The sequence below is a fragment of the Microbulbifer elongatus genome, from assembly GCF_020524885.1.
GTDB classification, from domain to species: Bacteria; Pseudomonadota; Gammaproteobacteria; order Pseudomonadales; family Cellvibrionaceae; genus Microbulbifer; species Microbulbifer elongatus_A.
In genome coordinates this window covers 517,031-632,373 of the sequence record NZ_JAIVKJ010000002.1, presented here as the reverse complement: position 1 = coordinate 632,373, position 115,343 = coordinate 517,031, and the positions used below count along the sequence as shown (strand labels likewise).

Annotated in this window: 102 protein-coding genes (2 of these 102 running past the window's edge); 47 read left to right on the top strand and 55 right to left on the bottom strand. The window is 58.7% G+C overall.

From position 1 onward, the window contains the following. On the top strand, window positions 1-1,683 hold the 3' portion of the coding sequence (locus tag LC059_RS10110; RefSeq protein WP_226703728.1) for a Tex family protein. The gene continues 669 nt to the left of window position 1, outside the view; the window shows 1,683 of its 2,352 coding nt (coding positions 670-2,352); the start codon falls outside the window, past its left edge; it ends in the stop codon at window positions 1,681-1,683. A 99-nt stretch (window positions 1,684-1,782) separates the two neighbouring features. Here the strand turns inward: LC059_RS10110 and LC059_RS10105 are convergent, their stop codons facing one another. From LC059_RS10105 to ampC, 8 genes are all read right to left on the bottom strand, one after another. Beyond that, window positions 1,783-2,445, bottom strand: a complete 663-nt coding sequence (locus LC059_RS10105; protein WP_264189474.1) for an RluA family pseudouridine synthase — start codon at window positions 2,443-2,445, stop codon at window positions 1,783-1,785. Window positions 2,446-2,454: 9 nt separating this feature from the next. Further along, window positions 2,455-3,273, bottom strand: a complete 819-nt coding sequence (locus LC059_RS10100; RefSeq protein WP_226703727.1) for a DODA-type extradiol aromatic ring-opening family dioxygenase — start codon at window positions 3,271-3,273, stop codon at window positions 2,455-2,457. A 38-nt stretch (window positions 3,274-3,311) separates the two neighbouring features. After that, window positions 3,312-3,752, bottom strand: coding sequence for an acyl-CoA thioesterase (locus LC059_RS10095; RefSeq protein ID WP_226703726.1), 441 nt, complete (start codon window positions 3,750-3,752; stop codon window positions 3,312-3,314). A 45-nt stretch (window positions 3,753-3,797) separates the two neighbouring features. Then, window positions 3,798-4,961 carry an iron-containing alcohol dehydrogenase gene (locus LC059_RS10090; RefSeq protein ID WP_226703725.1) on the bottom strand — a complete coding sequence of 388 codons (1,164 nt, stop codon included), beginning with the start codon at window positions 4,959-4,961 and terminating at the stop codon, window positions 3,798-3,800. 110 nt (window positions 4,962-5,071) lie between these two features. Next, a complete protein-coding gene (locus tag LC059_RS10085; protein ID WP_226703724.1) occupies window positions 5,072-5,761 on the bottom strand; it encodes a TetR/AcrR family transcriptional regulator in 690 nt (229 codons plus the stop codon). Between the two features lie 221 nt (window positions 5,762-5,982). Further along, window positions 5,983-7,716 carry a phytoene desaturase family protein gene (locus tag LC059_RS10080; RefSeq protein WP_226703723.1) on the bottom strand — a complete coding sequence of 578 codons (1,734 nt, stop codon included), beginning with the start codon at window positions 7,714-7,716 and terminating at the stop codon, window positions 5,983-5,985. A gap of 168 nt (window positions 7,717-7,884) precedes the next feature. Then, a complete protein-coding gene (locus LC059_RS10075; RefSeq protein WP_226703722.1) occupies window positions 7,885-8,658 on the bottom strand; it encodes a 4'-phosphopantetheinyl transferase family protein in 774 nt (257 codons plus the stop codon). A 175-nt stretch (window positions 8,659-8,833) separates the two neighbouring features. After that, a complete protein-coding gene (ampC, locus tag LC059_RS10070) occupies window positions 8,834-10,075 on the bottom strand; it encodes a class C beta-lactamase (protein WP_226703721.1) in 1,242 nt (413 codons plus the stop codon). A 186-nt stretch (window positions 10,076-10,261) separates the two neighbouring features. Here ampC and LC059_RS10065 point away from each other — a divergent pair, with 186 nt between their 5' ends. After that, the gene (locus LC059_RS10065) at window positions 10,262-10,852 is read left to right on the top strand and encodes an NUDIX hydrolase (RefSeq protein WP_226703720.1); all 591 of its coding nucleotides are present in this window, start codon (window positions 10,262-10,264) and stop codon (window positions 10,850-10,852) included. Window positions 10,853-10,862: 10 nt separating this feature from the next. On the opposite strand, the gene LC059_RS10060 is transcribed toward LC059_RS10065, so the two are convergent. The 3 genes from LC059_RS10060 to hutI all read right to left on the bottom strand — a co-directional run bounded on the left by LC059_RS10060 (window position 10,863) and on the right by hutI (window position 15,765). Next, window positions 10,863-13,352, bottom strand: coding sequence for a TonB-dependent receptor (locus LC059_RS10060; protein ID WP_226703719.1), 2,490 nt, complete (start codon window positions 13,350-13,352; stop codon window positions 10,863-10,865). A 246-nt stretch (window positions 13,353-13,598) separates the two neighbouring features. Then, a complete protein-coding gene (gene hutG / locus LC059_RS10055) occupies window positions 13,599-14,552 on the bottom strand; it encodes a formimidoylglutamase (RefSeq protein WP_226703718.1) in 954 nt (317 codons plus the stop codon). Beyond that, a complete protein-coding gene (gene hutI / locus LC059_RS10050) occupies window positions 14,536-15,765 on the bottom strand; it encodes an imidazolonepropionase (protein ID WP_226703717.1) in 1,230 nt (409 codons plus the stop codon). The genes hutG and hutI overlap by 17 nt, the downstream gene beginning before the upstream one ends. A 422-nt stretch (window positions 15,766-16,187) precedes the next feature. Between hutI and hutC the strand changes: the two genes are divergently transcribed. From hutC to hutH, 3 genes are all read left to right on the top strand, one after another. After that, window positions 16,188-16,925 carry a histidine utilization repressor gene (gene hutC, locus LC059_RS10045; protein ID WP_226703716.1) on the top strand — a complete coding sequence of 246 codons (738 nt, stop codon included), beginning with the start codon at window positions 16,188-16,190 and terminating at the stop codon, window positions 16,923-16,925. A gap of 250 nt (window positions 16,926-17,175) precedes the next feature. Continuing rightward, entirely contained in the window at window positions 17,176-18,849 is a 1,674-nt protein-coding gene (gene hutU, locus LC059_RS10040; RefSeq protein WP_226703715.1) for a urocanate hydratase, read from the top strand. 71 nt (window positions 18,850-18,920) lie between these two features. After that, window positions 18,921-20,471 (top strand): histidine ammonia-lyase, encoded by a 1,551-nt coding sequence (gene hutH, locus LC059_RS10035; protein WP_226703714.1) that lies wholly within the window; start codon window positions 18,921-18,923, stop codon window positions 20,469-20,471. Between the two features lie 46 nt (window positions 20,472-20,517). Here the strand turns inward: hutH and LC059_RS10030 are convergent, their stop codons facing one another. From LC059_RS10030 to LC059_RS10015, 4 genes are all read right to left on the bottom strand, one after another. Beyond that, a complete protein-coding gene (locus LC059_RS10030; protein ID WP_226703713.1) occupies window positions 20,518-20,862 on the bottom strand; it encodes a hypothetical protein in 345 nt (114 codons plus the stop codon). 94 nt (window positions 20,863-20,956) lie between these two features. Then, a complete protein-coding gene (locus tag LC059_RS10025; protein ID WP_226703712.1) occupies window positions 20,957-21,259 on the bottom strand; it encodes a superinfection immunity protein in 303 nt (100 codons plus the stop codon). 90 nt (window positions 21,260-21,349) lie between these two features. Continuing rightward, entirely contained in the window at window positions 21,350-21,982 is a 633-nt protein-coding gene (locus tag LC059_RS10020; protein WP_226703711.1) for a hypothetical protein, read from the bottom strand. Window positions 21,983-21,990: 8 nt separating this feature from the next. After that, the gene (locus LC059_RS10015) at window positions 21,991-22,488 is read right to left on the bottom strand and encodes an RNA polymerase sigma factor (RefSeq protein ID WP_226703710.1); all 498 of its coding nucleotides are present in this window, start codon (window positions 22,486-22,488) and stop codon (window positions 21,991-21,993) included. A 320-nt stretch (window positions 22,489-22,808) separates the two neighbouring features. On the opposite strand from LC059_RS10015, the gene LC059_RS10010 reads away from it, so the two are divergent. The 9 genes from LC059_RS10010 (at window position 22,809) to LC059_RS09970 (ending at window position 35,384) form a co-directional block, all read left to right on the top strand. Next, window positions 22,809-24,890: a S9 family peptidase gene (locus LC059_RS10010; protein WP_226703709.1), complete on the top strand. Its 2,082-nt coding sequence runs from the start codon at window positions 22,809-22,811 to the stop codon at window positions 24,888-24,890. A gap of 100 nt (window positions 24,891-24,990) precedes the next feature. Continuing rightward, complete coding sequence (locus LC059_RS10005; protein ID WP_226703708.1) at window positions 24,991-26,574, top strand: aminopeptidase P family protein; 1,584 nt, start codon at window positions 24,991-24,993, stop codon at window positions 26,572-26,574. A gap of 187 nt (window positions 26,575-26,761) precedes the next feature. Continuing rightward, window positions 26,762-27,154, top strand: a complete 393-nt coding sequence (locus tag LC059_RS10000) for a MerR family transcriptional regulator (RefSeq protein WP_226703707.1) — start codon at window positions 26,762-26,764, stop codon at window positions 27,152-27,154. Between the two features lie 45 nt (window positions 27,155-27,199). Then, window positions 27,200-28,369 (top strand): isovaleryl-CoA dehydrogenase, encoded by a 1,170-nt coding sequence (locus LC059_RS09995; protein ID WP_226703706.1) that lies wholly within the window; start codon window positions 27,200-27,202, stop codon window positions 28,367-28,369. 174 nt (window positions 28,370-28,543) lie between these two features. Then, entirely contained in the window at window positions 28,544-30,151 is a 1,608-nt protein-coding gene (locus LC059_RS09990; protein WP_226703705.1) for a carboxyl transferase domain-containing protein, read from the top strand. 99 nt (window positions 30,152-30,250) lie between these two features. Continuing rightward, entirely contained in the window at window positions 30,251-31,048 is a 798-nt protein-coding gene (locus LC059_RS09985) for an enoyl-CoA hydratase/isomerase family protein (RefSeq protein ID WP_226703704.1), read from the top strand. Window positions 31,049-31,120: 72 nt separating this feature from the next. Beyond that, window positions 31,121-33,127: an acetyl/propionyl/methylcrotonyl-CoA carboxylase subunit alpha gene (locus tag LC059_RS09980; RefSeq protein ID WP_226703703.1), complete on the top strand. Its 2,007-nt coding sequence runs from the start codon at window positions 31,121-31,123 to the stop codon at window positions 33,125-33,127. Beyond that, window positions 33,127-34,047 (top strand): hydroxymethylglutaryl-CoA lyase, encoded by a 921-nt coding sequence (locus tag LC059_RS09975; protein ID WP_226704115.1) that lies wholly within the window; start codon window positions 33,127-33,129, stop codon window positions 34,045-34,047. Before LC059_RS09980 ends, LC059_RS09975 begins: the two co-directional genes overlap by 1 nt. A 77-nt stretch (window positions 34,048-34,124) precedes the next feature. Beyond that, window positions 34,125-35,384, top strand: a complete 1,260-nt coding sequence (locus LC059_RS09970; protein ID WP_226703702.1) for a DUF945 family protein — start codon at window positions 34,125-34,127, stop codon at window positions 35,382-35,384. 125 nt (window positions 35,385-35,509) lie between these two features. Here the strand turns inward: LC059_RS09970 and LC059_RS09965 are convergent, their stop codons facing one another. The 4 genes from LC059_RS09965 to alaE all read right to left on the bottom strand — a co-directional run bounded on the left by LC059_RS09965 (window position 35,510) and on the right by alaE (window position 38,938). Further along, the gene (locus LC059_RS09965) at window positions 35,510-35,863 is read right to left on the bottom strand and encodes a DUF4870 family protein (RefSeq protein ID WP_226703701.1); all 354 of its coding nucleotides are present in this window, start codon (window positions 35,861-35,863) and stop codon (window positions 35,510-35,512) included. Between the two features lie 101 nt (window positions 35,864-35,964). Further along, a complete protein-coding gene (locus LC059_RS09960) occupies window positions 35,965-37,371 on the bottom strand; it encodes a response regulator (protein ID WP_226703700.1) in 1,407 nt (468 codons plus the stop codon). A 245-nt stretch (window positions 37,372-37,616) separates the two neighbouring features. Then, window positions 37,617-38,324: an aspartate/glutamate racemase family protein gene (locus tag LC059_RS09955; RefSeq protein WP_226703699.1), complete on the bottom strand. Its 708-nt coding sequence runs from the start codon at window positions 38,322-38,324 to the stop codon at window positions 37,617-37,619. 41 nt (window positions 38,325-38,365) lie between these two features. Further along, window positions 38,366-38,938, bottom strand: coding sequence for an L-alanine exporter AlaE (gene alaE, locus LC059_RS09950; protein ID WP_226703698.1), 573 nt, complete (start codon window positions 38,936-38,938; stop codon window positions 38,366-38,368). 348 nt (window positions 38,939-39,286) lie between these two features. On the opposite strand from alaE, the gene LC059_RS09945 reads away from it, so the two are divergent. Beyond that, window positions 39,287-39,856, top strand: a complete 570-nt coding sequence (locus LC059_RS09945) for a PadR family transcriptional regulator (RefSeq protein ID WP_226703697.1) — start codon at window positions 39,287-39,289, stop codon at window positions 39,854-39,856. On the opposite strand, the gene LC059_RS09940 is transcribed toward LC059_RS09945, so the two are convergent. The 6 genes from LC059_RS09940 to acs form a co-directional block, all read right to left on the bottom strand. Beyond that, the gene (locus LC059_RS09940) at window positions 39,836-41,881 is read right to left on the bottom strand and encodes a TonB-dependent receptor (RefSeq protein WP_226703696.1); all 2,046 of its coding nucleotides are present in this window, start codon (window positions 41,879-41,881) and stop codon (window positions 39,836-39,838) included. The genes LC059_RS09945 and LC059_RS09940 overlap by 21 nt on opposite strands. A 167-nt stretch (window positions 41,882-42,048) precedes the next feature. After that, a complete protein-coding gene (locus tag LC059_RS09935) occupies window positions 42,049-42,438 on the bottom strand; it encodes a VOC family protein (protein WP_226703695.1) in 390 nt (129 codons plus the stop codon). Window positions 42,439-42,560: 122 nt separating this feature from the next. Further along, a complete protein-coding gene (locus tag LC059_RS09930; protein ID WP_226703694.1) occupies window positions 42,561-42,968 on the bottom strand; it encodes a hypothetical protein in 408 nt (135 codons plus the stop codon). A gap of 34 nt (window positions 42,969-43,002) precedes the next feature. Then, on the bottom strand, window positions 43,003-43,497 hold the full coding sequence (locus LC059_RS09925; protein WP_226703693.1) for a YciI family protein: 495 nt from the start codon (window positions 43,495-43,497) through the stop codon (window positions 43,003-43,005). Window positions 43,498-43,530: 33 nt separating this feature from the next. Then, window positions 43,531-44,382: a universal stress protein gene (locus LC059_RS09920; RefSeq protein ID WP_226703692.1), complete on the bottom strand. Its 852-nt coding sequence runs from the start codon at window positions 44,380-44,382 to the stop codon at window positions 43,531-43,533. A 421-nt stretch (window positions 44,383-44,803) separates the two neighbouring features. Then, window positions 44,804-46,741 carry an acetate--CoA ligase gene (acs, locus tag LC059_RS09915; protein WP_226703691.1) on the bottom strand — a complete coding sequence of 646 codons (1,938 nt, stop codon included), beginning with the start codon at window positions 46,739-46,741 and terminating at the stop codon, window positions 44,804-44,806. Between the two features lie 315 nt (window positions 46,742-47,056). Between acs and LC059_RS09910 the strand changes: the two genes are divergently transcribed. Further along, a complete protein-coding gene (locus LC059_RS09910; protein WP_226703690.1) occupies window positions 47,057-47,410 on the top strand; it encodes a cupin domain-containing protein in 354 nt (117 codons plus the stop codon). A 164-nt stretch (window positions 47,411-47,574) separates the two neighbouring features. On the opposite strand, the gene LC059_RS09905 is transcribed toward LC059_RS09910, so the two are convergent. From LC059_RS09905 to panC, 4 genes are all read right to left on the bottom strand, one after another. Continuing rightward, the gene (locus LC059_RS09905; protein ID WP_226703689.1) at window positions 47,575-48,501 is read right to left on the bottom strand and encodes a histone deacetylase family protein; all 927 of its coding nucleotides are present in this window, start codon (window positions 48,499-48,501) and stop codon (window positions 47,575-47,577) included. Window positions 48,502-48,503: 2 nt separating this feature from the next. Then, window positions 48,504-50,375, bottom strand: a complete 1,872-nt coding sequence (locus tag LC059_RS09900) for a bifunctional acetyl-CoA hydrolase/transferase family protein/GNAT family N-acetyltransferase (protein ID WP_226703688.1) — start codon at window positions 50,373-50,375, stop codon at window positions 48,504-48,506. A gap of 147 nt (window positions 50,376-50,522) precedes the next feature. After that, on the bottom strand, window positions 50,523-50,912 hold the full coding sequence (gene panD / locus LC059_RS09895; protein WP_226703687.1) for an aspartate 1-decarboxylase: 390 nt from the start codon (window positions 50,910-50,912) through the stop codon (window positions 50,523-50,525). 12 nt (window positions 50,913-50,924) lie between these two features. Next, a complete protein-coding gene (gene panC / locus LC059_RS09890) occupies window positions 50,925-51,773 on the bottom strand; it encodes a pantoate--beta-alanine ligase (protein WP_226703686.1) in 849 nt (282 codons plus the stop codon). Between the two features lie 242 nt (window positions 51,774-52,015). Here panC and LC059_RS09885 point away from each other — a divergent pair, with 242 nt between their 5' ends. From LC059_RS09885 to LC059_RS09860, 6 genes are all read left to right on the top strand, one after another. Further along, a complete protein-coding gene (locus LC059_RS09885) occupies window positions 52,016-52,747 on the top strand; it encodes a DUF6515 family protein (protein ID WP_226703685.1) in 732 nt (243 codons plus the stop codon). 335 nt (window positions 52,748-53,082) lie between these two features. After that, window positions 53,083-55,005 (top strand): biosynthetic arginine decarboxylase, encoded by a 1,923-nt coding sequence (gene speA / locus LC059_RS09880; protein ID WP_226703684.1) that lies wholly within the window; start codon window positions 53,083-53,085, stop codon window positions 55,003-55,005. A gap of 111 nt (window positions 55,006-55,116) precedes the next feature. Further along, on the top strand, window positions 55,117-56,310 hold the full coding sequence (locus LC059_RS09875; RefSeq protein ID WP_226703683.1) for a saccharopine dehydrogenase family protein: 1,194 nt from the start codon (window positions 55,117-55,119) through the stop codon (window positions 56,308-56,310). 64 nt (window positions 56,311-56,374) lie between these two features. Then, entirely contained in the window at window positions 56,375-57,568 is a 1,194-nt protein-coding gene (gene nspC / locus LC059_RS09870) for a carboxynorspermidine decarboxylase (protein ID WP_226703682.1), read from the top strand. A 401-nt stretch (window positions 57,569-57,969) separates the two neighbouring features. Continuing rightward, on the top strand, window positions 57,970-58,842 hold the full coding sequence (gene speB, locus LC059_RS09865) for an agmatinase (RefSeq protein WP_226703681.1): 873 nt from the start codon (window positions 57,970-57,972) through the stop codon (window positions 58,840-58,842). Between the two features lie 199 nt (window positions 58,843-59,041). Beyond that, window positions 59,042-59,713, top strand: coding sequence for a DUF6515 family protein (locus tag LC059_RS09860; protein WP_226703680.1), 672 nt, complete (start codon window positions 59,042-59,044; stop codon window positions 59,711-59,713). Window positions 59,714-59,764: 51 nt separating this feature from the next. On the opposite strand, the gene LC059_RS09855 is transcribed toward LC059_RS09860, so the two are convergent. Then, window positions 59,765-60,883 carry a winged helix-turn-helix domain-containing protein gene (locus tag LC059_RS09855; RefSeq protein ID WP_226703679.1) on the bottom strand — a complete coding sequence of 373 codons (1,119 nt, stop codon included), beginning with the start codon at window positions 60,881-60,883 and terminating at the stop codon, window positions 59,765-59,767. A 68-nt stretch (window positions 60,884-60,951) separates the two neighbouring features. Here LC059_RS09855 and LC059_RS09850 point away from each other — a divergent pair, with 68 nt between their 5' ends. Beyond that, window positions 60,952-61,794: a cyclase family protein gene (locus tag LC059_RS09850; protein ID WP_226703678.1), complete on the top strand. Its 843-nt coding sequence runs from the start codon at window positions 60,952-60,954 to the stop codon at window positions 61,792-61,794. A 16-nt stretch (window positions 61,795-61,810) separates the two neighbouring features. On the opposite strand, the gene bioC is transcribed toward LC059_RS09850, so the two are convergent. Genes bioC through bioB form a run of 3 tightly spaced genes read right to left on the bottom strand, consistent with a single transcriptional unit; the run spans window position 61,811 to window position 65,630 of the window. Further along, window positions 61,811-63,358: a malonyl-ACP O-methyltransferase BioC gene (bioC, locus tag LC059_RS09845; RefSeq protein ID WP_226703677.1), complete on the bottom strand. Its 1,548-nt coding sequence runs from the start codon at window positions 63,356-63,358 to the stop codon at window positions 61,811-61,813. Beyond that, a complete protein-coding gene (bioF, locus tag LC059_RS09840; protein WP_226703676.1) occupies window positions 63,355-64,548 on the bottom strand; it encodes an 8-amino-7-oxononanoate synthase in 1,194 nt (397 codons plus the stop codon). The genes bioC and bioF overlap by 4 nt, the downstream gene beginning before the upstream one ends. 14 nt (window positions 64,549-64,562) lie before the next feature. Continuing rightward, a complete protein-coding gene (gene bioB / locus LC059_RS09835; RefSeq protein ID WP_226704114.1) occupies window positions 64,563-65,630 on the bottom strand; it encodes a biotin synthase BioB in 1,068 nt (355 codons plus the stop codon). A 243-nt stretch (window positions 65,631-65,873) separates the two neighbouring features. Here bioB and LC059_RS09830 point away from each other — a divergent pair, with 243 nt between their 5' ends. Continuing rightward, window positions 65,874-66,575: a ComF family protein gene (locus LC059_RS09830; RefSeq protein WP_226703675.1), complete on the top strand. Its 702-nt coding sequence runs from the start codon at window positions 65,874-65,876 to the stop codon at window positions 66,573-66,575. Between the two features lie 198 nt (window positions 66,576-66,773). Beyond that, window positions 66,774-67,919 (top strand): beta-ketoacyl-ACP synthase III, encoded by a 1,146-nt coding sequence (locus LC059_RS09825; RefSeq protein ID WP_226703674.1) that lies wholly within the window; start codon window positions 66,774-66,776, stop codon window positions 67,917-67,919. A 42-nt stretch (window positions 67,920-67,961) separates the two neighbouring features. On the opposite strand, the gene LC059_RS09820 is transcribed toward LC059_RS09825, so the two are convergent. Further along, window positions 67,962-69,812 (bottom strand): tetratricopeptide repeat protein, encoded by a 1,851-nt coding sequence (locus LC059_RS09820; protein WP_226703673.1) that lies wholly within the window; start codon window positions 69,810-69,812, stop codon window positions 67,962-67,964. Window positions 69,813-70,042: 230 nt separating this feature from the next. Between LC059_RS09820 and LC059_RS09815 the strand changes: the two genes are divergently transcribed. After that, complete coding sequence (locus tag LC059_RS09815; protein WP_226703672.1) at window positions 70,043-70,381, top strand: DUF4242 domain-containing protein; 339 nt, start codon at window positions 70,043-70,045, stop codon at window positions 70,379-70,381. Window positions 70,382-70,407: 26 nt separating this feature from the next. On the opposite strand, the gene LC059_RS09810 is transcribed toward LC059_RS09815, so the two are convergent. Continuing rightward, window positions 70,408-70,725, bottom strand: a complete 318-nt coding sequence (locus tag LC059_RS09810; RefSeq protein ID WP_226703671.1) for an antibiotic biosynthesis monooxygenase family protein — start codon at window positions 70,723-70,725, stop codon at window positions 70,408-70,410. A 95-nt stretch (window positions 70,726-70,820) separates the two neighbouring features. On the opposite strand from LC059_RS09810, the gene LC059_RS09805 reads away from it, so the two are divergent. The 3 genes from LC059_RS09805 to LC059_RS09795 all read left to right on the top strand — a co-directional run bounded on the left by LC059_RS09805 (window position 70,821) and on the right by LC059_RS09795 (window position 73,626). Next, window positions 70,821-71,816 carry a serine/threonine protein kinase gene (locus LC059_RS09805; RefSeq protein WP_226703670.1) on the top strand — a complete coding sequence of 332 codons (996 nt, stop codon included), beginning with the start codon at window positions 70,821-70,823 and terminating at the stop codon, window positions 71,814-71,816. Window positions 71,817-71,856: 40 nt separating this feature from the next. Further along, window positions 71,857-72,687, top strand: coding sequence for a serine O-acetyltransferase (cysE, locus tag LC059_RS09800; RefSeq protein ID WP_226703669.1), 831 nt, complete (start codon window positions 71,857-71,859; stop codon window positions 72,685-72,687). A gap of 63 nt (window positions 72,688-72,750) precedes the next feature. Next, window positions 72,751-73,626: a GNAT family N-acetyltransferase gene (locus LC059_RS09795; RefSeq protein ID WP_226703668.1), complete on the top strand. Its 876-nt coding sequence runs from the start codon at window positions 72,751-72,753 to the stop codon at window positions 73,624-73,626. Between the two features lie 38 nt (window positions 73,627-73,664). Here the strand turns inward: LC059_RS09795 and epmA are convergent, their stop codons facing one another. Further along, window positions 73,665-74,630 carry an EF-P lysine aminoacylase EpmA gene (epmA, locus tag LC059_RS09790; RefSeq protein ID WP_226703667.1) on the bottom strand — a complete coding sequence of 322 codons (966 nt, stop codon included), beginning with the start codon at window positions 74,628-74,630 and terminating at the stop codon, window positions 73,665-73,667. A 266-nt stretch (window positions 74,631-74,896) separates the two neighbouring features. Next, on the bottom strand, window positions 74,897-75,469 hold the full coding sequence (gene efp, locus LC059_RS09785) for an elongation factor P (protein ID WP_226703666.1): 573 nt from the start codon (window positions 75,467-75,469) through the stop codon (window positions 74,897-74,899). A gap of 118 nt (window positions 75,470-75,587) precedes the next feature. Between efp and epmB the strand changes: the two genes are divergently transcribed. From epmB to LC059_RS09745, 8 genes are all read left to right on the top strand, one after another. After that, a complete protein-coding gene (epmB, locus tag LC059_RS09780) occupies window positions 75,588-76,649 on the top strand; it encodes an EF-P beta-lysylation protein EpmB (RefSeq protein ID WP_226703665.1) in 1,062 nt (353 codons plus the stop codon). A gap of 227 nt (window positions 76,650-76,876) precedes the next feature. Next, entirely contained in the window at window positions 76,877-78,760 is a 1,884-nt protein-coding gene (locus tag LC059_RS09775) for a hypothetical protein (protein WP_226703664.1), read from the top strand. Window positions 78,761-79,055: 295 nt separating this feature from the next. Continuing rightward, entirely contained in the window at window positions 79,056-81,140 is a 2,085-nt protein-coding gene (locus LC059_RS09770) for an EAL domain-containing protein (protein WP_226703663.1), read from the top strand. Between the two features lie 205 nt (window positions 81,141-81,345). Further along, a complete protein-coding gene (locus LC059_RS09765) occupies window positions 81,346-81,663 on the top strand; it encodes a DMT family transporter (RefSeq protein ID WP_226703662.1) in 318 nt (105 codons plus the stop codon). A 198-nt stretch (window positions 81,664-81,861) separates the two neighbouring features. Further along, window positions 81,862-83,856: a M1 family metallopeptidase gene (locus LC059_RS09760; RefSeq protein WP_226703661.1), complete on the top strand. Its 1,995-nt coding sequence runs from the start codon at window positions 81,862-81,864 to the stop codon at window positions 83,854-83,856. A gap of 224 nt (window positions 83,857-84,080) precedes the next feature. Continuing rightward, the gene (locus tag LC059_RS09755) at window positions 84,081-85,160 is read left to right on the top strand and encodes an efflux RND transporter periplasmic adaptor subunit (RefSeq protein WP_226703660.1); all 1,080 of its coding nucleotides are present in this window, start codon (window positions 84,081-84,083) and stop codon (window positions 85,158-85,160) included. Beyond that, window positions 85,157-88,276: an efflux RND transporter permease subunit gene (locus tag LC059_RS09750; protein WP_226703659.1), complete on the top strand. Its 3,120-nt coding sequence runs from the start codon at window positions 85,157-85,159 to the stop codon at window positions 88,274-88,276. The genes LC059_RS09755 and LC059_RS09750 overlap by 4 nt, the downstream gene beginning before the upstream one ends. Window positions 88,277-88,485: 209 nt before the next feature. Continuing rightward, on the top strand, window positions 88,486-88,665 hold the full coding sequence (locus tag LC059_RS09745; RefSeq protein ID WP_226703658.1) for a hypothetical protein: 180 nt from the start codon (window positions 88,486-88,488) through the stop codon (window positions 88,663-88,665). A gap of 50 nt (window positions 88,666-88,715) precedes the next feature. On the opposite strand, the gene serB is transcribed toward LC059_RS09745, so the two are convergent. Then, window positions 88,716-89,741: a phosphoserine phosphatase SerB gene (serB, locus tag LC059_RS09740; protein WP_226703657.1), complete on the bottom strand. Its 1,026-nt coding sequence runs from the start codon at window positions 89,739-89,741 to the stop codon at window positions 88,716-88,718. A gap of 188 nt (window positions 89,742-89,929) precedes the next feature. Here serB and LC059_RS09735 point away from each other — a divergent pair, with 188 nt between their 5' ends. The 5 genes from LC059_RS09735 (at window position 89,930) to LC059_RS09715 (ending at window position 93,554) form a co-directional block, all read left to right on the top strand. After that, the gene (locus LC059_RS09735) at window positions 89,930-91,018 is read left to right on the top strand and encodes a hypothetical protein (protein WP_226703656.1); all 1,089 of its coding nucleotides are present in this window, start codon (window positions 89,930-89,932) and stop codon (window positions 91,016-91,018) included. 193 nt (window positions 91,019-91,211) lie between these two features. Beyond that, entirely contained in the window at window positions 91,212-91,481 is a 270-nt protein-coding gene (locus tag LC059_RS09730; RefSeq protein ID WP_226703655.1) for a hypothetical protein, read from the top strand. 111 nt (window positions 91,482-91,592) lie between these two features. Continuing rightward, entirely contained in the window at window positions 91,593-91,976 is a 384-nt protein-coding gene (locus LC059_RS09725; RefSeq protein WP_226703654.1) for a hypothetical protein, read from the top strand. Window positions 91,977-92,106: 130 nt separating this feature from the next. Continuing rightward, window positions 92,107-92,892, top strand: coding sequence for a 3-hydroxybutyrate dehydrogenase (locus LC059_RS09720; protein WP_226703653.1), 786 nt, complete (start codon window positions 92,107-92,109; stop codon window positions 92,890-92,892). Continuing rightward, entirely contained in the window at window positions 92,877-93,554 is a 678-nt protein-coding gene (locus LC059_RS09715; RefSeq protein ID WP_226703652.1) for a response regulator, read from the top strand. The genes LC059_RS09720 and LC059_RS09715 overlap by 16 nt, the downstream gene beginning before the upstream one ends. Window positions 93,555-93,576: 22 nt before the next feature. Here LC059_RS09715 and LC059_RS09710 read toward each other — a convergent pair whose 3' ends face one another. Together LC059_RS09710 and LC059_RS09705 are read right to left on the bottom strand one after the other, a co-directional pair. After that, window positions 93,577-94,389 (bottom strand): LytR/AlgR family response regulator transcription factor, encoded by an 813-nt coding sequence (locus LC059_RS09710; RefSeq protein ID WP_226703651.1) that lies wholly within the window; start codon window positions 94,387-94,389, stop codon window positions 93,577-93,579. A gap of 114 nt (window positions 94,390-94,503) precedes the next feature. Beyond that, entirely contained in the window at window positions 94,504-95,592 is a 1,089-nt protein-coding gene (locus LC059_RS09705) for a sensor histidine kinase (RefSeq protein WP_226703650.1), read from the bottom strand. A gap of 147 nt (window positions 95,593-95,739) precedes the next feature. On the opposite strand from LC059_RS09705, the gene LC059_RS09700 reads away from it, so the two are divergent. Beyond that, complete coding sequence (locus LC059_RS09700; RefSeq protein ID WP_226703649.1) at window positions 95,740-96,198, top strand: EVE domain-containing protein; 459 nt, start codon at window positions 95,740-95,742, stop codon at window positions 96,196-96,198. A 12-nt stretch (window positions 96,199-96,210) separates the two neighbouring features. On the opposite strand, the gene LC059_RS09695 is transcribed toward LC059_RS09700, so the two are convergent. The 3 genes from LC059_RS09695 to LC059_RS09685 form a co-directional block, all read right to left on the bottom strand. Next, entirely contained in the window at window positions 96,211-96,879 is a 669-nt protein-coding gene (locus tag LC059_RS09695) for a nitroreductase family protein (RefSeq protein ID WP_226703648.1), read from the bottom strand. Beyond that, window positions 96,879-97,112 carry a DUF3094 family protein gene (locus tag LC059_RS09690; protein ID WP_226703647.1) on the bottom strand — a complete coding sequence of 78 codons (234 nt, stop codon included), beginning with the start codon at window positions 97,110-97,112 and terminating at the stop codon, window positions 96,879-96,881. The genes LC059_RS09695 and LC059_RS09690 overlap by 1 nt, the downstream gene beginning before the upstream one ends. A gap of 111 nt (window positions 97,113-97,223) precedes the next feature. Next, window positions 97,224-98,999, bottom strand: coding sequence for an acyl-CoA dehydrogenase C-terminal domain-containing protein (locus tag LC059_RS09685; RefSeq protein WP_226703646.1), 1,776 nt, complete (start codon window positions 98,997-98,999; stop codon window positions 97,224-97,226). Window positions 99,000-99,366: 367 nt separating this feature from the next. Between LC059_RS09685 and LC059_RS09680 the strand changes: the two genes are divergently transcribed. Continuing rightward, window positions 99,367-99,948 (top strand): hypothetical protein, encoded by a 582-nt coding sequence (locus tag LC059_RS09680; RefSeq protein ID WP_226703645.1) that lies wholly within the window; start codon window positions 99,367-99,369, stop codon window positions 99,946-99,948. Window positions 99,949-99,978: 30 nt separating this feature from the next. Beyond that, window positions 99,979-101,526 carry a S8 family serine peptidase gene (locus LC059_RS09675; RefSeq protein WP_226703644.1) on the top strand — a complete coding sequence of 516 codons (1,548 nt, stop codon included), beginning with the start codon at window positions 99,979-99,981 and terminating at the stop codon, window positions 101,524-101,526. Between the two features lie 112 nt (window positions 101,527-101,638). Here the strand turns inward: LC059_RS09675 and bioD are convergent, their stop codons facing one another. Next, window positions 101,639-102,346, bottom strand: coding sequence for a dethiobiotin synthase (gene bioD / locus LC059_RS09670; protein WP_226703643.1), 708 nt, complete (start codon window positions 102,344-102,346; stop codon window positions 101,639-101,641). A gap of 368 nt (window positions 102,347-102,714) precedes the next feature. Between bioD and LC059_RS09665 the strand changes: the two genes are divergently transcribed. Next, window positions 102,715-103,206: a L,D-transpeptidase family protein gene (locus LC059_RS09665; protein WP_226703642.1), complete on the top strand. Its 492-nt coding sequence runs from the start codon at window positions 102,715-102,717 to the stop codon at window positions 103,204-103,206. 41 nt (window positions 103,207-103,247) lie between these two features. On the opposite strand, the gene dnaB is transcribed toward LC059_RS09665, so the two are convergent. The 5 genes from dnaB to rpsF all read right to left on the bottom strand — a co-directional run bounded on the left by dnaB (window position 103,248) and on the right by rpsF (window position 106,963). Then, window positions 103,248-104,693, bottom strand: a complete 1,446-nt coding sequence (gene dnaB, locus LC059_RS09660; protein WP_226703641.1) for a replicative DNA helicase — start codon at window positions 104,691-104,693, stop codon at window positions 103,248-103,250. Between the two features lie 201 nt (window positions 104,694-104,894). After that, entirely contained in the window at window positions 104,895-105,341 is a 447-nt protein-coding gene (rplI, locus tag LC059_RS09655) for a 50S ribosomal protein L9 (RefSeq protein WP_226703640.1), read from the bottom strand. Window positions 105,342-105,375: 34 nt separating this feature from the next. Next, on the bottom strand, window positions 105,376-106,200 hold the full coding sequence (locus tag LC059_RS09650) for a hypothetical protein (protein ID WP_226703639.1): 825 nt from the start codon (window positions 106,198-106,200) through the stop codon (window positions 105,376-105,378). Between the two features lie 70 nt (window positions 106,201-106,270). Then, window positions 106,271-106,501, bottom strand: a complete 231-nt coding sequence (gene rpsR / locus LC059_RS09645) for a 30S ribosomal protein S18 (RefSeq protein ID WP_010133305.1) — start codon at window positions 106,499-106,501, stop codon at window positions 106,271-106,273. 12 nt (window positions 106,502-106,513) lie between these two features. Further along, the gene (gene rpsF, locus LC059_RS09640) at window positions 106,514-106,963 is read right to left on the bottom strand and encodes a 30S ribosomal protein S6 (RefSeq protein ID WP_226703638.1); all 450 of its coding nucleotides are present in this window, start codon (window positions 106,961-106,963) and stop codon (window positions 106,514-106,516) included. Window positions 106,964-107,255: 292 nt separating this feature from the next. On the opposite strand from rpsF, the gene LC059_RS09635 reads away from it, so the two are divergent. Continuing rightward, complete coding sequence (locus tag LC059_RS09635) at window positions 107,256-108,158, top strand: alpha/beta fold hydrolase (protein WP_226703637.1); 903 nt, start codon at window positions 107,256-107,258, stop codon at window positions 108,156-108,158. A 360-nt stretch (window positions 108,159-108,518) separates the two neighbouring features. Here the strand turns inward: LC059_RS09635 and LC059_RS09630 are convergent, their stop codons facing one another. The 6 genes from LC059_RS09630 to rnr all read right to left on the bottom strand — a co-directional run. Next, window positions 108,519-109,841, bottom strand: a complete 1,323-nt coding sequence (locus tag LC059_RS09630; RefSeq protein ID WP_226703636.1) for a tetratricopeptide repeat protein — start codon at window positions 109,839-109,841, stop codon at window positions 108,519-108,521. 98 nt (window positions 109,842-109,939) lie between these two features. Then, window positions 109,940-110,542 carry a hypothetical protein gene (locus LC059_RS09625; RefSeq protein ID WP_226703635.1) on the bottom strand — a complete coding sequence of 201 codons (603 nt, stop codon included), beginning with the start codon at window positions 110,540-110,542 and terminating at the stop codon, window positions 109,940-109,942. A gap of 40 nt (window positions 110,543-110,582) precedes the next feature. Beyond that, window positions 110,583-111,245 (bottom strand): hypothetical protein, encoded by a 663-nt coding sequence (locus tag LC059_RS09620; protein ID WP_226703634.1) that lies wholly within the window; start codon window positions 111,243-111,245, stop codon window positions 110,583-110,585. 73 nt (window positions 111,246-111,318) lie between these two features. Further along, window positions 111,319-111,885: an RNA polymerase sigma factor gene (locus tag LC059_RS09615; RefSeq protein WP_226703633.1), complete on the bottom strand. Its 567-nt coding sequence runs from the start codon at window positions 111,883-111,885 to the stop codon at window positions 111,319-111,321. Window positions 111,886-112,178: 293 nt separating this feature from the next. Next, window positions 112,179-112,937, bottom strand: coding sequence for a 23S rRNA (guanosine(2251)-2'-O)-methyltransferase RlmB (gene rlmB / locus LC059_RS09610; RefSeq protein WP_226703632.1), 759 nt, complete (start codon window positions 112,935-112,937; stop codon window positions 112,179-112,181). Between the two features lie 3 nt (window positions 112,938-112,940). Next, window positions 112,941-115,343: the 3' portion of a ribonuclease R gene (gene rnr, locus LC059_RS09605; protein ID WP_226703631.1), read on the bottom strand. Its footprint extends 459 nt past the window's final position; only the last 2,403 of its 2,862 coding nucleotides appear in the window; its start codon lies beyond the right edge, outside the window — the gene reads right to left on this strand; the stop codon is at window positions 112,941-112,943.

Below are 115,343 nucleotides of genomic sequence, written 5' to 3'. Positions count from 1 at the left end.
CACCGCGCGCTGGCCATTTTCCGCGGCCGCAACGAAGGCATCCTCGCCATCAACCTCGGGCTCGATGGCGACGAAGAGCGCGCGCCGACACAGGCCCACCCCTGTGAGGCAATGATCGCCCGCCACGTGGAGATCGAAGACCAGGGTCGCCCCGCCGACAAATGGCTGGGTGAAGTGGTGCGCTGGACCTGGCGTATCAAGCTGCTCACCAGCCTGGAAACCGACCTGCTGGGCCAGCTGCGCGAAAAGGCGGAAGAGGAAGCCATCAAGGTATTCTCCCGCAACCTGAAAGACCTGCTGCTGGCCGCCCCTGCCGGCCAGAAGGCCACCATCGGCCTGGACCCGGGTCTGCGCACCGGGGTTAAAGTGGCCGTAGTGGACGCCACTGGCAAGGTGCTGGACCACACCGCCATCTACCCGAATCCGCCGCAGAACAAACTGGCGGAGTCCGCTGCGGTCATCGCCACCCTGTGCAAGAAGTACGACGTGGGCTTGATCGCCATCGGCAATGGTACCGCCAGCCGCGAGACCGACAAGTTTGTCGGCGAGACCATCAAGCAGTTCAAACTCACCGCACAGAAAGTGATAGTGAACGAGGCCGGTGCCTCCGTGTACTCGGCTTCTGAATTCGCTGCCAAGGAATTCCCGAACCTGGATGTGACTATCCGTGGCGCCATCTCCATTGCACGCCGCCTGCAGGACCCGCTGGCGGAACTGGTGAAGATCGAGCCCAAGTCCATCGGTGTGGGCCAGTATCAGCACGACGTCTCCCAGTCACAGCTGGCGCGCTCCCTCGACGCGGTAGTGGAAGACTGTGTAAACGGCGTTGGCGCCGAACTGAACTCCGCCTCCGCACCACTGCTGTCTCGGGTGTCTGGCCTGAGTGCCTCCATCGCCAACAATATCGTGACCTACCGCGACATGAACGGCGCCTTCAAAAACCGCGACCAACTGAAAGAAGTGCCACGCCTCGGGCCCAAGGCGTTCGAACAGGCCGCGGGCTTCCTGCGCATTAATAACGGCGAAAACCCGCTGGATAAATCCGGTGTACACCCGGAGTCCTACATCGTGGTGAAGCGTATTGCGGAGAAGAGCGGCCGCGAGATTAACAGCCTGATCGGCGACTCTGGCTTCCTGCGCAAGCTGAACCCGATGGACTACACCGATGAAAAATTCGGTCTGCCCACAGTCAAGGACATCATCAGTGAGCTGGAAAAACCCGGCCGCGACCCGCGCCCGGAATTCCGCACCGCCAAGTTCGAAGACGGCGTGGAACAAATCAAGGATCTGCGCCCGGGCATGGTGCTGGAAGGCACCGTCACCAACGTCACCAACTTCGGTGCGTTTGTGGATATCGGCGTGCACCAGGACGGCCTGGTCCACATCTCTGCGCTGTCCGAGAAGTTCGTGAAAGACCCGCATGAAGTGGTGAAAGCGAACGACATCGTGAAAGTAAAAGTGATGGAAGTAGACGTGGCGCGCAAGCGTATCGGCCTGTCCATGCGCATGTCGGACGAGCCCGGTGAACAGGGCAGTGGCGGCGTCAAGAAAGGCGACCACCGCGAAAGCCGTCAGGCCCAACGCCACAACAATCGCAGCCGCCAGCAACAGCAGGGCGGCGGCAACGGCGGCCGTGGCAGCATGGGCGACCTGCTGGCAGCGGCAATGAAGGGCAAGAAATAAACCGCCTCTTTACGCAATAAAAAATGGGCGGCCAATGGCCGCCCATTTTTTTGTCAGCAAACGCAGAGGATAGAACCCACCTGCCTGCTAACCACTCCGCTAAACCAGGAAATCCGCTCCAGGATTACACAAAAACTTCATCGCTTTTCCCGTTACAGGGTGCACAAATCCCAGCTCCTGCGCATGCAGCAGCAACCGAAGCGCAGCAGCGAGGGCTTCTTCGTGTGCGTAAAACGGATCACCCAAAATCGGGTGATCCAACGCCTGCATATGAACCCGCAACTGGTGCGAGCGGCCGGTCACCGGGATCAGTTTCAGCAGGCTAGTTTTACCGTCGCTGTCGAGCTTCTGCCAACGGGTCAGTGACGGCTTGCCGGATTCAAAGCACACCTTCTGCTTGGGACGATTCGGCCAGTCGCAGATCAATGGCAGATCCACCTCACCCTCGTCGCCCTCTGGTTCTCCCCAAACCCGCGCCAGATAACTTTTTTCCACCTGACGATTCTGAAACATGGTGCTCAAGGCGCGATGCACTTCTTTTCCCCGCGCCATCACCACCAGGCCAGAGGTATCCATATCCAGCCGATGCACGATCAGCGCATCCGGGTATTCCTTCTGTGCCCGGCTCGCCAGGCTGTCTCTGTGTGCCGGGTCGCGGCCCGGCACGGTCAGCAGGCCACTGGGCTTGTCTAGCACCAGCAGGTGGGCGTCGCTGTAGACAACGTCCAGGTAGGGATCGGTGGGAGGATTATAGGGGCGCAAAACTATTGATCACCAAAGGTACATACTGGCGCGTTTGTTGAGGATACTCAGCATATAGGACTCTGTGCAGGGCGCCTGCGCCAGGCCATAACATACATGTAAAGGTAAAAGGTGCTCCTCCCGGGGGTGAGAGTACCGCGCGCCAGGTGCTTGCTCCCAATTAACGAGGCGCAATGCCCGCGAATTTTCATCGAGTTCGACACTGGTGCAAGTTTCGTGCAACCACTGCTCAAACCCGAGGTTTAGCTCCCGCCCCTCATCGGTTTCGGCTGCAAAAAATGCTCGCATGTTGTGAAACGAAAACCCGGAGCCAATCACCAGCAGGTTTTCCCATTCCAGTCCCCTGAGCGCCTTGCCCATTGCAAGGTGCTGCTTCGCACTCAGGCTACTGTCGAGGGAAAGTTGTACACAGGGTATATCTGCAGAGGGAAACAGCAGCTTCAATGGCACAAACAGGCCATGATCATAACCGCGCGCCTCATCCATCGCGGATTCAATCCCCGACTGCTGCAAAACTGCATTTACTTGCCGCGCCAGATCGGGCTGGCCGGGACAGGGATACTGAATACTGTAGGAGGCTTCGGGAAATCCGTAGTAGTCGTAGATGAGCGAAGGCGCCTTGCCTGCGGTGAGCTTCGGTCGACTTTCTTCCCAGTGGGCACTGATGACGAGAATAGCGGAGGGCCGACGCAGGCGTTTGGCCAATTTCTCCAGGCACGCAATCATTTCGGAATGCGCCGGATCCCCCAGCAAAGGCAGCGGTCCGCCGCCGTGGGAGACAAACAGAATTTCAGGCTGGGAACTGGGCTTGCTACTCGGGCGGTGCATGGCGACATCCAGGTGATCAGCAGTGGAAGTGCCGCATTCTAGCCAATTTTTGACAGTGCCTGTCTGACAGTTTCTGGAATCGACACAGAGCGACTCTCTGCCCGCCCAACAAACACATGTGTAAATCGACCACTCGCCGAAGCCAGCTGCTCTCCGCCGGCGAAAATACCTACACGGTAAACGACGGAGCTATTGCCGAGTTTTTCCACCCGAATACCCGCTTCCAGCTGTTGCGGATAGGCAAGAGGTGCGCGGTAGTCGCAACTGGAGTTCACAACATAGGCGACGACTTCTCCGCTGTGGATATCCAAGCCGCCCTCTTCGATAAGGTACCGGTTTACTGCGCTATCGAAGTAGCTGTAGTAGGTGACGTTGTTGACGTGCCCATAGATGTCGTTGTCGTGCCAGCGGGTAGTAATGGGGTAGAACACGCGGTAATCCGCACGTTCAAAATGTGGGTCCAGCTTCGGCTCTGACATCGGTTTCCCCTCAATTTTTACTACTTTCAAACCGCCTAAAACGGATCAGAATGCGGCGCGGTAGATCGCCAGCACATCCTGCTCGGTGACCTCGCGGGGGTTATTCACCAGAAGGCGTTGCTGTTGCATGGCGTCGGCCGCCAGGTGCGGAAGGATACCTTCGGTGACGCCACAGTCCCGCAGGCGATTTGGGAGTCCAAGCTCGGCAATCAGGTTTTCCAGCCAGCAGATCAGTGTGTCCGTTTTGGATACTTCGCTGCCACTGAGACAATCTCCACCCATCATACATTCTGCCAGTTCTGCATACAGCGGCGCGGCCACGATGGCATTGAACCGCAGCACATGAGGCAATACCAGCGAGTTGCTGAGGCCATGAGGGATATGGAAGTGCCCCCCGAGCGGGTAAGCGAGCGCGTGCACAGCGGCAACCGGCGCGTTGGCAAATGCCTGGCCGGCGTAAAGGGCGCCCAGCAGCATGCTGCTGCGCGCCTGCAGGTCCGATCCGCGGTGTGTGGCACTGACAATATTCGCAGAGAGCAGCCGCAAGGCTTCGCGGGCGAGCATGTCCGATACCGGGTTCTTTTTATGCGCGGAGGTGTAGGCCTCAATAGCGTGCACCATAGCGTCGATACCGGTAGCAGCCGTCACTTTGCTGGGCAGGCCAAGGGTGAGCTTTGCATCCAGCAGGGCCGTGTCCGGTTGCAGGTGCGGGGAGACGATCCCCGCCTTGGTGGTTTCGCCGGTGGTGACAATGGCTATGGGGGTCGCTTCGGAGCCAGTGCCAGCGGTGGTGGGCACCTGCAACAGGGACAGGCGCGGTCCGCGCACATTGTCGATACCGTACAGCTCTTCCAGGGATTGGCGGCAATCTGGATGTGCCAGTACCGCCACCAGCTTGGCAACATCCATGGAGCTGCCACCACCGAAGCCGATCACCATCTCCGCACCCAGGGCGCGAGCGGCGTGCACTGCAGCCTCCACGGTGGCACTTTTAGGGTCTGCTTCTACCCGGTCAAAGATGCCCAGACGCAAACCCGTGCAATCAAACCCCGGCAGCACACTGTCGAGAAGGCCCGCATTGAGGATGCCGCTATCGGTTACCAGCAATACCCGGCTGGCACCCGCCGCGCGGCTGTAGCCCGCCAGCTGTCCGGCGGCACCGGCTTCACAGACGATGGTTCTGGTGGTGGAAAAGGTAAAGTCTTTCATATGGCCCCCGCTTGTCACGGAGACCATTGAATGCCCGGGAGAGGCCGGTGGCCATTACCTCCAACTTCTGGTGTAAAGGCTAGTCGTCATCACAATCACGGGGCATGGCTTCAGACACAGAAGCCGCGCAGCAGGCGCAGCAGCGCGTCCCGGCTGGAGGCCCCCTTCATGGAAAAGCTACTCACACTGGAGAATTCGAGGCACTGCACCGTCCACAGGAATAGCTGTGCATCCAGCGACGGATTGTTCCCACCGATTGGCTGGATAAAACGCAATGCGATATCGGCCAGCCAGTCGTTGTAGGACTGGATTTCCTCGGCGAGCGCTTCCGATGCATGTTGCTCGAACAAAAACTGACTCTCGATCCTGATTTGACGCAAGCGGGAGCCCGGCCCGGCGTCAATCATACTGCCGAAGATCTCCGCCACTCCCTGAATATATTGATCGCGATCCGTCAGTGCGCCATCAGGCCCCTGAGACCGGGCCAAAAGCGCATCCCCCTCGGAAACCAGCTCCGCATTGATCGGCTCCATGGATTTGTAGAATTCACGGAAAGCGGCGACCAGAATGTTGTCGATGGTCCCGAAATAATAGGTGGTCATTGCCAGCTGGACGCCGGCCGCACTGGCGATGGATCGGTGAGACAGGGACGCGAGCCCCTTGTCGGCAATGAGATTCAGGGTGGCATTGAGGATCTTGGCCTTGGCAATTTCGCGCTTCTCGGCCTTTTTGTTGACCGCAGCGGCCTTCGGGGGCGCATCCCCGAGAGTGTTATTGCCAGCGCCGATGCTGGAAACCATGTTGATTGCCTCGAACAAGAATGAGATACGGGACCACAGGGAAACGAATGCCGCACCCTATACAATGGTTAATTATTGGTCAATCGTACAACTAGCGCGTTGCCGCTGCGCCGTTGAGTCGCATCATTCCTTGTTTGTGGCTTCCGGTTCATATCACTGTTCAACCGCTTGATCACGAAACCTGCCGGACGCCCGGTCACGCTGCACACAACACCCCGACTTCAAGGGGCGCGAAGACGATCACCGCTATTCTCAGACAGCGGCTTCCCGGCCTTTCTCCCAGCACGTTCTACCGAATTTCCAGCAAAAATCCGTCTTATCAGCGCCCCACCCTTGCGCCATCCCAGCAGGCTCTGTGCCGTCACCAGCCCGGCAAACATGGCACCGGCCACGCCGCAGCTCATGATGTCCTGCCCGGTGAGATAGAGGCCAGATATACGGGTCTTGGGGCGCAGCCAAGACTGGGCGAAGCGGTCGGGATCGTGGTCGAGACCGTAGATCTCCCCTCGCGGGTATTCACAAAAGTGCCGGGTGGAGAGAGGCGTGGAAAGTTCGCAGTAGTCGACCTGGCCCCGCAACTGGGGGAAGTGTTTGTACAAATGCTCCAGTAGGCGCTCGCTAAATCGCTGCTTGAGCACCTCGTATTCCTCGCCGCGCTTGCCCCAGGTCTCCCGCTGCCACTGCTCGAACCACTCGTATTTTGCCGGCGCGACTATCTCGATGGTGGCACGGCCGGGGTAACGGCGTGCAAAATCCGGGTCCTTGGCAGAGGGGAAAGAGATATATACCAGCGGGATCTCTGCATTCTGGTCCTGCAGGAAAGCGTCGGTATCCGCCTGATAATCCGCACTGGGATACAGCCAGTAATTGGTTTTCGGCAAACCCAGCTCGCCGGCCGTCTTGTTCAGGCCGATATACAGGCAGAGGTGACTCATGGACGGGTTCACCGCCTCCAGGTCACGCTGATAACCGGCCGCACTCGCCGCACTTTGCGGCAGGAGCTTCTCAAAGGTATTGAAAACGCCGGCGTTGGAAATGACTGCCGGCGCGGTAATTTCAGTACCGTCGACCATGCGCACGCCCGTCACCCGCGAACCTTCCAGTAACAGGGTTTCCACCCGCGCATAGGTGAACACCTCGCCACCGGATTTCTGGATCTGGGGGATGATGGTCTCCGCCATCCTGCTGGAGCCGCCCACCGGGTAATAGCCACCGTACAGATAGTGTTTGGCGATCAGGGCGTGAATGATGAAACTGCCGGTTTTGGGCGTCATGCCGTTGTCGCCCCACTGGCCGGTGAGTACCGCAATCAGCTCCTCGTTGTCCGTGAGCTCGCGCAGTACCTGATAGGTGGTCTTGTGGAGATAGTCCGGCCAGCGCAGTTTTTTGTACAGCCGGAACAGCGGTCCGCACCAGCGGGGAAACAGTTTCTCCAGAGTGATGACCGGCATCGCCTTGGCGACGCCCATTACCCGCTCAAGATACATTTCGATCACGGCTTTCTGACCAGGAAAGCGCCGAGCGAGTTCATCCACAAACGCGTCGCGCCCCGCCACCAGGTCGTACTGCTCGTCACCAAGACAGATGCGGTCGTAAGCGCGATCCATGGGCGCCCATTGCAACTGACCGCCGGAAATGAAATCGAACAGTTTGCGGGTCATAGTCGGATGGCCGCCCACATCACCGATGTAGTGCACTCCCACATCCCACTCGTAGCCGTTGCGATCGTAGGCATGGGTGTAGCCACCAGCGGTATAGTGCTGCTCGAGCACCAGTACTTTCCTGCCGGCGGCACTCAATACCGCAGCCGTAGTGAGGCCACCGATACCGGAGCCAATGACGATGGCGTCGTAGGGGCCATCGAGCCGCCCCGCACGGTAGCGGCGGCCAATACGTAAACGGCTCGGTTGCGGTGCAGAACGCTTGGGAGAGACGGAAGATTCTGACGTAGACATAGGCGGCCTCGAGCTTTTGCTCTTTTTATTATGTGGCTATTGAACCACCTTAGCCGCCCGATATCGGATATGCAACAAGTTGCACAGCGCCACGACCAACCTTAGCGGATGGCCGTGATGTAATGAGAAAATTGGGGAAAATTAAGAAACTAAGGGCCGGGAAATACCTCAGCCGATTGCTTTCAGCTTCGCGCGCCGCGGAAACTTTCCGCAGGTTACCGACTGAATCCAGTGTTCACCCATGGTGAACTGGCATTCGTATTCCCGCGGTAACTTATGCTTTTCTGCAAAGCGCTCGGTGAGTCGCAATACGAGCGACTGCTCCCCCAGTCGCAGCGCGCAGACCTCGGCAACTTCGAAGCCAAAATAATCCTGCACCGACGGGTACAGCGCCTTGAACAGGCTTTCCTTGGCAGAAAAAATCAGGGTAAGCGCCATCTTCTCCGACAGGCCCTCTGCGCAAAGCAGTTCCCGCTCCTGCCGGGTGGAGACGATTCTTGCCACTTCACGACAAACCCGGGCGGACATCACCACTTCCACATCAATTCCCAGGTAGTCTTTGTCGGCAGCGCGGCTCACCGCACACACCGCCACACTGCCCACATGGGAGATGGAGCCAACCACGCCTTTCGGCCACAGCGGGTTGCGCTTGTCGCCGATTCCCACCTGCAGATCCTGGTTCCGCACCGGCGCAAGGTGCTGAAGTGCCAGCGCCGCGGCGTAGCGCCCGGCGAGAAACTCCGCCTGCCGCTTGGGCACCGAACGCGCGATGGATTCGGGCATGACAATGCCCAGCTCCGCGAACAACGCCGGCTGGTAACTGGCCGTATCGAATTCACAACTGACCAAGCGCACACCTGTACTCGCGTGCACCTCGGATTGCACTTTGCCAACAAACTGGCGATCAACGCGCGGCATAATCTGTGCGGCTACTTCTTGCATACAACTTTTCCCTGGTATCACTTACATCATCCGCGCCATTCGCGGTGCCAATGTATCTACCAGATGCACGCAGCGTGCCAATAGTCGGCAGCATGCTCCCCCCCTAAACGAAACTCACCATCCCCATATTGCAGCAGGCCCAGGCCGAAAACCAGGCAGCGTAAGCACCTGTGCCCTAACTGGCGGAATCTGACTGCACAGCACCTGTTGCGACGGTGACTTCCGGCAATACGGCCTCCAGAATTTTGTACAGCATGGCAACGCGCTCATCGCCTGGAAAATACTTGTTCGCCAGCAGTACAAAGCCAAATTGCTTTTCCGGAATAAACGCCACATAAGTAGAGAAGCCGCCGGTGGAGCCGGTTTTGTTGATCAGTACGTTGCGTTGTGGCCTAAGCGCAGGGGCAATTGCGGTAACCGGGTGATCCTCACGAATCATTTTGCGCGAGTTGCCCGCGAGCAGAGTGTCCTTTTTCAAAGGCAGCGAGTACTGCTCCCACACCATGTCCTGCACATAATAGTCCGTGCGGAAAAAGCCCCTCCGTGTTGCCTGCAGTGCCTGGTTGATATCCGGGGCCACCTTGACCAGCTCCATCTGTGCGGCCAGGTAGCGGGTAAGATCGGCGGCCGTGGAACGAACACCATAGGCCTCCTCTCCCAACAGACCAATGTTCACGCGTACCGGCTGATGCCTGCTGTTGTGTCCCTCTGCGTAACTGCGCATCTGGTCATCGGGCACCTTGAGAAAGGTGTGCGACAGACCAAGCCCACGAAATACCGACTCCTGCATCGCCTTGTCGAAAGGCTGATTCAGGCTGCGCGCGGCCACCACACCGAGCAGGCCGCTGCCAGGGTTGGCGTAGGTACGCTTGCTGCCGGGGGTGTATCCAGGATCCCAGTTGCGGAAGTACTCCAGTAGCGCGTCCTCGTTATCCACCTCCGCCGGCACCTGCAGCGGAAAGTGCCCGGCGGTATGGGTGGCGAGGTTCAAAACCGAGACTGAGTCCATAGCACTGCCGCGCAGCGCCGGCAGGTATGCGCTCACCGGCCGGCTAAAATCCAGTGCACCCTTGGCCTCGGCGTAGGCGGCCAGGGTTGCGGTAAAGGTCTTGCTCACCGAGCCGATTTCAAACAGCGTGTGCTCGGTGACGGGCTCACCACCTTCCAGGGCAGTCTCACCCAGATTGAAAAAGAAGGGCTCACCATTAATGGTTAGCGCCAGCGCCATCCCCGGTACCTGGTGCCTCTCCACCACAGGCTGGATCGCATCGATAACGACTGCCTCCAGCTGCTCAGAGGTGAGCGCGCTTGCCTGTACCCCATGTGACGCCAGCATCCATATAGCGAACGCGGAAGACAGCGCACGCAATAGCGGCAATAGACAGCGGGGGCGAAGAGAGGCAAATACTGGCGGCATGAAGCGTCCTTGTGAAACTGTTGATTATTGTCCGTGTCTGACCCTGAGTATGACTGTTGGCGGGGCAATTAGTGCAAAATCAGTGACGGATAACCCTGTCAAAGCGAAAGAGTACTCGAAAGCCGCGCCGTGCCTCGGATACACTTTACGTAATCCCAAGTGTGCAGTGAAAGCAGTTCCGGGCCCATGCGATCATTTTTGAAAAAAGCCATTCTCCTGTTGCTGGCACTCGGCATGCTGGCAGCCTTGGCGTTTGTGGCCTTCCCGGGCCTCAAGTATGAGCTGTACCGCAAACTGCCGCCGAAAATCCGCTGGAACATTTCCTATGCCCTCACTGACAAGTTTGTGGTGGGTATGGTGTACTTCGTGGAGCGCAACAATCAGCTGCTGCTGGTGCGTCACTCCTACCAGGACAAGTGGGCGTTGCCAGGGGGCTGGGTGGAGCGCAACGAATCCTTTGAGGAGTCGGCGCGCCGCGAGCTAAGCGAGGAGCTGGACATCAAAATTGATGACTTCGAGGTGCTGGAAGTCAACAAGGTACCGCGCTCGGGGATCATCAATATCGCCATTCGCGGGCGCCTCATGGAGAAGCAGGTGTCAATCCGCGACGGGGAAATCTACGGCTACCGCTTTTTCGATCTGCACCGGCTGCCGGACGACGTGATCTACACCCACAAACCCTATATCAAGCGGTACCTGGAGGCGCGCCGGCCTCCCCGGGAACTCCCCCCGGAAGAGCCGGCACCGTCCAAACCACCGGAACGGCAATCGCCCTGACCCCAGTGGGTCAGAAGTTGTAACGCACTTCCGCGCCGTAAGAGCGAGGCTCAGCAACCGAGGTATAAGGGGTGCCAAACACCGCCAGAGTACGTCCACTGGGGATATTGGCCCGCTCGTTATCCAGCAGATTCCGCCCCCACAGCGCCAGTTCGTACTGACCACCGCCACTCATCCACACAATACGCCCATTCAAACGCTTGTCGTCTTCGCCCACACCATCGATCGCGCTGAAACTCTCCAGGTAACCTGGCTCCAGCGCGTCACTGTTTTCGGCGTAGATATAGTCCAGGTGAACGTTCAGCTCACCCACGGGGATTACCGGCGCCCAATCCATGGTCGCTGTGTAGGCGGTATTCACGGAGGACTTCTGGCGCTCGGACTGGAGCTCCCCCCGAGCGTCGTAGTAATCCTCCCACTGGGAATCCGCATCTCGCACCGTAGTCACAAAACCGAAGCCGAGGGTTTCTGTCGCCAGCCAGTCCAGCGTTACTTCCACACCATTAAACTGCTGGTCGCCATTGATGACCCGCGGCAGGGCGTTGGCCGACTCCGGCGGCTTGCTCTCGACACTGCGCTGGCGATTGTCGACGCTCATATCGAAGTAGCTAAGCTGCACCTGAAGCGTATCCATCAGGGTACCCTTGAGGCCAAGCTCGATGTTTTCGACCTCCTCTGGCTCGATTGGGTTTTCCGCCGTCAACAGGTTGAGCGAGTCGAAGCCGCCGGACTTATAGCCTGTAGAGTAAGAGAGGAACGCCATGGCGCTATCGCTAAACATATACTGACCGACCAGGCGGCCCGTGGTTGCACTCCAGTCGTCCGAGGCCCGCAGAACCCCTTCGCCCACGTTGTAGGCGTCCGCTGCGGAGAAAATAACTTCCTCTACCCCATCGCGCTGGTCGCGGAAGTTTGTACCGGGGGTTTCCCAGGTGAAGGTTTTCTCATCGGTGCTGTAGCGCAGGCCGGCGAGCACATTGATCTTATCGGTCAACGCGTAGTCCACATCGACGTAGAGGCCGTAGTTGGTAAAGTCGCCGGTATTTTCCACCGCCTCAGTCCAGTATTGGCCAGAAAACTGTTCAGGGCCGAACAGCATGCCGGTGCCCAGTTGCGCACCGATCGCGTCATAGTAGGCGTCGGCCTGGGGTAGCGGTCCAACGCCGATAACGGAGGTGAACGTGTTCCAGTCGCCCTCATCCCACAAGTGCTCGACGGAATCCAGCGCTGCCAGAGCGTAGGCTGCCGCGGCATCCCCAGCACCTCCGTCTCCCGGCATTCCACCCACAGAAAGCGCCGCCCCATAGGCCACCTGGTCGCGCAGGTCCTGGTTGTTGACGATATCGCCAGTGACCAGGCGCGTGACCGAGGCTGCAGAAGCCGTGACATTAGTGCGCTGGTAGATATTCTCTTTGGAATAGTTCGCTCCCATCACCGCGTTAAGCTGGTCGCTGCTGAAATTCACCTGCAACTCGTGATAGGCGATATCGGAATCAAAGATGTTGTTGGTATCCAGATATCGGGTGATATCCGCAGTTCCATCCTCTTCTTCCCGGTTGGTGGTTTCCCACTGGCGGAAGCTGGAGACCCACTTCAGGCTCCAGTTGTCATTGAAGGTGTGTTTTAGCTTGGCATTGACGGTGGACATGGAGCGGGTTTCACCGCCGTTGACCACATCGTTCTCCACCCGGTAATCGAAAGGATCTGTACTGTAGGCGTATTCACTCACGCCGATTGCCTGGCGCGCGGCGTTATCCACCTCGTCCCAATCATATGAGAGCTGTGCGGATGTGTTTGCGCTGATTTGCCAGAGCGCCGACAGGCGACCAGTCAGGATGTCTTCAGCACCGGCGTCGGCACTACCCGGCGTGACATTCTCAACGAAGCCATCGCGCTGATAGCTCATCAGGTTTCCGCGCAGAAAGACATTATCCGTCACCGGCGCGTTGATCATGCCCTCCACCTGAGCGAGACCAAAGTTTCCAGCGCGTGCGGAGACAAAAGCATCGAAGTCGGCCTGCGGCTGATTCGGTACCAGATTGACGGTACCAGCAGCGGCGTTACGCCCAAACAGTGTTCCCTGCGGACCTTTGAGAACTTCTACCCGCTGCATGTCGGCAAACGACATGGAGGTGGCCGGCGCCGGCACATAGGCATCGTCGTAAAACACCGCCACCGACGGATCGCCGCCGGCACTGATATTGGAACTGCTCACCCCGCGGATACTGAGCGCGGACTGGGTGATTCCCGAACCCACTTCAAACCCCGGAACATAAGCGGCCATATCGCTGAGTTTCAGCGCGTTGGTGTTATCCATATCGGCAGTAGAAAAGGTGTCCACCGTCACCGGCACTTCGAGCGCATTCTGTTCGCGCTTCTGGGCGGTAACAATGATTTCCTCGACAACAGCAGCGTTGGCCAAAGAAGGTACAACCGAACCGGCGGCAACGGCTATGGCGAATGCAATAGGCCTCCGCCCGCTAAACTGGCGCTTAGTCATAGTGATCCCCGACTTGTTATTGATTTTAGATAAAGACCACCCCGGTGGGCCCAACCGCACCTGGCACCATCGTACCAATTAAGAGCCGCACGCTATTTGGGATGCGCTTCAGTCACGAAGCTAACACAACGACTAAGACGTCACTATTCAAGTAGGGTCATTCACTCCTGTTTGTGCCCAAAACAAGATTTATTCCTCAAAAAAACCGGCCAAACTGCAAGCAATGTTGCAGTTCAGCCAAACGAGCTAGCCTTTGACACCGTTGGCGATCTGGAAGATAACCCGGGCCGCGGTGCGCGCAGCGTGGTCTTCGATATCGAAATACGGATTGAATTCGGCGATATCCGCCAGGCACACCTTCTTCGATTCCAGCACCGTATCCAGCAGCGGTTCGAACAATTCAAATGCTACGCCGCGTCCAGCCGGAGCGCTCACCGCGGGCATGGTGGCCGCCGGGAACACATCGAGATCAACGGTGAGATATACGAAATCCACCCGCTCGATAAAATCCGCAATCTGCTTCTGCACCAGCTCGATCCGCCAGGGCACGATTTCACGATCGGAAATGACCTGGGCCCCAAGTTCCTCCGCACGGTTGTAAAGCGCCGGGGTATTGGCGGTGGCCGCGGCTCCCACACACAGGTAGTGGAATGGGCGGCCGTTAACATCACACTGCTCGGCGATCTGAAAAAAAGGCGTGCCGGAGGAACCTTTCGGCGCGGGCAGGCGCAGATCGAGATGGGCATCAAAGTTGATAATACCCAGTGTCTTTTCACGCTGCTGCTCGCGCATCCAGCGCGCTATTCCCTGATAACTACCGTAAGCAATCTCGTGCCCCCCGCCGAGCACCAGCGGGAAGTGGCCGGCGCTCATCAGATCAGTAATGCGCGCACCCAGCATGGCCTGCCCGGATTCCAGGTCGTCTTTCTCAACCTTTACGTTGCCGGCGTCATACAGCGGCGCGCCAAAGGTTTTGGGCAGGTTGGCCAGAGCCAGCCGCAGGATACGCGGTCCCTTGGCAGCACCGATCCGGCCCTTGTTGCGGCGCACCCCTTCGTCCGAGGCAAACCCGAGAATGGCGAGCCCCGGTGGACTGTCGAGATGCAGCGGTACTATGTCCTGGTGCCAGCGCTTGCCGGCCTTGCCGTCTTCACTGTCGACCCGCCCGCTCCACAGGCGCATATCAGCCAGCTGTAACATGTTGTCCCCCTACAAAAATTTCCGCGGGTTTCAGGGCACCCACCTCATAAGCCAGCTGGTCTGGAGTTTCCATCGGCCACAGGGCCATGTCCGCGCGCAGGCCTGCGTGCAACACACCGCGGGAGCAGCACACACCAAGGGCGCGCGCAGCAGAACGGGTGACACCGGCGAGCGCCTCAGCCGGGGTAAGACCAAACAGATTGCAGCCCATGTTCATCATCAAACGCAGTGAAGCAATCGGGCAGCTGCCCGGGTTCAGATCGGTAGAAATGGCCATGGGTACACCCGCTGCGCGCAGCTTTTCGATCGGCGGCACACGGGTTTCCTTCAGGGTGTAGAAGGCGCCGGGCAGCAAGACCGCGGCGGTGCCACTTTCGGCCATGGCGGCGACGTCTTCATCGGTGATGTACTCGATATGCTCCACCGACAGGGCGCCGGCGCGGGCGGCCATTCTGGTGGCGCCAGTGGCGGCAAGCTGTTCGGCGTGGACTTTAACCGGCAGGTCGAGGGCCTGTGCGGCCTTGATCACCCTCTCGCACTGATCGACGGAGAAGGCGATGTTTTCGCAAAACATGTCGACGGCATCGGCCAGCTGCTCTTTGGCAACGGCCGGCAGAATCTCGTTGCACACCAGGTCGATATAATCGTCGGCGCGGCCGTCGTATTCCGGCGGCAGGGCGTGGGCGGCGAGGCAGGTGGTGAGAATATTCACCGGGTAGTGTTGCGCCAGGCGGCGGGCAACACGCAGCTGCTTGAGCTCGGTATCGAGATCGAGGCCATAGCCGGACTTGATTTCGATGGTGGTGACGCCTTCGCGCAATAGCGCTTTGAGTCTTGGCTCGGCCTTGTGGTAGAGGTCTTCGGCGCTGGCCGCGCGAGTGGCGCGGACGGTAGAGAGAATACCGCCACCGGCACGGGCGACTTCCTCATAGCTTTCGCCACCGAGACGACGGGCAAATTCGCCGGCACGGTGGCCGCCGTAGACAAGGTGGGTGTGGCAGTCGATCAGTCCGGGGGTCAGCCACTGACCCTCGCCGTCGATCACGGTATCGGCTACCGCATCCGGCAATTCCCGGCGCGGCCCTATCCACACAATCTTGTTGCCCGTAACCGCCACCGCGGCATCCTCCACTGCGCCATAGGCCCCGGGTAGGGACGGATCCATGGTGGCCGCGTGGACATTGGTAATCAGAAGATCACAGCGTTCAGTCATAGTCGCTCACTGAATTGGCGTTATTTGTAACGATAGCTCTGTTGGAGGGATCTGGCGCAGATTCTCACGGAGCATTGGTCTGGCTCTGTGGCGGTTGGGCACTGGGGGCAAGGTTTCAGGACCGAGCTAGGCGCCCCCCTGTGAATACGTCCATGTACACTGCGTCGGCGACATCCCTGTCGCCGACGCTCCTGAAACCTTGCCCCCAGCACCCAACCTTCAATTTACGCTTTTACGACTCCACTCGGTTTCGCGGACGCTCGCAAGCCCCACGCATATAGGAACCTGCCTATAGACGGACAACTACCCACCTATTGACAGCGTTCCTCTTCAAATTCATAGTTGCCCTATTGATTAGTTGTATATACAAGAATGTACAACCAGGCAGCCACTTTACCCGAGCAGGCAAAGACCACACAAGTATGCGCAGTCAGTTATCCACAGGCACCCCCGATACCGGCAGCCAGCCCCGCTACGCCGCGATCAAGGCACATATCCGCGCCCAGATCGAGTCCGGTGAATGGCCCGCCCACTTCCGCGTGCCCTCGGAAAACCAGCTCGCCCAGGATTTCAACGTCAGCCGCATGACCGCCCGCCGCGCACTCAGCGAGCTCACCGATGAAGGCGTGCTGATTAGGTCACAGGGCCTCGGCACCTTCGTCGCCGAACCCGTTCCTGCGGGATCCCTGCTGGAAGTGCGCAATATTGCCGACGAAGTTGCCGCCCGTGGTCACAGTTATAGCAACCGCATCCTCAAACTGGAGCAGACAACTGCCAGCACAGAGGTCGCTGTCGCCCTAGGCCTCGCCGAAGGCGCGGCGGTGTTCCACTCGATCATCGTGCACCTGGACAACGACCTGCCGATCCAGTTTGAAGAACGCTATACCAACCCCACGCTGGTGCCGGAATACCTGCAGCAGGACTTCAGTGCGGCTACACCAAATGAATACCTGACCCGCGTGGCTCCGTTGACGGAGGTTGATACCACGGTAGAAGCGATTGGCGCGGATGAGTCGGTTGGTAGTGCACTGGATATAAAACCGGGAGCGGCGTGCCTGCAGATCTGGCGACGCACGAAAAGTAGCGCGGGCACGGTGAGTTTTGCGCGGCTGGTGCATCCGGGTAATCGGTACCGATTGGGTGCGCAGCTCAGGTTTTAAATTCAAAGCCAAACGCTACGAAGCACAGCAACGTGAATAGAAGGCGGGGTGCCGGGCAAGGGTTTTCAGGAGCGTCGGCGACAGGGACGTCGCCGACGCAGCGTACAGGGATGTATACACAGCGGTCCTGAAAACCCTTGCCTGGCATCTCGCCGCCACAGAACCAAAATCCGAAGTACTCAATACCACAGGGCCAAAAGCCCACAGATCTCAATTTCAAACCAAGAATTTGGAAATAGACGAGGCAACCATGACCGACAAACGTCACGACCCCAGCCGTAAAATTGCCGCACCGACCGGCACCAAGCTGAACGCAAAAAGCTGGCTTACCGAAGCCCCACTGCGCATGCTGATGAACAACCTGCACCCGGACGTCGCCGAGCGCCCGGAAGACCTGGTGGTTTACGGCGGTATCGGCCGTGCCGCACGCGACTGGGAGTGCTACGACAAAATCGTTGAAGTACTGCAGCGCCTGGAAGACGACGAAACCCTGCTGGTGCAATCCGGCAAGCCCGTCGGCGTATTCAAGACCCACGCCGACGCTCCTCGCGTACTTATCGCCAACTCCAATCTGGTACCCCACTGGGCCAACTGGGAACACTTCAACGAGCTGGATAAAAAAGGCCTGGCCATGTACGGCCAGATGACCGCTGGCTCCTGGATCTACATCGGCTCCCAGGGCATCGTCCAGGGCACTTACGAAACCTTTGCCGCGGTTGCGCGCAAACACTTCGACGGTGAAGCCAAGGGCAAATGGGTACTCACCGGCGGCCTCGGCGGCATGGGCGGCGCACAGCCGCTGGCCGCCACCATGGCCGGTTTCTGCATGATCGCCGTCGAGTGCGATGAAACCCGCATCGACTTCCGCCTGCGCACCGGCTACGTGGACAAGAAAGCCACCAGCCTCGACGAAGCCCTGGCGATGATCAACGACGCGATGGAGAAAGGCGAAGCCATCTCCGTCGGCCTGCTCGGCAACGCCGCCGACGTCTTCCCGGAAATTGTCGAGCGCGGCATTTTGCCCGACTGCGTTACCGACCAGACCTCCGCGCACGATCCGCTGAACGGATACCTGCCTAAAGGTTGGACCATGGAGCACGCCGCCGAGATGCGCAAAAAAGACGAAGCGGCGGTAGTTAAAGCAGCCAAGGAATCCATGGGTATCCAGGTCGAGGCCATGCTGGCGCTGCAAGAGCGCGGCGCTGCCACTCTCGACTACGGCAACAACATTCGCCAGATGGCCTTCGAAGTGGGCGTGAAGAACGCATTCGACTTCCCCGGTTTTGTACCGGCCTACATCCGCCCGCTGTTCTGCGAAGGCATCGGCCCGTTCCGCTGGGCGGCACTGTCCGGCAACCCGGAAGACATTTACAAGACCGACGCCAAGGTAAAAGAGCTGATCCCGGACAATCCGCAGCTGCACAACTGGCTGGACATGGCTCGTGAGCGCATCCAGTTCCAGGGCCTGCCCGCGCGTATCTGCTGGGTCGGCCTGAAAGACCGTGCGCGCCTGGCACTGGCCTTCAACGAGATGGTCGCCAACGGCGAACTGGAAGCGCCGGTGGTGATCGGTCGCGACCACCTCGACTCCGGCTCTGTTGCCAGCCCCAACCGCGAAACCGAATCCATGATGGACGGCTCCGATGCGGTATCCGACTGGCCGCTGCTAAACGCACTGCTGAACACCGCCTCCGGCGCTACCTGGGTGAGCCTGCACCACGGCGGCGGCGTCGGTATGGGCTTCTCCCAGCACTCCGGTGTTGTGATCGTGTGTGACGGTACCGAAGCGGCGAAGAAACGCATTGAGCGCGTACTGTGGAACGACCCGGCTACCGGCGTTATGCGCCATGCAGATGCCGGCTACGACATTGCGAAAAACTGTGCGCGCGAGCAGGGCCTCGACCTGCCCATGCTGAAAGACTGATTCAACCTATTTAATTCGCCATGCCCGGTCGGCATGGCGAACGTAAAAAAATATTCTCGGTGAAAACTTTTATGTACCAACTGGAAATCACCCCGGGCCAACTGAGCCTGGAACAGCTGCGCCGCGTCGCCCGCGAGCCGGTTAAATTGAGCCTGTCGAAAGACGCCCACGCCGCGATTAATGCGTCCGCCAAAACGGTTGCCGACGTACTGGAGCAGGGCCGCACCGTGTACGGTATCAACACCGGTTTCGGTCTGCTCGCAAATACCAGCATCAAGAAAGAAGACCTGGAAACCCTGCAGCGCGCCATCGTTCTGTCTCACGCCGCCGGCACCGGCAACTTTATGAGTGAAGACACCGTGCGCCTGCTGATGGTGTTGAAAATCAACTCCCTCGCCCGCGGCTTCTCCGGCATCCGCCTGGAAGTGATCGAGGCATTGATCAAACTGGTCAACGCCGGCGTCTACCCCGCAATTCCGGAAAAAGGCTCCGTGGGCGCCTCCGGCGATCTGGCACCGCTGGCACATATGAGCGTGGTACTGCTCGGCGAAGGGGAATGCTTTATCAACGGCGAGCGCAAGTCCGCATCCGAAGGTCTGCGCTTCGCAGAAATGCGCCCGGTCGTGCTGGCACCGAAGGAAGGTCTGGCACTGCTGAATGGCACCCAGGCATCCACCGCGTTTGCCCTGCAGGGACTGTTCTCTGCGGAAGATATGTTTGCGGGCGCCGTGGTCACCGGCGCTCTGACACTAGAAGCGGCCAAGGGCTCACGCCGTCCATTTGACGACCGCATCCACATGGTGCGCGGCCAGCAGGCACAACGCGACGTGGCGGCAAGCTATCGCGAGCTGCTGGGCGACCATAGTGAAATCGGCGAGTCCCATGAAGACTGTGAAAAGGTACAGGACCCCTACTCCCTGCGCTGTCAGCCTCAGGTGATGGGCGCCTGCCTGCAGCAGATCCGTTTTGCTTCAGAGGTGTTGCTGGCGGAAGCCAACGGTGTGTCCGACAACCCGCTGGTGTTTACCGACACGGAAAACCCGGAAAATTCCGACATCATCTCCGGCGGCAACTTTCACGCGGAACCGGTGGCCATGGTGGCCGACAATCTGGCGCTGGCCATTGCGGAAATCGGCTCCCTGTCCGAACGCCGCATGGCACTGTTGATTGACTCCAACCTGTCCGGCCTGCCGCCCTTCCTGGTGGACAACGGCGGGGTGAACTCGGGCTTTATGATCGCGCAGGTAACTTCTGCCGCACTGGCGAGTGAGAACAAGACTTTTGCCCACCCGGCGAGCGTCGACTCACTGCCGACTTCCGCCAACCAGGAAGACCACGTCTCCATGGCTACTTTTGCCGGTCGCCGCCTGCGGGACATGGCCGACAACACCTGCGGCATCCTCGCGGTAGAACTGCTGGCGGCCTGCCAGGGCCTCGACTTCCGCGCCCCGCTGAAAACGACAGAGAAACTGGAAAACGCGAAGGCCGCACTGCGCGAGCGCGTGCCCTTCTACGACAAGGACCGCTACTTCGCACCGGACATCGAGGAGGCCAAGCAGCTGCTGGCAAGCGCGTATTACCGCGAGTACCTGGCAACAGAAATGTTGCCCAGCAACCGCTAACCGCCCCGCTCTTCTCTGAATGCCGGTGGAAGTCCTCTGCCGGTGTTCAGTGCCCTTTGACGATGTCCACTGGCCCGTGATCGTCGCAATGATCCCCGTGCACATGATGCAGGCGGCCATCCACCAGATAATCAAAATGATCCCCATGCGGCACCCGCTCGTGCCCGCAACCTGGACCGTGGGTGTGACCCGGCGCGCAACCGGGGTTCAATGGCCTGCACGCATTTGGATTGGTGGCATTCACTTCCAGCACGTGCTCGCTATTGGAGCCCCCGTCCGGATGATGCAGGTGACCATCCTGCAGATAGTCGACATGGTCACCGTGCTTGATGGCTGTGTGCCCGCACTTGGCGTTATGCTTGTGGGATTGGCTGTCTGACTTGTCCACCATCGAATCTCCTTCGAGCTAGGGTAAACAAAAGATATGGCACAAGAATGCAAATTGCGCCACCCGCCAAGCCAACTGGGACGCGAATTCCTCCAGGTTACCCGCCCGCTTTTGCTGGCTGCCCTGCAGCACCAGAGCCGTACTTTGCCGCCAGCTTGCCACTCATTTTGCCCGTAGCCGCCCACACCAGCAGCGCCACCCAGGCGATCCATGAAAGCCCAGCCGGGATATTGGCGAGAAAGATTTTCCCCAGATGTCCACGGTTAAAGAAGACGGCGAGCACGCTCGGCAAAAACCAGATCGCGAAAAAGAAAATAATGAATACTGCGGTTTGAACTGGATCCATCTGTGCAAGCAGATCGAGAAAGCCGGAAAATTTTTGTTCAAGGTTCGACAACATAATTGAAATCTCTTTAATGATTGGGATTATTCATTCGCTGATCGATCAACACCTTTTCTGTAGTACCGGCATCATCCCTTTTCTTACAATTTATTTTTCATTTATTTCGATATTCTCCCGCTGCCATTTCTCAATCTGCTGTTCGCCGCTTTTTATTCGGCGCCAGTACCAGGCACTCCACACACTCATGGCCAGCGCAAATGCAGATATCCAGGTAATGGCGAACCAGCCATCACCCTCGAAAATGGGCTCCAGCCACTCAAACCGTGACAACCACTGCCACACCGCAAAAATCCCCAGCTCCGCAATAAAAAATAGCCAGGTAAACCGCAGCATACGACGCTTGCGCACCAGGCGCAGTCGAGCCAGATCCAAGTAGCCGCGCACGGACTCCTCCAGTGGCTCCCACACCCCGCGGCGATTGGACACAGAGAAGGCCATGGCCCACGCCAAAAGCACAACTACCAGCAGTGCACGCCAGGGTGCATCACTGACGTCGCTACGCAGCATCAGGTAAACGCCACCAATGCCGACCACGATCGACGCAATCCATTCAAGCCACGCATACAACCGCATACGCCGCTCCTGCTTGCCAACTTGTGCGCGGATGGCTTCAGGCACAGGCAGCGTAATTGGGGCCTTATGCCAAAGATTGGCCAGCTCCTGCAAGCCGTCACCTGCATCTTGAGCAACCGCTGGCTTACCATTTTCATGTTCACTCATATGTTGACTCACACCGTTCCACTCAATTTTTTATTTAGGCGCTCGCGGGCGCGATTCAGGCGTACCGCCACGTTTGATTCGCTGATGCCCAGCACCTCCGAAATCTCGCTGTAACTCAACCCCTCAAAACGAAGAGTCAGAACCTGGCGCATCCCCAGCGGCAGCAGGGACACTGCATGTATCAATCGCTCGGCATCCCGGCTCTGCACCAGCTGCGTCTCGGGCCCCGGACGCTCGTCGGCGACCGTTTCCAGTTCCTCGCCGCCTTCACTGTCGCGGCGACGTGCCAGCTGAGTGACACTGCGGTTGTGGGCGATGCGGTAAATGAAGGTGCGCAGGCTGGAATCACCACGGAAACCGGGCAGGGCCCGCCAGATGGCCAGCCATATCTCCTGCACCAGGTCCTCCCGCTCGGCCTGATTGTGCACATAGCTGCCTGCTAGGCGCGCAATGCCACCACCGCAGTCCTCAATCAATTGCTGAAATTGTTGTTCGCGCGCGTCCAAGTTGTGGTTCTTCTATCCATGTATTTAGGGCCGCCAGTTTGCGGGTATTGCCACCTACTGTACCCAGCGGCGCCAAAACCTTACATAATTTTTTCAACCCTGAATTCCAGAGTCGGCGACGCCGAACGTGCTCTCAACCCTCGGAAAAACGCTACTCAATACTTAAGGACATGCCTTTATTGACAAACGTCCAAAATTTCAACGTATTTGCCTCGCGACACGCCACTCCATCATTTCATCCAGTCTCATCCTGTGTAATTCTGAACGCGATGTTGCATTGATGTACCCCTTTAACACCCTCACACCCAAGGAATCTGGCAATGAACAGAAACTGGAGAGTTATAGGTGTATTCGCCATCGCAGGTTTGATCGCGGCATGCGCCCCAAAACAAGAAACCACCTCCGCGAAAACCAATACGGTATCTAAAACGGTCGAAACCACTCCATTGATTGACCGGGAGTTGTTGTTCGGCAACCCCGCCCGCTGGCAGGGGCGCCTGAGCCCGGACGGCGAAATGATGAGTTTTCTCGCCCCCTTGAACGGCGTGATGAATATCTGGGTGGCACCTGCAGGTGATTTCGATGCCGCCAAGGCTGTTACCGCAGACACTGGTCGCGGCATACGGCAACATTTCTGGTCGCTGGACAGCGAAAACCTGCTGTTCATCCGCGACAACAACGGGGATGAAAACTGGCACTTGTTCAGTGTTGATTTGCAGACAGACGAAATTACCGACCTCACCCCATACGAAGGCATCTCGGCCACGATGATCGCGCAAAGCGAGGACCATCCCGGGCAGGTTGTCGTCGGCATCAACGACCGGGATCCGCGCTGGCACGATCCCTATCTGGTCGACCTGCAGACAGCGGAGCGCACGCTGCTAGTGGAAAATACCGGCTTTTCCGAACTGATTGTCGACCACGACCTGCAGGCAAGACTCGGGATGACCCCATCCGCCGATGGTGGATTTACAGTGTCACAAAAAATCGAGGAAGAATGGGTAGAGCTGTTCGACATCCCCCGGGAGGATGCGCTCACCACCTATGTTCTCGGCTTCGACAAAGACAACAGCGGCATCTATCTGCAAGACAGCCGTGGTCGCGACAAAGCCGCACTGACACATATGGTACTCGCCTCTGGCAAACTTACCGTGCTCGCCGAGTCCGAGAAGGCAGACATTTCCAGTGTGGTCATGAACCCCACCGACCACACGCCGATGGCCTACGCGGTCAATTACCACAAGCATGAATGGATGGGACTGGATGAAAAGATCAAGGACGATATCGCCGCACTGAACAAACAGGCCAATGGCGATATCACCATTCTCGCTACCACACTGGACAGCATGCAATGGCTGACCGCCTCTGCTCGCGATACCGAGTCCGATGTATACGAAGTTTTCGACCGCAGTACCCAAACCCTGACCACCCTGTTCGAGGGTAAACCGGAACTCAATGAGTTTGCGCTTCCGCGCAGTTATCCACAGACCATCCAATCCAGGGACGGCCTGGAACTGGTGTCTTATTTAACTTTGCCTGTTGAAGCAGACAAGGGCGGCAAAGTCGATGCACCAATACCCATGGTGTTACTGGTGCATGGAGGTCCCTGGGGACGGGACAACTTCGCAGATAGCGCCCGCGCCAGCTGGCTCGCCAATCGCGGTTATGCAGTGCTGCAGGTCAACTTCCGCGCATCCACCGGCTTCGGCAAGAATTTCGTTAATGCGGGCAATGGTGAGTGGGCCGCCGCCATGCACAACGACCTGCTGGATGCAGTGGACTGGGCCATCGACAGAAGAATCACCTCCAAGGATACCGTGGCCATCATGGGCGGCAGCTACGGGGGCTATGCAACGCTTGTCGGCCTTACCTTCACACCGGAAACCTTCGCTTGCGGTGTAGATATTGTGGGCCCGTCCAATCTGAATACCCTGCTTGAATCCGTGCCTCCTTACTGGGAAGGCTTCAAGAAAGTGCTGCACAGCGCGGTCGGAAACCCGGAAACCGAAGCCGGCAGAAAACTCCTCGAAGAGCGCTCCCCGCTCAACTTCGTCGACAATATTAGCAAGCCTCTGCTGATCGGACAGGGTGCCAATGATCCCCGGGTAAAACAGGCCGAGTCGGACCAGATTGTCAGCGCCATGCAGGCCAAGCAGTTGCCGGTAACTTACATCCTGTATCCCGACGAAGGCCACGGTTTCCAGAAGCCAGAGAACCGCCTTTCGTTCTACGCCACTACCGAGTCTTTCCTCGCGGATTGCCTCGGCGGACGCCACCAGCCCATTGACGACGATCTGTCGGATTCCAGTATCCAAGTGGTGCAGGGTGTCGAGTTTGTACCCGGTCTCAAAGAAGCGATTGCGAAAAAATCGCTCATCGCCACCAACACGTTAGAAGACTGATCACTCTCGGAAGCCAGTCTACTCACGTACCTGCACCGGCCTGTCCGGTGCGGGGTATCAAATATTCATCCGGTATTATGGATCGCCAGAAAGGACGCTTATGAATCCGCTCAACCGCTACCTTGGCCTGCTGGCACTCGCCTGCATTGCCACTCTATCGCCCGCGCTCTCCACTGCCGATACGGAAAGCGAGGCGAATATCGACCTGTCATCCAACTATTTCTCGGCAAAAGAATACAAACAACGTCGCGCACGCGTATTCGAAGCCATGGGTGAAAATGCAATACTCATCCTGCTCTCCGAGAAGGGAAAAGTCAGAAATGACGATGTGGAATGGCCCTTCCGCCAGGACCAGAACTTGCTTTACCTTACCGGCCTCAACACGCCCGAAACGCACTTGGTGATGATCAAGAGCGGCCGCGAACAGCAGGCACACCTATTCCACCAGCTCGACAACCCTGATTACGAGAAATGGCACGGCAAGTTACCGGACGAAGATACTCTGAGGACTGCCACCGGAATTGAACATATCCGCAGCAGCAAGGACTTTGACGAATTTCTCGACTTGCTGTTCAGGGGATATAACACCAAGATCCGCAAGGGCCGCGAACACTTCTTCGACAAGCCGGAATACCCCCAGCTGGTTAATGCCATTCGTGAGGGTACCGCTTCGCTTTGGTTGTCGCTTGGCAATCGCCGCGGACTGGAAAAAATTCCTCGTCCCCGGGAATCCAGCTATGCGGAAAAATTCAAAACCCGTTTTCCCGAATTGCGAATCGCCAATATCTCTCCAATCATCCACACGCAGCGAGAAGTAAAGTCTGATGCGGAACTGGCCGCACTCAAGCGCGCCATCGACATTACGGTTGCCGGTCACAAGGTTGCCATGCGCAGCGCGCCAGTGTCGGAGTACGAATATCAGGTGAAGGCTGCCATCGACTATCTTTTTGCCGCCCACGGTTCCCACTGGGGATTCCCCGCAATTACCGCTTCGGGGGACAATGCAGCCATTCTGCACTACGCCCACCCACACGAACAGATTGATCATGAGGGACTATTCCTCGTCGATATCGGCGCAGAAGTCGAGCACTACACTGCCGATGTAACCCGTACGTTTCCAGCAAGCGGGAAATTTTCAGACAAACAAAAAGAAGTCTACGCGGCCGCGCTGAACGCTTCTGATCGCGCCATTGCAGCGGCGCGTCCCGGACGAGACATCCTGGATATCGAACGAGCAATTTTGGATTCGCATGCCGAGTCGCTTATGGAACTGGGTTTGATTACCGAACAGACCGACGAACAGGTGCACATGTACTACTGGCACAGCTACGGCCACTCCATTGGCTTGGATGTTCACGATACACTGAACCGTTATGGCAAGTTGCGCGCTGACATGGTGATCGCGATCGAACCCGGCCTATACATCCGCCGCAACGTGGTGGAGAACTCCGATACATACCAATCACTGGACGAAGAAGCGCAGGCGAGTATTTCCAAAGCGCTGGAAAAATACGACGGTATCGGTGTGCGCATTGAGGACAACGTCCAGATTACCGCTCGCGGCGCGACACTGCTGTCTGCCGCAGCCCCCAGAACAATCGCAGCCATCGAGGACTTTATGACCTCTGGTGACGAAACCGCTTTCAACCCGAGCAATTTCATGCTCTCTCGCGCAACCGACTAATTACGTCAGGCGCCCCACTCTCCGGGGCGCCAGCTTCCTCCACCTAGCGCGCTCTAACTACCCGACCCCAATATGACCGCAAACACCCTACTAGTCATGACGCAGTTTAAATTAAAGTTTACGTTAACGTAAACGTCAACTAGACTTCGGGCAGAATTGAGGACTATCCCATGAGCGCCCCCGCCCAATGAGCACCAACACTGCTGACAGCTACAGCATCTCCGAGCTGGCCCAGGAGTTCGGGATTACCACCCGCACCATCCGCTTCTATGAAGACAAGGGGCTACTGACTCCCCAGCGCCGAGGTCAGACGCGGGTGTACACACCGGAAGACCGGGTGCGCCTGAAGCTGATCCTGCGGGGCAAGCGTCTGGGATTCTCGCTGGATGAGAGCCGGGAAATCATCGATATGTACGACCCGGCCCACGGCAATGTGGAGCAGCTCAACCGCCTCCTCGACCGTATCGATGCAAAACGGCAACAGTTACGCCAGCAGCAGCGGGACATCGAGAAGATGCTCGCGCAGCTGGACGACGCCACCGCCCGCACCGAGGCGGCACTCAAAGAACACTCTAACTGAACCTGGTTTTAAACCATCGCTGACTGATTCACTGCGGAGCAGCCCATGAATACCCCTTACCCAACCCTGAACTTTGGCCTCGGTGAAGACATCGAAATGCTGCGGGATATGGTCTACAAGTTCTGCCAGGCAGAACTGGCCCCGCGCGCGGCGCAAATCGACGAAGACAATCTGTTCCCCGCCGACATGTGGAAAAAGTTCGGTGAGCTGGGCCTCCTGGGTATGACCGTGGAAGAGGAATACGGCGGTTCCAACATGGGTTACCTGGCCCACGCGGTAGCGATGGAAGAAATCTCCCGCGCATCTGCGTCCGTCGGCCTGTCCTACGGCGCCCACTCCAACCTGTGTGTAAACCAGATTCGCAAGAACGGCACCCCGGAGCAGAAGGCGAAGTATCTGCCCAAGCTTTGTTCCGGTGAGCATATCGGCGCGTTGGCGATGAGTGAGCCGAACTCGGGTTCCGATGTGGTGAGCCTGCAGCTGAAGGCGGAGAAGAAGGGCGACCGCTTTATCCTGAACGGCAACAAGATGTGGATCACCAATGGTCCGGACGCGCACACTTATGTGATCTATGCGCGCACCGAGCCGGGCATCAGCTCCGGCGGTATTACGGCGTTTATCGTCGAGCGCGGCTTCAAGGGCTTCTCCCAGGCACAGAAGCTGGACAAGCTGGGCATGCGCGGTTCCAACACCTGTGAGCTGGTGTTCGAGGACTGTGAGGTGCCGGAAGAAAACATTCTGGGTCAGCTGAACGGCGGTGTACGCGTGCTGATGAGCGGTCTGGATTACGAGCGCACAATCTTGTCCGGCGGCCCGGTGGGCATCATGCAGGCGTGCATGGATATCGTTGTGCCGTACATTCACGAGCGCAAGCAGTTTGGCAAGGCGATCGGTGAGTTCCAGCTGATGCAGGGCAAGGTTGCGGATATGTATGCAGACCTGAACGCGAGCCGCGCCTATCTGTATGCCGTGGCGAAGGCCTGTGATCGCGGCGAGGATTCGCGTAAGGATTCCGCTGCGGTAATCCTGTTTACTGCGGAGCGTGCAACGCAGATGGCCCTTCAGGCGATCCAGACCCTGGGTGGTAACGGCTACATCAATGAATACGCAACCGGTCGCCTGCTGCGTGATGCCAAGCTGTATGAAATTGGCGCGGGTACTTCCGAGATCCGTCGCATGTTGATCGGGCGCGAGCTGTTTAACGAGACTCGCTAAGTTTTTTATATTTCGGTGGCGGTGCTGCTGCCGGTGCGGGTTTACCAGACACGTCGTGAACCCATCCCTGGGGACTCTTCTAAAACATCCCTGTTTTAGAAGGTCTGGTAAACCCGCACCGGCATCAGCACCTTCGCATCCAGATTCTGACTACGAATTGGCCTCGTATTTTTTATGAATCAGATTCAGAGCAAAATAAATTCCCGCGATCCTGCGTTTGCGGAAAACCGCGAGCAGATGCAGAGCATTGTTGATGACCTGCGCGAAAAGTTGGAAACCATCGCCAAGGGCGGCAGTGAGCGGGCGCGGGAGAAGCATGTCTCCCGCGGTAAATTACTGCCTCGCGATCGCATCGACGCGCTGCTGGACCCGGGCAGCCCGTTCCTGGAATTCTCCCAGCTCGCCGCCTACGACGTTTACGGTGAAGACGTGCCGGCTGCGGGAATTCTCACTGGTATCGGCACCGTTGCCGGTCAGCCCTGTGTGATCGTCGCCAACGATGCGACGGTTAAGGGCGGCACCTATTACCCGCTGACGGTGAAGAAACACCTGCGAGCGCAGACGATTGCCGAGCAGAACAACCTGCCGTGTATTTATCTGGTCGACTCCGGTGGTGCCAACCTGCCGCGACAGGATGATGTGTTCCCTGATCGCGAGCACTTCGGGCGCATCTTCTTCAACCAGGCGAACCTGTCCGCGAAAAACATTCCGCAGATTGCGGTGGTGATGGGTAGCTGTACCGCGGGTGGTGCCTATGTACCGGCGATGGCAGATGAGTCCATTATGGTGAAGGAGCAGGCCACCATTTTCCTGGCTGGGCCGCCGCTGGTGAAGGCGGCTACCGGTGAAGAGGTTTCGGCAGAGGAGCTGGGCGGTGCGGAGGTGCACTGCAAGACTTCCGGGGTTTCCGACCACTTTGCCAATAACGATACCCATGCACTGGAGATCGCGCGCAATTCGGTGGCGCGACTGAACCGGGTGAAGAACCCGGGGCTGGATGTGCGGAAGCCGATCGAGCCGATTTATCCACCGGAAGAAATCTACGGCATCGTGCCCAGGGATTCCCGTCAGCCGTTTGATGTGCGCGAGATTATCGCGCGGGTTGTGGACGGTTCCGAATTCGATGAATTCAAGGCAATGTACGGTACTACCCTGGTGACCGGCTTTGCACGCATTCACGGTTACCCGGTGGGTATTGTTGCCAACAACGGCATTCTGTTTGCCGAGAGCGCGCAGAAGGGCGCGCACTTTATCGAGCTGTGCGCACAGCGCAATATCCCACTGGTATTCCTGCAGAACATCACCGGTTTTATGGTCGGCAAGCAGTACGAGGCAGGTGGTATTGCCAAGCACGGCGCCAAGATGGTCACCGCGGTTGCCACCGCCAAGGTGCCCAAGATCACTATCCTGATCGGCGGTTCTTTCGGTGCCGGTAACTACGGCATGTGCGGTCGCGCCTACGACCCCAACTTCCTGTTTATGTGGCCAAACGCGCGCATCTCGGTGATGGGCGGTGAGCAGGCTGCGGGAGTGTTGGCTCAGGTGAAGAAAGACCAGATGGCGGCGAAGGGCGAGGACTGGAGTGAGGAAGAAATCGCCAAGTTCAAGCAGCCGATCATCGACGACTACGAGCACCAGGGGCATCCCTATTACGCTTCCGCACGCTTGTGGGACGACGGCGTGATCGACCCGAAAGATACGCGCACCGTATTGGGGTTGTGTCTGGCCGCAGCCACGCACAAAGAGCCAGAGGAAACCAAGTTCGGAGTTTTCCGGATGTAATTCGCTGAACAAGCGTAAACGCATCCACCGCCCCCTCGGCACCAAGTTTAAAGATCAGGTAGGGTGAGCCACTGGCTCACCTAATGAATAGGAATCACCATGACCGAAAAAATGCTGTGCGAAATCGACAACGAAGGCGTTGCCACGGTTACCCTGAACCGCCCTGAAATCCACAATGCCTTTGACGATGACCTGATTCGCCAGCTCGGCGAAACCTTCGACAACCTCGCCCGCAGTGGCGGTGTACGTGTATTGATTCTCGCCTCTAACGGCAAAAACTTCTCTGCCGGTGCCGACCTGAACTGGATGAAGCGCATGGCGGACTACAGCGAAGAGCAAAATCGTACCGATGCCGCCACACTCGCTGCCATGCTGCACAAACTCGACAACTTCCCCGCCCCTACCATCGCCCGCGTACAGGGTGCAGCGTTTGGCGGCGCGGTTGGTTTGGTGAGCTGTTGCGATATCGCCATCGCCGCCGAGCGCGCCAGCTTCTGCCTGAGCGAAGTAAAAATCGGCCTGCTTCCGGCCACTATCAGTCCCTACGTCATCAACGCTATCGGCACCCGCCAGGCGCGCCGCTACTTTGTTACCGCCGAGCGCTTCTCCGCCGAGCGCGCCAAAGAAATTGGCTTGGTTTCCGAAGTGGTCCAGGAAGCCGAACTTGATCTGACGGTACAGAAGCTGGTGAACAGCATTACCGACAACGGTCCCAACGCCGTGACCATGGCCAAGCAATTGGCAATGTCCATGTCCAACCGAGTTGTAAATGACGAGCTGCAGGGGCAGACGAGTGCGTTGATCGCTGCCGTTCGTGTTTCTCCGGAAGGACAGGAAGGGTTGAGTGCGTTTCTGGAGAAGCGCGCACCCAGCTGGATGAATACCAGTGAAGAGTAAGAAAGTCGGTAAATACAGCAAAACTTACGAAGTACACAAACTAAACATAGCGTTGAAGAACCAGAGCAAGCCATGATTCGCAAACTGCTGATCGCCAACCGCGGCGAAATTGCCTGTCGTATTATCCGCACCGCGCGTCGCCTCGGCGTCGCCACCGTTGCGGTTTATTCAGACGCAGATGCCAACGCCCTGCACGTCCAGCAGGCCGACGAAGCCGTCCACCTCGGCCCCGCACCGGCCAAAGAATCCTATCTGGACATCGACAAGGTCCTCGCCGCCGCCAAACGCACCGGCGCCGACGCCATCCATCCAGGTTACGGCTTCCTCTCCGAGAATGCCCACTTTTGCCGTGCCTGCGAGGAAGCCGGCATCATCTTCGTCGGCCCACCCGCCGGCGCCATTGATGCAATGGGCTCCAAATCCGCCGCCAAGCGCATCATGGAAGAAGCTAAAGTCCCTCTGGTACCCGGCTACCACGGCCAGAGCCAGGATCCAGGAATCCTCGAGGGTCACGCCAACCGCATCGGCTATCCGGTACTGCTCAAGGCCGCTGCCGGTGGCGGTGGTAAAGGCATGCGGCGCGTAGATAACCCCGACGACTTCCACGCAGCACTGGACGCAGCCAAGCGCGAGGCGCGCAACGCCTTCAACGACGACATCATGTTAATTGAGCGTTATGTGGTGAATCCACGCCATGTGGAAATCCAGGTGTTCTGCGACAAGCAGGGTAAAGGCGTTTACCTGTTCGAGCGCGATTGCTCTGTACAGCGTCGCCACCAGAAAGTGGTTGAAGAAGCACCCGCACCCGGGCTCTCCCCAGAGCTACGCAAACAAATGGGTGAGGCCGCCCTGCGTGCCGCCCACGCCATCGGCTATGTGGGCGCCGGCACGGTGGAATTCCTGCTGGATGCCGGCGGCTCTTTCTACTTTATGGAAATGAATACCCGCCTGCAGGTAGAACATCCGGTGACCGAAATGATCACCGGCCAGGATCTGGTCGCGTGGCAGCTGGCAGTGGGCGCGGGTGAATCGTTGCCACTGGAGCAAGACGACCTGCATATCGTCGGCCACGCCTTCGAAGTGCGTATTTATGCGGAAGACCCGGACAACGACTTCCTGCCAGCGACGGGCAAACTGTTGCGCCACCAGCCGCCGCGCGAAGACAAATCCGTACGCGTTGATACTGGCGTGCAGACCGGTGACGAGATCAGCGTGCACTACGACCCGATGATTTCCAAACTGATCGTGCACGGCCGCAACCGCCGCGAAGCGCTGGGCAAGCTCGATCGCGCGCTGCAGAAATATCAGATCGCCGGCCTGCGCCACAATATCGAATTCCTGCGCCGGGTGGTCAACCACACTGCGTTTGTGAACGGTCGGGTAACCACCCATTTTATCGAAGACCACGAGCAGGAAATCCTGCAGCAGGAACAGCAACTACGCGCGCAACAGTGCGCAGCCATTGCCGCCTTCCTGCACCACAGTGAAGCCCGCGCACAGCACCGCAGCGCGCCGAAAGCGGATCCATTTTCACCGTGGCACAGCGGCAGCAACTGGCGCAACGGCCTGACTGTGTGGCGACACAAAAAAGTCGAAGTACATGGCCGTGAAATCGAAATTCATTTCTCTGGCAGTGAAGACAACCTGCAGTGGCGATGCGACGCCGCGGTAGACGCGCAGAGCGGCACCATATTGGCCGTGCACGGCCAGAACGTGGCAGTGCTGGACGGGCGCCGAGTGAATTATTCCAGCGTGGCCCACGATAATGAGGGCACCGTATTTGTCAGTGGCGAACAGGTGGACTTCAAAATCCTGCCGCCGGACACCGGCGAAAGCGCCGATGCCGCCCACGGCCTTGAAGCGCCCATGAACGGCACCATCGTCACGCTGCTGGCGGAGCCCGGGGCCAAGGTCAGCAAGGACCAGCCTCTGCTGGTCATGGAGGCCATGAAAATGGAGCACACATTGCGAGCGCCGGCAGACGGCACCGTCAATCAGTTCTTCTGCGCCGCCGGCGAACTGGTGGATGGCGGCAGCCTGCTGATCGACTTCAACGCAGAAGGCGGGGAGAGTGCATGATGAACCTGCCTGCGCGCGTAAAGATTGTCGAAGTGGGCCCCCGCGATGGCCTGCAAAACGAGAAGCAACCCATCTCGGTAGAGACCCGGGTTCAGTTGATTGACCTGCTGAGCAACAGTGGCCTCAAGGTGATCGAGGCCGGCAGTTTTGTCAGCCCCAAATGGGTGCCGCAGATGGCCGCCAGCGAAGAAGTACTCGCTGGTATACGCCGTGAGCCCGGTGTTACCTACAGCGCCCTCACCCCCAATATGGTGGGCTATGAACGAGCGCGGGAAGCAAAGGCGGATGAAGTGGCCGTGTTCGGCGCGGCCTCCGAGAGCTTTACCCGCAAGAACATCAACTGCTCCATTGAGGAAAGCCTGGAGCGCTTCCGCCCGCTGGCGGAGCAGGCTCGCGCCGATGGTATTCCAGTACGCGGTTACGTCTCCTGCGTGCTGGGCTGCCCCTACGAGGGCGAGATAAAACCGCAGAAAGTGGCGGAAGTCAGCAAAGCGCTGCTGGACATGGGCTGCTACGAAATCAGTCTCGGCGACACCATCGGTGTCGGCACCCCGGAAAAGGCCCGCCATATGATCGAGGCCGTGGCACAGCAGGTGCCACTGCAGAAGCTGGCGGTGCACTTCCACGACACTTACGGCCAGGCACTCGCCAACATATACGCCGCCCTTCAGGCTGGCGTCGCAGTGGTGGACTCGGCAGTAGCCGGGCTTGGAGGCTGCCCTTACGCCCGCGGTGCCTCCGGTAATGTGGCCAGCGAAGACGTGCTGTATATGCTGGACGGGCTCGGCATCCACACCGGCGTGGACCTGGGCCGCCTGGCGAAGGCCGGCAACTTTATTTCCCAGGCGTTGGGGCGCGAAAGCAGCTCGAAAGTCGCCCGCGCCATTGCAGGGGAATGCGGGGTCATCAAGGGCGATTGAGGTGAATAGCGGTCACGGGATACATCTCGATCTGCTACTATCGGGCGCTTCGATGCAAACGCCTGAATTTTGACCGCATGAAAGCCTTACGTTTTATCCTGATTGCCTTCACCGCCCTGCTGTTGCTGGCGGCCCTGATCGCCCCCGGCCTTATCGGCCCCAAGGTGGAGGAGGCCCTGCAACAGCAGCTCGCCCAACAGCCGAACATTGACCTTACCGGCTACCAGCGCAGCTGGTTCGGTGCTGAAGCCCTCAGCCAGCTGAAGGGCAAGGACGGTACCTCGGAAACCTTTACCGAGATCCAGCACGGTCCGGTCCTGTTCACCCGCGGCGGCCCCAGAGTGGGCGCTCTTTATGCGGAGACCCGCCTCACCGGCAAGCAGCTGGAGCCGACCCTGCGCTACCAGCTGGAGGCCTACTACGGCCCTATCGGTACCAGCGTGGAGGACAGCCCGGTACTGGTGGAAACTTTAGTGGGCGCCAACAATCGCGTTACCAACACCGTGCATCTGCTGCCCATCGACCGCAATGTGGCGGACCAGCAGATCCAGTTTGCCGGTGCGCGTATTCAGCTGGTTACCGACTACCAGGGCCAACAGCAATCCAGCCACTTTGAACTGGGTGAGTTTGTGCGCATGGATGGCCACCGCGAATCCCTGTACCTGCAGTCCGCCAAAGGCAACTTCCAGCTGGCGCCCTCTGGTGCAGGCACCCTGCACGCCAAACTGCCGCTGGTGCGGGCGAACAACGACTCGGGCCCGCTGGAGCTGCGCGATGTAGAGCTCGACTACACCGGCAAGCTGGTGGCCGACCGCACCCTTAACGTGCAAACAGCGCTCAAGCTTCCGGAAATCCAGTCTTCTACCCCCGCCAGCTCCCTGACCCAACAGGTAAACCTGCCGGCCATCAGCTACGACGACCTGCACCACTACCTGTACACCGCGCTGTTGACGCCATCCACCCAGCGCAGCTGGCCGCAGGTATTCAACCGCCCGCTGAAGATGCAGCAGCAACTGGACATCGAAAGCGCCAACGGCCCCATGCAGTTGCAGGTGGATGTGGATTGGAAAGGCATGCCGCGAAACGGGCAGGCGGGCAATGACAAACTGTTCTGGCTGGACCACCTGAACGGCACCGCCAACATCTCTGCCGCCGAACAGGCGCTGATGCAGTCGCCACTGATCATGCAGGCCAGTGCTCTCAAGCAGTACGGCTTCCTCAAGGAAAACAATGGCCAACTGTCCATGCATCTGCAGCTGAACCGCGGCAACCTCGAGGTCAATGGCCAGCAACTCCCGGCCGACCTGTTTGTACTGGCACTGATGGGCGGTTTCTAAAACGCAACCAGTGCGTTTTCGACCGACAAAAAAAGAGCGGCCAATTGGCCGCTCAACGGTTTCTCTCACCGTTTATCGTTACTACATCAAATTTTCTCAGCTATTCCTGCAAGCCTGAATTCCACTCAGGAGTAGGCAGGACGATTATCTGCCAGCGTCAGCCAGCCACGGATTACCCGGTAAACCATCCATACCCAGCTGATTCCCCAGACCACAAAGCCCACCAGAATCCAAACAGTAGCCCAACCCACCACAAACCACAGCAGGCTGTACCAGAAGGTGCGAATCTGCCAGCGGAAGTGCGATTCCGCGAGGGTGCCGCGCACATCACCGCGCTTCACATAGTTGATCAGGACGCCAACGAAAAAAGGCACAGCGGTAAACAGGCTGATGGCCTGAATCAGGTAAACCAGGGTGGCGATATCGCGACCCGAGCGCTCGCGCTCGGCCTGCTGTGCGGCGGGATACTGCTCTGACATGGGCTAGAAATTCCGTTCAAAAAATGCAGCGCTAAGTGTAAGCGCAATCCGCGCGAAAGATAACGCTGTTCTGCCGCCACCTATCGCGACACTCGAGGTGTTTATCGCAGCGCCCATTCGGTGTGAACGTTTTTCTCCCGCCAGGACTTCAGCTGCTGGATCGATGTGCGCATCAACCCCAGGATCTCGGTGCGCTGGTGGCGACAGTAATCCCGTTCACTATCGATAGACAAACGTGCCGATAACGCCTTGAGCCGGCTCGCCACCACCTCAAGGCCAACGCTTTCAGCCTCCGCCGCGATGGCCTGGGCCTGGTGCTGGGCATCGAGCCAGTGGCGACCCGTCAGCGAACTGGTGAAGGCCGTGATCTTCTTCGGCATATTGGCCAGACGATCTCCCAGCAGCTCGGCGAAGGCCAGGTGACCTAGCGTATCGCGCTGACGCTCGAGGGTAGCCGAATTCAACATCTTGGCCGCGCGGGCAGGCTTGCTTGCGGGCGCGTTCTCACGGGTCTTCTGCTCCGCCCAGCTCAACAGCTGCAACAACTGGGGATCGCTCGCGGGCAGCGGCAGAATGCCACTCAGGCCGCGTTCCATATAGCGCTCCCTGTCTCCCTTGCGCAGATCCGGCAGCATACCGATGAGTAACAGGTCCGTGTTGCCAAAGTCGCCGCGGATTTTGCGCGCGGTTTCCACCCCATCGATCAACGGCAAGCGCACATCAATCAACACCAGGTCGAACTTGCCGCGCAGTGCGGCATCCGCGCCATCCACACCGTTGGTTTCCCGGCGCACACGGTGGCCGTGGGCTTCCAGGCGGGTACGCAAAGAGGGGTGGGAGTCATTCTCAATTAACAAGATTTCCAGCTCGCGCTGGGCAGTGTCCCGAGTCGCACTCGCAGGCACCGCCTGGCCGGACATCTGGCCGGCACGCTGGATATCCTCGATATTACTGCGCAACTGTCGGCACTGTCCCAGCGCCGCTTCCGCGAGCTGGCGCACCTCGCCGTCAGTGCCGCGGGAGAGCAAGTTCATGGTGCTCACCAGTGTCTCCAGCGGCTTGCGCATACGATGGCCGGTGATCGAGAGGAAATCGCAGTGCTCTTCACGCAGCTGCTCCGCTTCGAGTTTGGCCTCCTCGAGCAGCTTGTCCCGGGTCATCAGCTCGTGCACCCGGGACTGCACCTGCCGAAACAGCTTGGCATTCTCCGCCTGCAGGTCGGTGGCCTGAGCAGCACCCGCATCCAACGCCGCACGGACCTTCGATCTGCCGACCACCCAGGCAGACGCAAAGGCCACTGTGGCAATGACCAGCAACATTACCCACCCAAAGGGCACCTGGGTATCCAGAAGCAGCGTTTCACCCGGAAATGCGACGGCAGGTACAGAGAAGCAAGTCAGGGAAAAAAGAAGTGTTGGCACCACCCGCTTGCCTGCGAATATGCCGCTGGCGGGAATGATGGACAGGGAACGACCGACGGAGCCGTGGAAGGGCATGGCTGTATTCATCCTTGAAGACCAATTATTTACCAGGTCATTCCTGCGACCCGGCCGGACGGCTTGAAGCGCTCACTGCAATCCCGCAATGCATGCCGGGAAGCCAGTCCGAATTATTAGTGCGCGCTTGCTCGCGCGATTGTTGGCCCAAAGTCAGGGCACGAACAAGACTATTTTACGCCATTTGGCAGAAAATACAGTGTAAAAATGTGGCATACGGCGCAAATAAACACCCGTACCAACTTTATCGCTCGGTTTTAAGCAGCCTGGACCGCCCGCTCTTGCAGAATCGCCAGCATCCGCTCAGAGGGCAGGAAGAGACGGATTCCATCGCAGTGCGCGAGCAGTTCCTCATAAAAGTAGTCGAAATGGGTGCAGCCGAGGATAAGAATCTGCACACCGCTCTTGACCAGAGCCGCGGCCAGGTCGTCCAGGGCGTGCTGCCGCACAATCATTCCGGCGGGCATACCGTCCTCGATATCTTCCACAATCTGCAGATTGCCGATACCGATCACCTTGGCGGAGGGGTTGCCGGAGAGGATTTCGCGCTCAATGTTGGCGCAGCTCTGACAATTGGCGGCCAGCAGGCCGAAATTGCGGTAGCGCTGAGTCAGTTCCGCGTAAACGTCCAGCGGCGAAATAACCGGGATAGCCGCAGCAGAGCGCACGGCAACCATATCCACGGCACCAGAGAGGGAGTTGCAGTAGATCATTGCCGCACCGGCGCCCGCGCTCTCCAGACTCGCAATGGCTTCGATCAGCTGGCGGGTCAGGTCATTGCGCCCGAGGGCCTGCAACTGGGTCTGGGCCTGGGGAGAAGCAGAAATGGCCAATCCGATCCCCGGCACCTGGCGCGCGGCCAGGAAATCGAGCCCGAAACGGGTATCCGTGGCGGTGCCGGCGACAACGCCAATGGCCGCCGCCTCACTCTGTATGCCATTGTTTTCTATGTGCTTATTCTGCATACCCGCGATACTCCGCCACACACTATCTATTGAGGTTCTACTCAGCCGGCGGAAACGGTATCCGCGGCCGGCCGCCTATTCAGCCACAGACGGCGCAGGCAGTCGAGGTAAAGTCCATAAGGGCGCCCCAGAGCCCCGGCAATCATTACGAAGGTAATGCAGGCGGTGGCGATTTCGCCCCAGGAGGCACCGCCGAGAATCATGTTCAGGGTGTACAGGGGCAACTGGAAACTGAGGAATACAAAGGTGTCCACCGCGTAGTTGTGCAGAGCCCCACCGCGGCCAAAACGCGCCACTACCCAGTTGCGATAGATACTGAACGGACGTGCAATCAGTGTGTTGAACACCACGGCCAGCAGGCGCACCTGGATATGCTCGCGCCAGCTCATGCCCGCGAGCAGAAGCTCGATGGGGATGGCGATGGCCCAGGAAAAGCTGTTCATGGCGAAGACATCCAGCAGCCACTCTTCACGGCGGGTGCGGCGGTTCTGTCGCTGGTTGAGCTGCGTATTGGTGGACTGACTGGTCTCTACCGGCTGCTCGTCTTCCAGCACCATGACGGGCGGGGAAACGGGGATGGCTTCGGTAGCCTGCGACAGGGATTGCGGTGACATACTAACAACTGACCCGATATACGACAGGAGGGTAACCCGTCGACATTGCTATTGGACATTATTCAACCACTTTTGGTGGCGCCGGCGATTATATCCACAAAATTTGTAAATACTAGGCCCGAGAGATTAACTTTTTATTATTTCCTATATAAACATCCTAAATATTCGCGATCCTCAAAATATATATAACAAATCGAAGCCTTTGAGCGTGACATTTTCACCCCTCCGATAGTGCTTGCGGCACAGTCGCCTCCCTCTCAGTGGGTGCCCACAGGCGCCACAGACAGTACACTGCCCACAGCTATGCAACTCAGTGCATACTGCCCACCCGACCACCAGACCCACACTATGTCGTTGAGATTTGCCGTACTGACCCTGCTGGATATCGAGCCTGGCAGTGGTTACGACCTGAAGCGCCGCTTTGAGCGCAGCGTCAGCTATTTCTGGAGCGCCAGCCACCAGCAGATGTACCGCGAGCTGCACAAGCTGCACGCAGAGGGGTTATTGGACTGCACAGAACAGCCGCAGGAGGGAAGGCCAGACAAGAAGGTCTACTCGCTCACCGCCGCTGGCCGCTCAGCACTGGCGGAATGGGCGGCCAAACCCGCCGCCGCACAGAAGATACGCGAGCCCTTTCTTATCCAGTTGTTTGCCGGCCATCACCTGAGTGGTGCACAGGTGCGCGCCGAATTGGAGCGGCATCTCCAGGAGCACCGGCAGATGCTCGCCACCTACGAGGCCCAGAACCAGCGCTTTTACAGTCGCCCACCCGAACAACAGCAACGCCTGTGGCTGGCTCACCAGCCACTTCTACTGGGCATCGAGACCGAGAAAACCTGGATACGCTGGGCGGAGCAGTTGCTGGAAAAGCTACCGGAGCAAGAGGGGGCCGGAGGGTCAGAAACTGTATCGGACTGAAGCCCGCAGGGTACGCGGTTCGAAGATGTGATAGTGGATATCCTCCACCCCGCCGGCGGCCTCGTCTGGCAGACGCGATGCGTAGAAGTAATCCACATCGTGGTCGGCGGAATTCAGGGCATTCAGCAGGTCCAGCTGCAGGCGCCAACTACCGGCAAAGTCCCGCCCCATACGCAGGTTCACTAGTGAAGCACCATCAGATTTAACGCTGCGATCCTCGATCAGTGGATAGGTGCCAAAGTGGCGCAGGTGCAGAGAGGCAAACCAGCCATCCTTGCTGTAGTTGAGCGCGGCACTGGCCACCAGCGGAATCGCACCGGGGATTTCGCTGCCGGCAGCATCGCGATCGGCAAACTGCGCATCGGTGTAGGACACCTCCAGCTCGCCACTGATGTGGTCAGAGGCGAACCAATAAACCCCCGCCTCTACCCCGCGGCGCTGGCTGGGGCGGCTGGCTTCGGTATTACCGGCGTCACCCACGAACAGCAGCTCGGAATCCAGTTCCAGTTCCCACACCGCGAGGGTAGCGTGGAGCTGGTCGGTGACAAACAGGCGCGAACCCAGCTCATAGCCGCGTGACGCCACCAGCGGATCCACCGTATCCACTGACTCACCCGAAACCGGATCCACCTGGATCACCGTACCGCGGGCGTCGTTGGAGTGCAGACCCTGACCGTAGCTCAGGTAGAGTTCCGCTACCGGCCAGGGCTGCCAGGCCAGACTCGCCTTCACAGAAGGCTTGCCATCGCTGCGCTGGCCGCTGTTCTGCTCAAGCCCCGCGTTCACGTCGAAGTCGTAGTGGTCATAGCGCAGCCCGAGGTAGGAACGCACCGTTTCGCTCCATTGGTACTGGTTTACCGCAAACAGCCCCAGACTGTCTTCCACCACCCGGTCCTCACGCACTGTGCCCAGCACTTCGCGAACGGCAGTGTGGTACAGCCCTACCTGATCGATATCATCGCGCCGCCCTTGCAGACCCAGCTGCCAGCCGGCGGCATTGCGCTGCCAGTTTTGCGCCACCTCAAATCCATAGATGCGGCGGTCGTCCCGCTGCTGGAACTGATCGCCACTGTCCGTGTTTTCCAGCTGGTAGGTAAAGTTCGACCAGAGATTGAAGTCGTAATCGATGGCAAAAGCACTGGCAGACAACTCGCCACCGACAAGGGCTCCGGTCCAGCCGCCGGACAGACTGTAGCGGCGAGTGTCGCCACCGAGGCTTGTGTCCAGGGAGCCATAAGGATCAATGATGCCCTGGGTGACCGCGCGGCTGGGAATCTGGTCCGGGGAGTTCCACTGGTTGTCGTAGCCCATAAACGTCAGGTACGCACGACCAGTGCCTAGCTCGGTAGCGAGCTTCCCGAGCAGGTTTACCTTGTTAACGTCTTCACGGACATCGCTCCAGGGACCGTCGTAGGCCTGCCACTCCGCGGCCAGCAGCAGGTCACTGTCTGCGTTAGAGATGGTATCCGCCACCACACCGCGACGGTATCCATGCTCTCCAAAACTCAGTTCGGCAATGCCCTGTTGCAGTTTTTCCGCCAGCACAAAATGCGCCGCCCCGGCCGAGGAGAAGTCACCCACCTCCGCATAGTAGGGGCCCTTGCGATACCGCAGCCGCTCCACAGTTTCCGGGATCACGAAATTGAGGTCGGTATAGCCCTGACCGTGACCATGGGTGCGCAGGTTCACCGGCATCCCATCCACAAAGGTGGCGAAATCGGTACCGTGGTCGAGATTAAACCCCCGCAGGAAATACTGGTTGGCCTTGCCGCTGCCGGAGTGCTGGGTAGCCACCATACCGGGCACGAACTCCATCAGGTCACCGGTACGTATCAAGGGCCAGGCACCGATTTCAGTGGGGCCCACTTCGCCCTGGGAAGCAGAAATGGCTTCACCGTTCAGATTCAGCTGGCGACCGAGAACAGACACTTCTTCCACGGCTTCACTGCCGCTGCTAGCGTAGCTTTTGCGTGTAGATTCGAGAGCACCATCGGCAGCCAGCACGATGAACAGGGCAAGGGACATGACAACCTCATTTTTCTGATTATTTCAGGTAGGAAAAGCAGCCGGACCGCACAACCGTCGGTCAGACTTCAAGATAGTAGAGGTTGGTTACACTGCCAGACAGCGCGAAAGGATTCGTGCGTCAAATGACGCTGATTGTGAAAAGAAGCCGGCAGCCAGGGGACTAACTAGAAGGCGTCTTCGGGGATATGACACACCACTTCAATTTTGTGGCCGTCCGGGTCCAGCACAAAAGCGCTGAAATAATTTTCGTGGTGTTCGGGGCGCAGTCCTGGCGCACCACTACCCTCCTCACCACTTTCGTTCGCTCCCGCAGCGAGGGCGGCATCGTAGAATGCCTGTACCGTTTCTCGGTCTTCGGCACTAAATGCAATTTCCAGGGAAGGTGTTGTACTGGAGCCGCCCTTGATCAGCAGTTGGGGCTTGCCACCCCAGCCGAAGCCGGCCCAGTCACCCATTTCGCTGATCAGCTCGTAACCGAGCGGTGCCAGTGCCGCCTGGTAAAACACCTTGCTGCGCTGATAGTCGTGCACGACGAGGCCAATATGATCCAGCATGGTTCGCTCTCCCTACCAAAGCCAATCCGGAATACCACATGCGGGGTAACCCTATGGGAAACCAGTATAGAAGGCTCGAGGGCGGCAGTCCGGAATCGCCAGATCGAAAAAGATTCCGCCCATCAGAAAAGGGAAAATGCGCCGAAAGCCACAACCGCCGCGCCAAACATAAACTGCCCCAGAATCAGCGCGCGAATGGCAAAGGTGTAGCGGATAAAGCGATGCTGGGTATGCAGGTCGCGACTGAACACCCGCGCAGACTCCGGCAACTCCTGCTCAATTGCCCGCAACCCGGGCACGGCCAGGCTCAACAGCTCGCGGCTGCGCAGGTCCATTACCCAGAACACAGCCGACACGATCACCACGAATCCGCCCAGCAAGATCAGAATCAGTGGGTGGAACCCCTTTTCCACCGCAGTAAAAACACCACCGTCGGCGAACATGGAAAGCACCACAAAAAAGTTGAACGCTTTGAGGCGCTGTTCGGCATTAAATCGATAGTGGTCACAGAGGTACTGCTGTTGATTCACGCTGGAATTCCTTATCCCCCGAAAAGCGCCGCTATTACGGCGCCTGTTTGGCAATGCGTTTATGGAGATCATTGATTGACTTGATTGCGGCAGAACCGTACCAGGGATGCAGCTCCATCACCAGACTGCCCGCTTTTACCGCAGGATCGGTCTCGGTTAGCTTGCGCGCCTCCTCTACCGTATCCACATCAAAAACGTATATTCCACGTAGTTCGCCACCATCGAAAAACGGACCGGCCAGGACCAACACGCCCTCATCGGCCAGGCGCTGAATATTTGCCATATGTGCCCGCTGCAGTGCCGCAGCAGTTTCCTTGTCGCGCTCGCGATTAGGGCCTGCTTTTAGCAGCGCCATTACATAGCGGTGCATACCGTATTCATCCGCACCAAGTTGTTTGGCGAGCTCGGCATTGTATGCCGGCTGGTCAGAGGGAGCCGTCTCTGCAGCACTGGCGGCGATAGTTTCAGCAATTAGAAAAGTACTGAGCAGGCTGAAGATTAAGAGCAAGGGATTGCGGCGAGTATTCATTTTATTTCTCGTTATTGTTGTAGTCGTTCAATTTCAGGGGACGATCAAAACATCGGTATTGGCGCGGCCGAGAATACGCTCGGCGGTATTGCCCAGCAAAAAGCCCTTCGGCCCCTTGCGCACCCCGCGCCCCACCAGAATCATACGTGCCTTGTTGCGATCCACCACGCGATTGACTTCGGCCGCAGGTTTTCCGGTAACAAAGTGGGTCTTCTTACAGCTGACGCCACTGTCGGCAATCACCTTGTCCACAGCATTCAGCAGCGCACCGGCCTGCTCTCGAAACTTGTCCAGATCCGAGATCTCTCCTGGGGCGGGCACGCAGGCTACGGATTCCAGCTCCGCATTGAGCAGCTTGCAGAAGGTTTCACCGAGCTTGAGCGCGCGCTGATTGAGCGCCACGTGCAAGTTATTTTCAACAGCGGGGTCCAGCGCGGCAACGATGCGATCACGCTTGATCCACGGAGTGTCGACCGCGAGCCACAGTGGGACGGGGAGCTGTTCGATCATACGCCAGTCAATCGAGCCGAAACCGCCGCGTCCAAATTGTTTCTGGGCCGTTTTTATCACGAGATCAGAGGGATTTTCCGCAAGGTATTCGAGGGTCCAGGACGGGATATCGTGGTGCCAGACGACCTCGGCGGTAGAACCCTGCGGCAGGCTATGCTCACTTTGCAGCGTCTGCAGCCATTGCTCCCGCTCTTTTTGCATCTGGTCACTGACGTTTAATACGGAGCCAGACAACAGAGGAATAGATACCACAGGCTCGTACACAAAACTCACCAGATGCAGCTTCGCTCCCGCCTTTTCCGCCAGTTCCAGTGCCCGTTGCAGGGCGATCTGTTCGTGTTTTGGCTTGTCGAGGATAACGAGAATATTCTGCATGCGGCCTCCGGTGCTGCTGGTCCTTACTCAATACACTTTATAGGCATTAAATCACCGGTTTGGGATTTTGTCTTGGGCCCAGTTTAAGTAGTGAACTCATCCGTGGCACCTGTTGTACCCCGGCAGAGGCGGGCAAGCACTTACCCTTCACATCAAGTGAATGGCTACGTAACGTAAATCGAGCGAGTAATCTTTAGTCCCAAACTCAGAGTTTTGTTGGCTGCATTTCCGAGCCAGCTAACGAAGAAATGATACTTAATCTAAAGGTGGAGGGCTGGGGATTCGTTTTCGAAAGCGTCGGCGACAGGGATGTCGCCGACGCAGCGTACATGGATGTATTCACAGCGGTTTCGAAAACGAATACCCAGTGCTCCGCCGCCACAAGAGGTCAAACAGAGCACACCGCCACGAAGCGCTGGAATTATTTATTGGCCCGACGATCCACGAGGTCGTCAACAACAGAAGGATCGGCAAGGGTAGAAGTATCCCCAAGAGAGTCCAGTTCGTTGCAGGCAATCTTGCGCAGGATGCGACGCATGATCTTGCCAGAGCGGGTTTTCGGCAGGCCCGGGGCCCACTGAATGATATCGGGTTTGGCGATGGGGCCGATTTCCTGTACGCACAGGTCGATCAGCTCCTTGCGTAATGCTTCAGACGGCTCGCGGCCGTTCTTCAGGGTGACGTAACAGTAAATGCCCTGTCCCTTGATATCGTGTGGGTAACCCACCACCGCCGCTTCCGCCGTATCTTCGTGCAGCACGATGGCACTTTCGATTTCCGCGGTACCCAGACGGTGACCGGAGACATTAAGTACGTCGTCGATACGGCCGGTAATCCAGTAGTAACCGTCTGCGTCGCGACGAGCACCATCACCGGTGAAGTAATAGCCGGGGAAGGTAGAGAAGTAGGTATCAATCATGCGCTGGTGATCGCCAAACACACTGCGGATCATGCTCGGCCAGCTGGCCTTCATTACCAGTGCGCCCTCGCCTTCGCCTTGGATTTCCTGCCCCTTTTCATCCAGCAACGCCGGCTGCACACCGAAGAAAGGACGGGTAGCGGAACCCGGCTTGAGGTCGGTGGCGCCCGGCAGCGGGGTAATCAGGTGGGCACCGGTTTCAGTCTGCCACCAGGTATCGACAATTGGGCAGCGCTCTTCCCCCACCACCTTGAAGTACCACTCCCAGGCTTCCGGGTTGATCGGCTCACCTACGGTGCCAAGGAGTCTCAGGGAGCTGCGGTCGCATTTGGTAACGAAATCATCACCGGCGCCCATTAGCGCTCGAATCGCGGTGGGGGCAGTGTAGAAGGTATTCACCTTGTGCTTTTCCACCACCTGCCAGCAGCGCGAGGCATCTGGATAGGTGGGCACGCCCTCGAACATCAGCGAGATGGCACCCGCAGCCAGCGGGCCGTAAACAATGTAACTATGGCCAGTAATCCAGCCCACATCCGCGGTACACCAGAATACATCACCTTCTTTGTAGTCGAAGGCGTACTTGAAGGTCATGGTAGACATCAGCAGGTAACCGGCCGTGGTGTGCAGCACGCCCTTGGGTTTACCGGTAGAGCCAGAGGTGTAGAGGATAAACAGCGGGTCTTCCGCGTTCATCGGCTCGGGGGCACAGTCGGTGCTCTGCTCCGCAACAGACTCCGCGTACCAGATGTCTCGCTTGCTATCCCAGTCGATATTCGCACCGGTGCGCTTCACCACGATGGCAGTGTGCACATTGGGGCACTTGGCCAGGGCCTTATCCACATTGGCCTTAAGCGGCACCTTGCGCCCACCGCGCACACCTTCGTCGGCCGTAATCACCAGGCGGCAGTCGGAGTCGAGAATACGGTCCTTGAGCGAGTCAGGGGAGAAACCTCCGAACACTACGGAATGCACCGCGCCAATCCGGCTACAGGCGAGCATCGCATAGGCCGCCTCGGGGATCATCGGCATGTAGATACACACGCGATCCCCCTTTTCCACACCGCGTGCCTTGAGCAGGTTGGCAAGACGGCACACCTGTTCGTGCAATTCGCTATAGGTAATGGTTTTACTATCGGCGGGGTCATCCCCCTCCCAGATAAACGCAGTCTGTTGCGCACGGGCCGGCAGGTGACGGTCGATACAGTTGACGGAGACATTCAATTCTCCGTCGGCAAACCAGGCGGCGTGACCTTTTGTCAGGTCCTCTTCCACGACCTTGGTGAACGGTTTGCTCCACTGCAGAAAATCCTTGGCCTGCTGAGACCAGAACCCTTCAGGGTCTGCTACCGACTGCTGGTACATACGCACGTAGTCCTCGTTGCGAACGAGGGCATCGGCAGCAAACTTTTCCGGCACTGGATGTAGGTGCACTTCAGACATTGTTTTCTCCCTTATTAGAATTATCGGACTGCTGCGCTTGCAGTGAGCGATGCCGGTAAGCAAGCGGTCACTCTGGCGCGATCATCGCAGTTGCGCCCCGCCACCGAATCAGAGGGGCGGGCCAGACGCAGAATTTCCGATAAGTTATACCATTGGCGGCCAACAAATGACAACGCTGTCACCCTTTCTATCAGTTCATCATAGCCTGCGATGTTTACGGATTCCCAGCCCAGAGCCGGAATCCCGTGTCTTTTTCGGCGCCGCAGTGCAAAATACCCACCGGAAAAAGTGATCACATTTTGAGGCGGGTACTTTATGGCGGCAAAATTGTTACGTATTCAAGAGGGACAGGGTGAACGCGATGCGGGCCCGGTAGCCATGGAGAAGGTGCTGGCGGGTGCGCCCCAGCAGCTGACGGAGCATTTCTTTACCAATGCGAAGGAAAACTTCTTCTGCGGTGTCTGGTCTTCGGATGCAGGCAAGTGGACACTCACTTACAGTGAAGATGAGTTCTGTTACATCATCGAGGGCGAGGCAATCATTACCGACGCCGAGGGCACCAGTGAGAGGGTGTCTGCGGGGGATGCGTTCTGTATTCCGGCCGGGTTTGAGGGCACCTGGGAGACTATCGGTTCGGTGAAAAAGTTTTACGCTATATACGAGGACTGACTGTTCCGCGGTACCTGCTTGGGCACCTGACTGGCGGTCTAGCGCCGGAGGAGGCGGTTCAGGACCGGGCTAGGCGCCCCCCAGTAGATACCCCTGTCGCCGACGCTCCTGAACCGCCTCCTCCGGCGCTAGACCTTCACATCAAGTTCAGATCGTTCGCTCACTCAGCCGCCGATGAGCCCTTTTAAATGCGCAACCACACTGCGCCCCAGTGCCGAAAGTGCATAGCCCCCTTCCAGCGCGGAAACAATGCGACCGTCGCAGTGCGTATCTGCGAACTCTCGCAACCTTTCAGTCACCCACAGGTAATCCTCCTCACGAAAGCGCAGCTGCGCCATCGCATCCTCAATATGCCCGTCGAAGCCCGCTGAAATAAACAGCATCTGCGGCTTGAATTTCTCCAGAACCGGTAACCATTGGTTACTTACCAGATCTCTCAGAGCGTCGCCCTCGGCGCCTGCTTCCAGCGGTGTGTTGACGATGTTTGCCGGCAATTCACCAGTGCCACTGAACGGATAATAGGGAGACTGAAAGCTGGAGCACAGCAGGTAGCCCTCGCGCCCCGCAACAAAATCCTCCGTACCGTTCCCGTGGTGCACATCAAAGTCGAGGATCGCCACCCGCTCCAGGCTGTGTGCCGCACGCGCATGGGCGGCACCGATGGCGATATTGTTGAACAGGCAAAACCCCATCGCTTTTTCGCGCTCCGCGTGGTGCCCCGGCGGGCGCACGGAGCAAAAGGCGGAATTCACTTCACCGTCGATGACTTTATCCACAGCATCCACCGCAGCGCCGGCAGCGTGTAGCGCTGCGGCAAGGGACTGAGGACACATGCGGGTATCTTCGTCTAGCACCTCAATACCTTCACTGGGCGCCCGGGCAAAAATTGATGCGACGTAATCCGGGGTATGCACCCGCTCCAGTTGCTCACGTGTTGCCTCGGGGGCATCAAAAAAACGCAGCACGTATTCCATGCCACTGGACAGTAACTGGTCCTGAATTGCATCGAGGCGTGCGGGACACTCCGGGTGGTTTTCGCCCGTATCATGGAGATTGCAGGCGGGGCTGGTAAAAACGCCAACAGTGGCCATATTCAGTCCTTGTCAGATACGCTGGTGAGATCCAGCTCCAAATACAGTTCGTCCATGCTTTCACCCGGACGGGCAACGAACCCGGCATTCTCGAAGATGGCGAGCATGGGTTTATTGTCACGGCGCACACAGGCGAACATCGTCTCGATACCGCGCTTGCGAGCGATCAGTTCCATTTCTTTCAACAGGGTGGTGGCAATACCTTTGCCGCGGCGGCTCTCCTTGATCACAAATGCCACTTCGCAGCTGTTGCTTGCTTCATAGAAATAATATCGCCCCACTCCCTGAATAACCTCACGCCCACCGTCGTTATCGATAAAGCACAGCGCCAGATCACGCTGCTGGTCAACACTCACCAGGCTGCAGGACTTCTCCCGCGACATCTGCGTTACATGGTGGTTGTAGCGCATCATCAGGGTTTCTTTATTGTGGGTATAGAAGAACTCCTGCAACCTTCGCTCGTCGGCGGGGCGCAGGGGACGCAAGGTGTATTCGATACCGCCAAACGTATAGCGCTTCTGTTCAACCGTCCCCAGCTCGGGTACCGATGTGGGCGCCTGCTCCTGATATTCCGGCACCCAGTAAAACTCCCGCACCTTCTCCAGCAACTCGCGGCGGAAATCAGGGTGGGCTATACGAATCATTTCCAGGGTGCGCTCGCGCACGCTCTTTCCGCGCAGGGAGGCGATTCCGTATTCGGTGACCACGTAATGTACATGGGCGCGAGACGTGACGACACCGCTACCGGGGGTAAGCGAAGCAACGATACGCGAGATCAACTTTCCATCTTTATTTATTGCGGTGGAAGGCAACGCAATGATCGGCTTGCCGCCCTTGCTCAATGCCGCACCGCGGATAAAGTCCACCTGCCCCCCGATACCGCTGTAAAGTAACCGCCCGATCGAGTCAGAAACTACCTGCCCGGTGAGATCCACTTCAATCGCACTGTTGATCGCTACCATTTTGTCATTGCGGGCAATTTTCACCGGAGAGCTTACATGCTCTGCTGGATACAGCTCCACATGGGGATTGCCATCGACAAAGTCGTAAAGCATTTTCGATCCCATGCAATAAGCGGTGATGGTCTTACCCCGGTGAAAGGTCTTCTTGCGGTTGTTGATCACTCCATCTTTCATCAGCCGCGCGATACCGTCAGAAATCATTTCCGAGTGGACACCGAGATCCTTGTGATTTCCCAGGTAGCGCAAAACCGCGTCATGAACCTTGCCCATACCGATCTGCAGGGTCGATCCGTTTTCCACCAGCAGTGAGACATACTGCCCGATCTGCTCTACCGCCTGATCCATTTCCGGTGGCGGTGACTCGGGGATCGGCACATCGGCAGTCATCCAGGCTTGGATCTGGTCACGGTGAATAAACGTGTGCCCACTGGTACGGGGCATGCTCGGGTTTATCTGGGCAATCACAGTGGCGGCATTCTTCACCGCAGAGGACACCACATCGACGCTCACGCCGAGGGAGCAGTAACCCAGCTCATCTGGCGGACTCACCATGATCAATGCCGCATCCAGCGGCAGTACATGGTCGCTGAACAGTTTTGGCACTTCCGAGAGAAACGTCGGCGTGTAGTCCGCCCGCCCCTCCGCCACCGCATCGCGCACCGCACTACCACCGATGTACAGGGCGTTGACGGTAAACAGCTCTGCGTACTTTCGCTCGGCCCAGAAATTGTCGGACAGGGTGAACACCTGGGTGACCTGGATATCATTCAGTCCGCGACTGTTGGCGACCAGATCTGCCATCAACGCATTGGGAACTGCGGCATGTGAGCCCAGAAAAATACGGCAGCCACTTTTTAGTAGCTGATCCCAGGCAATGGGTTCATTGGTCTTGGGGTTTGTCAGGGATGACATTGGACGGGGTGGGTTCCTACCATGGTTTTGAGCTTATGGTAGGCGGGTGGCCGTGTGGTCACAAGGCCGGCTTGTGGCCCCCTCTAAGCAGGCGTAGTGGCGCTCAGGCGCCGGACCAGCTCAAAAGCAGACCACTGTCTCGGAAAATCAGGCAGGCTCAGCCATTTGGACAGGAATCGTATTAGTGCTTCGCTCAACCCGATTGTTTTCATCCAGATAAACCAGCTTGGGCTTAAAGGCATCCGCTTCAGATTCAGACATCTGCGCATAAGCCGCGATGATAATCCGGTCACCCACCTGGACCCGACGGGCGGCGGCGCCATTCATAGAAATAATGCCGGAACCGCGCTCGGCGAGAATCACATAAGTGTGGAAGCGCTCGCCGTTGGAGACATTGTAAATATCGATCTTTTCAAACTCGCGCAGCCCGGCCAGCTCCACCAGATCCTCATCGATCGCACAGGAGCCGTCATACCAGAGCTCCGCCTGGGTCACCGCCGCCATATGCAGCTTGCCCTTCAGCATCTCGATTTGCATAACGGAATCCTCTCACATACTCAAAGAAACGTTGTCGATTAGGCGCGCGCCACTGGTGTACATGGCACCGAGCAAGGTGATCTCGCGATCATCGTGAGCGGCCGGCTGCAGGTCTTTACTGTTGCAGATGGACAAGTAATCCACCTTGAACCCTGCCTGTTCAATTCGCGCCTTCGCTTCATCTTCCAGCGCGGCAAAATCCCGGCGACCGTTTTCGATTTCATCCCGCGCCCAGTTCAGGGACTGGTTGAGCACCGCCACCTTCGGACGTTCCTCCTCGGTGAGATAGCCATTGCGTGAGCTCATCGCCAGACCGTCGTCTTCGCGGTGAACTGGAGCCGCAATAATCTCTACCGGGATACACAGGTCCTCCACCATACGACGGATGACCGCCAGCTGCTGGAAATCCTTGATACCGAACACCGCCGCATCCGGCTGCACGATATTGAACAGCTTGGCCACCACGGTGGTAACGCCCTCAAAGTGCCCCGGGCGGCTAGCGCCACACAGCACGTCGGTCATCGCCGGGCACACCACACGGGTCTGCTGGTCCATGCCGTTGGGGTAGATCTCTGCCTCCTCCGGGTGGAACAGGTAGTCACAGTTGGCAGCGCGCAGCTTCGCCATATCTTCCTGCATGGTGCGGGGATAGGTGTCCCAGTCCTCGTTGAGCCCGAACTGCAGGCGGTTAACGAAGATGGAGACCACAACCACATCGCACTGCTGCCGTGCCAGCTTGACCAGCTCGATATGTGCGGCGTGGAGGTTGCCCATGGTGGGCACGAAACCGATGGTCTTGCCATCGCGGCGGGCCTGGCCCAGCGCCTCGCGCAGGCTGGCCACATGGTGAAAGACTTGCATTGCCGGGGTTCCGCCAGATGTTTGTTCGGGCGGCATATTACCTTCCGCTGCCGGACGGAACAAATAGTGTGACCGGGTTCGAAAACCTTGGTGAGATTCGGTTTTCTGGACTCCAATCGCAAATCTTTCAATCTGGTTCAGGAAAGATTCAGTGTACTCCCGGCAAACTGGCTCCCATATTCACAGAAAGCCCGCGCAATATGGGCACCGACAAGCCGCACCAGCGGCTGTGGAGAGCGACTATGAAACGACTGATCACTGCCATTGCCGCCGCCAGTGTGCTGCTGGTCACCGGGCCGGCACTCGCGGACCGGGATGACCGTCACCACCGGAAGGATCACATCAAGATACGGGATATCGAGGACCGGCGCCGCGAGGAGCACCGACGCGAGAAGCGTCGTGAGCATGTCCGCGAAGACCGCCGCAATGAGCGCAAGCGCGAGCAACGTCGCGAATACCGCCACGAGAACCACCAGGGCAATCAGGACAGAAAACATCACCGCAAGGATGATCACAGATACCTGAAGTACGTGGGATACGACGAGCGTTACGACAAGAACCGCCACCACAAGAAGCATGGGCACGGACATGGCCGTGGAGACAAGCATGGACACGGCCATAAACACGGCGGCCACTACAAGCCTTACCGTCCGCACTATCGCCCGCACAAGCATCGCTGGCGCCCGGCCCACTATGGTTATGGCTATCGCTGGAAGCGCCTGCCCTCAACCTTTATCAGCTTGACCTTTGGTGGCCTGGGTTACTACTTCAGTGACGGGATTTTCTACCGCCCCTACGGCGCTGGTTATGTGGTTGCCGAGGCACCGGTCGGAGCTTTCGTACGCGCGCTTCCCGGCACCGCAGTGAGCGTGAGCTTCAATGGGCTTAGCTATTACGTTGCCTACGATACTTATTACCGCTGGGACCACCACCGCAACGGCTATCTGGTGGTTGCCAACCCCGGCTTCTACTGAAGCCCTGCGGATGCGAACCGCATACCTCTCCAATCCCAAAAATCGAACGAAAGTTCGGTTATTATCCCTGGCGACTCCTTGAGTCGCCTTTTTTATGCCCTGCCGTCAGCTGCACGACTGGAAAACAAGTGTCGCCTAATTCCACATAACGAAACGAACTAGAAAAACCGAATGAAAATTTAATTTTAACCTTTAAAAAAAGGCAAAATTTCTTTTCTATAGTTATTGCTTTACGCACACTCTGGCCCCAAGATTCGCGCCCCAAACGGACCCCGGAACTCTTTCGGGCACATACTTTCAGAACACCCAAGGATCTCCCAACTTAAAAAGGCGCCATGAAACAACAACAGATCGAAAACTGGACCTGCGAAGACTCCGCTGAGCTCTACGGCATCCGTAACTGGGGTGCCGGCTATTTCAATTTGAACCAGTCCGGTGAGATCACGGTTGAAGTGAAAAACGACGCCGGGGATCTGCACGCCGTATCGCTACTGGACATCGCGCACGGCGCCACCGAGCGCGGTCTCGGTATGCCATTGCTGGTACGTTTTGAAAACCTGCTGGACGCCCAGATTGCCCGCATCAATAACTCGTTCCGCAGTGCCATCGAGAGCAGCGGTTACAACAATGTGTTCCGCGGCGTTTTCCCGATCAAGGTGAACCAGCAGTGCCAGGTGATCGAAGAGATCGCCCGCGCCGGCCGCCAGTTCGGCCACGGCCTGGAAGCCGGCAGCAAGGCGGAATTGATTGCGGCGCTGTCAATCCTCGACAACACCGATGCGCTGATCGTGTGCAATGGTTACAAGGACGAAGAGTTCATCAACCTGGGCCTGCAGGCCCAGCGCCTTGGCGTGCAAATATTCTTCGTGGTGGAAACGCCGTCTGAGGTGGACACCATCATCCGCTGCGCCCAGCGTGAAAAAGTGGAGCCCAACATCGGCGTGCGCGTGAAGCTCGCGAGCAAGGTGGGCGGCTACTGGAACGCTACCAGTGGCGACCGCAGTATCTTCGGCCTTGGCAGTAACGACCTGATCGCGATGGTGGACAAACTCCGCGACCACGACATGCTGCACTGCCTGAAACTGCTGCACTACCACCTGGGCTCGCAGGTGCCGAACATCCGCGATATCCGCACCGGCGTACTGGAAGCCTGCCGCTACTATGCGGACCTGGTGGAGGAAGGCGCGGCCATGGGATACCTGGATCTGGGTGGCGGCCTGGCGGTGGACTACGACGGCTCCAAAACCAACTACACCCACTCCAAGAACTACTCCCTGGATGAGTACTGCGTGGACGTGGTGGAAGCCATCATGGGCACCCTGGACAGCGAGGGCGTGGAGCACCCGGTGATCATTACCGAGTCCGGCCGCGCCACGGTTGCCTATTCTTCCGTGCTGCTGTTCAACATTCTGGACACCACCAGCTTCGAGCCGATCGAGCTGGAAGAGGATCGCATCGGCGAGGATTCGCACCCGATGCTGAAGAACCTGCAGGAAGCACTGCAGAGCGTCAATGCGAGAAACCTGCAGGAGAGTTACAACGACGGTCTCTATTATCGCGACGAGATTCGCGCGCTGTATCTGCATGGCCAGGTAAGCCTGCGGGATCGCGCGCTGGCGGAGAACCTGTTTTTGCAGTGTGCGCAGCGTATTCGCAAACTGTTGGATGAAGTAGACCAGGTGCCGGTGGACCTGCAGGCGCTGCCCGAGGTGTTATCCGATATCTATTATGCGAACGTGAGCGTGTTCCAGTCGCTACCAGATATCTGGGCCATCGATCAGCTGTTCCCGTTGGTGCCGGTACACCGCCTGGATGAAGCGCCGACCCGTTCGGCAATCATTGCGGATATTACCTGTGACTGCGACGGCAAGATCGACCGCTTTATCGACCGCCAGGATGTGCGCAAGACATTGCCGCTGCATTCACTGAAGGAAGGTGAAGAATATATTCTCGGAACTTTCCTGGTAGGCGCGTATCAGGAAACACTGGGTGACCTGCACAATTTATTTGGCGACACCAATGTGGTGAGCGTGCGCATCGATGATGAAGGGCACGTGGATTACAGCCGTGAGATTCACGGTGACAGCATTGCCGATGTACTGAGCTATGTAGAGTACTCACCGCAGGACCTGTTCGAGCGTTTCCGCAAGCTGGCGGAGCGTGCAGTAAAAGAAAAGCGTATTACTGCGCAGCAGCGTAAAGATATTTTGCACACTTACACTGCCAGTATGAGTGGGTATACCTACTTCGAAAAATGATTTTTAGGCCAGCGGGATGTCCTATCGCTGACCCGGTGGCGGCAACAGTCTCGCCACATAACTACCTACCAGGCTCCATAGAGCCTGACAGAACCCCAAAGGGAGAAAAAAATGGCCAACGTTCTGATAGTAGGCGCCGGTGGCGTCGGTCAGGTGGTTGCACATAAATGTGCTCAGGTAGAGGAAGTTTTTGAGAACATCACCCTCGCCAGCCGCACCAAGTCCAAGTGCGACAAGATCGCCGCTATGCTGCCGCGTAAAATCGATACGGCGGAAGTGGACGCGGACAACGTAAAAGAGATGGTCGCGCTGATCGAGAAGGTCAAGCCGGACATGGTCATCAACGTGGCTCTGCCGTACCAGGACCTGCACATCATGGATGCCTGCCTGGAAACCGGCGTGCACTACCTGGATACCGCGAACTATGAGCCGCCGGAAGAGGCCAAGTTCGAATACAAATGGCAGTGGGCCTACCAGGAAAAATTTGAGAAAGCGGGCCTGATGGCATTGCTCGGCAGTGGCTTTGACCCGGGCGTAACCAGCGTGTTTACCGCCTATGCCAAGAAGCACCACTTCGACCGCATCAAGACCCTGGACATTCTGGACTGTAACGCCGGCGATCACGGACTGCCGTTTGCCACCAACTTCAACCCGGAAATCAACATTCGCGAGATCACCGCGAATGGTCGCTACTGGGAAGACGGCAAGTGGGTAACCACCAAGCCCATGGAAGAGAAGCGCGTTTTCGAGTTTCCGGAAGGCATCGGCGAAAAGGACCTGTACCTGCTGTACCACGAGGAGCTGGAATCCCTGTCCAAGCACTACCCGGAAATCGAGCGCGCGCGCTTCTGGATGACCTTCGGCGCAAGCTACCTCAAGCACCTGGAAGTGCTGCAGAACGTGGGCATGACCAGCATTGAACCGATTGAATTCCAGGGCCAGGAGATTGTTCCGATCCAGTTCCTGAAGGCTCTTTTGCCGGATCCGGCGAGCCTCGGACCGCTGACCAAGGGCAAGACCTGTATCGGCAATATCATCAAGGGCGTGAAGGACGGGGAAGAGAAAATCTACTACGTCTACAACATCTGCGATCACCAGGAGGCCTACAAAGAAGTTCAGTCCCAGGCGATTTCCTACACCACCGGCGTACCGGCAATGATCGGTGCCAAGATGATGATGGAAGGCAAGTGGATGAAGCCCGGCGTGTGGAACATGGAGCAGCTCGACCCTGATCCCTTTATGGACGACCTGAACAAATACGGCCTGCCGTGGCAGGAAACCTGGCTGGACAAGCCGTTTGTTTAAAATCCATTAATCCCGGATCAAAAGGTCCGGGATTTTTGCAATACAAAGAAGCGATACACACTCTATGGATTTGACGCCTCGCAAAGACTACTTTGGCGAATTCGACCCAAGCCGTGTACCCACTCCCTGTTTTGTAGTGGACGAAATCGCCCTGCGCGACAATCTCGAAGTGCTGGCCGACGTGCAGAAGCGCAGCGGTGCCAAGGTACTGGCCGCACTGAAAGCATTTTCCATGTTCAGCATCGGCCATATCGTCGCCGAGTATCTTTCCGGCACCTGTGCCAGCGGAATCAACGAAGCCAGACTTGGGTTCGAAGAGTACGGCGGTAAAGACAAGGGCAAAGAGGTACACGTTTTTAGCGCCGGTTACAAAGAGCAGGAACTGAAAGATATTCTCGAATTTGCGCACCATGTGATTTTCAATTCGTTCTCACAGTGGAAGCGTTACAAGTCCCTTTGTCTGGAGGTCCAGAAAAAACGTCCGGAATTAAAGTTCGGCCTGCGCATCAATCCGGAACACTCGGAAGGTCACACCCCGATCTACGATCCCTGTGCACCCTGTTCGCGCCTGGGTATCGTGCGCTCACTGTTTGAAGGCGAAGACCTTACCGGCATTAGTGGCCTGCACTTCCACACTTTGTGCGAACAGGACTTCAAACCCCTTGAGCGAACAATCAAGGCCGTGGAAGAGAAATTTGGCGATTTGATTCCGCAAATGCAGTGGATCAATTTTGGCGGCGGCCACCATATCACCCGCTGTGATTACCAGGTGGAAGAGTTGATCAATGCGGTCAAGGCGTTTTCCGAAAAGCATGATGTGCAGGTTTATCTGGAACCGGGTGAAGCCGTTGCATTGTTCTGCGGTGTACTGGTTGGCGAAGTGGTAGACCTGGCCTGGAACGGTAAAAACCAGGCCATTCTAGATGTCTCTGCCACCTGCCATATGCCGGACGTCATCGAGATGCCCTACCGCCCTGACATTACCGGCGCTTCGCTACCGGAAGAGCTGCCCCACAGTTACCAACTGGGCGGACAGAGCTGCCTGGCGGGCGACAGGATCGGTGAATACAGCTTCGCCGAACCTCTGCATATCGGCGACCGAATTGTGTTTGAGGAGATGGCCTATTACACCATGGTCAAAACCAATACATTCAACGGTATTCCTCTGCCATCTATTGCTTTGTGGAACTCCGATACCGATGAGCTGCGGATGATCAAAGAGTTTGGGTACGAGGACTTCAAGGGACGGTTGTCTTGACCCTCCAACACCGCATCTCGCTCAGTTCGAGTTGCGGTGGCGGTGAAGCACCGGGGGAAAGGTTTCAAAACCGCTGTGAATACATCCATGTACGCTGCGTCGGCGACGTCCCTGTCGCCGACGCTTTTGAAACCTTTCCCCCGGCACTCCACCTTAAATTCAACCGCAGCGGCTTCGTATGTCATACGAATCAGGCTGAAATTTAAGGCTACAAAGCACAGAACTCACTGAGAAGGCGGAGTACCGGGTGCGGGTTTTCAGGAGCGTCGCAAACAGGAAGTTTGCGCCGCAGCTCCCAGGGATGGGTCTACAGCGGTCCTGAAAACCCGCACCCGGTGCTCTGCCGCCACCTAAGGTTAGATAAGGCACCAAAAGCCAAACCTCGGCACTAGAGACTTACCATGCACACAGAAGACCCCAACATCTTTCTCGGTTCCGAAATCGAGCAACCCAAGCCAGAAGATGCTCTGTTCCACGTACTGCCGATTCCGTACGAGGAAAGCGTTTCCTACGGCGGCGGTACCGGCAAGGGACCGGCGTACATCATAGAAGCGTCGCACCAGCTGGAGACATTCGACAATTTCTCCTCACCCTGCGACCTGGGCATTTACACCCACGACGCAGTAGATGTCACTGGCTCTGCCGAACAAGTCATGGAGAATATCGCCACCGCCACCCGGGATATTCTTACCCTCGGTAAGATGCCGGTGGGCATTGGCGGTGAACACTCCGTCACCTGGGGCATCATCAAAGGCTACCTGGATGCCGGCTTCACCGACTTCGGCGTAGTGCAGATCGATGCCCATGCCGACCTGCGCGACCGCTATGAAGGCCAAAGGCACAGCCATGCCAGTGTCATGCGCCTGGTGTGTGAGGCAGGTGTCCCGCTCTATCAGCTCGGCATCCGTGCCTACTGCGAGGAAGAAATGGAGGCGCGCCGGGAATACAACGTGCGCTATATGGATGCCCACCAGCTGGTGCCCAATCAGGTGCAGTCGATCCAGCTGCCGGACGATTTCCCCAGTAAAGTCTTCTTCACCCTGGACATCGACGGCATGGACCCATCGGTCTTCCCATCGACCGGAACGCCGGTACCGGGCGGTCTCGGCTGGTACCAGACACTTAACCTGTTCGAGTCCGTTGCCAAGCAGCGGGAGATCATCGGCTTCGACCTGCTGGAGTTTGCGCCCATTGAAGGCTTCCACGCCTACGAGTTTGGCGCTGCGCAGCTGCTATACAAGCTGATGGGGATCGTTCAGCGCAACCAGCGCTAGCTCTCTGCGCCGTGAAACAGGGCGCCGGATTTACCCACAGCCCGGCGCACCATAGCCAGGTTACCTACAGCCTGGCTGTGGATAACCTGGCGACGAGAAGACAATTCTTAACGCTAAAGTACTGGGCGGCAGCTAGAACCAACCCCAAAAAACGGTTATTATTTACACAGATAGTAAGTACTCGCTCGCGGGGGAATCCATGAGAAATACGGTCAAGTATCTGCTGTGCGGCGTAGGGCTGGCGGCATTGCTGTCCTTTGCGTTTGCCGCACCAGCGGATGCCCATTCAGGCCATCGGGGGCATCACCACGGCCATTTGCCAGCCTATGGCCCTCGCTACCATCCGAGACGCCACGGTTACTGGGGCCCCCGCTTCCGTGGGCCGCGTATTGGCATTGGCTTCACCGTGCCCATTCTGCCCGCGGGTTACGTGAACCTGGCGGTGGGTGGTAGTCCCTATTACTACCATGGTGGCTATTACTACCGCCCGGCGCCCTCCGGCTACGTGGTGGTTGAAGCTCCGCTGGGCGCGGCGGTATTGACCCTGCCCGACAGCGCGGTGCGCATCCAGATCGGCGGCTTAACCTATTACCAGTACGGTCCCTCTTACTACCAGTGGCGCCCACAGATGAATCGCTACGTGGTGGTTCCGGCGCCGGCAACGGTGGTAGCCAGTGCACCGGCTCCGGTAGCTGGGCCCCCAGTGGGCTCAACCCAGTCCAGCTATGCTCCGGGCCAGGTAGTGGATCAACTGCCCGTGGGCTACACCGCGGAAGTGATCAACGGAATCCAGTACTACCGCTACGGTGGTCACTACTTCATGCCCAGCCAGCGCGACGGACGTGAGGTGTATGTGGTGGTTCAGGTCTGACCTGAGCGACAAGTTCAGCAGCCACCGTCAGTAGCAACAAAGCAGTAGTTTTTAGAGGCCCTCGGCGACCAACCCGTGATAACGGGCGAAGTCACCGAGGGCCTTGTTGAATCCGGCCTCCAGGCCACTGCCCGGCCGCTCTCGCCAGTGCAGGCTTTTGACTCTGAGCAATCCCGCCTCCCGGTCTGCCTTCAGATCCACCACCCCGGTCAACCCGTCCCGATAGAGAATCGGCAAGCAGAAATAGCCATACTTTCGCTTGGCCTCCGGCACGTAGCATTCCAGCTGATAGTTGAAGTCGAACAGGCGCTTGAGGCGTTTGCGCTGCAGTACCAGCGGGTCAAATGGTGAGAGCAGGCGCATCTTGCGGGGAACCGCCGGCGGCGCAGCTTCAAGATCTTCCGCCAGCATCAGCTCATCACCGACGTAGACCAGTTCGCCGGATTTCAGCATCGCCTCGATCGCTGAGGCAATCAGGGGCCTGTCGTGCTTGCGCAAGTAGCCGATCTCGCCCGCGCGACCAAAACCCTGAGCGCGCATAAAACGGCGCACCAGATGTTGCCCGTACTCGGTGCTCCCTGCGGCCGTTGTCACCACGCTCGATGGCAACAGACGCTCTGGCAGGTCGAAGACCTTCTGGAACCCCTCGCGGTGGCTAACCATCAGTTCGCCCTCATGAAACAGTTGTTCCAGCGCTTTCTTCTCCTCGCTCCAGCTCCACCAGCCGCCTTTGGCGCGCACAAAATCGCTCGCCTTTAACGGCCCTTCGGCGCGGATACGATCGAGGACAAAGTTGCACAGCTTGGCGTTCCTGCTAAACCAGTGCTTCTGCCCCTCGCGGATACGGTCCATACGGACTCTCGCAAAGCGATAGTCATCCATCGGCAGGTAAGCCGCGGCGTGGGACCAGTATTCGAAAACCTGCCGATGCCGCTCGGCGCTTTCCAGCGCCGAAAGCAGTTTGGCCTCTCGCATCTTCGGCAGGCGCACATGTAACTGGTGCAGATGGGCACGGGTAATCACCTGGACAGCATCCAGCTGCAAAGCCCCCAAGTGAGCAATCAGACCGGCGACATCCCCGCTCCAGGGCTGATGCACATACTGGCGCGCGATCACCAGCGCACGGGCGCGATCTTCTGGCAGTGGTGGAGCTTTGGTATAGGCTTTCAACAGCAGTGAATTCCGTATTTGAATGACGACCACGAATAAATTGCAAAGAATAAAGTAAGGAGATCGCTATGGGCTACCGTACATGGACTCTGCGAGCAGGGTCAGACTTATATCCAATCTTCGCAATTTTTGCGTTGCTCGCCTGGCTGCCCACACCATCCTATGCAGGCAGCTTTCCGGACGGGCAATGGATAGACCTGTCCCACGATTTTGCCGATGACACCCTGTACTGGCCCACGGCGGATAAATTCGCCAAAAGCACCGTGTTTGAAGGGGAAACCGACAAGGGGTATTTCTATTCCGCCTACAACGTGGCGGGGGCAGAGCACGGTGGTACCCATGTGGATGCACCAGTGCACTTCGCCCGCGATCACATCAGCGTGGATAAAATTCCTGTGGAGCAACTGATCGGCCCCGGCATTGTTATTCGCGTGGCGGATCAGGTCGGCCAGAAAAGCAAGGCTAACCGCAACTACCTGATTACCATCGAGGACATCCAGCGCTGGGAAAATCAGCACGGCAAGATTGCGCAAGGTAGCATCGTGCTGTTCGATACGGGCAGCGCTCAGTTCTGGCCGGACGCGGAAAAATATATGGGTACCGCGGAGCGCGGGGAAGCTGCGGTGGCGAAGTTGAGCTTTCCCGGACTGTCTCCGGAGGCGGCGGTGTTTCTTGCCGAAAAGCGCAGGATAAAGGCCGTGGGACTGGATACGCCGAGTATCGACTACGGTGCTTCGAAGCTGTTCAAAACACACCGGGAGCTGTTCAAACGCAATATCCCGGCCCTGGAAAATGTCGCAAACCTGAAACGCTTACCTGAAAAGGGGTTTACCCTGATTGCGCTGCCGATGAAAATTCGCGGCGGCAGCGGCGGGCCTACGCGCGTGGTCGCATTTATTCCGGCACGCTAATCGCGCAGTCGGGATATCAGCCAGAGACAGCGGCATCGAGCGCAGCGGCGCCCACCTGCCGATGGCACAACTTGAGATACAGCACCTGATAGGTCGCGGGCAGGCCGGCGTCGGTACGCAGCGGCTCATAGGCAGCGGTAAGCTTGCGCAATTTTTGCCGACTCAAAAGCCCCTTGCCGGCGGCGCGATTCACATTGTGCGCGCCGATGCTCTTCAGCTCGCGCATCAGGGTATTGACCCGATCGAAGTGCAGCACCCGCTGCTCTGTACTCACCACATATTCCAGCTGATTACTCGCACACGCATCCTGCCAGTCCTGCATGGGCAGGAAGCGGTTCACATGCACGGCGTCATCTACCGCTGCCCAACTGGCTTCCAGCTCCGACAATGTGCCCGGTACCAGGGTCGAGATCAGTGCGTTGGCCGCGGGCGCCAGCACGCGGCGAATTTCTTTAAACAGCGCGGGTAATCGGTAACACCACTGCAGGGCAAAGCTGGAAAATACCAAGTCAATGCAGCCATCCGCCAACGGCAGCTGCTCTGCATCGGCGGCCACATAGCCGCTGCACACCGGGCGATGGCTGCGGGCGTATTGCAGCATCTGCGGGGCGATATCCAGGGCGATTATCTCTGCATCCGGAAAGCGCTTGCGCAGCAGCTCGCTGCCGTAACCGGTGCCACTGCCAAGATCGAGAATACGTTTTGGTGACCAGGCTTCATCCGCACGGCTCAACAATTCTCGGCACACGGCCCGCTGCAGGTGGGCAGCGGCATCATACGTCTCCGCGGCGCGGCCAAACGCGCGCGCTACGGACGACTTTTCCAGTGGCGCGGAATGCTCATCGGCACTCAGCGAATGCATAAATTCTTTGAGTAGTTCCGCCACTTCTGCGGGCCGGCTCAGGTGAGGGCAGTGGCCCGACCGGGAAATTACTTTTGTCTGCCCGGGCAAAGTTTTGATTACCTGCGCAGCCGACACCGGCACTAGGGCATCGCCGTCACCAAAAATATGCAGCGCGGGAACCTCAAGCTTCTTTAGCAACGCGCGATTATCCAGTTCGCCGAGGCAGTTCAGGGCGTCGGCCCAGCTTTGCGGTATCGATTCTGATGACCAAGTTTTCAGGGTCTTCAGCAAACTGCGCATTTCCGAATCACCGCGGGCTTCCAGGCCGCAGAACCGCTGCCAGTTTTTTTCCGGCATTGCGCGCTGGGCTCGGCAGAAATCCGCAAACACGTCTTTCTCCATACCCGGCCAGTCTTCGCGGGTCACGAAACTGCCGTTGCTGGCGATGGTCACCAGTGCGCGGACTTTGCTGCTGATTGCAGCCAGCCGTGTCGCAAGCATGCCACCTAGGGACCAGCCCAACAGCAGGCAGTCATCCGGCAGTTGCGCGTCCAGTTTAGTAAGCAAACTCTCGGTATCTGGCCAGGGGGCCTGCGCCTGGGCGCCAAAGCCCGGCAACTCAATATTCACGGTCTGCCCGCCAAAGTCTTCCAGCTCATCGAGCAGCGGCTGCCAGCAGCGGGCATCGCCGCCCCAGCCGTGAATCAATGCCAGGTTCACAACGCCACCTCGCGGGATTTAAGCGCACTGGCCAGTGCATGCAGCAGGCCATCGATCTGCGATTCGGTGTGCGCGGCAGACAAAGTAATGCGCAGGCGCGCGGTACCGACGGGGACCGTGGGCGGGCGGATAGCGCCCACCAGATAGCCGGCCTGCTGCAAGTTCTCACTCACCGCCAGCACCGATTTTTCACAACCAAGAACCAGCGGCTGTATCGCGCTGGTGGATTGTTCCAGTGGCAGGTTGAGCGATGCGGCAGCGCTGCGAAAATATTGGATGCGCTGCTGCAGGGATTGCCGGAGGGGCTGCTCCTGCATCAGCTCCAGCGCGCGCAGGCAGCCAGCAGCTACCGCCGGCGGCATGCCAGTGGTGTAAATATAGGTGCGGGCAAACTGGGCAAGGTAATCGATCAGCGCCTGGGAACCGGCAATAAAGGCTCCGCCATTGCCAGCGGCCTTGCCCAACGTGCCCATCACAATGGGCGCGGAATCCTGATCGAGCCCGGCGGCGGCAACGCTGCCGGCACTGGGCAATGCTTCGCTGCCCATTACCCCAAAACCGTGGGCTTCATCGACCATCAGCCAGGTGTCATAGCGCGCGCACAAATCTGCGATTTGCGCGAGTGGCGCGGTGTCGCCGTCCATGCTGTACACACCGTCCACCGCCAACAGAATCTTGCCGGCACTTTTATTCCGGGCTCGCTGCAACTGCGCTTCCAGCGCCTCCAGATCGTTGTGGGCAAAGCGCAGGAACTGGGCGCCGGATATACGCCCACCGTCAATCAGCGAGGCGTGATTGAGTTTGTCCTGCACCACAAAATCACCGCGGCCAACCAGTGCATTGATCGCACCGACGTTGGCCATATAGCCACTACCGAACAGCAGGGCGGCTTCGCGGCCGGTTATCTCGGCAATTTTTTCCTGCAGCTGCTGGTGGATTTGCAGGTGACCATTGACCAGATGGGAGGCAGTGGCACCGGCACCCAGTAATGCACCGCGCTGTTGTGCAGCGATCACTTGCGGGTGGGTAGCGAGGCCGAGGTAGTCGTTACTGCTGAAGGTAACCAGCTCGCGTCCGTCCACCACCGCCAGCGGGCCGGGCGCGGCATCAAGAAGCTTGTGCGCGCGATACAACTGCTGCGCCCGACGCTCGGTCAGACGCGTAGTGAGAAAATCCTGCAGGCTGGACAAAACTACCGCTGCACTTACGCCTTGGCGGCGTCGTAAAAGAATTGGTCGTTCTGTTGTTCGGCGATCTGGGACTGCAATTCCGCTTCCACGGCAGTCTCATCTCCGTGCTGCTGGTATTCCTCCGGCTTGATGCCAAGGCGGTTGAACAGCTGCATATCTTTGTTGGCTTCGGGATTGCCAGTGGTGAGCAGTTTTTCCCCGTAAAAAATGGAGTTGGCTCCAGCGAGGAACGCGAGGGACTGCATTTCGTCATTCATGGATTCGCGGCCAGCGGACAGACGAACGTGGGATTTCGGCATCATGATACGGGCCACCGCGATACAGCGAATAAATTCGAAGGGGTCCAGGTCTTCGTTGTTTTCCAGCGGGGTACCGGCCACTTTCACCAGCATATTGATGGGCACCGACTCCGGCTGTTCCGGCAGGTTCGCCAGCTGCATCAGCAGGCCCGCGCGATCCTTTTCCTCTTCACCAAGGCCGATAATGCCGCCGGCACACACCTTCATGCCCGCCGCGCGCACATTGGACAGGGTATTGAGGCGGTCTTCATAGGTGCGGGTGGTAATGATATCGCCGTAATACTCGGGCGAGGTATCCAGGTTGTGGTTGTAGTAGTCGAGACCGGCGTCAGCGAGATCCTTGGCCTGCTCGTCGGAAAGCATGCCCAGGGTCATGCAGGTCTCCAGCCCCAGGGACTTCACTTCCTTCACCATCTTGGTGACATAGGGCATGTCTTTTTTCTTCGGCGAACGCCAGGCGGCGCCCATGCAGAAACGGGTGGCACCGCTGGCCTTGGCGGCGCGCGCCTCTTCCACTACTGCCTCCACCTTCATCAGTTTCTCGCGCTCGAGGCCAGTGTCGTAACGGGCACTCTGCGGGCAATAGGTGCAGTCTTCCGGGCAGGCGCCGGTCTTGATCGAGCAGAGGGTGCTCACCTGTACCCGGTTGGCGTCAAAGTGCTGGCGGTGCACCGTCTGCGCGGTAAACAGCAGGTCGTTGAACGGCATGGCAAACAGGTTCAGCACCTGCTGGCGGGTCCAATCGTGGCGCACCTGGCCATAAGTCAGAGACTCGGAAGACATTTGCGGGTTGGCAGTCACAGGGATTATTCTCCTCAAACGACGGGACTGATTGGTCACCGCGTTGCGATCGGTCGTACAACCGGGTTATTCCGTAAAGTTCGCCAGTGTAGCGGTGCCCCCTTCGCTGTCAACCAAGAGAACCATTTGCGGTTTACAAGTCGCTTTGCGGATTGCTTGGAGGATTGACTTAGGCCAGAGGGACTCAGCAGAGTTAGGCCAGAAGAAGCTCACGGAGAGAGCAAGGTGATACTGCGTATTCTCGGACAATTACTGGACCGGCAGCTGGCGCGCTGCCTACTCTGCGGCACCGGCGAACGGGTAACCAATGGCATCTGTGCGCCCTGTTGCCATGACCTGCCCGCACTGGGCCACAGTTGCCAGGGCTGTGCCCTGCCGCTGCCCAATAACGACGACCACCTCTGCGCCACTTGCCAGCAACAGCCACCACCGCAGTCGCAGAGCCGCGCATGCTGGTACTACGCCTACCCGGTGGCGCAGCTGATCCAGCGTTTCAAATACCAGCGCGACCTTGCCGCCGGACGCACCCTGGCAGAATTGGCCGCCAGCACACTTCAGCCGCTTAACGCACAGGGCCCGGACCTGCTGGTGCCAGTGCCCATGCACTGGCGCAAACAATTCTCCCGCGGCTACAACCAGGCCCAGCTGATTGCCAACACCCTGAGCACGCAGTGGCACATTCCGGTCGAGCCCCGCGCCCTGTGCAAGGTAACTCCCACCGACAGCCAGCAGAAACTGCGACGCAACCGGCGCAAGAAGAATCTGGCGCGCAGCTTTAAAGCCTGCGCTGAGTTGGTTACTGGATTACATATCGGCCTGGTAGACGACGTCATCACCACCGGCGCCACCCTCGAAGCGGCGGCCCAGGCGCTGCTGGATGCGGGCGCACTTGAGGTGAGCGCGATTGCCCTGGCCAGAACCCCCTAAAGCCCTGCCAAAACCCCACACTGACCAATCGGTACTCCTGTGCACATTTCTAGACCAATGTGACCCTAGGCGCCACAATAGTCGCCCTTTCAGCGGCTGCGCAAAAAACCACCGGCTGCTAACGTTATTAGAGAGAAGTCCGCCTGACCCGGCCGCGCGCCCGACAGGTGGTCAGCACAGGATGATGGGATAGTGAACATGAGTGATTTCCAGATGCCACGCGGAATCGTGATTAGCGGTACCGGACTGTGGACGCCCCCAGATGCCATCAGCAACGAAGAGCTGGTGCAGGCGCTCAATACCCACGCGGAAAAATTCAATCGCGAGAATGCCGACGCCATCGAGTCTGGCCAGGTAAAGGCCAAGCCCTATTCTTCCGCGGAATTTATCGAGAAGGCCTCCGGCATCAAGAACCGCTATGTGATCAGCAAAGAGGGCATCCTTGACCCTGAACGCATGCGCCCCTACCTGCCCGAGCGCGCCGACGAGGAACTGTGCCTGCAGGCAGAAATGGGCTTGAAAGCGGCCAAGCTGGCGCTGGAAAAAGCGAACAAGAAACCGGAAGACATCGATGCGGTAATCGTGGGTGCCTCTTACCTGCAGCGCTCCTATCCTGCCATCGCCATCGAGATCCAGGGCGAACTGGGTATCGACGGTTTCGCGTTTGACATGGAAGTGGCCTGCTCCTCCGCCACCTTTGCACTGCAGCGCGCGGTCGATGCGATCAGTTCAGGTTCCGCAAAAGCGGTTCTGGTGATCAACCCGGAATTGGCCTCACCGCAGGTGGATTTCACCGATCGTGACAGCCACTTTATTTTCGGTGATGTGGCGGTGGCCACGGTGGTGGAGCGCAAGGAAAGCTGTAACGCGGACACTGCCTGGGAAATCCTCGGCACCAAGGCGAAGACCGTTTTTTCCAATAATATCCGCTCCAATGTCAGCTACACCTCCCGCGCCGCGGATGTGGACCCATTCGGCGAGGGCAAGCTGTTCCGCCAGAACGGCCGCAAGGTGTTCAAGGAAGTCTGCCCGATGGCGGCTGCGCACCTGGAAAACCAGGTTCAGGAACTGGGCTTCGAGCCCAACGCGATCAATCGCTGGTGGCTGCACCAGGCAAATATCAACATGAACCTGTTGATCGCGAAAAAACTGATGGGTGACGAAGCCACGCCAGAGCGCGCACCGATTGTGCTGGATCGCTACGCCAACACCGGTTGTGCGGGCTCGGTAATTGCCTTCAATCTGAACAGCGATGACCTGCCGGTGGGCAGCAAGGGTGTGATTTGTTCCTTCGGAGCGGGTTATTCCATTGGCAGCCTGGCGCTGGAAAAGGTCGCTGTCTGACATTGCGCTTTTTTTTGAACTCAAAGACAAAGCTTGCATAAGCTAATGGTGGGGCATGACCTGCTCCACCAGTCTTAGGTAACCCGCAGTGTCGCGGATCTCCGCCAGCTGCGGATCTACATCCAGAAACACCATGGAATGCGAACGCTGGGTGTAAGCACGTGTTAGCCACTGTTCAGCAGTTTCACTGTCACCCAGAGCGAGATGTGCTTTCGCCAATTCATAGGCAGGCAGGTAGGCATCCTGAATACTGAGTTCATCGAGTAGCGCGAGGGCATTCTTTGTGTCGCCTTTCAGCGCCAGTGCTCGCGCCAGGGACGCCACCCCGATCGCACTCCCTCCGGACCGCTCGACATTCTCCCGCAAAGCCTCTACCGCACCGGCCAGGTCTCCCATGGCTTCGAGTGTCCAGCCACGCCATAAATAAACCAGTTCAAACTCCGGGTTCAATTCCTCGACCAATGCCAGCTGTTCCAGCGCCGCCTGATGTTCGCCCGCGTGGTACAGCACCCATCCCAAGGCGGCATTGGCAATCAGCGACAGGGGATCCAGCTCGGTGGCCCTGCGCATTGCCCGTTCCGCCTCATCAAATCGCCCGGCCGCCACCAACAGGTTTCCGTACCACTGATGCGCCTTGGAGGAGTCGGGCTTGAAGGCAATTGCCTGCAGAAAGCGGGCCTCTGCCTCCGCCAGATCCCAGTCGTAATAGAGTGCGACATAACCGAGATTGGCCTCTGCTGAGGCATTGCTTGGGTCGAGCTGCAGCGTGCGGCGTGCTGCACCGCGGGCGCGGGTAAAGGCTTCGGAAGGAGGCAGGTAATCGTAAAAACCAAGTACCGCCAAAGCATCTGCCAGCCCCGCCCAGGCCGGCGCATACTCCGGGGCAAGTGCAATGGCCTGCTCAAAGTTTTCTACCGCGGCGTTAAGGTCTTTCTCCGTGCGCTTGTGCCAGTAAAAACGCCCCCTGAGATAATGATCGTAGGCGGCTGGCAGTATCTCTGGTGATTGCACGCCGAAATCCGCATCGCTTTGCAATTTCCCTACCAGGGTACTTGCGACCTCCAGCGCGATATCTTCCTGGATCGAGAAGATATCGGTCAGCTCGCGCTGAAATGTTTGCGACCACAACTGATAGCCTGTTCGCGTATCTATAAGGCGAACATTGATACGCAGGCGCTCCCCATCCCTGCGTACACTGCCTTCCACCAGCGCATCGGTTGCCAGTAACTTTCCAATACCCCGGGCATCGAGACCGGACTTCGGCAAAGAAAACGACGACGTTCTGGAAACGACGCGCAACCCGGGGAAACCGGACAGGCGATTCAGAATATCGTCTGCAAGCCCGTCGCCAAAGTAGTCCCTCTGATACTCCTCACTGGCGTTGACAAACGGCAGTACAGCAACGGATTCAAACTGGTGTGGGGCAGCCTTGTGGCTTTCTACAGACGCAGTAAATAGCTTAAAAATACTTGCCGCGAGCAAAAGGCTACTTGCCGCAAGCCAGGGCCAGCGGCGTAGGAAGGAGCGCTTCGGCCTGACTTCAGATCCCTCTTCCGGGTTTTCCGGAGCGCGTTTTTTCTCCGTGACCGGCGCAATAAAGCGATAGCCCTGTTTGGGAACCGTCTCAATAAAGCGCGAACTGCGAGCGGAATCACTGAGTGCCTGGCGCAACTTGCGCACCAGGGTGTTGAGGTTGTCGTCAAGAATGCCGCTTGCGTCATCGGGCCAGAACTGACGGAAAATCCGCTCCCTGGTCACAGTCTCCCCCGGTTGAGCGAGAAGCAACTGCAACAGGCAAAGGGGCTGCTCCTGGACAGCCACCACCCTGCCGCGGCGGAGCAGGCGCCTACTTTCTGTATCGAGCTCGAATTCTCCGAAACACAGTGTCGTCATTCGCCACCCCGTACCAGGTCTGCTGACTAACCGCGTTGTAACCGCGGTTTATGTGTACCGCTAACCCTTTGATTTAACGGCATATACCAGTTCAGGTAAAGGTCAGCCGCAAATTCATTGTGACGCGGGAGGTCGCCTGCTTTTATTTATCGCGAGCTTCAAGCGAAATCGAGGCTAATCACAGAGTAGAAACTTAACGAGACAATCCACCCTCTCAGGAGATCACAACCATGCGCAAATCACTGAACGCTTTTATTTTGATGATCGCCAGCTCCGCGGTATTTGCCGGCGACGGACATCAGTACATCATTGAACGCACCATACCCGGAGCGCAAAACCTTACGCCCGCGGAACTGAAATCCATTTCGCAAAAGTCACGCGCAGTGCTGGAATCCCTCGGCCCGGAAATCGTGTGGCAACAAAGCTACGTGGCAGAAGACAAATTCTATTGTGTGTACGAGGCGCCGAATAAAGAAATCATCGCCAAGCACGCCAAGCTCGGCGGATTTCCCGCAGACAAGATCCTGGAAGTCAGCGGCATTATTGGCCCGCAAACCGCCCAGGAATAGTCAACACAAGCAACCTCCCGGTGAACTCATTTCTCTCCGGGAGGTTTCACCACCCACTCTGGGTCTTCATAACCACCAAGACTGCGAATCTCCACAAACGGCGCGGCACTTTTGATAATGCTTTCAATCGCCGGATCGTGATTAGTTTCCATCGCATCCCGATGCGCTTTTGATTGCCATTGGGCGATGGCGATCAGCTTATCCGGTTCACCGATCTTGCGGTGCAGCTCCGTGCCCAGGGCGCCGGGCGCCCGCTGGATGAGCTCGGAGGCACGCACCCAGGCATCTGCATACTCCTCTGCACTGTGACCCGGCTTGATGGTCACTTCAAAGATGTATTTCACTGCTTCCTCCTTTTAGCTTGGTCCGTCAACGGCAACCGCGTTAGCATAGCGCCCCCTGTTTACCCGAGCTTTGCGAGGCTCACTGGAGCACCGCTATGACCGAGTCGTCACACCCCTCTCACCCTTACGACGCGCTCACCCCGGACCGGGTGATCGACTGCGTTGAGAGTCTGGGCCTGCTCTCGGATGCGCGCATCTTTCCCCTCAATAGTTACGAAAACCGTGTCTACCAGGTGGGAATCGAGGAAGCGCAGCCACTGATCGCCAAATTCTATCGCCCCGGGCGCTGGAGCGACGCGCAGATCAATGAGGAACACCAGTTTGCATTGGAGCTGGCGGAAGCCGAAATCCCGGTGGTTGCGCCTCTGGTATTCAACGGCCAGACATTGCATGAGGCGCACGGCTTCCGCTTTGCGTTGTTTCCCCGTCGCGGCGGATACCAGATCGAGCTGGATAACTTCGATCACCTGGAGCAGGTCGGCACCATGCTCGGGCGCATTCACGCCATCGGCGCAGCGCGGCCGTTTGCGCACCGCACCTCCCTGAGCCTGCAGCGCTTTGCAGTGGACAGCCGCGAATTTATCCTGGCAGGCGATTTTCTGCCGCGGGAAAACGTAGATGCCTACGCCACTACCACCGCGCACATCATCGAGCAGATCACGCCGGTTCTGGAGCAGCCCTGGGAGACGTTGCGCCTGCACGGGGACTGCCACAGCGGCAATTTCCTGTGGAGGGACGAAACCCCCTGGTTTGTGGATCTGGACGACTGCCTGCAGGGCCCCGCAATCCAGGATATCTGGATGCTAATTTCCGGCGACCGCGCCGAAGCAACCGCTTATCTGGATACCGTGGTGGAAGGCTACGAAACCTTCTACTCTTTCGATCCGGCTCAGCTGCAATTGATCGAACCACTGCGCTGCCTGCGCCAGATGCACCACGCGGCTTGGCTGGCGCGACGCTGGGAGGATCCGGCGTTCCCCATGGCCTTCCCCTGGTTCAATTCCCCGCGCTACTGGGCAGAGCATATTCTCGCGTTGCGCGAACAGCTGTCCGCCCTGCAGGAACCGCCGCTGACGCTCGGTGCTATATAGGCTGAAAAGCAGGTGAAGAGCAAAAAGGAGTGATCTATCGATGGAAAATCTGAAACCGCGCGCGGAACATGAAAATGAACGCGACGAGCTGTGGCAAAGTATCCGCAGGGATGTCGCCGTGCAGGTGGAGCGCGAACCGATTCTCGCAAGCTTTCTGCACGCCACCATTCTCAATCACGACTCTCTGGAAGCAGCGCTCAGCTTCCACCTTGCCAACAAGCTCGACAGTCCGGTGGCGCCGGCACTGCTAATCCGCGAGGTAATCGACGAGGCTCTGGCGGCGAACCCAAGTATCGGCACCGCCGCACGTGCAGACCTGGCCGCTATCGAACAGCGCGACAGTGCCTGCCACTCGCTCTATGAACCCTTCCTGTTTTTCAAGGGGTTTCACGCGTTGCAGGCCTGGCGCGTGGCGCACTGGCTGTGGCAACAGAACCGCCGCTCGCTGTCGCTGTTTGTGCAGCACCGAATCTCGGTGGTGTTCGGGGTGGATATCCATCCGGCGGCGCAGTTGGGGCAGGGCATTCTGCTGGACCACGCTACCGGTATCGTCATCGGCGAGACCGCTGTGGTCGAGGATAATGTTTCGATTATGCAGTCCGTCACCCTCGGCGGGACCGGTAAGGAATCCGGCGACCGCCACCCCAAGGTACGCTGCGGTGTGCTGATCGGCGCCGGCAGCAAGATTCTCGGCAACATCGAAATTGGCCGCTGCTCGCAAATCGCCTCTGGCAGTGTGGTCTTGAAAGACGTGCCAGAAAAATCCCTGGTGGCGGGCGTACCCGCAAAGGTTATCGGCACTGCCAGCTGCGACCAACCGGCACTGTCGATGAACCAGTGCGCACTATCGCAAGTGGATCAATTGCGCTGATTCTGCTGTCACAGGTTACGAACAATAGATACAGCCACCTAACGGCAGGACTATTCTGTAACCATGAAATACAGTCTCAGCGCTAAAAACCTCGTATGCCGCAACCTGGAAAACAAAGCCGGGTATTGCGCAGACCTGATGAACCCCAAGCAAAGTAAGGAAATCACCGGCCTGTTGCGCACCGACAGCGGCCTGCTCTCGTCGCGCTTCAATCAGGTGGTGAGCAATGCGGTGATGCAGCCGCGTATCCTGCAACGCTTTGTGGTGGACTACTTCGCTGAGCGCCACTCCCCTTTTTCCTTGTGGCATTGCGCCAGCAAACCGCTGGACGAAGAAGCACTGGAAGCACTGGAGCTCAAACGACAGCCACCGCGGATCGCAATGGCCGCGGAAGTGAAACAACTGGCCATGGAAGATGTGCTGCAGGACGGGTTGCAGATCAAAACCGTCAACACCGCGGAAGACATCATCACCTACGGCAACCTGATCGCGGAAATGCAGAATTGCGCGCGGGAGACCGCGCAGATAAAGAAGTTCTACCACCAACTGGCGGAAATGCCGGAACACAAACACAGTCGCCTGAAACTGCACCTGGGCGAAGTCGACGGCAAACCCGTGGCCACCGGCTGCCTGTTTTCCTCCGCCGATGCCCTGGGCTTTTATGACCTCTGTACCCTGCCGGACTACCGCGGTCGCGGCCTGGGCAGCGCCATGTTCCAGCAACTGGTGAAAGAAGTGATACATAGCCACCACAAGCACGCGGTGGCGCTGGTGGGCGAGGACCAGCAGGACCTGTGGCTCAATGCCGGGTTTTACGCCGTCGGTGAAGTGGCGTGCTACGAATTCACCCCCGAGCGGGGCAGCGCGCACATCGTCAACGATGAGCCCCAGGGCGGAACCCCAGACAGCGACCTGAACGACGACCGAGAGAGCGCCTGAAACTTAACGCAACCCCAGGTGCAAACCCAGGCGCCACCTCAGGCGCGATCGATGGGAAACCCAATCACCTCATCGATGCTCCCGGCAGCGCAGGCCAGCATCAACAACCGATCCACCCCCAGCGCCACCCCGGCGCAGTTCGGCATCCCCGCTTCCAGCGCCTGCACCAGGCGCTCCTCAAACGGATTTACTGCCTTATCGTTGTCCTCACGATAGCGCTGATCCGCCTCAAACCGACGCAACTGCTCCGGCGCATCCGTCAGCTCCCAGTAACCGTTCGCCAGCTCCATGCCGCCCACGTATGCCTCAAACCGCCGCGCCACCGGCACCCCCAGCTCATCGTCCTCTACCCGCGCCAGCGCCGCCTGGGTCGCCGGAAAATCGTAAACCAGCGTAATACCACGCTCGTCGCCACTATCCATATTCGGCTCGATATAGTGGCTCATCAGCAAGTCCAGACACTCATCCCGGCCCGCCGGCTCAAACGACAACTCCAGCTCCCGCGCCACCACTGCCTTCAACTCATCCAGCGATGCCCGGTGCGGATCCACATCCAAATGCTGCAAAAACAACGCCCGGTAACTGTAGGAACGCACCCGGGAAATACTCAGTACCCACGACAGAAACTCCCCCACCTCAATCATCAGGCGGTGGTCATCCCAACCCACCCGGTACCACTCCAGCATGGTGAACTCCGGATTGTGCCGTCCCCCGGCCTCACCATTGCGGAACGCCTTGCCCAGGTAATAACAATCCCCCATCCCCGCCGCCAGTAGACGTTTCAGGCCAAACTCCGGGCTTGTCGCCAGGAAGGCCGGCGCACCATTGCAGTCGGCACCGATCGAATCGATGTGGGGATCGCTGGTCGCGCGGCGGGAGAGAATCGGCACCTCCATCTCCAGCACATGGCGCTCACTGAAAAAACGGCGGATGTCCGCGAGCAGAGTCGCGCGGCGGCGGAGGTTGTCGAGAGAGGCGGTTGGGCGCCAAGAGGATTCGGACATGAGAGCTTAATAAAAGAAGGTTTCAGTTTAGTTGCCAATAACCACGAAACTGGGATGCGAAGGCAAAGCACTGGGTGCGGGTTTTCAGGAGCGTCAGCGGCATGGACGCCGCTGACGCAGCGTACAGGGACGTATTTACCGCGGTCCTGAAAACCCGCACCCAGTGCTTTGCCGCCAGATAAGCCTGAGGCCAGGGCCCAATAGGCCAGAACGAAAAAAGGCGAATACCACAGTATCCGCCCTTCACAGCCACCAGATCAGGAAGATCAATCTTCCTTGGCGCGACCCAGGTATTCGCCGGTGCGGGTATCCACCTTGATGGTCTCACCGATCTCCAGGAACAGCGGCACCTTCACCACTGCACCGGTCGCCAGGGTCGCCGGCTTGGTACCGCCCTGGGCGGTATCACCGCGCACACCCGGATCAGTGTCGGTGATCTCCAGAATCACATGGTTCGGCGGCGTCACCGCCAGCGGCGCACCGTTGTACAGAGTAACCACACAGGTATCCTGCTCCTTCAGCCACTTCGCCGCATCACCCACCGCCTTCGCATCCGCCTGATGCTGCTCGAAAGTCTCCGGCTCCATGAAATGGAAGAACTCACCATCGTTGTAGAGATATTCCATATCCCGGTCCATCACATCCGCAGACTCCAGGCTCTCACCGGAGCGGAAAGTACGCTCCCATACACGGCCAGTCTTAAGGTTGCGCAGCTTCACACGGTTAAACGCCTGGCCTTTGCCCGGCTTCACGAACTCATTGTCCACAATGGAGCAGGGGTCGCCGTCCAACATCACCTTCAGGCCGCCTTTGAATTCGTTAGTGGAATAAGTACCCATGAGCTCCTCGAAATAACAGCATTACGCCGACAAATTGATTAAACTTCGCGCGGCCCCTAACCGGGGAACATCCGTCAACAGCAGTACCGCCGCCGACCGCGCCAAAAAACAGCCCGCTATGATACAGCACCGCCAGCCCCCTCGTGAAATCAGCCGCGCCGAAATTGCCAGCTCCAGTGTTACAGACAGCGGTATGAGCGCTCAGCAGCGCCGCTGGCAGGACGAAATGGCCGACCTGGTCACCGACCCGCGAGAGCTGCTGGATCTGTTGCAACTGGCTCCGGACCAACTGCCACAACTGACGGCTGCCTCGAAACTGTTCCAGCTGCGCGTACCCCGCCCCTACCTCAAGCGTATTCGCCCCGGCGACCCGCAGGACCCGCTGCTCCTGCAAGTATTGCCCAGCGCCGCCGAACTGGAGCCCACCCCAGGCTTCACAGACGACCCGCTGGACGAGGCCAACGCCAATCCAGTCCCGGGGGTGGTGCACAAATACCGCGGCCGTCTGCTGCTGATAACTGCCGGCCAGTGTGCAGTGAACTGCCGCTACTGCTTCCGCCGTGCCTTCCCCTACAGTGACAACCACCTTAACCGCAGCCAATGGCAACAAGCCCTGGACTATATCCGCAGCCAGCAGGACCTGCGTGAGATCATCCTCAGCGGCGGTGATCCGCTGGTGATGAACGACCGCCAGCTCGGCTGGCTCGCTGGCGAGCTGGAACAGATCCCGCATCTGGACAAACTGCGTATCCACACCCGGCTGCCCATTGTGGCGCCATCGCGGGTCAACAGTGAGTTTCTGGACTGGTTCGCGGGCAGCCGCCTGAAACCGGTGCTGGTAGTGCACTGCAACCACGCCAACGAGATCGATGCAGACGTTGCCGCGGCACTGGCCAGGCTGCGAGCCGCCGGGGTCACCCTGCTGAACCAGTCGGTACTGCTGAAAGGAGTAAACGACAGCGCGGAGGCACTCGCCAGCCTGTCGGAGAGACTCTTCGACGCCGGCGTGTTGCCCTATTATTTGCACCAGCTCGACCGCGTGCAGGGAGCAGCACATTTCGAGATATCCGATGACGATGCCCGCGCACTCGTGGAAAAACTGCGGCACCGCCTGCCGGGATATTTGGTACCCAGGCTGGTGCGTGAAATACCGGCGGAGAAATCCAAAACGCCACTTTGACGTTTACGCTTACCTCCTGCTCCCCTTTTTTCGCCGGCCGCTCGGTCCAGCCAAAGTGTGAGCGGGGGAAAGACACCCCCAAAAAGAGCTAACAGGCGACAAGGCCGGGTCTGCTGCCGCACCTTAAACGCGAAAAACTCCTCAGTTGTGTCGCCTTAATCGACAGCCGCAATTGTTTATGTCCGGATGTCTCGTATACTGCGGAGAGATAAAATCCGGTCAGAGTCATGCAGGAAGCAGTAGATACTCAAGTCGCGGGAAATCCGCAAACCGGCAGTGGAGCCGGTCATCCAGAATCCAACGCGTCGACACCCAATCAGGATGGGCCGACCTCCCCCCCAATTGCAGCTGACGCGGCATCCGCTGGGGCCTCTCCTTCTCGAGAAGCAACACTCCTGGAACGCCTGTCCCCGGCGCCCCTCGACCTGCCAGCACTGACCTGCGGCTGTAACTCCTCCCGCCAGCTTAAGCACTGGGTCTCCAGCTACCTGCTGCAGAATCCCATGGAGGACAAGGCGCAACGCAATGCCGGTACCTTGCGCAGCCTGCTCACGGAAATCACTCGCTGGGATACACCCGCGCGCAAACGCCTCAGCTGTCTGGAAGCATTGCGCCCGGTAGTGATGGGCCACTGCCAGCAATTGATTAACCCCTTGTTGACCCAGGCCAGCGATACCCCGGGTACAGCGCAGACGCAGGAGCAGCGGCGCGACCTGCTAACCGGGATAATCCTGTTCCAGCACCTGGCACTGGCGTATACCAGTGTCTGCGTGCAACTGGTCTCACCAGAAAGTTCTGCGCCGCTGACGCTGTTCACTCGCCGGCGTCTTGCGGTTGCCCTGCAGCGCGGAATCGACGGCTTCCGCCGGCTGATTTTCGCCAGCAATGTCTTTTTCCTGGCGAGCCCCAAAGGCAGCTGGGGTCGGATGCAGCGACTACTGCAACTGGCCCGTAATCATCAGCTGGATCAGCGGCGGGTATCCGACCCGGTCGCAGATCCAATGGCCGGCGGCTTTAGATGGGGAAGAATTTCCCATACCTACCTGCAGACTGCCCTGTTCGCCAGCGCCAACCCGATGCAGCTGCGCACCTCAGAGCAGTTACAGCTGTGGCAGAGCTGCCGCCGCTGGGCCACAAAAGCGTCGCTCCTCGATAAACCGCAGGCCGGCACCCAGGTGCTGCTCGCCAGCCTCAAGCTGGACCAACCCCCGATCCCCGCGGTAAGACTGCAGCGCAGCAAGGTCGACATGAAGCACTTCTCGTCGCCGCTGGGGTGGTCCATTGATATCACCTGTCCTCTACAGCAATTACAGCGGCGACTAGCTCACACCGAGGATGCGTCCACAGAAGTGCTACAGAACGTACAGGCTATCTGGGCCGGAGAAAAAAGCCGTTGCGCACAGCGCACACCGGTGAATATCCGCTGCCAGGTGATCGTCGGTATCAGTGCCATCTGCCACCACCTGAAACGCGGCAATGAACCAGCCCCGGAAATCGAAGCCACCTTTGCCAGCGATAGAAATCCGCCAAAAGACCTGGTGATGGATGTCGATACCGTCGACTTTCAGTCGGGCCGCACCCTTGGCAGCTACGAGGTTTCCACTACCGATAGCGCCAATAGCCTGCTGCCCAGCGCCCCTTCGGTCTCACGTAAAGTCGGCGCCGACAGCGCGCGTCAGCGTTACCAGCCCATTCCCGCCACACTGCTCAATACGAGCAGTGGCGGCGCCGGCCTGCGTCTGCCTCCCAACGCCCAGGGGCGCTTGCGCTGCGGTGAGCTGGTGGCACTGTGGATAAACGACCGCTGGGAAGTCGCGCTGATTCGCTGGCAATACGCCCTTCCCGACCAGTGCCGCGCCGGCGTCGAGTTCTTTGGTGGCCACACCAGTGCGGTACTGGTGCAGCGCCATACCCGCGATGGCCGTCGCACCGACCCTATGGCCGGGCTGCTTACGGGCGACTCGGGTCTTCCCCCGGAACTAATCCTCCCCATCCCCCTGTTCCAGAGCGGCGACACCGTGGATATCGTCAATGCCGGCCAGACGCGCACGGTGGCTTTGCATACCCAGTCCCTCACTACTGGCAGCCTCGCCATTTTCGAATTTTCCTGATACCAGACCTCCCTCAGGCAGAACTTTTCTGAGGAAGGTGGTGGGACGCTCGTCGTGTTATCGTAGGATCACGGAACCATTTCCCAGAGTGGCGACTGTGCACTTGTTTGCGCCGATTCACGCGGCCTAAACTATCCGGTTCAAAATACCCGGTTCACAGCCCCTGGGAGCGCCTGACGTTTGACCGGCAACCGGTCACCTGCCACAGGTACAGCAAGGAAGCGGTTACACAGAGAACAAAACAGTAAAGTTGTAGAGTTACAACGCCGCCGCGACGCAGTACAACAGGAAAACAATGAGCAGCGACAACACCATCCGTCTTCTTTTGATCAATGACGCGCCCACCGAAGCCCAACGGCTGGTGAGCATGCTGCACAACGCCGGCCGCCCCAATCGGGCCCAACACGTCGCCAGCGAGGCTGCCCTGACCAAACTCCTGCAGGAACACACCTGGGACCTGCTGATAGCCTCCGAGCAGAGCAAGCAGTTGGGGGCTGCGACCGCCATCCGCACCATTAACAAGCTGCAGAAAGACGTACCCACCGTCTTGCTGACCGAGCGCGAAGGTTCGCAGCCGGTAGTTGAAGGCCTCAAGTCCGGCGCCCGCGACGTAGTCACTGTGGATGAAGACCAGCACCTGTTGCTGGTCATCCAGCGCGAAATGACCGCCCTGCACGAGCGCCGACAGGCGCGCATGCACGACCGCCGTTATCACGCCACCCTGAACCGCGCCAAGGAGCTGCTCGACAGCTCAAAAGACGCCATCGCCTACGTCTCCGATGGCCTGATCGTCTATGCCAACGAATCCTTCGCCGAGCGTTTTGGCTATAGCGACCGCGACGATATTGAATACCAGCCACTGATCGACATGCTCACCGAGGGCGAGCAGGAAGATGCGCGCGAGTTCCTGCGCCAGTGCGCCATCAACAGCAACGAGGTGGAAGCACAGGAATGGCAATTCACCGCCAAAACCGCCAGCGGCGCCCCGCTGGGCACCAAGGCGGAGGTACTTTCCACCATCTACGATGAAGAGCGCTGCCTGCAGATTCGCATCGCCGCCAGCACCGGTAATACCGAAGAACTGGAAGCCAAGCTCAGTGAGGCGAAAGTCCGCGACGCCGCTACCGGCCTGTATAATCGTCAGCGCTTCGTACAGCTGCTCAATAACGCCATCCAGTCCGCCGCTGGCTCACAGCGCACCGGCGGCCTGATGTTTATCGAAATCGACCGCTTTGAAGAGTCGGTACAGCAAATTGTGGGCGTCGCCGGTGCCGATGACCTACACAAGAAATTCGCCGAGCTGCTACAGAGCAGCGTGCGCCGGGGCGACGTCCTGGCCCGCTACGGTGAAGAAAGCTACTGCCTGCTGATGCCGGAAACCACTCCGGACAGCGCGGAAATCCGATCCAAAGAACTGCTAAAAAAAGTGGCCGACACCATCTTCGAAGCCGCAGGCAAAACCCTGCACATCACTGCCTCGATCGGCATCTCCCTGCTGAGCGAGACCTCCGGCAACGCCGACAAGGTACTGGAGCAGGCCTCCAAGGCCCATGACCAGGCACTCAAGAAAGGCGACGGCAATGGCTTCGCGCTGTATGAGCCGGACAGCGAGCAGCAGGGCGACGCCAATACCTATCACCGCGCCCGTGTCACCCAGGCGCTGGAGGCCGGTAACCTCAAGCTCCTTTACCAGCCGATCCTGAGCCTGCAGGGCAGTGGCGAAAAAATTTACGAGGTGCTGGTACGCCTGGTGGACGGCAAGGAGGAGCTGGCTCCGCTGGCCTTCCTCGAAACCCTCGGCGATGCCGGTCTCTCCACCAAAATGGATCGCTGGGTAATCCTCAGCGCCATCAAGGCGGCCGCGGCACAGCGCGCCAAGGGAGAAGTGGTCTCGGTACTGCTGCACCTCACCGCCGCCTCCCTGACAGACGCCAGTCTCGCCGCCTGGCTGGGCGTCGCCTTCAAGGCCGCCAAGGTGCCACCCAATGCGGTCACCTTCCAGCTACGCGCGGAAGATATCAACAGCAACCTCCACGCCGCCCGCGACTTTACCAAGCAGGTGCAGGACATGGGCTGCCGCGTCGCCATTTGCCATTTCGGCACCGGCCTTAGCCCGTTCAAGGCCCTGGAGCACGTCAAAGTGGATATCGCCAAAATCGATGCCTCGTTCGTGCGCGAGGTGCAGGACCAGGGCGAGGACAGCGAAGGACTGGTCAAACTGGTTGGGCAGCTAAAAGAAATCGACACCCAGGTTATTGTCCCCCACGTCGAGCAGGCCAACATGCTGCCCACCCTGTGGCAGACCGGCACCGACTATATCCAGGGCTACTATGTGCAGCCGCCGGGGGATGAAATGGATTTTGACTTCAGTCTGGACTGATCAGAATCGGTGATATCAGGCGCCTGCTGACGCACAAAAAATTCTTCCGGGCGCCCAAACCAGATAACCTGCCAAACAGCCTTATGGTGCTTGTACCCCACTGTTGCAAGCACCATACTCGGCTCCGCTGGAGGAACGACCTCCCCCCACTCCGGGACAAATGACCAGGACGGCCTGGCTCCTACCTTTTAAACAGGAGGGCCACATGGCCTGGTTCTATCTTCTCGCAGCCGGCATCCTCGAGATCGTCTGGGCATTTTCCATGAAGCAGTCTCAAGGCTTCACCAAGCTCACACCGACGGTCATTACCATTGTTGCCATGATCGCCAGCTTCTGGCTGCTGGCACTTTCCATGCGCAGCCTGCCGCTCAGCACTGCCTATGTTATCTGGACAGGCATCGGCGCTGTCGGCGCCTTCCTGGTTGGCATCCTGGTACTGGGCGAACCGGCCAACGCTTTTAAAATCACCGCCGCGGTGCTGATTGTTTCCGGCCTGGTGATGATGAAATTGGCGAGCAGCTGATCCAAACCGTCGGACATTGGAAGAATTTCCACGGCCAGTTGCGCACTGGCCGTTTGACCCGCCATACCCCATACCCTATAAATTGGGTCGCGGAACACCTGCACGCCCCCTATTCGGGGTTTTTGTGCGGCGAAGAACTTACCGAATTCCCCTTCAAACACGCATAACACACGCATAACAACAATCACGGAGCCCTTAATGCAGCCCCAATTGTTTACCTCCAGTCTCGGCCGCCTGATCGGCGCCAGCCTGCTCGCCTGCAGCCTCGTCACTTTGAGCGCCTGCAGCAAAAATGAAGACACGGCTCGCCAGAAGCAGATCGAAGAGCCCCCTACCAGCACCGAGGGTGCAGCTGGCACTGCCGACCAACCGGAAAAATCCGCTCCCATGGCGGATAAAGGCGCCCCGGAATCCGGCGTTGATTACCACTCTTTTGCCAACACCAGCGATTACGTTGTCAAACACCTGGACTTGGACCTCACCGCCGATTTCGACAACAAGGTACTCAAGGGCGAGGCCATTCTCGACATCAAGCGCCTCACCCAGAAGAACCCGGAGCTGATTCTCGATACCCGCGATATCAACGTTACCGCGGTGCGTGCCGGTATGGGCGACAACCTACAGCCAGTCAAATTCACCATGGGTGAAACAGACCCGCACCTGGGCACGCCGCTGAAGATCAAGCTGCCCAAGGGTGCCAACCGGGTCGCTATTCAGTACCAGACCTCTCCCGGCGCTTCCGGTGTGCAGTGGCTGGAGCCGCAGCAGACCGCCGGTAAAAAACACCCCTTCCTGTTTACCCAGGCCCAGGCCATCCATGCGCGCAGCTTCATCCCCCTGCAGGACACCCCGCAGGTGCGTATGACCTACAAGGCCACCATCCGCACGCCGGAAGAATTGCGCGCGGTGATGAGCGCCAACAACGATCCGGAAGCAGAACTGGACGGCGTCTTCGAGTTTGAAATGCCCCAGGCCATTCCGTCCTACCTGATCGCCATCGGTATCGGCAATCTCGACTTCAAGGCCATGGGCGAGCGCACCGGCGTCTACGCTGAGCCGGAACTGCTCGAAGCAGCGGCAAAAGAGTTCGAAGACACCGAGGATATGCTCGAGGTCACCGAAGAAAACTTCGGCCCCTACCGCTGGGATCGCTACGACCTGCTGATCCTGCCCCCGAGCTTCCCGTTCGGCGGCATGGAAAACCCGCGCCTGAGCTTCATCACCCCGACCGTTATCGCCGGCGACAAGAGCCTGGTGGCGCTGATCGCCCACGAACTGGCGCACTCCTGGTCCGGCAACCTGATCACCAACGCCAGCTGGCGAGATCTGTGGCTGAACGAAGGTTTCACCACCTACCTCACCAACCGCATCATGCAGTTCGTATACGGTGACGAGCGCTACCAGATGGAAATGGCACTGGGTTACGACGACCTGAAAGCCGACCTGGACGACCGCGACGATAAAGACGAGATCATGGCCATCGACCTGCGCGGCCGCGATCCGGACGAAGTCTTCTCGAATATTCCCTACGAAAAAGGCTCCCTGTTCCTGTACGAGCTGGAGCAGAAGGTGGGTCGCGAGAACTTCGACAAATTCCTGATGGAGTACTTCAACCACTTTGCCTTCCAGAGTATTACCACCGAAGACTTTGTGAAGTACCTGGATCAGACCCTGCTGAAGCAGTACCCGGACAAACTGGACCGCGAGCGTATCCAGGAGTGGATTTTCAATCCGGGCATTCCGGAAGGTGCGCCGCAGCCCACTTCCGACGCCTTCACCAAGCTGGACCCGATCCGTGAGCAGTGGCTGAATGGCGAGATCAAGGCCAGCGACATCGACACCAAGGGCTGGACCTTCCACCAGTGGAAGTACTTCCTCGACGGCATGCCGGAAAAGCTGAGCGAAGATCAACTGAAGGAACTGGACAGCGCCTTCGACCTGACCCAGTCCAAGAACAACGAAATTGCCTTCAGCTGGCTGATGATCGCAGTGCGCAATGATTACGAGCCTGCGAATGCGCGCCTGGAAGATTTCCTGGTGAGTATCGGTCGCAACAAGTTCCTGCGTCCGCTGTACCGCAATATGGTGGAAAACGGCAAAACCGACGAAGCCAAGCGGATTTTCGAAAAGGCCAAGTCGGGTTACCACCCACTGACCGTGAAGGTGAACAGCAAGATTATCTACGGTGACTGATCGCCGCTAACCGCGGTTTACCAGCCCGACGTGTCTCGGCTAAGCCCGAGCGCAATGCCACTCATCGAAATGCCTCCCACCGCCCGAGCGGTGGGAGGCATTTTTTTGTAAGATCCGCACTCGCGTTGCGATCGTATGACTGGCCTGAAAGTTGCTGCAATTAAGACCAAGCTTTCTGGAAGCCAGACCAAAACCATGCACCACACCAGGTAACTCCCGCTCTCATGAAAATAATTCCCGCATTCGGACCCCAATCCCGAATCCTTGGCGCGGCCTGCGCACTCCTTCTTGCCTCCGCTTTTTCGTCTCCGCTACGCGCACAGGGTCCCAGCGCAGGGCCGGTCCCGGTACGCGCAGCAACCGTGGAGCTGGAGCAGATCTCCAACCCGGTAGAGGCACTGGGTACCGCCAGAGCCTGGGAGTTTGTATCCCTGCGTGCGGGAGTGACAGAACATATCAGTCGCATCAATTTCGAGAGCGGGCAGAAAGTTAACGCCGGCGATGTACTGGTGGAGCTGAGCCACGGTGAGGAACTGGCGGAACTGGCGGGCGCCCGCGCCACATTGGCGCGCTTCGAGCGCGATGAAAAGCGCCTGCGCGGACTGGTTGGCAAAAACCTCACCACCCGCGAGCAATGGGAGGCAGTGCAAACCCAGGTGGCGGAAACCCGCGCACTGATCGACGGTTTGCAGGCACGAATTGACGACCGCATTATCCGCGCGCCCTTTGACGGCCAGCTGGGGCTGCGCAACATCAGTGTGGGCAGCCTGGCCACCCCCACCACCGAGATCACTACCATTCAGGAGATCGACCGCCTGAAACTGGACTTCACCGTGCCCGAACGCCAGCTCTCCGCGATCTCCGGCGGCATGAAAATCGAGGCCCGCAGCCAGGCTCATCCCAAGCGAGTATTCAACGGTGAGGTGATGATTGTCGAAGCGCGTGTGGACCCGCAGACCCGCGCCTTCACCGTGCGTGGGCGCCTCGACAACCCGGACGGCCAGCTCAAGCCCGGCATGTTGTTGCGGGTAAAGATCATCAGTAACCCGCGCGAGGCCCTGACCATCCCAGAGGCGGCACTGGTGCCACTGGCCGGCGACCAGTCAGTGTATGTGGTGAAGCAGACCGACGGCGGAAATATGGTGCAACGTCGCGACGTGGAAATCGGGCAGCGTTATCAGGGCAAGGTGGAAGTACTTTCCGGCCTGTCCCAGGGCGATCAGGTGGTAACCCGTGGCACCCTGCATATCCGCGATGGCCAGGCCGTTTCGGTGAGCTCTGAACAGGGAGCCGCCAGCCAATGATCATTAGTGATACCGCGGTAAAACGCCCGGTTTTTGCGCTGGTTCTGTCCCTGCTGCTGGTGGTGTTCGGCCTGATCAGTTTCGACCGGCTGGCGCTGCGGGAATACCCGGACATTGACCCTCCCATCGTGTCCATCGACACCAACTACCCGGGCGCATCGGCCGATATTGTGGAGACCCGTATCACCCGCCTGATCGAGGACCGCATCGCCGGTATCGAGGGCATCAAGACGGTCAGCTCGTCCAGCACCGACGGGCGCTCGCGTATCTCCATCGAGTTCAATATCAACCGCGACGTGGACGGCGCCGCTAACGATATCCGCGACCGGGTTTCCGGGGTGCTGAACAACCTACCGGTGGAAGCGGATCCCCCCGAGATCGAAAAAGTCGACAGCAGTGACGACGTGGTGATCTGGCTCAACCTGACCTCAGACCGCTTAACGGTGCCAGAGCTCACCGACTACGCCAACCGCTACCTGGTGGACCGTTTCTCGGTGCTCGACGGCGTGGCGCGGGTGCGTGTGGGCGGAGCCAAAGACTTCGCCATGCGCATCTGGCTGGACCGCGGTGCGATGACCGCACACAACGTCACCAGCGCCGATATCGAACAGGCCCTGCGCGCGGAAAACCGCGAACTGCCAGCGGGTTATCTGGAGTCCAGCGATCGTCAGTTCACTCTGCGGCTACAACGCCAGTTCCAGAGCGCCGAGGATTTTGCGCGCCTCGCTATTGCTACCGGTGACAGTGGTCACGTGGTGCGTCTCGGCGATGTCGCGCGGGTGGAACTGGGCTCGGCAGAAGACCGCTCCACTTTCCGTGGCAACGGTGAACCCATGGTGGGTATCGGTATCACCCGCCAGTCCACCGGCAATATCGTGGCGGTGGCGGAAGCGGCCAAAGCGGAGATGCATGAGGTCAACAAGACCCTGCCCGACGGCATGCGCCTGAGCCAGAGTTACGACGCCTCGGTATTCGTATCCGAAGCCATCAAGGAGGTGTACACCACCCTCGCAATCGCGGTAATCCTGGTTACCCTGGTGATCTACCTGTTCCTCGGCAACTGGCGCGCCACCCTGGTGCCTGCGGTCACCGTGCCGGTATCCCTGATTGCCACGTCCATCCTGCTGTACGCCTTCGGTTTCAGTATCAACCTGCTGACGCTGTTGGCGCTGGTACTCGCCATCGGCCTGGTGGTGGACGATGCCATTGTGGTGCTGGAAAACATTTTCCGGCGCATGGACGAATACGGTGAACCACCGCTGCTGGCCGCATACCGCGGTGCACGCGAGGTGGGGTTTGCGGTAGTGGCCACCACCCTGGTTCTGGTCGCCGTATTTGTACCCATCACCTTCCTGGAAGGGGATATTGGCCGACTGTTTTCCGAATTCGCGCTGACCATGTCCGCGGCGGTGATCTTCTCCTCTATTACCGCACTGACCCTGTCGCCGATGCTGGCAGCGAAACTGATCCGCCCCAGTGATGGGCACAACGCCGCCACCCGACTCATGGACAACGCCCTCACCCGCATCCAGCGCCGCTATAGCGGCGGCCTGGATGTGCTGCTGCGCAAGCACTGGATTGCCGGCATCGTGTTTGCGGGCGTCATGGTATTCGCCGCGCTGGCCTTCCGCCTGATCCCCACCGAATACGCGCCGCGGGAAGATCGGGGCTCCTTCTTCCTGCTGGTCAACGGCCCTGAGGGCGCCAGCTACCAGTACATGCAGGAGTATATGGACACCATCGAAGAGCGGCTGATGCCGCTGGTGGAAAAAGGCTATGTAAACCGTCTGCTGGTGCGCTCGCCGCGATCTTTCGGCACCTCGGCCACCTTCAATACCGGCATGGTGATCTTCACCCTGGCCCCCTGGGACCAGCGCCCATCCGCTTTTGAATTGATGAACCAGGTACGCGCGGCAGTGAGCGACCTGAGCGGTGTGCGCGCCTTCCCGGTGATGCGCCAGAGCTTTGGCGGCGGCCTCGGCAAGCCGGTGCAGTTTGTACTCGGCGGTGGCAGCTACGAACAGCTGACCCAGTGGCGCGACCAGATGAACGCGGCCATCGAGGAGTCCAACCCCGGGCTGATCGGCGTCGACTGGGACTACAAGGAAACCCAGCCGCAGCTGCGTATCAATGTGGACTACGAGCGCGCAGCGGACCTCGGCGTGCAGGTGAGCGATGTAGGCAGCACACTGCAGACCATGTTCGGCTCGCTGCGTGCCACCACCTTTATCAACAATGGCGAAGAGTACGATGTCATCCTCGAAGGCGAACGCGAACTGCAGCGTACGCCCGACAGCCTGGAAAACCTCTATGTGCGCTCCCGTACCAGTGGCGAACTGATCCCCCTGCAAAGCCTGGTGGAAGTCAGTGAATATGCGGACTCTCCCCAATTGCAGCGCTATAACCGGGTGCGCTCCATCACCCTGGACGCCAACCTGGCAGACGGGCTGGTACTGGGTGAAGCACTGCAGTATCTGAACACGCTGGCGCAGGAGAATCTGGAGGGCTCGCCGGTGATCGACTACAAAGGCCAGTCGAAGAACTTCCAGGATTCCAGCAATACCATCCTGTTCGCCATTTTGCTCGGCGCGCTGGTGGTGTTCCTGGTGCTCGCCGCCCAGTTCGAGAGTTTTATCCACCCGCTGGTCATCATGTTCACCGTACCGCTGGCCATGGCCGGGGCGCTGCTAGGTTTGCTGCTCACCAACCAGTCCCTGAATATCTACAGCCAGGTGGGCCTGATCATGCTGGTGGGGCTGGCAGCCAAGAACGGCATTCTGATCGTGGAGTTCGCCAATCAGCTAAGAGACCGCGGCGTGGAATTCGGCCAGGCATTGCGCCAGGCCGCGGAAACCCGCCTGCGCCCGATCATGATGACCGGCATTACCACTGCCGCCGGCTCACTGCCGCTGCTGCTGTCCTCCGGCGCCGGCTCCGAAACTCGCGCAGTAATCGGAACCGTGGTGCTGTTTGGTGTACTGGCAGCGACACTGTTTACCGTATACATAGTGCCGGTGGCCTACGACGTACTGGCGCGGCGCACAAGCTCGCCGGGGCAGGTAGCGCGGGATGTGGCTGAGCTGGATGCACAGCACCCTGTGCAAAATCAGGATTGAGTGGCGGGGAAATTTGCGCCGGACTATCGAAGCCGGCGCTTTTCTCTTACTCTCTTGCACACTTTCACAAGTCGAGCGCAACTTTTTCGGGATTCGCCGCGTCTATTAATGGCCGGTCGCGATGCTTCGGCAATGGCAGGTCGCGACGCTGCGGGCACCGCAACCGAATTTCACTGGGAAGATACGCTAAAAGCAGACAGGGATTACTCATGATTATGGGCAAGCGAGCTCTCGCCGTCATCACGCTGATTACGCTGGCATTGTTTATGGCCGCCTGCGATCGACAGGTCTGCTACAAGGATGGAAATCGAGAGCGCAAGCCGCCGATGCCATTCGCCGCGACCAGCACCAACTTCAGCCCGGCCATCGCGCTGATTCAGCGGTTCTGACTTTCGTTATCCCTCTTCCGGTAACGCATCTCTAGCTGCTTCCCAGCCAGCTACCCTCCCAGCTTCTCTCCCAATAACTGGGCGATCTGGCGATCGTTCAGGCCAAACAGATAAAGCGCAGCATCCAGCCCAAACCCGTCGATGGCCTGGGGCGCTTCTGCCCGCACCTTGGGCTTGGCGTGAAAGGCGATACCCAGGGCGCCCAGCTGCAGCATCGGCAGGTCGTTGGCGCCGTCGCCAACGGCAACCACCTGGTCCAGCGACAGGTGCATTTCCTGCGCAATTTCCTGCAACAGCAACGCCTTGCGCGCGCCATCCACAATCGGATCGATCACCTCACCGGTGAGTGCTCCGCCGTCAAACTCCAGCTGATTCGCATGAATCACATCCACCGCCAGGTGGTTGTCTTTCAGGTAATTGGCGAAGTAGGTAAAACCGCCGGAGAGGATCGCGGTTTTGCACCCCAATGCACGTAATGCACGCAGCAGGCGCGGCGCGCCGGGCATGATCGGCAATTGCGGGGCAATCTCCGCTAGGCTGGTTTCCGTGAAACCCCGCAACAGCCCCATGCGCTTGCGGAAGCTCTGCTGAAAATCCAGCTCACCTCGCATGGCGGACAGAGTAATTTCCGCGACCTGGTGGCCAACGCCGGCGATCTTCGCAAGCTCGTCAATAACTTCCGCCTGAATCAGGGTGGAGTCCATGTCAAAGCAGGCGAGGCGCGGAGCGCGCTGTGTGGCGCCGGGCTGCAGGATGAGTTCGACACTTTGCTCCTCTGCCAGTGCCAGCAGCGCCACGCGCGCATCGTGAAACTCCAGGTCACCTTCCAGTTGCAAGCGAATCGCGCAACAGTCTGCGCGACTGGCGAGAATATCCAACCTGGTAACAGTCCAGCCCTGCTCTTCCACAAACGCATTTATCGCCTGCAGCGATGATGACTCCACCTGTGGGGCGAGAAGAGTCAGGCACCAGGGCGCGGTTACCGCTGAGGGCGATTCTGGCAGCTGCGCGTCTACAGACTGCGCAAATACCTGCTGGCAGAGGGCGGCGAGAGAGGAATAACTGGGTGCGTCCATGACTGACTCTTGTTGGCTTTTTGTTCGCTTCACAATGACTTCACGGCGCCCCCTGCAGTCGAGAGCCCCGGAAAAGGCCGCGCATTATAGCGCGGCGCCTTTTTTCGCTGAAGAAGTGGGATAAAATCAGCCGATGCACTCTGTGCGAAAACAGACCCGCGACAACATACACGCGAAAACATAACAAGATGAAAAACCTCCTCGCCAGCCTGTCCGATTTTTCCCGCAGCCTGCCCCAGTGGCTCGCAGGCCTCACTCGCACCCAGCAGCGCCAGTTGCTGGCGGCCGCCATCTGGCTCACCCTCGCCGGATTCTGCCTGGCGACGCTGGGCCATGCTTACGGCCAGCAGCAGTCGTCCGCCATCGCCCGCGACAGGGCAAGCGCCAGTGCAGCGGCAAAGCTGCTGGCGAGCCAGAGCCTGGAACAGATCGTCGCCGGAGACCGCATCAGCCTGCAGATGCTGGCCCAGCAGGCACTGGCGCTGCCGTCGGTGCACGGCGTAACCATTCAGGATGTGGATTCGAGCCCGCTGGCCCAGGCTGGTGAGCGAAACCGCGGTGAGATGATTACCGAGCCGGTAGTGCTGCACGACAGCCTTGCCGGCAGTGTGGCACTCAACATTCAGCCCGGGATGTCGGTCACCTATCCCTGGGCCAGCCTGCTGCTTTGCCTGATATTCGCGCTCCCGTTCAGCGCCGCCTGTGCGCTCGCGGTAAGCCAGGTTAAACCGCAGCAGCAGCGCAAGCCGCTGGTTGTCCCCAAGGCCAAGCCCAAACCGCCGCCGGAAGTCACTGCCGGCCTGTACCTGCGCCCGCTGAACTGGGCCCAGTTGGGCAACCAGCTATCTCGCAGCGCAATGAACAGTCTGCAGGCCGAGCTCGAGGAACGCTTAAAACTGCTGACCCGAATCTACGACGCGCGACCGCTGCCCAGCGCCGGCCCCTCCGTGGGGCTGGGGTTTGCCGGCGACGATGCCGCTTTCCGCGCGGTGTGCGCGGGCCTGCTGTTGCGCGGACTGCAACAGTCGAGCCGGGCCACCGGACTTCAGCTGGCACTGGCGGTGCTACCTACCCGGCCAGAGCAGTTCGATTTCGGAGGCGAACAACTGTTGAGTCAGTCCCGCGGCCTGGCGCTACACCCGCAACTGCAAGATGACGAGTCCCTTGAAGACCGGATCCAGTGCCACACCACCAGCTGGGGGGCCGAGATCACCGGGCTCAACCCGAAACTGCAGCAGCTACTGGACAACCAGTTGCAGCAATTGGTGTCCAGTTGAGGACGAACTGCTTATATCCCACCGCTTTTTAATTGCGTTTTTGTTGTTGCAATCCTCTCTAAATCTTCGTGATCCGGTCTTCGCGACCCTTAAATAACCTCCACTTGGGTTTCGGTTTGTCGTCTGCCGCTTTCGGCCGGCGATCAAGCCGAAGATAAAAAGGTTCGCCCGCCCTCGCGGCGTGGAGGTTTTCATGAAGCGCTCTCTCGCAGGACTCTCCAGCGGAGTCGGAGCCGTGGCTCTGTTGGTATTGTCCGGCTGTACCAGCATGGAGGACATGACCGATACCACAACGGCTATCAACCGTACCGACCAGGGCCCCGGGTACTACTCGGTGCAAAGCCGGTACTACCACTGCCACCAGAACGGGCGCTGCCACAACGTCCGTCACCCCAATTACTACATGCGCGGCGGCGGCTATCGCACGGATATGCCCCGACACCGGGTCCATCAGCCTCGCTGATTCCTCGTCAATCCAACGCAAAACGTAAAACAGAACACTGGTAACCACCGTTGGCCGACACGCGCGTGCCGACAGTGTGACTACCTGTTGCCTGCCCCTAGGAGGTCTCTTATGAAGAGCATCATCAGAAAAGGCCTGTTGGCCGTAACCGTATTTGGCACACTGACACTGGGTGCCTGTGTTTCCGATGGCTACTACAGCTCCGGCACGACGGGATATTCGACTTATCCCTACTCGCGGCCCTACGTGTACCCCTCCGGCAGCGTTTCCTTCTACTACTCGTCGCCACGCTATTACCGCTACGGGTATCCTCGTTACTACCGCGGTGGCTACTACCGCTATCACGGACGCCACTACTACAACCGTCACCACCGCTACTATCAAAACCGTCCGTACAACCGTCCGGGCCGTCCCAGTGGTGGTCACCACTACCATCGTCCCGGCGGCCGTCCTTCACACCACGGCCACCGCAGTGGCGGCCATCGTCGCCGCTAAGGCCTGGCTCACAACCTGGACGTGAAGTAGGACCAGGGTATGAGGCCGACTCATACCTTGGTCATACAGACCCGCAACTCCCGCCGCTGCTAGGATTTCTCCAAAGAATAAGCATCTGCGGGAGTTTGCCGTGCAGCAGAACCAACCACATTCCGTCCTGATTACCGGTTCCACCAGTGGCATCGGCCTTGCCATCGCCCACTGTTTCGCGCGCGCCGGTCACCACGTCATGCTGCATGGCCTCGCCGATGGTGAAACCGCACGCGCTCTGCTGTCAGAGTTTTCTGGCTACGCCGGGAAGCAGGGCTTCAGCTCCGCCAATATCGCCACCGAACAGGGCTGTGCCCAGCTGGTGGCAGACACCCGTGAGGCCATCGGCAACCCATCGGTTCTGATCAACAATGCCGGTATCCAGCACACCGCCACCGCGCACGAGTTCCCCGCGGAAAAGTGGCATCAGATCCTGGCGATCAACCTGAGTGCAAGCTTCTTTCTCTGCCGCGACCTGCTGCCTGCCATGCGCACTGCCGGCTGGGGTCGGATCATCAATATTGCATCGGTACACGGGCTGGTAGCATCGGAACAAAAATCCGCCTACTGCGCGGCCAAGCACGGTCTCGTCGGTCTCACCAAAGTACTGGCGCTGGAAAATGCCGACCGCAATATCACCGCCAATGCCATCTGTCCGGGCTGGGTGGAAACGCCACTGATCCAGCCACAGATCGAGAACATCGCACGGGAGCAGCAGCTGGATATGGAGAGCGCCCGCGCGGAACTGGTCGGTGCCAAGCAGCCCATGGCGCGCGCTACTCGCCCCGATGCCATCGGTGAGCTGGCACTGTATCTGTGTGGAGAGTTCGCCAGCACCATTACCGGTGCGGCCCTGCCGGTGGACGGTGGATGGAGCGCACAGTAGTATCCGTTGCACCCGATTCATTTTTTCTTCAGGGTGCTGCCGTGAATTATCAATTGCTGATTGCCGATGACCATCCGCTGTATCGCGATGCGCTGGCAACCACCCTTACACCGCATTTCCCCAATGCGGACCTGCTGCAGAGTGAGGATCTCGAATCCACGCTCGAGCGCCTCGGCAATTCCGAGATCGACCTGCTGTTACTGGACCTGAATATGCCGGGCAGCGAAGGGTTCAGTGGCCTGGCGCGGATCCGTAACGACTTCCCGGCGGTACCTGTGGTCGTGGTTTCCGGCAGTGACCGTCACACCGTTATCCAACAGGCGGCCGGTCTCGGAGCCAGTGGATTTCTCTCCAAAACGGCGCGGCCGGACGAAATACTGCAGTGTATTGAGTGCGTGCTGGCGGGCGACCAGTGGTTCAGTGAAGAGGCGTTACAGGCCGAGAGTGAAAGCGCGCTGGCAGAAAAGCTGAACCAGCTAACTCCGCAGCAGTTGAAGATTTTCCAGATGATTGCCCAGGGCATGCTGAACAAGCAGATTGCCTATGACCTGGATATTACCGAGCCCACCGTCAAAAGCCATGTAACGGCCATTCTGCGCAAGCTGGAGCTACGCGACCGCAAGCAGCTGATTCGCGAGGCGCAGGCGCTGATCCAGATCTGACAGCGCCCACAGCATTTCCCCATCAAATAAAATGCTGCACCTTGTTCTTGTAGCTACGGCTCATTTTCAGGCGCTCACCGTTATTCAACACCAGGTGGTATTCACCGTTGATGTGCGCACAGATCTCGCGCACGCGTTTCAGATTTACGATGGTTGAGCGGTGAATACGCTGGAACACCTTCGGGTCCAGCTGCTGCTCCAGTTCCTTCATGGTAATGCGCATCACATGGGTCTCGCCGTTGGCGTGCACACACATGTAGTCACCGGCGGCGTCGATCCAGTCGATTTCCCGCGCCGGTACCAGGGTGATTTTCCCGGAGTCCTTGATCGCGATTTTCTCCGGGAAACGACTGTTGCCCAGTTCGCCCGCGGCCAGTTTTTCCTCCAGTGCTGCCGGCGACTCCTGGGTAAGGTCGGCCACCGCTTCCAGTAGCTGCTCCCGTTGCGCGGCAATATTTTCACTGCCGAGTTTTTCCCGCACCCGCTCCAGGGCGCGACTGAGGCGGTCTTCCTCGATGGGTTTCAGCACATAGTCCACGGCATTGACTTCAAAGGCCTCGACCGCGTACTGGTCGTAGGCAGTGACAAACACGATCTGTGGAATTTCTTCTTCCGGCAGCAGCTGTACCAGCTCGAGACCGGTGACGCCCGGCATCTGGATATCCAGAAAGGCAACATCCGGCTTTAAACTCAAGATCTGCTCTTTGGCCTCACGACCATTGCCGCACTCCGCCACCACCTCGACACCGCCGAGATTCTCCAGGCGCAACCGCAAGCCGCGACGGGCCAGGGGCTCATCGTCCACGATTATGACTTTCAGACTGTCACTACTCACCGTTCATCACTCCAACTTTGAAAACTGTTTCCCTGTGGCCCGGTCTTCCGCTAATGCCTGCGACTGATGCCTGTTACTGGTACCTACGTAGTACCCACAACAATGGAAAGTGCGTTACTCCCGCTCGAAGGGAATACGCAAATGTACTGCGAGGCCGCCTTCCGGGCGATTACAGAAGCGCGTCTTCTGCTCTACCCCGTACAGCGCCTGCAGGCGCTCGCAGGTATTGCGAATGCCGACACCGCTACCGCTGCCCAGTCGTGACAGCTCTGCCTCCGGCACACCGGGGCCGTTATCACTAATTTCCAGCAGCAGTTCACCGGCAAACACCCGCGCCTTGATGGTGATCTCGCCGCCCCACTCCCGCTGGGAGATGCCATATTTAATGGCATTCTCCACGATGGGCTGCAGCAGCAGACTGGGAACCAGCGCCTGTGACGCTTCCCCTTCCAGGTCCACATTCACTTGCAGGCGATCGGCAAAGCGCACTTTTTCGATATCCAGGTAGAGCATCAGTGCCTCCACCTCTTTCGCCAAGGTCACCTTCTGCATCGGATCGTTGTCCAGCGAGTGCCGCAGGAACTGGGACAGACGCGTCACCATACTGTTCGCGGTCTTGCCATCCTGATCCAGGATCAGGGTAGAAATCGCATTCAGGGTATTAAACAGGAAGTGCGGGTTGAGCTGGTAGCGCAGCATTTTCAGCTGCGACTGGTGCGCAATGGACTCCGCGCGCAGCGCCTTCTCCTGTTGCAGCAATGAGGCCTGATAGTACTTGATGCCGTAGTAGAGTGCGGTCCAGGTCATATAGATCAGGAACGAATAGGAAAACCAGTAGACCCCCAACACCAGCGGATGCTCTTCACTCTCCTTGCCATACAGCCACAGGTTGCCGCCAAACTTGATCGCCGCCCACAGCGCTGCACCCACAATGATCACCGCGAGGGTACCAAGAAGACGCTGCACCGGCTGCTTGTCCCACAGGCGCTGAAAACCCCGGCGCATGCCCTCGGATATCGCGATACCGGATGCGGTGGCCACAGCGATATAACCGGAGTACAGCCAGTGGTTCTCCACCCAGAAAAAGCCGCCGATAAACGTCAGCAGGGTATACCCCGCCCAGCCGCTCCACTGCAGCGCCCAGTACTGGTTGCGCTCGGAGGCCAGCCAGTCCGACAGCCAGTTGAAAACAGAAGTACCCATAATTCTCCAAACATGCGCAGAAAGTGCGCCAATCTGGGAAAATAGCCTAATTGAGGGCGAGCGCGGACGAAAGACCAACAACCGCAACATTCAGACGGACTGCCGCAGAATAGGGTCCAGCAACGAGCTACGGTGGGGAGATATGCAATGAATTACTGGTTATTCAAGTCGGAGCCAGACGAATACAGCCTGGATGACCTGAAAGGCGAGCCCGGTCAGACTGGCCGCTGGGACGGCATCCGCAACTATCAAGCGCGCAATTTCCTGCGGGATCAAGTGGAAGAGGGCGACGGTGTGCTGCTCTATCACAGCGCCTGCAAGGTTCCCGCCGTTGCCGGCACGGCGCGTGTGGTGCGCAGCGCCTATCCGGATCCGGCGCAATTTGACCCGGAGAGCAAATACTACGATCCCAAGGCCAGTAGTGAAAATCCCCGCTGGTTCTGCGTGGATATCCAGTGGCAGAGTGAATTTGCCCGGCCGGTATCACTGAAAGCGATCAAGCAGAATCCGGAACTGGCGGAGATGGTGCTGGTTAAGCAGGGGCGCCTTTCAATCCAGCCGGTAACTGCGGCGGAGTGGAAGCTCATGGAGAAGCTAGGCAATTAATTCCTCACCGCATCATATAAATTCCGCAATTTCCTCCAATGGCTTTTTGCTGATTGCGGGTACCTGCGCGCCGTTTTCCGGGAGGCCCGCCACCACGATCATATAGGGACGTTCGTTGCTTGGCCTGCCCAGGATCTGCCCCAGGAACTTCATCGGACTCGGTGTATGGGTCAGCGTGGCGACACCGGCGTTGTGCAGGGCGGCCAGCAACATACCGGTGGCAATACCCACTGACTCTGACGTGTAGTAATTCTTGCGCTGCTCCCCGCCCCCCCCTTCGGAAAATTTTTTCAGGAAAATCACGATCAGGTAGGGTGCGGTTTCCAGAAAGGGCTTGTGCGCGTCGGTGCCCAACGGCGCCAGGGCGTCCAGCCACTCCTCGGATGCGCGTCGCTGGTAAAACTCGCGCTCTTCCGCCTCCGCCGCCAGCCGTATCTCTTTTTTCACTGCCGCCGACTCCACCACGCAAAAGTGCCAGGGCTGCATATTGGCGCCGCTGGGCGCGCTACCGGCGGTCAGCACCGCTTGCTCGATCACTTCGCGGGGCACCGGTTTACTGGAAAAATCCCGCACCGAACGGCGCTGCCTCATCCAGTGGTAGAAGGACCGCGCGCGTTCAAGCTTGGTGGCGTCATCGAACTGCTGGAATTCCAGCGGCAGGAATTTTTCAGACTCTGCCATCACACGACACCTTTGGTGCGTGCAATAAACAGGCTCAGGAGTGACAACAGCGTGAGCACCGCGAGAATAATGCCGAGCAATAGAAAGGGCCGAAACGGTTTGCGCTCAACATCGTTGTGACCGCTTTTCAGATAACGATCAACCCTGGCCTGGTCTTCGTCGGAGAGCTTTTTCGGCGGGATAGTGGAATCAGAACCTGAGCTGGGCTCTGGACTGGACTCTGAATTGGACATAGATAACCCGGGTTATTTTTTATTGTGATGACCCGAGTTTAGGAGATTCACCGCAATGAAAAAAGCCCCGCGATTGCGGGGCTTTTCCGGATCTGGTTACACCGCCAAGGGTCAGAACAGCTCTTCTTCCAGATCCATCAGGGTTTCGCTGCCGGCCTGCACACTCTCTGCCAGAGCGCGGGTCTGCGGCAACAGGCGGGCAAAGTAGAAGCGCGCGGTCTTGAGCTGACTGCGATAGAAGTCGTCTTGCTGCCCCGCAGCCACACTCGCTACCTTGGCCCACATGAACGCGTAGGCCACAAAGCCGAACAGGTGCAGGTATTCCACAGAAGCGGCACCGGGGGCATTCGGGTCGGTCTTGGCGGCTTCGATTACCGCTGCAGTCACATCCTTGAGACGCTGCAATTCGGTCGCCAGCGGCACGATGAATTCCGCCACCGCTTCGTTCTCTGCATTGGCATTGATGAATGCCTGTACGTCCGCAGCGAACAACTCGAAGAAGGCGCCACCGTTGGCCACGGTCTTGCGCCCGATCAGGTCCAGCGCCTGGATACCATTGGTACCTTCGTAGATTTGGGTAATGCGTACATCGCGCACCAGCTGCTCCTGGCCCCACTCGCGGATATAGCCGTGGCCACCGAACACCTGCTGGCCGAGCACGGTGCACTCCAGTCCCTTATCGGTAAAGAACGCCTTGGCTACCGGGGTCAGCAGGGCCACCATGGCTTCCGCATGCTGCTTTTCTTCACCCTCGCCGAATTTGGCAATGTCGAGCCACTTCGCCACATAAGTGGACAGCGCGCGAGCGCCACCAATGTAGGCCTTCTGGGTAAGCAGCATACGGCGCACGTCCGGGTGCACGATGATCGGGTCGGCGGCCTTTTCGGGCTGCTTGGTACCTGCAGGGGAGCGGCTCTGCACGCGATCGCGGGCGTATTCGATAGCGCTCTGGTAGGAACGCTCGGACGCGCCAAGGCCCTGGATACCCACACCCAGGCGCTCGTAGTTCATCATGGTAAACATGGCCGCCAGGCCCTTGTTCACCTCGCCCACCAGCCAGCCCTTGGCACCGTCGTAATTCATTGCACAGGTCGCGGACGCCTTGATACCCATCTTGTGCTCGATGGAACCACAGTTGACCGCGTTGCGCTCACCCAGGCTGCCATCGTCGTTGACCAGGATCTTCGGCACCAGGAACAAAGAAATGCCCTTCGGCCCCTTGGGCGCGTCCGGCAGCTTGGCCAGTACCAGGTGAATGATGTTTTCCGACAAGTCGTGGTCGCCGCCGGTAATAAAGATCTTGCTGCCGGTAATGCTGTAGCTGCCATCGTCCTGCGGCTCCGCCTTGGTGCGGATAATGCCGAGGTCGGTGCCGGCGTGGGGCTCGGTCAGGTCCATGGCACCAGCCCAGGTGCCGGCGTACATGTTGGGCAGGTATTTCTGCTTAAGCTCCTCACTGCCGTGGGCATCAATCGCCAGGCAGGCACCGTTGGTCAGTACCGGGTACAGGGCAAAGGAGATGTTGGCCGCACAGATCATTTCTTCCATCTGTGCGCCAAGCATTTTCGGCATGCCCATACCACCGAACTCCGGGTTGCCCACCAGTGCACCCCAGCCGCCTTCACAGTAGGTGGCGTAGGCTTCCGGGAAACCTTTCGGCGTGGTCACCACGCCGTCGTTCCACTGGCAGCCTTCTTCATCACCGGAGCGGTTGATCGGATCCAGGGTATTGGCGGCCAGTTTGGCCATCTCTTCCAGAATCGCATCGGCGGTATCACGGTCGGCCACTTCGGCCAGTGCGGGCAGACGCGCCCACAGCTTGTCGGCCTCAAAAACCTCGTGCAGCAGGAAGTTCATCTCGCGCAACGGCGCCTTGTAGTCAGCCATTTTCTCGCCTCATTTTTCTGAATCTGATCAATCTGGCGGTGAAATCAATCACCCGTTTCAAACATTTGTTTGAATTTAGAAGGGCAAGCGCTTTTTGTCAAACCGTAGGGAGCCTGGCCGAGATTACCAACGCTTGCACTTCGGTCACTGCAAGGTTGCGAGAGGACTAAATACTGGTTATTTGTGACCATGACGAATTGGTCAGACCTACTGGTCATTTTCTTTGAGGTGGGGCACAGGTGGCGCGTCATTTAGTTACAGATGCAACTTTCACCAAAGAATCATCCTGAATTGTTGCCTGTTACAACACAGACGTGATCACAAATACGTCATAAACAAAATAATATCCGTAAAGGAGTCATTTCCAATGGGACTTCCATACCTCAAGACGAGCGCAGCTCTACTTGCTATCGCCATTTCTGCAACCGGCTGCGTCAAGATGGACGGTAAGGTCAACGGCGGCGGCACCATGAATTCCATGGGCGGCGCCGGCAAGGCCGTTATGACCTTCAACGCCGAGCGCTGTGACGAACAGCCCGTTAAAGGGCAGGTGAACTTCCAGGACAAAACCGCCATCGATTGGGAAAACGACGGTGGTGTTAGCTTTCGCGCAAATGTGGTGCAGGCAGGTTTATGTGGTGAAGATATTGAGTTTAGCGGAGATGCCGCACTGGCCTGCGACCAGAGGTGCGGCCCCGGTGAATTCGAAGTGACCTTCGAATACGACTCCACCAACCCGCAACTACCCGGCGAGGGTACCGGTGTCGCCTGCATGGTCGACTGGGGCGAGGGAGTCAACGCGTCTTACCGCATCAATGGCATGGCCAGCATCAGTGTCGATACCGGCCCATATTCCAGCTATGCCAATCGCGGCGCGCTGAGTGGCAACGTGCAAACCATGGAATGCCCTTCCGCTAAAAACAATAAAAACGACGAAGAAAACGGCTGATTGCCCGCAAAAGAATAAAAAGGTGAATTCATGAAATTACAGAACACGCTGCTCGCCGCAGCCATCACTGCCGCCATGAGCGCTCCCGCCCTCGCCGCTGACACCATGCGCATGGTCTTGGAATACAAGCCAGGCCAGGGCGACGCGGTCAAAACTGTACTGGAAGGGCGCGGCATTACCGTGCACCGCGAACTCGAGCGCTTCGACAGCCTGGCGCTGGAGATGACCAAAGAGCAGTTCGTCGCCATGAAGGATGTCTCCGGCATCGTCGGCGTTTACGCGGACACCCCGCGTGAGATGCTCGAGACCGGCACCATGGGCGAGATTTCGCCCTTCGGCATTGCCCAGACCCAGGCCGACCAGCTCAACTACGCCGGCGGCACCAAGGTGTGCATCATCGACTCTGGTTACGACTACGGCCACCCGGACCTGCCCGCTTCGGCGGTAACCGGCGAAGAGGGAGGCCTGGCTGGCCCCTGGAACCAGGATGGCAGCGGTCACGGTACCCATGTTGCCGGCACCATCGCCGCGCTGGGCGGTAACGGCGAGGGCGTTGTCGGCGTCAATGACGACGGCAATATCCAGCTGCACATCGTGCGCGTCTTCAACGACGAAGGTGGCTTTGCCTACGCCTCCAGTCTGGCAGGTGCCATCAGCGACTGTGCCGACGCCGGTGCCAACGTAATCTCCATGAGCCTCGGTGGCGCCCTGGAAAACCCGATCGAAGAGCGCGCCATCAATCAGGCAGCGCGCGACGGCGTGCTGATGATCGCCGCGGCCGGTAACGATGGTCTTGCCTGGCACTCATACCCCGCGTCCTACGACGCGGTAATGTCCGTGGCCGCGGTGGATGGCGGCGGCAACCACGCGTCCTTTTCCCAGCGCACTGCTCAGGTGGAAATCGCCGCTCCCGGTGTGAGCACTCTATCCACCGTGCCCCGCGGCACCGGTGAAACCGGTGTGGGCGCAGTATCCCAGAACGGTGCCTCGTTTGAGTCGATCCCCATGGTGGGCGGCACCATTGGCACTGTCACTGCCCCGCTGGCAAATTGCGGCATCGCCGACAGCGCCTGCGAAGACGCGACTGGCAAGATCTGCGTAATTGAGCGTGGCGGAATCAGCTTCGGTGACAAGGTCGCCAACTGTGAGGCTGGCGGCGGCATCGGTGCCATCGTCTACAACAACGCACCGGGCATCTTCGGCGGCGACCTGGGCACCACCAGCGATTTGGTTGCGGTATCCCTCAGCCAGGAAGACGGTGAAGCACTGGAAATGGGTATGGAAGCTACCATCGCCATCGAGCCAATGGCGGACTACGACTACAAGTCCGGCACCTCCATGGCCACGCCGCACGTTTCCGGTATCGCCGCGAAAGTGTGGAGCCACTTCCCGCAGTGCAGCGCCAACGACATCCGCCTGGCCCTGCGTGCTTCCGCGGCCGATCTGGGTGAACCTGGTTACGACTACAGCACCGGCTGGGGGCTAGTACAGACCAAGGCGGCCTTCGACTACCTGGCGGCCAATGGCTGTAAATCACCGAATAGCATCCTGCGGGGTGGAGAAGGCCGCGCCCGCTAATTGCTTTTCAAACCGTGAGTGGTCAAAGGGCTCCAAGAAACCTCGTAACCAGCGCCAGGGACGGCGCAATTCAAGCAGCCTTTACGGCTGCTTTTTTGGTTTTACCGCGCGCTCAACTTTCTTCACTGGCGGACAGCAACGGCGAGAGATCCAGATTCGCGGCACCATTGCGGGAATCGGCACCTGGGTCGAAAGGCACAACCCCAAGGCAGGGAGCGGGCAGCAGCGCACGCAGGGTCATCAGGTTTTCCTCCGCGCGCGGCATCTCCTCCTGCGGCCCGCGGGCAAAGTTCGCTACCCAGCCGGCCAGAGTCAGGCCATCCCGATGGACGGCCTCGGCAGTGAGCAGCGCGTGATTAATACACCCAAGCTCCATATTCACCACCAGGATCACCGGCAGCCCCAGTTCTCTGGGCAGATCCGACAGGAACTGGCGCGGTGTCAGCGGTACCCGCCAGCCTCCGGCCCCCTCAATCAATACGAGATCTGCCTTGCCACTCATTACTCCGCGGCAGATTCCCACCAGCCGGGACGCATCCAATCGCTTACCCGCTTCCATCGCAGCAATATGCGGCGCAACGGCGGGCTCCAGCGCGATGGGATTTACCTGCTCGTAGGGAAGGTCCTCGCTCATCGCCGCTATCAGTGTCAGCGCATCACTATTGCGCAGCCCCTCCGGGGTCTGCTCACACCCGGAAGCCACCGGCTTCACCGCAGCCGTCTTCAGCCCCCGCCCTGCCGCCGCATGTAGCAGCGCCGCAGTGATGTAGGTCTTGCCGACTTCCGTATTGGTTCCAGTCACAAAAAACGTACGAGTCACAGGAACATTACCCCCCTCATAGAAATCTTTTATGTTGACGCCCCTTTAAACGTGGCCTACTTGCTGATAAATTGACCACCTAGAGCAGTAATCGTACAACCCACTTCGCCGAATACGGCCGGGGTTAGGATAATTGCCTAACAAATGCCCCGACCTTGGTTCGGGGTGACAGCAAAGGACAGCGCTGTCATGACGCTATTGCGTCACCAAGTCGCACCGCGCAACCACATTGCTTAGCCAGCGGCGGGCTCACCCCGCCACTACGCCGAGTCTCCCCGCGAAAGGCAGGGAAGTGGAAGTGCGAAAGTACGGAAGCTGATTTCAGCCCCGGAATGACACCACAAATGCCATTACTACCGACGAGAGCCATGCGATACCTGAAACTTAGCCTGATTGCCCTTTTGCTTCTTCCGACCCTGGCCTTGGCCAAGATCAAGCCCGTGGATGAAGTAGTAGTCTACAAATCCAAACACCTGATGCAGCTGAAACGCAACGGCAGGGTAGTGAAAAGCTACAAGGTCGTGTTCGGCAAAAACCCGGTGGGCCACAAACAGTACGAAGGTGATTCCCGTACTCCGGAAGGCCGTTACACCCTGAACTGGAAGAAGAAGAACAGCACCTACTACCGCGCAATTCAGGTTTCCTACCCGAACGCAGCGGACCGTGCACGGGCGAAAAAAATGGGCCGCAGCCCCGGTGGCTCCATTATGATCCACGGCCAGAAGCCGCACTGGAAAAACATCGAGCAGTATCTGACCAAGATGAACTGGACCGAAGGCTGTATCGCTGTGACCAACCCGGAGATGGATGAGATCTGGGCGATGGTGGATACCGGTACGCCGATCGAGATCTTCCCGTAATTTTCCCGTAATTCGTTTTTTTGCAGGCCCAGGGACGGGCCTCAATGCTCTTCCTGGTAATACTCCGGCGCCAAGTCATCAAAGCGCGTGTATTTACCCACAAACGCCGCCCGGCAGGTACCGATCTCACCGTTACGCTGCTTACCGATAATCAATTCCGCCAGGCCCTTGTCCGGGCTGTCCTCGTTGTAATACTCATCGCGGTAGATAAACAGGATCACATCCGCATCCTGCTCGATCGCCCCGGATTCCCGCAGGTCTGAGTTCATCGGCCGCTTGTTCGGGCGCTGTTCAACCCCCCGGTTCAACTGCGACAGCGCAATCACCGGGCATTCGTATTCTTTCGCCAGCCCCTTCAAAGAGCGCGAGATCTCGGAAATCTCCTGGGTACGCCCCTCGGTGCTGCCCTTCACCTGCATCAGCTGCAGGTAGTCCACCATCACCAGCGCCGGCATCGCGCGTCGCTCCGCCTCCTCACGGGACAGCTTCGGGTCCGCCTGCATCAGCTTGTTGGTGTGGTCGCGCACCGTGCGCTTCACTCGTGCGCGCACCTCACTGGGGGAGAGGCCCGGGGTATCGTCAATGTAGAGTCCCTTGCCCTTCATCTTCTGTACCGCGCTGGACAGCTTCGGCCAATCCTCTTCCTGCAGCTTGCCGTTGCGGATGCGCCCCTGATCGATCTTGCCGATCGAGGACAACATACGCATCACCAGGCTGTCGGAGGGCATCTCCATACTGAACACCAGGGTAGGCTTTTCCTGGCTCAGCATGGCCGCTTCGACGAAGTTCAGTGCCAATGCGGTCTTACCCATGGATGGACGCGCAGCGAGAATGATCATTTCACCCGGCTGCCAGCCGGAAGTACGCTGGTCCAGTTCGGTGAGCCCGGTACTGAGGCCGGTGAGATCACCCTCGGACTTGAACAGCTCGTCAATGCGCTCGACGGTTTTCTTCAGCAGCGAGTCGACACCGACAAAACCGCCCTCTTTGGCGCGCCCCTCAGCGATCTCCGCCACCCGGCGCTCGGCCATCTGCAGCAGATCCGCAGAGCCCAGACCACCAGGGTTGAAGCTGGTGCGACTGATTTCACCGGCAGCAGCGATCAGCTGGCGCAGCATGGAGCGCTCGCGCACGATCTTGGCGTAGGCGACGATGTTCGCGGTAGAGGGGGTGTTTTCAGCGAGTTCCGCCAGGTACGCCGGGCCGCCGATATCCGCGAGCAGGTCGCGGGTGGCGAGCCCTTCGGCGAGGGTAACGATATCCAGCGGCTGCTCGCCACTGGAAAGCTCCAGCATCACCCCGAAGATGACCCGGTGGTTGGCAACGAAGAAATCCTCTGCGCTCAACTGCTCCGCCACCGCATCCAGACGGCTGGCGTCCAGCATCAGGCCGCCCAGTACCGACTGCTCGGCTTCAACCGAGTGCGGCAGCGGTGAGCTGGCGGTGGCTTCCTGGGTTTCTTCTTCCTGCGGGGCGTATTCGTTCATCTTGCGTTATTTATCAGCTGGGCGGATTTTCTGGCCCCAATAGTTTTACCGGGCGCAGAAACAGATCAGGCGCTGGCCCTCCGTTGCCGATCCGAAGATCCGCAGGGAGATTCCAGCGCCTGATTGTAGCGCGGCTGGCCGGCTAACGGGCAATTCCGTTTGCCGGCCGCCGCACTATGGCGTGCGGGAAGCAGCAGAAGCTTATTCGGCTTCTACAACAACCTTCACAGCGGTGATCACGTCGGCGTGCAGCTGTACGTCTACTTCGTACTCGCCCACTTCGCGCAGTGCACCTTCCGGCAGCTTCACTTCGGCTTTTTCTACAGCAACGCCAGCAGCGGTGATCGCTTCGGCGATGTCGCGAGTGCCGATGGAGCCGAACAGCTTGCCTTCGTCACCAGCGTTGGCAGCGATGGTTACAACCACGCCTTCCAGCTGGGTAGCGCGGCTTTCAGCTTCACTTACTTTGGCAGCAGCTGCTGCTTCCAGCTCAGCGCGCTTGGCTTCGAACTCAGCGATGTTCGCTGCGTTGGCCAGAACGGCTTTACCGGTAGGCAACAGGAAGTTGCGGCCGAAACCGGCTTTTACTTCAACGCGGTCGCCCACGTTGCCCAGTTTGCCTACTTTGTCGAGCAGAATAACTTCCATCTCGGAACCCTCAGTTTCAGTTCTTGTGCGCCGCTCAGCGGTTGTTGCTCGAGCGTGCGCGAATATCAATCCAGCTATCGATCAGGGCCAGCCCACACAGGAACCCGGCCAGCGGCAGTGCAGCGATCACCAATGAAACATACATGGCAATCAGCGGACCGCGCCCCCAGCCCTTCCGGGCCACCAGCCAGTGGATCAGACAGATGCCCGCCACCATGATGGGGAAGGCAGCTACCGCGCCCCAGAACACAAAGTGTTCACTGACGAGGCAGTAGATCCACAACAGCATACCGGCAGCGGCGATGGGCAGAGGCATACGCAGTGCGTGCATCTCTTCCCGGAAACCGCCGGGGTTGTACAGCAGCGCCTGCCACCAGCGCCCCAGCACCAGGCCGAGTACTGCGCTAATCACCGACACGAATGCCAGGTAACCCGTGGCCTGCGCCTCGCTGGCAAACGCCTTGCTCAGCTGCTGAGCCTCCGGGGTGGTCGCACCACCAGCGGCCTCATTGACCGCCTGGATCAGGTTTTCCAGTACGCCACCGCTTACCTGTGAGGTCACCAGGATCCCCAGGCTCGTTGCGATGGTCAGCACTACCAGAGCCCAGCTCCAGGCTCGGGTGGCGCGCAGTACCAGTGCACCAGCCAGCACCCCCACAAAGTGGGTGATTGCCATGCCGGCCATCAGCGGGGACATATAGCCCGCACCGGCGGCGGCAACCACCGGCAGTAGCGCCCAGACCAGAACAAACAGGCCGTCACTGCTGCCGCGGCGCAACCCCACCAGTGCCAGCACGGCGGGGCTGATCAGCGGGATTCCCACCAGAGTGAGGATCACCGCGCGTACGCGCGATCGCATAGCAAATTCAGCGATGGCGCGCACTAGATAGCTTCTCTTTTAAAACAATACGTACGAAGCAAAGCGCAGCTTAGGCTTCGTGGCTGTCCGTGTACGGCAGCAGCGCGATGTAGCGAGCGCGCTTGACCGCGGTGGCCAGCTGACGCTGATACTTGGCTTTGGTGCCAGTGATACGGCTCGGTACGATTTTGCCAGTTTCGGAAACGTAGGCTTTCAGGGTATCGAGGTCTTTGTAGTCGATACGCTTGACGCCTTCAGCGGTGAAACGGCAGAACTTACGACGACGGAAAAAACGTGCCATCAGATTATCCCCTTACTCTTCGTCTTCGGTGGTGTCGGAAGACTTGTCTTCCTGGGCGCCTTCGGAAGAAGAATCTTCACGTTCGGCGCGCTCGCGACGCTCAGAGCGTTCTGCGCGCGCAGCTTTGCGCTCGCGGGACTCTTTCTCAGCCTTCATGATCGGGCTTTCTTCGGTGATAGCTTCGTCTTCACGAATCACCAGATTGCGCAGCACGGCGTCGTTGTACTTGAAGTTGGTGGTCAGTTCGGCCAGCGCTTCTTCAGTACACTCAACATTCATCAGAATGTAGTGAGCCTTGTGGATCTTGTTGATCGGGTAAGCCAGACGGCGGCGGCCCCAGTCTTCCAGACGGTGAACGTCACCGCCGCTTTCTTTGATGGTCGCAGTGTAACGCTCGACCATGCCGGGCACCTGCTCGCTCTGGTCCGGGTGAACCAGGAATACAATTTCGTAATGACGCATTTTAGCTCCTTACGGGTTAACACAGCCTCCTGGCTTGCCGCCGCCCGAATGCATATTCAGGTGCAGCGACTGCCCGGTGAGGCAAGGAGTACGCAATAGCGACCCAGATGGGTCCATTGCGGGCGGCGTATTCTATGCGGGGGGACAACTGGTTGCAAGTTGATCGATTACATGCGGCGCGAGAATGTAGGGAGAGGATCAGCCTGCGGACGCAAAGTGTCTATCGGGGAGCGCAGAGCACGCCCTATATTAAACAGCCGTCTCGCAGACCTTTACCAATGACAGACACAGAATGAGCAGTCAAAAACGCGTCATCCCCCTGCAGTTCATGGGCTTCCAGGTGCCCCTGACCATTCACCCCCAAAGCGCACGAGGGCCCATGGCGCTGGTACTACCAGCACTCGGCGTCCCGGCGAGCAAGTACTCACATTTGCTCACCGCCCTGGGGGAGCGGGGTTACCACACCGCGATTTGCGAGATGCCTGGAACCGGGGAGAGCCACCCCAAGCCCGCCCGCGGGGTGGATTACGGCTACAGCGACCTGGTATTTGACTGGATTCCGCTGGTTTTGCAGACCCTGCAGCAGGAAACCGGGCAAAGACCCCAACTGATTCTCGGCCACAGTATTGGCGGCCAGGTCGCCACCCTCGCTACCCGTGCAGGGCTGACCGGTGACTCGCGCGTTGTCAGCGTCGCCTCTGGCCATCTGGACAGCCGCAGCTGGCGTGGTCTGAAACGCGCCGCAGTGGTCGGTGCGGCGCTCACGGCACTTACCAGCACCCGCATTCTGGGCTACTTCCCTGGAAGCCAGCTCAGATTTGGCGGTCGCGAGGCCGCCACCCTGATGCGCGACTGGGGCAATGGCATCATCCGCGGCCGCTTTACGCCCGAGTACCGCATCGACGCCCTTGCCAGCCACTCTGCCAATAACTCTGCCAGCAAGTCCGCCACCACTGCGGCGCCATGCGAGCCCGGTCAGTCGTTACACCTGAGCATCATTGGTGACCCCTTCGCGCCCATCAACGCGACACGGCGTCTCGCCGAGCTGGTAGCGGGGGAGGTGCGAGAAATTGCCCCCAGCTTTGGGAAGGGCAACCCGCACCTGAGCTGGATTCGCAATCCAGGGCCTGTCGTGGAAGAAATCGTGCAATGGATCGAGTGCGGGAAGACAGCAGCACCGGAGCTGCAGAAGTAGTCACAGATTTTTCAAATAAAGTTTGAGGGGTGCCGGAGATGGACCGTCTCACTACTACAAGGTCGCCAAAATAAAGTGAATCTCTGATTCCGATAAAACAATCCCAGTAACAATAAGAATAATCTCCAGGGACCGACGAATAACAATCAGGACTCAATACGAAGAGGGGCGGCAACGCCCCTCCACTTTCTTTTTCTTCACGCTATCCGCTCTTGCCTGAGCAAGCCCTCACCTTCTGAAACCACCACACTACCCAGCATTTTGATATTGCCGTGCTCGCGCGTGTATCCAGGAATCCGACATGTATTCAGGCAACAAGCGGGGGCTGTGTGCCCCCACCCAGAAGCGACCCGGGCCGCCTCAGAAAACGTAACGTACACTCAAGCTGGCTTCGGTCTTGTCGTAGCCGTAGATATCGAAGTTCTCGTCATTGTCCGTGCGAATAACCCGCGCATCCAGCTGCAGTCGTGGCATTAACTGCACCTCCGCGCCGATCCAGCTGCGCAAGCGGTTGCCGTCCCGCGCCTGGTGCTTGAATTCGCCGTCGCTGTCCTGCAACCGGTTGTAGCCGCGATAGTGGCTCAGACGGTAATGGCTGCCTGCATGGAGCGTCCAACCCCACGACAGCGGCAGCTCCGCTTCAACCCCGAAGGTCTGGCGGCGCGGTGAATAACTGTAAAAGCCATCATCCCCGGCAATCAGATCCTCGCGATCATCCAGGTCCAGGCGGTACAGCACATCTACGTCCATCGTCGCCAGCGGCGCAGCCCATCGCGCCTCGAATCGCTGCCGCCAGCCATCCAGGTAGCGGTATGCCTCGGTGCCGTTGAAGTAGCTGGGCTGGTACGCCAGCGTCAGTACGCCAGCGTCGAATGCTTGCTGCGCACGACCGACAAAACGCCATTCGCTGGTGACGCGCTCACCGCCGAGGGATGCAGTCTCTGCAACCCCACCCAGCTCTACCAGCCAGCCCTGCCATGGCATATGCCGTGAAACACCAACATTGAAACTTGAAAGGTTCAGACTCTCCAGATCGCTGTAGCGACGACCAAAGGCAAACCCGTGCAGACGCCAGCCATCCTCCGCAGTACCCTGCAAGCGATACTGGCCCCAGGCAAACAACTCGGTGTAGGTATCTTCGCCCACCGAATCATCGGTGAGCAGCTCATTCTGTAGCGAATAGGCGTTACTGTCATAACCCGAGGTCAGGCTCAACAGTGCCAATCCACGGTCCTGATCCTGCTCCCCTGCAGGCTCCGCCCCAGGGGCCCCCGCCAGCGCCGACAGGCGCATCAGTGCCAGGCGTCGCAGCTTGGGGGATTCGCTATCGGTAAGCTCCCGGTAATAACCCACTGCGGATACCGGGCGGCCCTGCTTTTCCGCCATCAGACCCAGCTGCAGGCGCGCCACATCACTCCACTCAGGATCGTCCAGCAGTTGCTGAAACTGTACTTGCGCTGCCTGGTAGCGACCAAGCTTGAATAGGGTCACGCCCACGTTATAAGTCAGACTTGGGCCCTGCTGCCCACCCTGCCGGGCCTGTTCGAAATGCGCCAGCGCGCGCTCGTAATCCCCACCCTTAAATGCTGCGGTGCCATCGGCAAACGGCTCTTGGGCACCTGCGGGCGCTGCTGCCACAACCCAGCACAGCAGGCCGGCGAGTAACTTCGGCGTCAATTCCATTTTCAATACCTCCAAAACACAACAGGCCGGGCGCATTGCGCCCAGCCTCAAAAAAAGAATCATTCACTAACAGGCTTCACCCGCTACCTCTGCAATCGTTAGCCTTCCACAGCCACATCCGCCGCCGCTGCGGGGTCCAGATTCAGAACGCCTTCGAGCAGCTTCTCCAGATCCACTGGCAGGCGGTCTTTCACGTCCTGCGGCAGGTTGTCGATAATCGCCTGAACGTCCGCCATGGACCCGGCGTAGTCGGCGCCACTGAGGGCGTTCTTGAGAGCCTCTTCCGCGGCCTCGCGGGCAGCAGCAGCATTTTCCTGCGCGCTCAGGGCTGCCGCGTTGGCATTGGCAATCGCCGCTTCACTGCGCGCCATGGCATCGGCGACCAGAGCTGCAATCTCTTCCGCCTTCAGCTTGCCGGCGGCATTAATTTCCGCCTGCGCCTTTTCCGCATCGGCATTCGTGGCAGCAATCGCGGCATTGGCTTTTGCCAGACTTTCAGCGGCGGCTTCCACAGCGATACTGCTCGACATTTCTGGCAGCTCGATCACATTGATCGCATCTTGTGCGGTGGCTTCGGCATCAACCACGGAAACATCGACATCCAGGTCCGCATTCACCTCAACATCGCTCGCCAGCACATTGCCACTGATCGGAGCGGCAACCATCAGGCCTAGCGCCATCCATGCTTTCAAAGTCTTCATAGTTTTACCTCATTTGTGTCTTTCAGCGTTGTGTTTGAAGTCAGATCGTTTGCGGCGTGGACGCCGCATCATTATTTGCCGGCAATTCCGCGCCTGCGGGGAGATCCACCGGCACATAAAACTCTTTACGTGCACCCTCGTGCTCAATACGAATCAATATTTCGTTGCGCTGGCCGCTGCGTGCGCGCACCGGCAGTGTCAGCCGATTCGCACCCGCACTGAGATTGGTGCGCCAGCTCAGCTCACGCTGATCGCCATAACCCTCGAGCGCGAGATGCTCTGGGAGAGACACACTGATCACAGCGCCCTCCATAGCGCGCGCGGCATCGACAGACACCCGCACCGGCAGCGCTTGCGATATCGCTGCCTGCATCATCGCGGTCTCAACAGTGGGCGCGGACGACTGCCACTGAGGCAGCGCTGCAATGACCGCGAACAACACACTGGCAGCAGTAGCCAGTTGCCACTTGCGCACACTGCCGTGCACCGCGCTGCTCCGTTTTGGCAGCGCTGCCTTGAGCACACGCTCCTCAAAATATTCGCTCGGCTGTGGCGCCGGCATAGTGCGCAGCAGGTTTACCAGGCGCAGCTCTTCCGCGTATTCGCGACACTCGCCACAACGATGCAGATGCTTCAACAGTACGCTGTTGTTTTCCCTTTGCATCAAGTCCAGTTCGCGACGAGCCTGACAGCAGTTCATCATTTCCTTCCATCCTTCAGTGTGCGATTCCGCCACTCGCTTTTTACCGAGTGCTGTACCGCGCTCTTTCTATTGGTTAACACGCGGCAAAGACTTCAACAGTTCCCGGCTCAAGCACGGATCTCAGTTTTTTTCGCGCCCGGTGTAACCGGGACTTAACAGTGCCCACATTGATATCGAGAATTTCGGCGACTTCCAGCGCGGTATAACCCTCGACATCGTGTAACAGCACAACGTCACGCCAAGACTCATCCAGCGTGAACAGCGCGCGATTGAGCAACCGCTGAAGTTCGAGCTGTTGATAATGGTTGTGCCCGTCTTCCAGGCGCTCCTGGAAAAATTGGTCATCGCTGACACAGGGTGCAGTCTCATCAATAGGGGAATTGGCGCGACGGCGGTACAGATCCACATAGCGCCGGTAGAGCACTTTGATCAGCCAGGGCCCCAACTTCTCCACCGCTGCCAGTTCATCGACACGGGGAAACAGACGGGTGAGCACATCCTGCACCAGGTCTTCCGCATCCGCCCGCTCCTGCGTCCAGCGGTAGGCCATGCGGTGCATCAGACGCAGATGCGGTCGCACCAGTGCGGTAAAGCGGTCTTCCTTTGCCGCTTTACCACGAAAAAACTCAATCAAGGACACCCGTTTACTCCTTTCCCCATTCCCACAATATCGATATTCAGGATTTGCCGATTAACACGTTGCAGACCCACAAAAGGTTCCCGCAAACATAGCGCGATTGGTGACAGTGTCGAGGGGGAGTAAAGGGGTGGAGAAAGAAAGACGCCGGCAAGACGAAAAACAGGCACCCCATTTCCCGAACCTGGGCGGAACGAGAAAATGGGTGTCGATCGGGCGAGACCCACTCGCCACGAAATTGCGCCACCTGGCGGCAATTTCGAGCGAACGGGATGTCGTTAAGTGAAGGGCGGCGCTTAGCCGGCGGAGCGTTGCCGCACCGCTTCGAACAGACAGACGCCGGTGGCGACCGATACATTTAGGCTACTGACTTCGCCAGCCATGGGAATATTTACCAAATGATCGCAGTTTTCCCGGGTAAGGCGACGCAGGCCGGGGCCCTCGGCCCCCATGACCAGAGCAAGCGGCCCGGTGAGGGAGGACTGATAGATATTCTGCTCCGCCTCACCGGCAGCACCGTAAATCCACACGCCCGCCTGCTGCAGCATTTGCAGGGTGCGCGCGAGATTGGTCACGGTGACAAACGGCAGGACTTCCGCGGCACCGCAGGCGACCTTGCGCGCGGTGGGCGTGAGCCCAGCGGCCTTGTCCTTGGGCGCAATCACCGCGTGCACGCCGGCGGCCTCTGCGGAACGCAGGCAGGCACCGAGGTTGTGAGGGTCGGTAATGCCATCCAATACCAGCAGGAACGGCGCCTCACCCTTTTCGTCCAGCTGCTGCAGCAGGGACTTCAGGAACTGCTCATCGTAAATCTTCGTGTCACCGACGCAGACCGCGACGGCGCCCTGATGATTACCGTCGTCGCCGACTTTTTCATCCAGCGCGCGCCGATCCACAAAGCGAATGGCTATGTCATTCTGCTCCGCCTGACGGATGATTTTTTGCAGCTTCTGATCTTTTCGCCCACGCAATAACAGCAGCTCCTGCACCTGCTGGGGGCTACTTTTCAACAGGGCCTGCACCGCGTGCAGGCCGTATACCAATTGCTGTGCCACGGTTTATTGCTTCCCGCCCGGTTTCTTTGAAATTTTCTTCTTCAGCTTTTTCTTGGCTTTCTTCTTCGCTGCCCGTGCCGCAGACTCTGCCTTGTCCGCTTTCTGAGCGGCCTTGCGCGCCGCTACGGAAGGACGCTTGCCGCCTTTGCGTGGCGGCGTCTTTTTCGGCTTGCGCTTGCGCGGCGGCTCTTCACCTGCGTCGGTTTCCTGCGGCACCTCTTGGGATGGCGGTACAATTTCCGCTTCGTCGCTGCCTACCTTGCGCTTGCGAATCGGACGCGGCTCTTCCCCCTCCTCAGCCGGAACTTTTTTCTTCAGTCCCGCACCCCAGGGGCTGGCTTTTTTCTCTTCGGAACTAAAGTCCGACTTGCCACGACGCTGGCGCTCCTGCTGAAACTCCACCGCCATTTCCATCGCTCGACCACTCACTTCTGTAGACTCCTCAACTCGGCGAGACTTGCCCGCCTTTGCTGCCTTCGCTTTCGCGGGCTTTTCACTTGCGACCTGGTCGCTTGCAGACTTCTTGTCCACCTTGGGTTTACGGTATTTGGGGTTTTGGTAACTGGGACGCGGGTGCAGCTCCACAAAGGTGAAGTCCACCTTGCGCTCTTCCAGATCCACCCTCGCCACCTGCACAGTCACACCGTCGCCCAGATGGAAGCGGGTACCGCTGCGCTCGCCAATAAGGCGCTGCTGTGCCTGCTCGAAGTGGTAGTAATCCTTGGGCAGGGCGGTGACGTGAATCAGCCCCTCCACGTACAGGTCATCCAGCTCAACAAACAGACCAAACCCGGTCACCGCACTGATCACGCCGCGATAAACCTCGCCCACGTGATCCTGTAGGTATTCGCACTTGAGCCAGCTGACCACATCGCGGGTGGCGTCGTCGGCGCGGCGCTCGGTCATAGAGCAGTGCTCACCCAGCTCCACCATGGCAACGGTGCTATAGGGCAGTATCTGCTCCCGCTCCAGCGCGTGCGCTCCCGGTGCCAGGCGCACTTTTTGCGCCACTGTTGCGGGGTTCGCGCTGCCATTGCGGATCAGCCAGCGCAGCCCGCGGTGCAGCAGCAGGTCCGGGTAGCGGCGAATGGGAGAGGTAAAGTGCGCGTAAGCTCGGTAATCGAGACCGAAGTGACCGCGGTTTTCCGGCTGGTACACCGCCTGGTTCATGGAACGCAGCAGCATCGTCTGGATGATGTGGAAATCCGGGCGCCCGTCCACTTCGGTGAGTAGCGCCTGGTAATCACTGGGTTGCGGCTCGCTGCCGCCTTCCAGACGCAGACCCAGCTCGCCCAGGTATTCACGAAGGTTTTCCAGGCGCTCCTGCTTGGGAATATCGTGCACGCGATACAGTGCCGGCAGCTCCGCCACCTCCATCAGCTCCGCGGCGCACACGTTGGCGGCGAGCATGCACTCTTCGATCATCTTATGCGCGTCGTTGCGCTGCACCGGCACGATGCGCTCAATCTTGCGCGTAGCGTCAAAAATGATGCGCGTCTCGGTGGTTTCAAAATCGATGGCGCCGCGGCGGTCGCGGGCGCGGCGCAGGGCGCGGTAGAGGTCGTGCAGGTTGTCGATATGCGGCGTCAGCGCGGCAAACCGCTTGCGGATACCGCTGTTGCGGTCGTCCCGCTCATCTACCATTTCACCCACCTGGGTGTAGGTAAAACGCGCGTGGCTGCGCATCAGTCCCTCAAAGAACTGATAGCCGACAATACTGCCGGACTCATCAATGCGCATTTCGCACACCATGCACAACCGGTCCACTTCGGGATTCAGCGAGCAGAGGCCGTTGGAGAGTTTCTCCGGCAGCATCGGCACCACGAAGTCCGGGAAATACACCGAGTTGCCGCGCTGGTGCGCTTCCACGTCCAGCGGCGTGCCCACTTCTACGTAGTGGGAGACATCGGCGATAGCCACCAACAATTTCCAGTTGCCGTCGGGCAACACCTCGCAGTACACCGCGTCGTCAAAGTCCCGCGCATCTTCACCGTCGATGGTCACCAGCGGCAGCTGGCGCAGGTCAATACGCGCCTTCTTATGCTCCTCGAGTACCTCGTCGGCAATACCCTCCACCTGCGCCAGCACCGCGGCGGGCCAGATGTGGGGAATACCGTAATTGCGGATGGCGACGTCGATTTCCATCCCCGGGGCCAGATGGTCGCCAAGGACTTCCGCCACTTCACCGTGCGGCAGGGTATTGCGACCGGGCTGGGCAGTGATGTTGACCACTACATACTGGCCACTGGTGGCATCGGCACACTTGCCTTCTGGCACCATCACATCCAGGGTCATGCGCGGATTGTCCGGGCGCACAAAGCAGATACCGTCTTCGCGGTAGAGGCGTCCGGCCAACTGGTGGGTATTGTGTTTGATGACGCGCACAACGGCGCCTTCGCGCTTGCC

Bases quoted from the DNA above. Each gene is read 5' to 3' on its own strand.
- LC059_RS10100 (WP_226703727.1), bottom strand. From the start codon at position 3,273: ATGCACCGCCCGAGTAGCAAGCCCAGTTCCCAGCCTGAAATTCTGTTT.
- LC059_RS10095 (WP_226703726.1), bottom strand. From the start codon at position 3,752: ATGTCAGAGCCGAAGCTGGACCCACATTTTGAACGTGCGGATTACCGC.
- LC059_RS10090 (WP_226703725.1), bottom strand. From the start codon at position 4,961: ATGAAAGACTTTACCTTTTCCACCACCAGAACCATCGTCTGTGAAGCC.
- LC059_RS10085 (WP_226703724.1), bottom strand. From the start codon at position 5,761: ATGGTTTCCAGCATCGGCGCTGGCAATAACACTCTCGGGGATGCGCCC.
- LC059_RS10080 (WP_226703723.1), bottom strand. From the start codon at position 7,716: ATGTCTACGTCAGAATCTTCCGTCTCTCCCAAGCGTTCTGCACCGCAA.
- LC059_RS10075 (WP_226703722.1), bottom strand. From the start codon at position 8,658: ATGCAAGAAGTAGCCGCACAGATTATGCCGCGCGTTGATCGCCAGTTT.
- ampC (WP_226703721.1), bottom strand. From the start codon at position 10,075: ATGCCGCCAGTATTTGCCTCTCTTCGCCCCCGCTGTCTATTGCCGCTA.
- LC059_RS10065 (WP_226703720.1), top strand. From the start codon at position 10,262: ATGCGATCATTTTTGAAAAAAGCCATTCTCCTGTTGCTGGCACTCGGC.
- LC059_RS10060 (WP_226703719.1), bottom strand. From the start codon at position 13,352: ATGACTAAGCGCCAGTTTAGCGGGCGGAGGCCTATTGCATTCGCCATA.
- hutG (WP_226703718.1), bottom strand. From the start codon at position 14,552: ATGTTACAGCTGGCTGATATGCGCCTGTGGAGCGGGCGGGTCGACAGT.
- hutI (WP_226703717.1), bottom strand. From the start codon at position 15,765: ATGACTGAACGCTGTGATCTTCTGATTACCAATGTCCACGCGGCCACC.
- hutC (WP_226703716.1), top strand. From the start codon at position 16,188: ATGCGCAGTCAGTTATCCACAGGCACCCCCGATACCGGCAGCCAGCCC.
- hutU (WP_226703715.1), top strand. From the start codon at position 17,176: ATGACCGACAAACGTCACGACCCCAGCCGTAAAATTGCCGCACCGACC.
- hutH (WP_226703714.1), top strand. From the start codon at position 18,921: ATGTACCAACTGGAAATCACCCCGGGCCAACTGAGCCTGGAACAGCTG.
- LC059_RS10030 (WP_226703713.1), bottom strand. From the start codon at position 20,862: ATGGTGGACAAGTCAGACAGCCAATCCCACAAGCATAACGCCAAGTGC.
- LC059_RS10025 (WP_226703712.1), bottom strand. From the start codon at position 21,259: ATGTTGTCGAACCTTGAACAAAAATTTTCCGGCTTTCTCGATCTGCTT.
- LC059_RS10020 (WP_226703711.1), bottom strand. From the start codon at position 21,982: ATGAGTGAACATGAAAATGGTAAGCCAGCGGTTGCTCAAGATGCAGGT.
- LC059_RS10010 (WP_226703709.1), top strand. From the start codon at position 22,809: ATGAACAGAAACTGGAGAGTTATAGGTGTATTCGCCATCGCAGGTTTG.
- LC059_RS10005 (WP_226703708.1), top strand. From the start codon at position 24,991: ATGAATCCGCTCAACCGCTACCTTGGCCTGCTGGCACTCGCCTGCATT.
- LC059_RS10000 (WP_226703707.1), top strand. From the start codon at position 26,762: ATGAGCACCAACACTGCTGACAGCTACAGCATCTCCGAGCTGGCCCAG.
- LC059_RS09995 (WP_226703706.1), top strand. From the start codon at position 27,200: ATGAATACCCCTTACCCAACCCTGAACTTTGGCCTCGGTGAAGACATC.
- LC059_RS09990 (WP_226703705.1), top strand. From the start codon at position 28,544: ATGAATCAGATTCAGAGCAAAATAAATTCCCGCGATCCTGCGTTTGCG.
- LC059_RS09985 (WP_226703704.1), top strand. From the start codon at position 30,251: ATGACCGAAAAAATGCTGTGCGAAATCGACAACGAAGGCGTTGCCACG.
- LC059_RS09980 (WP_226703703.1), top strand. From the start codon at position 31,121: ATGATTCGCAAACTGCTGATCGCCAACCGCGGCGAAATTGCCTGTCGT.
- LC059_RS09975 (WP_226704115.1), top strand. From the start codon at position 33,127: ATGAACCTGCCTGCGCGCGTAAAGATTGTCGAAGTGGGCCCCCGCGAT.
- LC059_RS09970 (WP_226703702.1), top strand. From the start codon at position 34,125: ATGAAAGCCTTACGTTTTATCCTGATTGCCTTCACCGCCCTGCTGTTG.
- LC059_RS09965 (WP_226703701.1), bottom strand. From the start codon at position 35,863: ATGTCAGAGCAGTATCCCGCCGCACAGCAGGCCGAGCGCGAGCGCTCG.
- LC059_RS09960 (WP_226703700.1), bottom strand. From the start codon at position 37,371: ATGAATACAGCCATGCCCTTCCACGGCTCCGTCGGTCGTTCCCTGTCC.
- LC059_RS09955 (WP_226703699.1), bottom strand. From the start codon at position 38,324: ATGCAGAATAAGCACATAGAAAACAATGGCATACAGAGTGAGGCGGCG.
- alaE (WP_226703698.1), bottom strand. From the start codon at position 38,938: ATGTCACCGCAATCCCTGTCGCAGGCTACCGAAGCCATCCCCGTTTCC.
- LC059_RS09945 (WP_226703697.1), top strand. From the start codon at position 39,287: ATGTCGTTGAGATTTGCCGTACTGACCCTGCTGGATATCGAGCCTGGC.
- LC059_RS09940 (WP_226703696.1), bottom strand. From the start codon at position 41,881: ATGTCCCTTGCCCTGTTCATCGTGCTGGCTGCCGATGGTGCTCTCGAA.
- LC059_RS09935 (WP_226703695.1), bottom strand. From the start codon at position 42,438: ATGCTGGATCATATTGGCCTCGTCGTGCACGACTATCAGCGCAGCAAG.
- LC059_RS09925 (WP_226703693.1), bottom strand. From the start codon at position 43,497: ATGAATACTCGCCGCAATCCCTTGCTCTTAATCTTCAGCCTGCTCAGT.
- LC059_RS09920 (WP_226703692.1), bottom strand. From the start codon at position 44,382: ATGCAGAATATTCTCGTTATCCTCGACAAGCCAAAACACGAACAGATC.
- acs (WP_226703691.1), bottom strand. From the start codon at position 46,741: ATGTCTGAAGTGCACCTACATCCAGTGCCGGAAAAGTTTGCTGCCGAT.
- LC059_RS09910 (WP_226703690.1), top strand. From the start codon at position 47,057: ATGGCGGCAAAATTGTTACGTATTCAAGAGGGACAGGGTGAACGCGAT.
- LC059_RS09905 (WP_226703689.1), bottom strand. From the start codon at position 48,501: ATGGCCACTGTTGGCGTTTTTACCAGCCCCGCCTGCAATCTCCATGAT.
- LC059_RS09900 (WP_226703688.1), bottom strand. From the start codon at position 50,375: ATGTCATCCCTGACAAACCCCAAGACCAATGAACCCATTGCCTGGGAT.
- panD (WP_226703687.1), bottom strand. From the start codon at position 50,912: ATGCAAATCGAGATGCTGAAGGGCAAGCTGCATATGGCGGCGGTGACC.
- panC (WP_226703686.1), bottom strand. From the start codon at position 51,773: ATGCAAGTCTTTCACCATGTGGCCAGCCTGCGCGAGGCGCTGGGCCAG.
- LC059_RS09885 (WP_226703685.1), top strand. From the start codon at position 52,016: ATGAAACGACTGATCACTGCCATTGCCGCCGCCAGTGTGCTGCTGGTC.
- speA (WP_226703684.1), top strand. From the start codon at position 53,083: ATGAAACAACAACAGATCGAAAACTGGACCTGCGAAGACTCCGCTGAG.
- LC059_RS09875 (WP_226703683.1), top strand. From the start codon at position 55,117: ATGGCCAACGTTCTGATAGTAGGCGCCGGTGGCGTCGGTCAGGTGGTT.
- nspC (WP_226703682.1), top strand. From the start codon at position 56,375: ATGGATTTGACGCCTCGCAAAGACTACTTTGGCGAATTCGACCCAAGC.
- speB (WP_226703681.1), top strand. From the start codon at position 57,970: ATGCACACAGAAGACCCCAACATCTTTCTCGGTTCCGAAATCGAGCAA.
- LC059_RS09860 (WP_226703680.1), top strand. From the start codon at position 59,042: ATGAGAAATACGGTCAAGTATCTGCTGTGCGGCGTAGGGCTGGCGGCA.
- LC059_RS09850 (WP_226703678.1), top strand. From the start codon at position 60,952: ATGGGCTACCGTACATGGACTCTGCGAGCAGGGTCAGACTTATATCCA.
- bioB (WP_226704114.1), bottom strand. From the start codon at position 65,630: ATGTCTTCCGAGTCTCTGACTTATGGCCAGGTGCGCCACGATTGGACC.
- LC059_RS09825 (WP_226703674.1), top strand. From the start codon at position 66,774: ATGAGTGATTTCCAGATGCCACGCGGAATCGTGATTAGCGGTACCGGA.
- LC059_RS09820 (WP_226703673.1), bottom strand. From the start codon at position 69,812: ATGACGACACTGTGTTTCGGAGAATTCGAGCTCGATACAGAAAGTAGG.
- LC059_RS09815 (WP_226703672.1), top strand. From the start codon at position 70,043: ATGCGCAAATCACTGAACGCTTTTATTTTGATGATCGCCAGCTCCGCG.
- LC059_RS09805 (WP_226703670.1), top strand. From the start codon at position 70,821: ATGACCGAGTCGTCACACCCCTCTCACCCTTACGACGCGCTCACCCCG.
- cysE (WP_226703669.1), top strand. From the start codon at position 71,857: ATGGAAAATCTGAAACCGCGCGCGGAACATGAAAATGAACGCGACGAG.
- LC059_RS09795 (WP_226703668.1), top strand. From the start codon at position 72,751: ATGAAATACAGTCTCAGCGCTAAAAACCTCGTATGCCGCAACCTGGAA.
- epmA (WP_226703667.1), bottom strand. From the start codon at position 74,630: ATGTCCGAATCCTCTTGGCGCCCAACCGCCTCTCTCGACAACCTCCGC.
- efp (WP_226703666.1), bottom strand. From the start codon at position 75,469: ATGGGTACTTATTCCACTAACGAATTCAAAGGCGGCCTGAAGGTGATG.
- epmB (WP_226703665.1), top strand. From the start codon at position 75,588: ATGATACAGCACCGCCAGCCCCCTCGTGAAATCAGCCGCGCCGAAATT.
- LC059_RS09775 (WP_226703664.1), top strand. From the start codon at position 76,877: ATGCAGGAAGCAGTAGATACTCAAGTCGCGGGAAATCCGCAAACCGGC.
- LC059_RS09770 (WP_226703663.1), top strand. From the start codon at position 79,056: ATGAGCAGCGACAACACCATCCGTCTTCTTTTGATCAATGACGCGCCC.
- LC059_RS09765 (WP_226703662.1), top strand. From the start codon at position 81,346: ATGGCCTGGTTCTATCTTCTCGCAGCCGGCATCCTCGAGATCGTCTGG.
- LC059_RS09760 (WP_226703661.1), top strand. From the start codon at position 81,862: ATGCAGCCCCAATTGTTTACCTCCAGTCTCGGCCGCCTGATCGGCGCC.
- LC059_RS09755 (WP_226703660.1), top strand. From the start codon at position 84,081: ATGAAAATAATTCCCGCATTCGGACCCCAATCCCGAATCCTTGGCGCG.
- LC059_RS09750 (WP_226703659.1), top strand. From the start codon at position 85,157: ATGATCATTAGTGATACCGCGGTAAAACGCCCGGTTTTTGCGCTGGTT.
- LC059_RS09745 (WP_226703658.1), top strand. From the start codon at position 88,486: ATGATTATGGGCAAGCGAGCTCTCGCCGTCATCACGCTGATTACGCTG.
- serB (WP_226703657.1), bottom strand. From the start codon at position 89,741: ATGGACGCACCCAGTTATTCCTCTCTCGCCGCCCTCTGCCAGCAGGTA.
- LC059_RS09735 (WP_226703656.1), top strand. From the start codon at position 89,930: ATGAAAAACCTCCTCGCCAGCCTGTCCGATTTTTCCCGCAGCCTGCCC.
- LC059_RS09730 (WP_226703655.1), top strand. From the start codon at position 91,212: ATGAAGCGCTCTCTCGCAGGACTCTCCAGCGGAGTCGGAGCCGTGGCT.
- LC059_RS09725 (WP_226703654.1), top strand. From the start codon at position 91,593: ATGAAGAGCATCATCAGAAAAGGCCTGTTGGCCGTAACCGTATTTGGC.
- LC059_RS09715 (WP_226703652.1), top strand. From the start codon at position 92,877: ATGGAGCGCACAGTAGTATCCGTTGCACCCGATTCATTTTTTCTTCAG.
- LC059_RS09705 (WP_226703650.1), bottom strand. From the start codon at position 95,592: ATGGGTACTTCTGTTTTCAACTGGCTGTCGGACTGGCTGGCCTCCGAG.
- LC059_RS09700 (WP_226703649.1), top strand. From the start codon at position 95,740: ATGAATTACTGGTTATTCAAGTCGGAGCCAGACGAATACAGCCTGGAT.
- LC059_RS09695 (WP_226703648.1), bottom strand. From the start codon at position 96,879: ATGGCAGAGTCTGAAAAATTCCTGCCGCTGGAATTCCAGCAGTTCGAT.
- LC059_RS09690 (WP_226703647.1), bottom strand. From the start codon at position 97,112: ATGTCCAATTCAGAGTCCAGTCCAGAGCCCAGCTCAGGTTCTGATTCC.
- LC059_RS09685 (WP_226703646.1), bottom strand. From the start codon at position 98,999: ATGGCTGACTACAAGGCGCCGTTGCGCGAGATGAACTTCCTGCTGCAC.
- LC059_RS09680 (WP_226703645.1), top strand. From the start codon at position 99,367: ATGGGACTTCCATACCTCAAGACGAGCGCAGCTCTACTTGCTATCGCC.
- LC059_RS09675 (WP_226703644.1), top strand. From the start codon at position 99,979: ATGAAATTACAGAACACGCTGCTCGCCGCAGCCATCACTGCCGCCATG.
- LC059_RS09665 (WP_226703642.1), top strand. From the start codon at position 102,715: ATGCGATACCTGAAACTTAGCCTGATTGCCCTTTTGCTTCTTCCGACC.
- dnaB (WP_226703641.1), bottom strand. From the start codon at position 104,693: ATGAACGAATACGCCCCGCAGGAAGAAGAAACCCAGGAAGCCACCGCC.
- rplI (WP_226703640.1), bottom strand. From the start codon at position 105,341: ATGGAAGTTATTCTGCTCGACAAAGTAGGCAAACTGGGCAACGTGGGC.
- LC059_RS09650 (WP_226703639.1), bottom strand. From the start codon at position 106,200: ATGCGATCGCGCGTACGCGCGGTGATCCTCACTCTGGTGGGAATCCCG.
- rpsR (WP_010133305.1), bottom strand. From the start codon at position 106,501: ATGGCACGTTTTTTCCGTCGTCGTAAGTTCTGCCGTTTCACCGCTGAA.
- rpsF (WP_226703638.1), bottom strand. From the start codon at position 106,963: ATGCGTCATTACGAAATTGTATTCCTGGTTCACCCGGACCAGAGCGAG.
- LC059_RS09635 (WP_226703637.1), top strand. From the start codon at position 107,256: ATGAGCAGTCAAAAACGCGTCATCCCCCTGCAGTTCATGGGCTTCCAG.
- LC059_RS09630 (WP_226703636.1), bottom strand. From the start codon at position 109,841: ATGGAATTGACGCCGAAGTTACTCGCCGGCCTGCTGTGCTGGGTTGTG.
- LC059_RS09625 (WP_226703635.1), bottom strand. From the start codon at position 110,542: ATGAAGACTTTGAAAGCATGGATGGCGCTAGGCCTGATGGTTGCCGCT.
- LC059_RS09620 (WP_226703634.1), bottom strand. From the start codon at position 111,245: ATGATGAACTGCTGTCAGGCTCGTCGCGAACTGGACTTGATGCAAAGG.